Here is a 114,965-nt window from a genome sequence, read left to right on the forward strand (position 1 = left end):
GACCGTAGTCTGCGTAGTGTGGGTCCTTATCCAGGACGATCTTGAGCGAATCCAGCACCTCGGACACCGCCTGGTGGAATTCCGGCTCGCCGGCGTTACGCTTGAGTAGCTTGTCGTAGTACTCAGAAATCTGGCTATCAACAGACATAGTGTATAAATCCCATTCTCGTGGAGTTTGACTAGCAGAAACCAGTTTCCTATCAATCTACCGATAATGCAAGTGCAATTATTTCTCACTCCCCCGCTTACCGGCTTTTACCTGCGATGATAAAGGTAAATATTTTCTGTCGAACGTTCGGATTTCTGGCAAAAAGCCGCCGCACGAGTCGTGGGCCTTATAATCACGGGCATGCATATTGTTGTCGCGCCTGACTCTTTTAAAGGTACCGCTTCTGCCACGGAAGCCGCAGCCGGAATCGCCAACGGAATCCGCCAGCACTACCCCACCGCCACCGTTACCACCTTGCCCATGGCCGATGGCGGCGAAGGCACCGCCCAGGTGCTGGCCCAGGCCGCCGCGGCGGGCGGGCAAGAAACCCAGACCATTACCCTTCCCACAACTGATGCGGTGGGGCGTTTGACCGAGGCCCAGTATTTCCTCGCTGGACGCACGGCCTTCATCGACGTCGCCGCCGCCACGGGGCTGCCCGCGGTCCGCGACGCACTCGATCCCCTTCACGCGGATTCTTATGGCACGGGCGTGCTGCTTGCCGATGCCCAATCCCGCGGCGCCACCTCCATCGTGCTCGGCCTCGGTGGCACGGCCAGCATCGACGGTGGCATGGGAATCCTTGCTGCCCTCGGCGCTGCCGCCCACGATGCACGCGGCTATGCCCTGCCCAAGGGCGGCGCCCCGCTAGTGCAGCTCGATTCCATCGATACCGCGCAATTAAACATCAAAGCGGGCATGGTTGATTTCACACTCCTGGCCGATACCCGGGCTAAGGCCATGCAGGCTGCCACCATGTACGGGCCACAAAAAGGCGCAGAGGGCGAACAAATAGCCCTGCTTGCCGGGGCACTGCTCCAATTGTGCAAGGTCACCGGCACGGATCCGGAAACGGAATTTACCGGTGCCGCCGGTGGCATTCCCATCGGCCTTACCTGGCTTTCGCGCACCCTGTGGGGCACCGATGAGCACGCCCGCGTCGTCTCTGGCGGGGCCCACGTGGCGAAGGCCCTTGGTCTCGCGGATGCCATTTCTCAGGCGGACCTCGTCATCACCGGCGAAGGCGCCTTTGATGAGCAATCCTTAACCGGCAAGGTCGTCGGCACCGTCGCGGACCTTGCGGCGGAGTCCTCTACCCCCGTCGGCATCGTTGCCGGGGCCATCAACCAGGACACCAAGCACGTCACCGCAGAGCTAGATCAAGAAGGTGGGATGCCGGAGCAGCTGGCTAGGGCTGCCCGGGACATCGTCAAGCAGCTGGGCTAAGGGCGAATCTCGACCGTCCAGGGAAAGATGGCGGGGCGCTCATGCGCCAACTCATCCTCCAGCAGCACGTGATCCTTGGGCAATACGGCGTGCGGCGTGAGCAAACGCGACAGCACCATGGCCAGCTGGTTCACGGAGCCGGTCGCTCCCGCCACCGCGATGTTATAGCGGTGGGCGTGCGCACCTTCTAAGTCGCGCTCTTCGTGTTCATCGCGGTAATTTTGCTGCAGTTGTTCCTCCAAGCCCTCAGGGAACTGGGGATCTGCCGGGCGAGTAACCTCGGCGGAGGTAAGCGATCCGCCCGCTACCAGCTTATCGGTGGCAGTGGTAAAAATCTCCTCCACGCGGTCCGCTTGCTCATCTGGAACCAATACATCGAATTGAATAGTCGGCATATAGCTGACCCTACCCTAACCAAAGGGATGAAAACTATGTCTTATTCCACAAACATCGCTTCCGTGGTCCACTCTGCGGATACTGACCTGGCGTGGCAGCGGGATTTTTACGAAGATCTGCACCGGCACCCCGAGCTTTCCCACGAGGAGGAACGCACCGCGGCGCGCATCCGCGCCAAGTTGGCCGAATCCGACTGCGAAGTAGAAGAAAACATTGGCGGGCACGGCATGGTCGCCATTTTCCGCAATGGCGATGGCCCCACCGCCCTCATGCGCGCCGATTTTGATGCCCTGCCGGTCAAGGAGGCCACCGGCGCGGAGTATTCCTCGACCAATGACTACATGCACGCCTGCGGGCACGACATGCACACCACGGCCCTACTCGGTGCCTGTGCGCTTCTCGATGCCTCCCACGACACCTGGTCCGGCACCTTCCTCGCTCTGTTCCAGCCGGCGGAGGAATCATCCATGGGCGCGAAATACATGATCGCCGATAACCTCACCGAGCGCGTGCCACGCCCCGATATTTGCTTAGGCCAGCACATCATGCCCGGCCGCGCCGGCACCGTCCGCCACACCGCCGGCCCCATCATGGCCGGCTGCGATTCCCTACGCATCCGCATCTTTGGTAAATCCGCCCACGCCTCCATGCCGCATAACTCCATCGACCCGACCTATACCGCGGCGATGATCGTTACCCGGCTCCAGGCCATCGTGGGCCGCGAGGTAGCACCGCACGAGTTCTTCGTCATCTCCGTGGGCGAGCTGCACTCCGGCGATAAAAACAACATCATCCCGGATTCCGCCGAGCTCGTGCTCAATACGCGCTTTTATGATCCAGCCCTGGCGGAGAAGGTCTATGCCTCCTTAGAGCGCATGGTGAAGGCAGAATGCGTGGCCTCCGGCTGCGAGAAGGACCCCACCTTCGAGTACTACGCGCACGGCGAGGTCACCGATAATGATGCCGCCGCGTATTCGCCCATCGACGAGGTCTTTACGGCCACGTTCGGGGAAGAATCCGTTACCGCCTCCCCCTCGACCGCTTCCGAAGACTTTTGTTACCTCCCCCAGGCCTGGGGCGTGCCGTACGTCTTTTGGCACGTAGGGTGCACCCCGGAATCTGAGCTAGCCGATCCCCCGGTCAACCACCAGGCCAACTTCCTGCCGGATTACGAGCCGACGGTCAAGGCCTCCACCCAAGCCGCCCATGCGGCGGTGCTGGCGTACCTGGGCGCTTAACTCACCATAAAAAATCCGCCGCGTCCACTCTCTCAATGGAGTGTGGGGCGCGGCGGCTTTTCAGTGCGCTAGTCCTTGATGGTCTCTCCCAAAATGTGGCACTGAATCATGTTGGTATTGCCGGAGATTCCCGGAGGGGTACCTGCAACAACGACGACCAAGTCATTCTCGTCGTACTCGTCCAAGTCCAGCAGGTACTTATCGATGGCCTCCATCATCTCATCCGTGGACTTGACGTCGGGGCTCAAGAAGGTCTCTGCACCCCAGGTCAGCGCCAGCTGGGCGCGCACGTCCTGGTCCGGGGTAAATACCAAAAGCGGCAGGTCAGAGTGCAGGCGGGCGACGCGCTTTGCGGTATCACCGGAGGAGGTGAAGGCAACGATAGCCTTCGCGTTCAGGCGCTCTGCAATATCGCGGGCGGAATAGGACATCACGCCGCGCTTGGTGCGCGGAACGTGCGCCAGCGGCGGGACCTGGCCATCAGTCTCGGAGCGCTTGACGATGCGCGACATGGTCCGCACCACGTTGTGTGGATCCGCGCCCACGGAGGTCTCGCCAGACAGCATCACCGCATCGGCGCCGTCGAGCACGGCGTTGGCCACGTCGGAAGCCTCCGCGCGGGTGGGGCGGGAGTTCTCGATCATGGAATCCAGCATCTGGGTGGCCACGATGACCGGCTTGGCGTTCTCGCGGGAAATCTGGATAGCGCGCTTCTGGAACAGTGGCACCTCTTCCAGCGGAACCTCAACGCCCAAGTCACCGCGGGCAATCATCACGGCATCGAAGGCCAAGATGATGGACTCGAGGGCATCGACAGCCTCGGGCTTTTCCAGCTTGGCGATGACCGGCACGCGGCGGCCTTCCTCGTCCATGATCTCGTGGACCTTGTCGACATCGGCAGGCGAACGCACGAAGGACAGCGCGATGTAGTCCACGCCGAGCTGCAGGGCAAAGCGTAGATCCTCGATGTCCTTCTCAGACAGGGCTGGCACAGAAATGCTCATGCCGGGCAGGGAGACGCCCTTGTTATTGGATACGGGACCACCCTCGGTTACCTCACACACCACGTCATTGCCGTCTACTTCCTTGCAGACGACGGCGACCTTGCCGTCATCGATAAGCAAGCGATCGCCGGGCTTCGCGTCTTGTGCCAAGCCCTTGTAGGTGGTGGATACGCGGTCGTGGGTGCCTTCGACATCGTCCACGGTGATGCGGACGATCTCGCCGTTATCCCACTGCTCTTCGCCGTTCTTAAACCGGCCAAGGCGGATCTTGGGGCCCTGAAGATCGGCCAGGATACCTACGTTCCGGCCGGTCTTTTCGGTGGCTTCGCGGACCCACTTGTAATTGGCTTCGTGGTCCGCATGCTCACCGTGCGACATGTTGAGGCGCGCGACGTTCATGCCGTCTTCTACAAGGCGCAAAATTCCGTCCCCGCTAGCTACCGCGGGGCCGAGAGTACAGACAATTTTGGTTCTTCTATCCAGCATTATTGGCCTATTCCATCGGGGAAATTGAACAACCCCCAACCTACTCCCTCGCGCGCGGCTAGGCCACAATTTTTTGGCGCCTTAACTACGGCAATCGGACACGATCACACATAACCGGTCATTTCCGGCCGGTTGCAGCGCCCGAGGTGCGGTTAGCATGCGTGGCTGCCACGCGTTTCTCGTCGTCCTCGCCGCCGTTTTCCGCCTGCTCGCGGTAGTATCGCGGGTCAACTTCCTCTGGAGTTTCGGGGCCCTTGCGTTGCCTGTCCAGCAAGAAAAAGACGATGAGAACTGCGATAAAGACAACGGCGGAAACAATGAGGTTTACGCGGACACCAAAGATTTCGGTGGCTTCATCAGAGCGCATGCCTTCGATAAAGAAGCGGCCCAGAGTGTAGCCCACGACGTAGAGGGCGAATACTCGTCCGCGGCCCAGCTTCCATGCCTTGTGCGCCCACAGAAGGAACAGGCACACCAGCACGTTCCAAATGAGCTCATACAAAAACGTCGGGTGCACCGAAGCGATGACCTCGCCGGTAGAATGCCCGGAAACTGGGGCGTACTCCCCCGCCTCATCGACGCGGTAGTAAATATCCAGCGCCCACGGAACGTCGGTCGGCCGGCCGTAGAGCTCCTGATTGAACCAGTTGCCCAACCGGCCGATGCCCTGGGCAAGGATGAGGCCAGGCGCTACCGCGTCCGCGAATGGTGCAAGCGGGATCTTTTTGATTCGAAACATTACCCAGAGCGCTACGGCGCTTAAGGCAACCGCACCCCAGATGCCAAGGCCGCCATTGGTGACCTTGAGGGCGTCGACTGGGTTGCAGGTCTCACAGAAGTACTTCTGATTATCCGTGATGACGTGGTAGAGCCGCCCGCCCACGATGCCAGCGGGGATGACGACGATGGTCGCATCCCACACGGTATCGGGATTGCCGCCCCGGGCTGTGTATCGCCGCAGCGTCATCCACATGCCCACGAGGATGCCGGCGATGATGCACAGCGCATACGCATGGATTGGAATGGAGCCAAGATGCCACACCACGCCCTGCGGCGGGGAGGGGATATTTGCAAGATTCTGAGTATGCACGTAGATAGTGTGCCTTATTGGCGTGCCCGTGAGCTAGTTTGGGGTCACTTTTCCTAGGAACTTTTACGCGACGGACACGCCGGGTGCTGGCCCGCGGCCACCAGGGAGCGTGCTAAGGCGGTGGGATCCTGGGCCGCCATGACGGATTCGCCGACCAATACCGCATCCGCCCCGCGGGAGGCATAGTGGAAGAGGTTGCGAGCATTATTCACCCCACCCACGGCGATGCGCAGGAGGGATTCCGGCAGGCCCGGGGCAATATCGTTGAAGGCCTCCCGGTTGATCTCATCAGAGGCAAGGGACCACGCATTGATCGCGATGACACTGCTGCCGGCCTTGATGGCACGGTTGACCTCCCCGCAGGTTCGCACCTCCACGATGGCGGTCATCCCTAACGATTCCGCCCGGTCCAAAAGGGCTTCCAATCGAGCTTGTTCTAAAAGCTCGACCTGCAGCGGGATTGCATCGGCGCCAAAACAACGAGCCTCATGAATCTGGTACGGATCCACGATGAGGTCGCGCGCCATCATCGGGATATCGATAGCAGCGCGCGCGGCCGCCATATCCTCAAGCGAACCGTTAAAGCGCCGCGTATCCGTTTGGCAGGCCATCAGATGCACGCCGCAGTTTTCAAAGGTGCGCGCCCATTCGGCCATCTGCTCGGCCGAGCCCACGTGGGCAATTTCCCCGGTATAAGGAACAGCGCGCTTGAGCTCAGTAATGACCGAACACCCTGGTTTTAAAAGCGCCGCGCGGGCATCGCGGGGAGGCTCCATGTCCCGGGAGCGCGCCTTGATGTCTTGGAAGGAAACGCGTGCTTCGCGCGCGGCGACATCCTCAAGCACCCCAGCGACCAGGTGATCGACGGCTATGGGTGTGGGCATGAGCACCTCCCTCCAAGCGCGATTAAGATCACACTTAGATTAACGCTATGCGAGGCGTTTCCGGAAATTGCGCTGCGCGAACGGGGCTATTTGCGGCCCACATCGGTCGGGTCGATATCGCTATCGAGCGCGTCCCACATCACGCGGCCGGAATCGGATGAGGTCTCCAAATCTTCCGCCAGCTTTTCTTGGCGGGCGGCGGGGGTTTCGTACTTGCTCGATGCCTTGGCCTTGTCCTTGCCTGGGTTCTGGGCGAGGAGGACGGCGCCAAAGAACGCTAGGGCCGCACCAATAATGGCCACGATGGGGCCAAGTTTGGTGACCTCCACCGAGATGACGGTGGCCCACTCGGAGATTGCGGCAGAATCCACCGCGTTCTCATTCGCGGACGCGCCCTGCAATATTTTTTGCGCGCGCTGGGCGTCAGCACCGCTGGTCAGCAGGCTAATGGGGCTCCACGCCGCACCTGCCGCGGCAAGGGCGCACACAATGGCCACGATGCGCCGCCCCATTCGGCGCAGGGCCAGGCCAGCGAGCACCCCGGCCAGGAGGACCAGTGTTAATGCCATAAGCTCTAAGGACCACGACGAGCCCACGATCTCATTGGTTGCCGAGCCCGATTTATCGTCCTCGCTTACCGCTTTTACCCAGGTGCTGCGGGAAGAAAACCACAGCACCGCCGTGCCCACCGCGATAAGGAGCGGGCCAAGTCGCCTCGTCATCAGGAATCATCCCCTAAAAGAACTCTCGCATCGAAGCAGGTCCGGTCTCCAGTGTGGCACGCCGCGCCGCGCTGCCGCACGGTCAGCAAGATGGTATCGCCATCGCAATCAAGGCGCACACCGAGCACGTCCTGCGTATGCCCGGAGGTCTCGCCCTTAATCCAATACTCGCCGCGCGAGCGCGAAAAGTAGGTGCCCTTGCGCGTTGCCAGCGTGTGGGCAAGCGCATGGTCATCCATCCAGGCAAGCATCAGCACTTCGCCGGAATCGGATTGGGCAACCGCCGGCACGAGCCCTTGCTCATTGCGCTTGAGCAGCGCAGCTATCTGCGGGTCTAGCTCATAATCTGCGGGAGTGTTCACCGGCGCACCTCGTATCCGGAGTCTGCCAGCGCCTTTTTGACCTCGCCTATTTCTACCTCCCCAAAGTGGAAGATGCTGGCTGCCAGCACGGCATCGGCACCGGCTTCAACGGCGGGTGGAAAATCCGCTGCCGCACCCGCCCCACCGGAGGCGATGACGGGAATATTCACCGTTTCGCGCACCGCGCGCAGAAGCTCGAGGTCGAATCCGGCCTTCGTGCCATCGGCGTCCATGGAGTTTAAAAGGATCTCCCCCACGCCCAGTTCGGCGCCGGTGCGGGCCCATTCCACTGCATCGATGCCAGCCGATGTCGTCCCGCCGTGAGTCGTGACTTCAAACCCCGACGGTGCGTGCGCCGCGTCGGTGCGCCGCGCGTCCACGGATAAGACGATGCACTGCGAGCCAAAGACCTCTGCCAATTCGCGCAGCAGGTCTGGATTGCCAATCGCCGCGGTATTGACCGATACCTTATCCGCACCGGTGCGCAGGAGCTCGCGGACATCGTCAACGCTGCGCACTCCCCCGCCCACGGTGAGAGGGATAAAGACCTGATCGGCGGTGCGGCGTACCACATCGAGCATGGTGGACCGGCCGTGCTTGGACGCGGAGACATCGAGAAATGTCAGTTCGTCCGCGCCCAATTCCTCATAGCGCGCGGCTAATTCCACGGGGTCTCCTGCATCGCGCAGGTGAGCAAAATTCACGCCCTTGACTACGCGGCCTTGATCCACATCAAGGCACGGGATAATGCGTACGGCTACAGCCATGCGGGGCTTACTCCTTCACAAGTTAGTCAGGGTTAATCTGAGTGGTGAGATAGGATTTTCAGGATTGTCTCGTGCACCTGCGGCGTACCGGAGACCATACCCCGCGACTGCACGGTCCACGGATTGCCCTCCGGATCCGTGATGATGCCCCCAGCGGCCTTAATAAGGAGCGCTCCCGCCGCGTTATCCCACGGGTGCGGCGAGAAATTCACGGCACCGTCAAATACGCCCTGGGCCACGAAGGCATTATCTAGTCCCACCGAGCCCGTGATGCGCGGCCGCAAGCCGGATTCGCGCAGCTCGTGGAATGCCGCAGTGGGAAGGTTGGAAAAACATCCCACGTGCCCACGGGCATCATCGAATTCTGGGGACTCTTCCCCGCCACCGAAACCGCCGGACGGCCCACCGGCAGAACGCAGCGGCGAGCCGTCGCTGGCCACCAAGCGCCTGCCCAAGAGGGGAAAATCTGAGATGGCCGCGACAGTCTGGCCCTCGTGAACCAAAGCCACCAAGATACCCGCCATGGGGTTGCCCGCGGAATAATTCGCGGTCCCATCGATTGGATCGACCACCCACACGGTGTCGTGGATGCTTCCGCCGGATTCCTCCCCATAGACCGGGATACCGGTCATCTGCTGCAAGATATCGCGCAGCTGCTTTTCGATGGCCAAGTCCACCTCTGTGGCAAAATCGCCCCTGCTTTTAAAGTGGGCCGGTGGCGCCCCGATGCCGGATCGAAAGATGGGCTCAACCTGGTCAACGGCCGCCTCCGCAAAGGCCACCAATTCGCGCGGATCCATCATCGCTTACTCTTCCTCGGGGTCATAAGGATCGATGGGCACCTCTGCGGGCAGCGGCTCTACCTCTGCCACCGCCGCTAGCGCCTCCTCCAGGCTGAAGTTTCCCTCATACAGCGCCTTGCCGATGATCGCCGAATCGATGCCCTCATTTTCATACCGGGCCAGCTCGCTAACATCCGCCAGGGAGGAAATGCCACCGGAGGCGGTGACCTTGGCATCGGTTGCCATTGCTACCTCGCGCAATAATTCCACATTGGGCCCAGAAAGCGTCCCGTCCTTGGACACATCCGTGACCACGAAGCGTTGGCATCCTGCGGCATCGAGGCGCTCGAGCACCTCCCAGAGATCCCCGCCATCGGAGACCCAGCCATTGCCCTTCGTGCGCCATTCGCCATCTTCTAAGCGCACCGCCAAATCCACGGCGACCTTTTCGCCATAGTGCCCAAGAATCTTTTCTACCCACTCTGGGTTCTCTAAGGCGGCGGTGCCAATATTGATGCGGTTCGCGCCGGTAGCCAGCGCGCGCTCTACCCCGGCATCATCGCGGATGCCACCGGTAAGCTCGACATTAATGCCGAGTTCTTGGGTAATCCCCGCCATCTGCTCGTGGTTGGAACCGCGATTAAAGGCGGCATCGAGGTCAACAAAGTGTAGCCACTGGGCGCCTTGGCGCTGCCATTCAAGGGCTGCATCCCGCGGGGCACCGTAGACCTTTTCGGTGCCGGCCTCTCCCTGATCCAAACGCACGGCCTTGCCGCCGGCGACATCGACTGCGGGCAAAAGCGTAAAAGTCATGGTCTCATCCTACCTAGAGCGTGTGCATCCAGTTTTCCAATAGCTGCGCGCCCGCATCCCCGGATTTTTCGGGGTGGAATTGCGTGGCCCAGAGCGCGCCATTTTCCACCGACGCCACGAAAGAATCGCCAGCGTGCGTGGACCAGCTCACCAGCGGCGGGCGGGTAATGACGGTTTCCAATTCCCAGCGGCGTACGCCGTAGGAATGCACGAAATAAAAACGTTCATCGACGTTAAGCCCGGCAAACATGGCGCTGCCATCTGGCATCTCGACGGTATTCCAGCCCATATGCGGCAACACGTCGGATTGCAGGCGCTCGACCGTACCCGGCCATTCGCCGCAGCCTGTGGAGTGGATGCCGTGCTCGACGCCGGCATCGAAAAGCACCTGCATACCCACACAAATGCCCATGACCGGCCGCTCTCCTGCCAGCCGCTGGCCGATGACCCTCGGCCCATTCACCGCCTTAAGCCCTGTCATGCAGGCATCGAACGCGCCCACGCCGGGAACCAGCAGCCCGTCTGCCTCGAGGGCCTGATAAGGATCCGCCGTGACGGTGACCTCCGCCCCGACGCGCTCGAGGGCACGCTGGGCAGAGCGAATATTGCCCGCGCCGTAGTCCAATAACACCACCGATTTTGTCATGGGCTATACCTTACGCATTCGACGCAAACGAGTGCGGATATCGTTGGTCTCGCTGATACGAGTCCGGCCCAGGATGAAGTCCGCCGTGGTAAGCAGCAAACCGGCGATCAGGATCGCAACTCCCGCTCCGAAGGCGCCGTCGTAGCCGTAGCCTGCCACCATGGCACCGAGCAAGGTCGAGCCTAGACCGGTGCCGCTATCGTAGAAAATATTCCAAATCGCCGAGGCCTCCGAGACCCGCTCGCGGGGCAGCCGGTCAAACATGGATAGCAAGGCCTCGTTTTGCGCGATACCGAAGGCGCCACCGAATAGAACCGCGCCGAGCACCAGCCACCAGATGGAGCTTTCCATAAATAGGGTCAGCGAAATCGTCCCGACGCCGATGATCGCCATGATCTGGCTTGGAATGTACAGGCTGCCTGGGGCCCCAGTGCGGTCTGCCACCACGCCGGCGAAGTACCGGAAGATCATCGCCGCGCCGCCCACGATGGACAGCATGATGCCGGCGAGGCTGGCGCCCCTTGCGGCATCGAGCTCCTGCATCGCAGGGGACAAGAACGAGGAAATGGCACCGTAGCTCATGGAGAAGGTGGTCAAGGCCAAGGCCGGAACCGCAACCAGCTTCCAGGTAGGAACCCGAATGATATTGACTTCTTCATCATTATCCTCGGCCAAGGTGACCTTGATCTTGGGGATGCGCAGGCACATGGCAAAGCCCAAGAAGCCAATGAGGCCGGCGGTGATATAGGTCGAGGCGTAGCCTAAGGAATCCGCCATGAACAGGCCGAGCGGCAAGAAGATCATCTGCCCCAAGCCTGTAAATACACCAATCATGCCGGTGGCCTTGCCCAGCAGACGCACCGGGGAGAGCTCTGCAATCAGCGCGGATTCGGACACGGTGAGGGCGCCGAAGCCCACCCCGCGCATGGCGGAAAATAGCAAGACGATCCAGGCCTCGGTACCCAACAGGTGGCCGAAGGCCGGCACGCCCAAGGTAAAGGCGGACAGCGCCATCACGCGCCTGTAGCCCCAGCGGCGCAACAGCCACGGCGATATGATCTGCGTGGCAACCGTAAAGGCCATGAAGATACCGGTGGATCCACCCGCCAGGGTCGCGGAACCGCCGGAGTCAATGACGGCCAGCGGCACCACGGGAAGCAGGATGGACCAAGCGCCAAAGGCGGCGGCGATGGCTACCATCGTCGGCGTATAGCCGGGCACCTTCCAAATATTGGTCTCTTGAGATTCGCTCATTTACTAAAGCCTCCAACCATCCAGGCAATGGCCGCGGCCGCGGTGATAACGGCTAAAAGCGCGGCGACAACCGTAAAAAACTTCGAGCCCTGCTGATACGCGGACCAGGCCCCTCCTACCAAGAGGCCTGCCACCAGAAACAGGATGAGGATCATAAACTGCACGGGCTACAGGGCTCCCTTCGTCGAAGGGATGCCGGTCTGGCGCGGATCGTGGTCCACGGCAGCGCGCAGCGCGCGGGCTACCGCCTTGTATTCCGCCTCGGTCACGTGGTGCGGATCGCGGCCGTAGCGCACGTTGACGTGCAGGGTAATGGCTGCGTGCGTGGCCAAGGATTCGAAGAAGTGGCGGTTAATCACCGTGGCATAGTGCCCGCCGATGACCTGCCATTGCAGGTGCTCCGGCTCGCCATTCATCACGAAATAGGCGCGGCCCGAAAAATCCACGACCGCCTCTACCAGCGCCTCATCCATGGGTAGTAATTGGGAGCCGAAGCGGCGGATCCCGGCCTTATCCCCCACTGCTTCGCGCAGGGCCTGGCCTAATACGATGGCGGTATCTTCCACGGTGTGGTGGGCGTCTACCTCCACGTCACCGGTGGCCTTAACCTGCAGTTCAAAGAGCCCGTGTGTGGCAAATGCGGTAAGCATATGGTCAAAGAACGGCAGCCCAGTGGAAATGTCGCTTTTCCCAGTGCCGTCAAGGTCGATGGAAACGGCGATGTCCGATTCCGATGTAGCTCTTTGGGCACGCCCCACACGGTTTGTCATAAATCACTCCTTTGAAGTATCCGCTCCTACTGTAGTCGCTAGTTTTTCTGCCGCAGCCAGAAAGGCCGCATTTTCTTCTGGCAGGCCAATGGTCACGCGCAAGTACCCGTCGATCCCTACATCGCGGATGAGCACCTCTTCATCCAAGAACTGCTCCCACACGCGGTGTTGGTCCGCGAAATTGCCAAAGAAAAGGAAATTCGATTCGCTCGGCATGACGGTATAGCCCATCTCGCGCAGGCGCCCGGCCACCATGTCGCGTTCGGCGGCGATGGTTTCCACAGTGGCGAGGGTATCCGCGCTGTGGCGCAGGGCCACGGTGGCCGCGGCCTGGGATAAGACGGAGAGGTGATACGGCAGGCGCACCAGCATGATGGCCTCCACGAAGGCCGGGTCCGCCACGAAATAACCCAGGCGCCCGCCGGCAAAGTCGAAAGCCTTCGACATCGTGCGGGAGACCACGAGCTTGGTGGGGTATTTTTCCAACAGGCTCGTCGCGGACGGCGAGTCAGAAAACTCTGCGTAGGCTTCGTCGACGATGACGATGCCGGGAGCGGCATCGACAAGCGCGGCAATATCGTCCAAGCTGGTTACCCCGCCGGTGGGGTTATTCGGGGTGGTAATAAAGATGACGTCGGGCTGGTGCTCGGCCACCGCTGCCAGGGCGCGGTCCATATCGATGGCGAAGTTCTCATCGCGCGGGCACTCGATAAACCGGGTGTGGGTTCCGGCAGACAGTATCGGGTGCATGGAATACGACGGTGTAAATCCCAGCACGCTGCGCCCGGGCCCGCCGAAGGCCTGCAACAGCTGCTGCAGGATCTCATTGGAGCCGTTGGCGGCCCAGACCTGCTCGTAGGTGACATCCACGCCGGTTTGCTGCGAAACGTAGCGGGCTAGCTCGGTGCGCAGTTCGACCGCATCGCGCTCTGGGTAGCGGTTGAGCGAGCTGGCGCAGCGGCGGACCTCGTCCACGAGGGCATCGACAAGCGCGGGCGAAGGCGGGAAAGGATTTTCGTTGGTATTGAGCTGGTAGGCCACCCGCAGCTGCGGGGCGCCATAGGCGGTCTCGCCGCGCAATTCCTCGCGCAGCGGTAGGTCATGTAGCTGGGCCATTTATTTCTCCTCGAATCGGGCGCGGATGGCCTCCCCGTGGGCGGGAAGGCGCTCAGCATTGGCAAAGGCGATGACGTTGGGGGCGATTTCTTCCAGGGCGCCGCGGTCATAATCGATGAGGTTGACCGGCCGGAGGAAGGTGTGGGTGGAAAGCCCCGCGGAAAACCGCGCCGTGCCCGAGGTGGGCAGCACGTGGTTGGAACCGGCCGAATAGTCCCCCAAGGGCACGGGGGAATACGCGCCGACGAAAATGGCGCCGGCGTGGTTGATGCGCTCTGCCACGGCGCGCGCATCCGCGGTGTGGATTTCTAGGTGCTCGGCGGCATACGCATTCGCCACGGCGATTCCCGCCTCCAGGGAATCCACCAGGACGATGCCGGATTGTTCGCCGGTTAAGGCCTCGGCTGCCCGGGCGGAGTTCTCCGTTGCCGTATAGCGGCGCTCGACCTCCTGCTGCACCTGCTGGGCCACGCTTTCCGATGCCGTAATTAACACGCTTGCCGCCATCGGATCATGCTCTGCCTGGGAGATGAGATCGTAGGCCACGTAGACGGGGTTCGCGGTCTCATCCGCCAAGATGGCGATTTCGGTCGGGCCGGCCTCCGCATCGGTGCCTACCACCCCGCGCACCGCCCTTTTGGCTGCGGCGACAAAGATATTGCCCGGCCCGGTAATCATGTCCACGGGCTCTACGTCTTCGTCCGCATCGCCGTAGGCCAAAAGAGCTACCGCCTGGCCCCCGCCGACGGCCCATACTTCCTCCACGCCCAGCATGTGGCACGTGGCCAAGACCGTGGGGTGCGGCAGGCCGCCGTCCTCCTTTTGCGGTGGGGAGGCAACCACCAGGCTGGAGGCACCGGCTTCTTGCGCGGGCACGGTATTCATGATGACAGAGGACGGGTAGACCGCCTTGCCGCCGGGAACATAGAGGCCAACGCGCTCGATGGGGCGGAATACCTCGGTCACGGTGGCGCCGGGGGCCAGCTGCGTGGTGTGCGACTCCGGCTTTTGGTCCGCATGCACGCGGCGCACCCGCTCGATGGAGGCCTCGATGGCCGCGCGCACCAGGGGATCAAGCTCGTCGGCGGCCCGCTGCAGTTCCGCCTCAGGCACGCGCAGGGACGGCGGGCGCACTCCATCGAATTGCTCCCCATAATCCAGCGCCGCCTGGGCGCCCTCATCGCGCACCTTATTGACCATCGGCACGACGGTCCCCATGACGGAATTCACATCGGTGCCGCCGCGCGGAAGGACGCGGCGCAGCGTAGCGGGGCGGAGCTGTTGACCGCGGAGATCGATGGTTCGAAGCATTCCTGGCTCACTTTCTGGTTGATCACCGTGGGCTATATCTGTAGACAAACCAATATACTATCGCCCAAAGCGCCGCGGGAACACCCTCTTGGGCGATAGACTCAAAGCAAATTCCAGCGAGGGCGAGTGTGCGGTGCATGATGATCGAATTTGAATCCACCAGTCTTGAGCGGCACCTGCGCGCCATCGTCCGCGAGAATGATTTTTCCTATTGGGCGCTACCTACTGGAGAACTCGTCATCTCCCATGGGCAGGAGGGCTCCACCTTGGTGTCTGTGTCGCAGGCCGACGGTGTGGTAATCCACCTGCACACCACTCCGCGGGGTGCGGTTGCGCTGGGCGATGCCGCCGAGCTGTCCCGCTTCATCACCACGTGGAATGCCGATTGCCTCTACCCCACCGCCCTGCTGGACTATGACGAGGCGGGCTCGCTGGTGCTGTGTGGGCAGAGCCATTTCACCACTGGGGCTGCACCAACGCACGATCAACTAGCCGCGTTTGTGCCCGCCGCGCTCCGCGGCGCAGAGGTGCTCATGAGCGTGGCGACGCGCGAATTTCCGGCCCTTGCCCAAGAACCAGAGCTGTTGCTAGCTCAAGACGATGCTGCTTCCCCGCCCGCAGTCACCCTGGATTTCCTCGCCGCCACTCTGCCGCAGATAGGGATCGACAGCTTCCATAGCGATGGTGACATCTGCCTATTTGCCCTGGTCAATTCCATCGCCTGCACCTTCACCCTCGACTCTGGGCCAAGCCTCATCATTACCGGCCGGTGGACTCTCAATGCGGATGAGGACGAGTTCACCCGTTTGTTTTTGATCTGCAATGACTGGAACTTGATAAGCCACAGCGCCACGGCTTACTGCCGCGCCAGCGACGACGGCCTCCACGTCCACGTCGACGTGCCGACGCTTATTGGGGCGGGTCTAAGCCAAGACCAGTTGCAGCGGGTTTTAAGCCAGAGCCTCGATGCGATCCTGCACGCTATCGATGAAATCGCGCGGGAATTTTGCGGCAGCTCCCCGGTTAAGTGGGCGTAACTTCCCGTTGCGGCTCATCCGCAGCCTCTCGCCCCACAACTTCCCAGTCCGCGTCGGAGCTAATAAACGCGGTGCACCAGTAGGAAAACATGGCCAAAAATGGCGCTACCGCCCAGGCCACGGCGGGAGAAAAGTTCGGCGCAAACTCCACGACATCGCCTGGGTTCTCCGGCGGGTGCGTCGCGGTGATGCCGCCAAAGACGTAGAAGGACACGGCACCGGCGAAGGCGCATGCCCCCACCCACAGCAACATCGCGAGACCGCGCCCGCGGCGCTGGACAAATGCGGCTAGCCCCAGGCACAGCCCCAAGAAACCCGTAACGAGCGCAAAGGTCATAAACGCAACGAATTGCGCGTTGCCCACCGCTTCAATGGCATAGCCGCCACCGTCGACAGCGCGGCCGGTCATCGTGGGGCGCATAAAACCCCAGAGCGCGCCGCAGATGCCGAAAACGAGCAGGGAACACGCGAGGAGCCCCGCACCAAAACCGAGAGTGCGGGGCAAGCGAGCTTGGCGGGAAGACACTTTAGTTACAGAAGGTCCAGTCGCCGTCCTCGCGGCGGAAACGAACGGTGGAGGTATCGGTACCTTCCGAGTTTGACACGCTCACGGTGGCGGAGGCGTCATCGCCGTTGACCACAACGTCATTGACCGATTCCAGCTTGGTGGAGGTAGGAATGGCCTCTAGCTGGTTGGCAAATTCGTTGATCTGGGGATTGCCCTGGCCTTGCTGGCGCATGGAGTTTGCGTATTCGGAAAAGGACTGGTTGGGCAGGCTGTCAACGTAGTTGAGGTACTGCTGGAAATCCCCGGACTCGCCTTCGCGCACGGCCCGGCAGGCGTGGGCTGGCATGTAGCCAAAGTATTCCTTGACGTTGTCAATCTCATGCTGCCCGCGCACCAACTGCTCAATGGCCTGCTTATCGCCATCGTTGGCTTCTTGTCCGCCTTCAATGGGCTTAATGTCCTGGGCGTTGGCGAAGGGATCGTCCCCGTTGTGCATGGGGTTCGTATTAGCGCCCTCATTGCCGCCTTCTTCGCCCTTGTCCTTAGGGTCCTCGGCGGCCTTCTTCTTATCCTTTTCTTCCTTTTCCTTCTTATCCTTGTCGGCGTCTTTGTCCTCAGACTTCTTCGCCGATTCCTTTGCGGAGGTCTCAGTAGACGAGGAGGCGGACGAAGACGACGCGGTCTTCGTCGAATCGTCCTCGTCATCTGAGCTGCATGCAGCTAAGGCAAGCGGGGCAACCATAGCGACCGCAAAAAGGGACTTCTTAGCAGGGGTCAAAAAGGACAAGGGAGAGCTCCTGAATCAATCTTTCGAATGCGAAGCCGCCTCACGACGGGTTCTTATGTCCCCGCAATCCTAACAATGCAAGTTTGCAAGGGACATTATTGCAGTCTGAAAAGTACCTGTGAGCTATTCCTTAGCGCGGCGAAACACGTACAATTTCCACTGTGCAACTACATCGCGAGGCCATCATCGACGCCGCCACGACCCTATTGAATACGTATGGGCTTGCCGATGTCACCATGCGCCGCGTCGCCTCCTCCCTCGGCGTTGCCCCGGGGGCGCTGTATTGGCACATCGCCAATAAGCAGGCGCTCATTGCCGCTCTTGCTGAAGATATTATCGCCCCCGTCGCCGGATCCACGCTGGAAGAGATTAGCCTGCACCTGCGCGAATTGCTCCTGGCCCGGCGCGATGGCGCGGAGGTAGCCATCGCCGGCCTCTCGCAGCCGGATTCCCAGGCCTGGGATCACCTCGTCGCGCAGTTTAGCTCCGCCACCTGCCCCGATTTCGATGCCGCCGCACGCAAGGCCGCTGCCCTTTCCGCCGTGCACCTCGTCCTGGGCGCCACGCTGCTCGAGCAATCCCAGCGCCAGCTGCTAGAAACCACCGGCGGGACCACCGCGGCGGACTACCGCGCCGATTTGGTGCGTGGCGTGCGGATTATCAATGCCGGATTGCAGCACAGCGAGGCGGATTAAAACGCTTCACCCCCGCGGCGGATTTCCGCCAAGCACAAGCGAGTACGATCTCTGTGCAGCAGCCCTCCTAGATAGTCACCTCAGAAGAAAGGCCATTTTCGTGTCGTATCCCGCGCATGGCGTATTGATCGATGTCACTGCGGAAAAAGTCGTGCTTCACCGCAGCCTGCTCTCGCGCAGCTTGGGCGCGCCTGCCACCGCAGAAATCGCCCTTGATGCCATCGATGACCTGCGCGCCCACGAACCCACCGCCACCGGTTTTGGTTCCTTGTCCTTAGGCAGCGCCGGCAGCATTGCCTTCGCCCCGCACCAAGACCCCCACAGCGTGGCGCGCGCCATTAAGGCGGCGCAGCAGGGCGACGCACCCGCGGAAGCCGCAGCCCCATCCTCTAGCGAAGAATCCTCCGTGGGCAACCCGGGGCTTGATTTCGTCGCGGTTGATGTAGAAACCGCCAATGATAATTGGGGTTCCATCTGCCAGATCGGCGCCGTGCGTTACCGCGATGGCGGGGAAACCGCGTCCCAGTCGTGGCTGTGCACCCCTCCCCCAGGCTTGGAGCACTTTGCCGAAGTCAATATCTCCATCCACGGTATTACCGCCGCCGATGTCGAAGGAGCAATGCCCTTTGCCACAGCGGCCGCAGAGCTGTTTGATTTCATCGGCAGCGATGTCATCGTCGCGCACAATGTCCAGTTTGACTCCTCAGCGCTGCGCTCCGGATTGCTGGCCGCCGGCGCCGATGTCCCCACCGTCCCGCTGGCCTGCTCACTCGCTTTGTCTCGCGATGCCTCAAGGCAAGGTGTTATCTCGGTGGCCAACCACAAGCTTCCTACCGTCGTAAGCCACCTTGGCGGCGCCTCTTTTACCCACCACGATGCCACCGAGGACGCCCGCGCCGCCGGCACCATCATCACCGGGCTAGCCCAGCGCTTTGGGCATACCGGAAGCATCACCGATCTCTTTACCAGCCGGGAGTTTAGCCTCGGCAGGCTCGAATCCTCGGCCATCCTGCCGGTTCTGCGCGCGCATACCGCGCCCACCTCCGGCGACGATCTGGGCGCCGGCACCGATTTCCGCGATTCCACCCGGTCCGCCGGAACCAACAAGAAGCCCGCGTCTTCCGGCCGGGCGCCGTGGCAGGCCGTGGCCACCCCGGATACCATCCCGGATCCCAATCCCGACGCCGATCCTCAAGGCGCACTCTACGGCCAACACGTCACCCTGACCGGCGATTTCGAGCCGTACGATAAGGGACTGCTGTGGCAGGGCATCGCCAAGCGCGGCGGGCAAGTGGGCAAAAACGTCACCAAGAAGACCACGCTGCTTGTCGTCGGCGAATGGGCAAAGAAGACCTCCAAGGAAAAGCGCGCCGAAGAGCTGCAGGAAAAGGGCCAGGACATCACCATGTGGTCCGGTGCCCAGCTCTTTTCTGAGCTGGAGCTCGACGCCGAGCCGCCTTTTTAAACCCGCAGGGAACCACCCGGCTATTTCTCCAGTCCAATAAGGGCGGATACTCACGACCCTGGAGAAATCGCCATGACCTTGACGCTCGATGCACCCCGCCCCACCACCACTAATTTGCTGCCGGCGCTATTCGCGCGGTCGTGGATTAAGCACCAGCGGCTTTCCGATGACGGCTTTTGCGACTCCCTCGCCACCATCCAGCTCTCCCCCAACCTGTCGATGGCGCTAGTCTTTCCCGGGCAGCGCACCTTTCGCCGGCTCAGCCACCGCGGCCTTGCGGACCTGGATGTCTCGACCCGCCAGGCGTGGAATTGTGCCTCGCTGAACCTGCAGCGCGCCGCGCTCGACTCGCAGGGCCTGCGCTTTTGGACGCGCCCAGCTCGCTGCGCCCTGCCTGCCGCAGCGCCCTATGGCGGCCTGCAAGTTCGCTCCCACGGCGCCCCGATTTCCTCCTGGTTGGCCCACCCAGAAACCTTTACCGTGCTGGATAAGCACATGCGCCGCCTCATGCGCTCGCATTCTTTGACCTACCTGGTGCCGGATTCCGCGACGGTTTTTGTCTTCGCCCACTTACCCGATGAATATGCTCGCGACCTCGCCCGCGCCGCCGCCGAACAACTTCCAGGCCATCGCACCGTTTTACATTCGCGCCCGCTAGTATGGTCTAACGGATTTCCCCGCGAATTATGAGAGGAGCACCATGGCGGAAAGCAGGATGTCGCGGCTGAGCAATCAGTACCACGCCTGGACCCGCAGCCACCCCACGGCGGCGGAGGATTTTCGCACCGCCATCGAGGACCTGCTCAATGACGCCGGCATCATCTTTGACCGGGTATCGACGCGCGTCAAGGCCTGGTCTTCACTCAAGCGCAAGGCCAAGAAGCGGGGCGAGGGCGGCGATTTCATCTACCCCACCCCGTGGGACGATATCCACGATGTCATGGGCGTGCGCGTCACCTTGTACCACTCCACCACCATTCCCAATGCGCTAGACGTGCTGGGCGAATCTTTCAAGGTCGTGCGCTCTGTGGATAAGGCGGCCGAGACCCGCATTTCCGGTGGCTTTGGCTACGGTTCCCACCACCTGGTGCTCACCGTGACGGATGATAGCGCGGCGGCCATGGAGGAGCTCGCCGATTTTGTGGGTTGGACCTTTGAGGTGCAAATCCGCACCGTGCTGCAGCACGCGTGGGCGGAATTCGAGCACGATATCCGCTATAAGCAGGGCCCTACCCCGCCCTCGCCCGAGGTCGACCGCCTATTTACGCTGGCCGCCGGCCTCATCGAACTTGCCGATCAGCAATTCGATGAAATCGCCGCGCTCAAGGCCCCGCGCACGGAGGCGGACACGGATGTGGAGCTTACTCCGGAAACCCTGCCTGGCGTCCTGGCCATCATTTTGGGCAATCGCTTCCCGCTTTCGCGTTCGGAGCACTACCGCTTCCTCGCGGAAATCTTGGAGGAAAACGATATCCGGTCCTTGGACCAGCTGGAGCAGCTGCTTGACGATGACGCCATTGCCCACGTCCACGACACCATGCGCTATCGCTTTCGGCCCGGCCAAGTGCGCCTTATCGATGACCTGCTGCTCAATAAGTTTGGCAAGCAGCACATCGAGGCAACCGCTGAATCCGGCGACCGCGCCGGCCGCCGGCGCCGCCTGAACGCGCGCCTTAAGGCGCTGCGCGCCAACTCCTAGCGGAACCCGCCGCGGAATTTTTCCATATCACGGCGCTCCTTCTTCGTCGGCCGGCCCGCGCCGCGGGGGCGCACCGGTACGGATGGCATGAACTCCTTGGGCGGCGGCGGGGGCGCGTGATCGGTATAGCAGGTGCGCGCCACCGGCGCGCCCACGCGCTTGGCGACGGTAGCCAGCACTTCCAAATCGTGCTCGTGGTGGTTGCGCCACACGCGCACCCTATCGCCTGGCACGACTTGTTGCGCGGGTTTGACCGCTTCACCGTTGATTTTCACGTGCCCGGCGCGCACTGCGGTGGCCGCGGCGGATCGGGTTTTGAACATGCGCACCGCCCATACCCAAGCATCAATGCGGACGGGGCGGCCGCTTGGCTCCGGGGTAGGCATTAATAATTATTGTGGTTCTCGTTGACGATTTTGCGAATCTTCAACCAGTTATATCCGCCACCCACCACGGCGATGATAAGGCCCAAAACCATCCAAGCGGCCAAATTAGCAGAAAGCACACCTAAAACAACTCCTGCGCCGAGGCCACCGGCAACGGAAATAACGGCGTTGCGGGAGTGCTTGCGCACCTGCTGCTTGCGCTGCGCAATGGGGTTATTCGGTCGCTGCTGCATAGTCATGACCCAGATCCTACCTCAACCCAGGCAGAGCCTGCTTCGCGCGCGCTGATTTCGCCTTGGGAAAGCGCGGCGAGCATCGCCTGGAGCTCATCGAGCCCACCCGGGCGCACGGCGACGGTAAAGGTTACGGCTGCACCGTACTCGGTATCGGTGATATCGATGCCGCGCCCGCGCAAATCCGCCTCGAGGCGCCCGGCCGTGGCGTGCGGGCATTCCACGGTATAAAGCTCCCGGCGCGCCCGGGTGACCGCCTCGACCTTTTCCATGGCCTCGCTGACCGCCCCGCCATAGGCATGCACAAGCCCGCCCGCACCCAGCTTGATGCCACCGAAGTAGCGCACGACCACCGCGCAAATATCGAGCATTCCAGAGCCGTTCACCACATCCAACATGGGCTTTCCAGCGGTCCCGGAAGGCTCGCCATCATCGGAGGAACGCTCCACTGGGTTCGCGTCGTCGACGTGGTAGACATAGGCGGAGCAATGGTGGCGGGCATCGGGAAAGCGCTGGCGGGCGGCATCGATAAACGCCCGTGCTTCTTCCTCGTTTGTGACCCGGCCGATCAGGGTGATAAACCGCGAGCGCTTGATCTCAATTTCGTGTTCTACCTGGCCGGTGGGGCGCCGATAGGTATCGCGCATTAGGCCACCAGGAAATCGTACTCGGGGGTATTCGGCTGCAGGTGCTGCACCGAGATCTTGGACTCGGCCATCCGCTCCTTCAGCCCTGCCAGGTCTTCGGCGCGGCTTAGCTGGATGCCCACCAGCGCGGCACCGGTCTCGCGGTTATTGCGCTTGAGGTACTCGAATAGAGTGATGTCATCGCTAGGCCCCAGGATTTCAGACAGGAAGTGGCGCAGCTGGCCTGGTTCCTGCGGGAAATTGACCAAGAAGTAGTGCTTCAGGCCGCGGTGCACCAGCGAGCGCTCCATGATTTCGGCGTAGCGCAACACGTCATTATTTCCCCCAGAAATCACGCAGACCACCGTCGAACCCGGCTCCAGCGGCACACGCTGCAGCCCAGCCACGGACAGCGCACCGGCGGGCTCGGCGATAATGCCCTCATTCTGGTACAGGTTGAGCAGGTCCGTGCACACCGCCCCCTCAGAGACCGTGTCCCAGTGCAGGCGCGATTGGTTGGCCTCCAAAATCTCATACGGCAGCGCGCCCAGGCGCTTGACCGCCGCGCCATCGACGAACGGATCCACGCTCTCTAGTGCCACCGGCCCGCCGTTGCGGAAGGCTGCTCTTAGCGATGCCGCCCCTTCCGGCTCCACCCCCACCACCTTCGCGTGCGGCGCCATATCCGCCATGTAAGAGGTGATGCCAGAAATCAGCCCGCCGCCGCCGACGGGAACGACGATGGTATCGACCGAGGCGCCCTTTGCCGAAAGCTGCGCCAAGACCTCCGCCGCCACGGTGCCCTGGCCAATGATCGTATCGCGGGCATCGAAGGGCTCGATGAAGGTGGCGTGGCGCTCGGCGGCATCGGCATGCGCGGCGGCCGCGGCCTCGTCAAAGTTGCCACCCACTACTACGAGTTCCACCTGATCGCCGCCGTGCACGTGGATGCGGTCGCGCTTTTGCATGGGCGTGGGCTCCGGGACGAAAATCTTGCCCGGAATCCCCATGGTGCGGCACGCATACGCCACGCCCTGGGCATGGTTGCCTGCCGATGCCGTCACGATGCCCCTCTCCCGCTCCTCCTGCGACAGGCTGGAGATGCTATTGAGCGCGCCGCGTATCTTATACGAGCGCACGTCCTGGAGATCCTCGCGCTTTAAATAGACCTCACAGCCCGTTTCCGCAGAAAGCCGGGGGCAATACTGCAGCGGCGTCGGCGCGATTTCAGAGCTGATGCGTGCCTGTGCCTGCTGGATATCGGATGCGTGGATGGTCGATTCAGTCATGATTGCAGAGTCTACTCGCCCTACCTAGTGTTCGACCGATTCACCTAGATTTCATTCCGGTGTAGCGCGCCTGTTACGTGGGCCCGAGACAATGGAGCGCTCAACAAGAAAGGACTCTCTCTATGTTTAAGCGCACATCCATCGGCGTGGCTGCCTGCCTTGCGCTCAGCTGCGCCCCGGCCGCCAACGCGCATATCGTCGATAATGTTTTGGAACGCTCCGCCGACGATGCTGCGGTAAAGCTCAGCCCCATTGGCTCCTATGAAGCTGGGGTCATGGGCAAATCAGCAGCGGAAATCGTGGCCTACCACGCCGCCTCCCAGCGCATTCTCACGGTGAACGCGCAATCGGGCAAGGTGGATATCCTGGATGCCTCCGATCCCACCAACCCCAATAAGGTTGCCTCGGTATCTGCCGGCGGCGATAAGGAAATCAACTCCGTGACCGTGCGCCCCGATGGCCTCGCCATCGCCGCCGTGCAGCAGGCAGACAAAACCGAAAACGGCGAGGCCCTGCTTTTCGATGCCGCCTCCGGCGACGAGCTCGGCCGCGTGCCGCTCGGCGCGCTGCCAGATAACGTGCACATCACTAAAGACGGCGCCTATGCCTTGACCGCGAATGAGGGCGAGCCCTCCGATGAGCTCACCGCCGACGGCACCGAATACGCAAAAGACCCAGAAGGCACCGTATCCGTGATTTCCCTGCCTGATGGTGTCGCGGCGCCCTCTGTTGCCGATGTTCGCACCGCCGATTTCCGCGCTTTCGACGGCCCTGATGCAGAACTTGACCCGTCCATTCGCGTCTTCGGCCCAGAAAACCACCACAACAAACCTTCGCTCGACTTCGAGCCGGAGTATATTTCCTCCGCCGATGGCAAGGCCTATGTCACCTTGCAAGAAAACAACGCCATCGGCGTGATCGATATCGCCTCCGCCACCGTAGAAAAGGTGCTGCCCGCCCACATCGCGGATCACTCCGTTGTCCCCCTCGATCCCTCCAATAAGGACGGCGAGGCAAAGCTGCGCACGATCCCTGTGCATGGGCTATCCATGCCGGATTCGATCGGCGCCTTCCAGACCAACGGCCAGACCTACTTCGCAACCGCCAATGAGGGCGATGCCCGCGACTGGGGCGGCTACACCGATGAGGTCAAACTGAAAGAGCTCGTTGAAGAGGGCCAGGTTTGTGATTCCGTCGACCTGCCAGAAGGCATCGAGGACAAGAAATACGCCGGTAACCTCAAGTTAAGCAATGCCTCTGGGTGGAATGAGGAAAAGGGCTGCTTCGATGGCCTGTATTCCTTCGGGTCCCGCTCCTTTAGCATTTACGATGCCGAGGGCAACGTCGTCTTCGATTCCGGTTCCGACTTCGAGGAAATCACCAAAGACATCGAGGGACTTAACTTCAATGCCGATAACGAAGACCCCGACTTCGACGATCGCTCCAATAATAAAGGCCCCGAACCGGAAGCCCTGACGATTGGATCAGTTGGAGATCGCACCTATGCCTTCATCGGCATGGAGCGTGTGGGCGGCATCTTTGTCTATGACGTCACCGACCCCGCTCAAGCCGAGTTCGTCACCTATACCAATAACCGCGATTTCACCGTGGACTACGACGAAGATAATGTCGCCGCCACCAGCTTGGCCGGCGACTTGGGCCCAGAGGGATTGACGTTCGTTAGCAAGGAAGACTCGCCTACTGCCGATGCCCTCCTTATCGCCGGCAACGAGGTATCCGGCACTACCACGGTCTTCTCCGTCGCCGATCTCGTGGGCGGCGCCCAGGCTGAAGGCGACGACGCCGACTCCGATGAAAATGGCGACGATACTCCCGGGGCGTCGCTGCCTGATGACGGTTCCGGCAGCAGCTTCATCGGGAAAGGTATCGGGATTATCGCCGGTGTCATTGCCCTCGGTGCCATGTTGAGCGGGGTGTTGCACTTCATGCCGCAGGTGGCGGATCAATTTTATAAGATGCTTCCTGAACCCATCCGGCAATTACTTCCATAGATTTTTAGCCTTAAAGCTGCTACGTTTTAACAAGCTAAAATCTGAACTTTAAGGAGCCTTTCCCTATGCGTAAACGACTCAGCACCTCTCTCGTCGCTGCCACCGCTGTGGCGGCGGGCCTTGTCACCCCGGCTGTTGCTTCCGCAGATGAGACCGGCAAGGGGCTCAGCGCTGAATGCAAGGCCCAAGTAGAAGCTGCCAAGCAAGAGCACCTCAAGAACATCGAAGAGGGCAAGGGCGGAGTCAACCTGTCCAACCCAAATAAGTTCCTCGAGGGCTTGCTCAATGGCTACGGCACCGCCGGCATGCCGAAGCAGCCAGATTGCGTGACTAAAGAGGCACAGCAACAGCAGCTCGATAGCTTGACCAAGCTTGGCTCCTCCGAGGAAACTGCAGAAAAGTTCCTGAAGGTCTCGCAGTGGACCGCCGTCATCGCCGGCGCCGTCGCTGCGATTCTGCAGACCTACGCCGCCATCGCCAAGTTCAACCCGGCAGTTCTCGAACCGCTGAAGGCTGCGCTTGACCGCTTGGGAATTAAGTACTAATCTCCGATTTCCCAAAAAATGGCCGCCGTTGCATGTGCACGGCGGCCATTTCTTTATGCCCAGCTTTTCGCGCAGGCGGCCTGGCGGCTTCGCCCTAGGCCCGTCGCCACCTCAATCCCTGTTCGCCTCAGAAAGAGGGAGCGCAGGGACGAGGCGGGCAAATTCTACTAGCCCAAAATGCCAGCGCCCATGGTGGCCTTCAGATCCCCCATGAGGTTGCCGGATCGTTGCACGCGGAGGTGCTCGCCTAGGACCATCGTGGTGGTTTGATCGCCTTCGACAAGCTCAAGGTAAACATCGGAATCACCGTGGTTTTTGACCAAGACTTGCTTGAGTCGGGCGATATTTTCCATCGTGCACTGGTCCGTGCGCATGGTCAGGCGCAGCGGCAGGCTCGCGCCACCGCCGGGTCCCAGCTCGGGGACGCGAATATCGGAACAAAACAGCGACCGGCGCTCATCGCGCACCTTGACGTTGACGCGCGCCAAGATGATGTTGTCTTCCACGATATGCGGCGCTGCCAGCGAATAGACCTTATTGAATACCAAGATCTCTACCTGCGCGCCGTTGTGGTCTTCTACCGTGACAATCGCCCACGGGGAACCATCGCGCTTAGAAAAGCGCCGGTCCACGCCGGAAATGATGCCGCCGATGATGAGTTCTTGGCCATTGTGTACCTCATCGTTGAGGATCTTGGTCAGCGGAGTATTGGTCTGCGCAGCTAGGGCCTCTTCGAAACCATCGAGTGGGTGGCCAGAAACGTAGAGGCCCAGCATCTCTCGCTCAAGTGCCAACTCGTGCTTGCGATCCCACGAGTCGTCCGGCACATCAATGGCAAAGGCGCCCTCCGAAGAGGCATCGTCACCACCGCCGAAGCCGGCAAAGAGGTCGAATTGCCCCTTATCCGCCGCCTTCTTGGTGGTCTGCACGGCATCGACGGCGTCCTCGTGAATCAACATGAGGCCCTTGCGCGGCTGCTGGAAATCATCAAAGGCGCCGGCCTTAATCAGCGCCTCGGTCACGCGCTTGGAACACGCCGCAAGGTCGATCTTGTCGAGGTAATCGCTAAAGGACGTAAACGCCCCCTTTGCCTTGCGCGAGGCAATGATGGATTCGACCACTTCAGAGCCCACGTTGCGGATAGCGCCCATGCCGAAGCGAATATCCTCGCCCACAGCTTGGAAGTCCTCCTCGGACTCATTGACCGAAGGCGGCAAGACGTTAATGCCCAAGTGGCGGCAGTCCGACAAGTAGATGGCGGACTTATCCTTCTTATCGCCCACAGAGGTCAACAGCGCTGCCATGTATTCCGGCGCGTAGTAGGCCTTGAGGTAGGCAGTCCAGAACGAGACCAACCCGTAGCCCGCGGCGTGAGACTTGTTAAACGCGTACGACGCGAAGGGCTCGATGGTCCCCCACAGCGCATCCATGGCGGATTTGGAGTACCCATTTTCTTGCATGCCGCCCCAGAATTTATCGTATTGCTGGGCCAGGACCTCGGGCTTTTTCTTACCCATCGCCTTACGGAAGCCATCTGCCTCGCCGGCGGTGTAGTTCGCAACCTTCTGTGAGATACGCATGATCTGCTCCTGGTAGACGATAAGACCATACGTCTCATCCAGGATTTCCTTCAGCGGCTCCTCGAGCTCAGGGTGAATCGGGGTGATTTCCTTACGCCCGTTCTTGCGGTCGGCGTAATCCCAGTGGGCATTGACACCCATCGGGCCAGGGCGGTACAGGGCCAAGGAGGCCACGATGTCTTTGAATCCGGTAGGCTTCATGCGCTTGAGCAGCTCCTGCATTCCGCCGGAGTCCAGCTGGAACACGCCCAAGGTATCCCCGCGCGAGAGCAGGTCATAGACCTTGGAGACCTTGGGGTCATCGGCATGCAGCTGCTCGAGCTGCACTTCTTCGCCGCGGTTGCGCTTGATGTTTTCGATGGCATCGCCAATAACGGTGAGGTTGCGCAGGCCCAGAAAGTCCATCTTCAACAGGCCAATGGCCTCGCAGGCGGGGTAATCCCAGCCGGTGATATAGGCGCCATCGGCAGGCCGCTTCCACATCGGGATGTGGTCCATCAACCGCACCGAGGCCATAATCACCGCGCAGGCGTGCACGCCAGCCTGGCGAACAACACCCTCCAAGCCGCGCGCGGTGTCATAAATCTTTTTCACATCCGGGTCAGTTTCCACCATCTGGCGGACCTCGGCGGCCTCGGAATAGCGCTCGTGGTCGGGGTCAGTAATGCCCCGCAGCGGAATATCCTTCGCCATAATCGCCGGCGGCAGCGCGCCGTTGATACGGTCGGCCATCTGGAAGCCGGGCTGGCCAAAGTGTACCTTGGCGGAGTCCTTAATGGCCTGCTTGGTTTTCACCGTACCGAATGTAATGACCTGGGCAACCTTGTCCTCGCCCCAGCGCTCGGCGGCGTAGGTAATCATCTCGCCGCGGCGGCGATCGTCGAAGTCGATATCGATATCGGGCGCAGATGGGCGCTCGGGGTTCAAAAAGCGCTCGAAGAGCAGATCATGTTCTAGCGGATCAATATTGGTAATGGTCAGCGCGTAGGCCACGAGCGCGCCCGCCGCGGAACCACGGCCGGGCCCCACGCGGATGCCCACCGAACGCGCATACTTAATAAGCTCCGCCACGATGAGGAAGTAGGACGGGTAGCCCTTCATCTCAATCACGGAAATCTCGTACTTGGCGCGCTCGATATACTCCTCCGGCACATCGCGCCCGGGGAACCGCTGCTGCAGCCCCTCCATCACCTCGTGGGTCAGCCAGGAGGTGGGGGTGTGGCCCTCGGGGACATCGGCAATGGGCATGCGGTCGTGGGGGTGTTCCTCCCACACCTCGCTGTAGTCTTGCACGCGCTCGGCAATCCACAGGGTGTTATCGCAGCCATCCGGAATCAGGTCATCCCAGGTATCGCGCATCTGCGCGGCGGACTTGATGTAGTAGCCGGTACCGCCGAACTTGAAGCGGTCCGGGTCCATGAACGTCTTGCCGGTCTGCACGCACAGCATGGCCTCGTGCGCCGGAGCCTGGGATTCCAGCACGTAGTGGCAGTCATTGGTCACCAGCGGCGGCAGGTCCAGCTTCCGGCCGATTTCGAGCAGCCCATCGCGCGTGCGCTTTTCGATGTCCAGCCCATGGTCCATCAACTCCAAGAAGAAGTTGTCCTTGCCATAGATGTCTTGCCACATCGCCGCAGCCTCGAGGGCCTCGTTGAATTGGCCGAGGCGCAGGCGGGTCTGCACATCGCCGGATGGGCAGCCGGTCGTGGCGATGATGCCATCGGCATGCTCGGCGATGAGCTCTGCATCCATGCGCGGCCACTTGCCCAGCTGGCCTTCGTAGGAGGCGAGCGAAGACAAGGTGAACAGGTTGCGCAGCCCGGTCGCGTTTTCCGCGATCATCGTCTGGTGCAAATACGCGCCCGAGGCGGAGACATCGTCGCGCTTTTGGTCCGGGGTGCCCCACAACACACGCTTTTTATTAAAGCGCGATTCCGGGGCCATGTAGGCCTCGATGCCGATGATGGGTTTGACCCCGGCGCTGGTCATGCGCTTGTAAAAGGCGTCGGATCCATACATATTGCCGTGGTCTGTCATGCCCACGGCGGGCATGTTTTGCTTGACCACCTCATCAGCCAACATATCGACCTTGGCCATGCCGTCCAGCATGGAGAACTCGGTATGGTTATGCAGGTGGACGAAGGAGGAGTTTTTGGCCATGCGGTCATCTTAGCGGGGCGGTCAAGATGACGATATTATGCGGTGATGATCTACACGCTCGCCGCATACATCATGTGGGGGTTCTTCCCCGCGTTCTTCCCGCTCCTGCTGCCGGCCACGCCGCTGGAAATCCTCGCCCACCGCGTGTTGTGGACCGCGGTTATCGTCACGGCGTTTTTAATATTCAGCGGCGGCTGGCGCGAATTGGTGCGCATGGACAAGCGCACGTGGGGCTGGCTTGCCGCCGGGGGCGTATTTATCACGGTCAACTGGGGCACCTATGTGCTGGCGATTAATACTGATCACGTGGCCGATGCCGCTTTAGGCTATTTCATCAATCCCCTGGTATCGGTGGCGCTCGGCATGATCTTCTTAAAGGAGCAGCTGCGCCCATGGCAGGCGACCGCCGTCGCCGTGGCGGCGATCGCGGTGCTGTATCTGACCTTCTTTACCGGCCAGGCGCCGTATATCTCGCTGCTATTGGCGGCATCGTTTGGCATCTACGGGCTTATCAAGAAGCAGGTGCGGGTTTCGGCAGCGGTCTCGGTCGCGGCAGAGGCTTTGGTGGTCTCCCCCGTTGCCATCGCCTATATCGTGTGGATCGAGAAAGCCGGCCACGGCACGTTCACTTCGGAAGGTACGCCGCACATGCTGCTCTTAATCAGCGCCGGCCTGATTACCGCGCTGCCACTATTGTGCTTCGCCCAGGGCGCGCGGACGCTGCGCTTGTCGACGATCGGCATGCTCCAATACCTCACCCCCATCATGCAGATGCTATGGGCGCTCTTTGTCACCCAAGAGCACTTTTCCGCGCACCGGTGGATTGGCTTCGCCATCATCGGCGTGGCGGTCAGCATCTACATTGCGGATCTCATTCGCGTTCGCCAAAGCGCGCCGCGCAAGAGTGCGCGGCGCGGGTAAGCGGCCGAAAGGAGTCCCCGGCACGGTGAGTAGGGTGTTAGAGCGCTACGCGCAAGAGTGCGCGGCGCGGGTAAGCGGCACGCAAGAGTCCGCGGCGAGGGGGGAATGCGAAATGGTTGCGTGCGCAGGAAAACGGTACGCAGGAATGTCCTGCGTGAAAAGGGGTTCGCGAGAGTGTGCGGCGCGGGAAAACGGCGCGTAATGGTCGCCGCTGGGAGGGCGGGCCTTGGGCTCAAAGCTGTGGCTATCTGGGCCCGGTATCAACGAGGTCCGGCGGTGGCGGTTGCCAGGGTTTAATCCACCGCACGCCGCCGTGCACGCGCTCGAACCGGCCATTGCGGGGACGGGCCGCGCGGTCGTCGTCATTGCGGCCGTTGTGGTGCGGGCACGCTACGGTGAGGTTCTTGGCATTGGTCCAGCCGCCGCCGGCCCAGCTATAGATGTGGTGGACTTGGCACTCATCGGCTGGGCGGTGGCACCCGCGTGCCGGGCAGATGGGGTTTTCGGCGGCGGCCATCATAAATTGCTTCCACGTTGCCCCGCGCCGCATGCGGTACAGGTTCACCGGCCCCTCCACGGGGTGGAGAAGAGTGATAAAACCTTCCTCCGCCATTGCGCGCTGGGCCAGCTCGGCGCCGCTAATTTGCGCTCCGTTGGTCATGGTGACCGTGACGTCTTTATCGCCCTGCACAACGGCGCTTAGCTTATCCAGCGGGATTACCACGTTGGTGCGCACGGTGGAGGTGGAGGCGCCGGAATGGAAGAGGGCGGCGACATCGGCAAGCGTGCCTGCTTGGTTATGCAGCTCCGCGACGAGGCTGGAGCTGCCCGTAATCGTCAGCGTCCACGGTTTGCCGGCGGCTCGGCGGCGCAGCCGCACCCCGGGTTTGGGCTCGCGCGGCGGGCGCAGCGCGCGCACCTTCTTGCGGGCGAGCTTGTCCATCGCCTGAGTATCGGCCGATACCTGGGCAAGCTCCGCGCGCAGGGCCCAGGCCCGGGCTTGGGTGGGCGCGCGGCGGGCGTGCTTTTCGATGACCTCCAGCGTCGGCAGCGAATGCCCATTGCGGCGCGCCCCCTCGACCGCGCGACGCTGGCGGCGCGTAAAGCTGGTCGGCCCGAAATAGATCTGGGAAAGGTGGGCTATCGACGCGGCGGCGGCATCCGGCATTCCGGCGGCGGTCAGCTCGGAGGCGGGCATATCGGCGGCCTCGGCGAGGATATCCATCGCCGAGTTTAAAGCCGCAATATATGCCCGAATGTGTTCCATGCTCCCGATGCTAAGCCGCCACCCCACACCCCGCGCGGCGAAGCGTTCAGGATGGCAATTTTAGCTGGGTGGGCGCACGGCGAAGCTGCCCCAGGCGGCATCGGCAGGCGCGGGCTCGACGGCGGCGACGGCGGGGAGGGAGGCGACATCGGCAAGCTGGGTGCCCGTGCCCCACACCACGGCGGCGCTGACCGCGCTGGGGCGCTGGCCGTAGGAGGCACCGATGCGGTCGAAGGTGCGGTTAATCACCGCAGCGCGATCCTCGCCGGCGACCGGCTCCGGTACCGCAATGGGCGCGGTCGAGCCCATAAGGATGGCATCCATGCGCGGAACGTCAGTCAACGCGGCAGCGACGGCGACAGGCGGCAGCTCGGTATCGAAGGTAACCAGCGCATACGTGGCGGCATCCGGGTCGATGTCCATGGAATTAACGCGCTCAATATACTCCGCGCGGGACTCCCCATCCGGGCCTAGCTGATCGCCTTGCACGCGCGTGGATGCTTGCGTGCCCAGCGTGCCAAAAAGCACCAGGACCACCACGACCGCCACCAGCACCAGGGCCAGTGCCGCTAGCCGACGCCGCCAATAAAACTTCCTCATCCCTGCAGGCGCTCCAGGGCCTGTTGCAGGTCATCGGGGTACGGCGCGCGGGCCTCGAACCACTTCCCGGTGCCGGGGTGGGTAAAGCCCAGCTGCACCGCATGCAGCCACTGGCGCTCGAGTCCTAGGCGGGCGGAAAGCTGCGGGTTCGAGCCGTACATGGGATCGCCGACGCAGGGATGCCCGGTGGCGGACATGTGGACGCGGATTTGGTGGGTGCGGCCGGTTTCCAGGTGCACCTCGATGAGGCTGGCCTCGCGAAAGGCCTCGATGAGGCGGTAATGGGTGACAGCGGCCTTGCCATCGTCAAGCACGGCGAATTTCCAGCCCGACTTCGGGTGCCTGCCGATGGGCGCATCGATGGTGCCTTCAATCGGATCGGGCAGGCCCTGGACCACCGCGTGATAGGTCTTTTTCACGGTCCGGTGCTTAAACGCATGCTTGAGTGCGGAATAGGCGCGCCCGGAGGAGGCCACGACCATGACCCCGGAGGTGCCCACGTCCAGGCGGTGGACGATGCCCTGGCGCTCGGTGGGGCCAAGCGAGGCCACGTTATACCCCGCCGCGCGCAGCCCGCCGATGACCGTCGGCCCATCCCAGCCCACGCTCGGGTGCGCGGCGACGCCCACGGGTTTGTGCACGCAGATGATATCGGCGTCGCTATATAAAACGTCCATGCCCTCTACCAGCTCTTCGCGCGGCAGCAGGGGCTTTTCCGGCTCTGGGAGCAGCACCGAGACCACCTGGCCGGACGCCAGGCGCTCGGATTTACCGAGTTCCTGCGAATCCACGGTGACCCCGCCTTCTGCGCACAGCTGGGCAGTGGCCGAGCGGGAGAGGCCGAGGAGCTTGGCAAGCGCGGCATCGGCACGCATGCCCTCCAAGCCTTCTGGAATGGGAAAACTGCGCAATTGCCTATTCATTTTCCGCCCTCCGTTCCGCGAGCAGCATGGCGCCGATAAAGATGACAACGCCGCAGGTAATGGCCGCATCTGCGATATTAAAGACCGCGAACGAGCCGACCGAGATATAGTCCACGACGTGCCCGAACCAGAAGCCCGGGTCGCGGAAGATGCGATCTGCAAAATTGCCCAATGCCCCACCGGCAATGAGCGCCAGCCCCAGCGCCTGGCCGGTGTTGTGGATGCGCGGGGCGGCGATGGCAACGCCTAAGACGAACGCCAATTGAATGGTGGTAAACAGCCAGGTCGATCCCTCGCCACCGATGGAAAACGCCGCGCCCGGGTTAAAGAGCAGGGTAAACCTGAACCAGTCCCCGATGACATAGTGCGGCACACCCTCCGTCAGGACGGTAAGCATGAGTTGTTTTACGGCTTGATCCACAACCGCCACGGCGATGACCACCGCGGCGATAAGACCTGTCTGACTCCTTCGTTTTTGGCTCACCCACACCATTCTAATCAGGAGCGTCCGGTATTTTGGTAAGCGTGTTTCGAGTCAAAGTTTTTACAGCCCTTTCCGCCGTCGCCGTAGCGCTAAGCGCCTGTTCTTATGAGACCCCCGGCCCCGCCGTGGAGCAGCCAGTCGGCCTGACTATCGATGCCCCGCGCCTGACCGTCGAAGAGGCCGGAACCGGGGAGAAGAAACTGCTGGAATATCACGACATCGACTCCTCGCAGGAGGTAACCTACCGCGCCACGGAGGGATTTTCGCAGGACCTGCTGAATAAATCCGCCGCCGCCGACTTCCAAGCCGCGGACGTAGATAAGGTGACCACTACCCTGCCGCTTTCGGCATCGGTGGATAAGGCCACCGAGGACGTCGAGGATCAATTGCCGGCCTCGCGCAACGCGTTTGTCACCGCAGGGGATCCGGAATACTCCGGCGATACCGATGTCTCTTCTGCGTCCGGGTTCCAATTTGGCTGGCGCGGCCAAGACAACGGCCAGATGAATTCCCTGCGCTTGGCCGCCCCGCAGGATGCGAGCGATGAGGCGCGCGGCACCGTCGAACAGGCGATCATGAAGCTGACCGCGCTGCCCATCGTCTTCCCGGAAGAAGAGGTCGGCACCGGCGCGACGTGGACGGTAGATTCGCGCGTGACCGGCGAATCCACGCTCTTGCAGACGACCCGCTATAAGGTCGAGTCCATCGATGGTGACCGCGTCACGCTATCCGTCGAGGTGGAACAACGCCCCACCCTGGGTGCTTTATCCTTCGAGGGCCAAGCCGAGGGCACGGAGTTAAAGGATAAGGAACTCGACGTGCTGGATTCTTCCACCAACTCCTCGGGAAGCATCACGGTAGACCTGACGAAACCGCTCCCCGTGGACGGTGACGTGTCCTTCGATACGAAGGTAACCTACGGCACCGCCGATTCAGATCTGCGCGTCGTGCAATCAAGCCTGACGGAGCTAGCGTTTTCCGAGTAGCGGGGAGGCGAGTTACTCAGCGGGGGCTTCTACGGGGGCCTCGGCAGGCGCCTGCTCTGCGCCTTCTGCGGGGGCATCGCCCTGCGCAGGTGCTCCGTTGCCCTCATCGGCCGGCAGCGCACCCGCACCGGTATCGGCACACATCTCCGGTACCTGCTCAGGCGGCACAGTGTTTTGAATCAGCGTGCAGGCCCAAGTCTTCGATAGTTTCCAGGTGCCGTCCTCATAAATAAACTCCACCTGGTCCGCGGTCTGCTCTTGGCCATCGGCCGTGGAGAAATTGACCGTGGTCAGCACGGATTGCGGATCATAGCCAGGCAAAACCGGATCCACGACCGCGAACTCCGCACCGGATTCTTCCTTGGAGCGCGCCATGGTGTCAAAGATCTCTGGGGCGGATTCGCCGCCTTCCACGGTGGCGGTCTTTTCTTCCTGCGATGCCTCCGGATCCGTGGCCTTTGCCAGGATGGCGTTCAAATCGGCGGCGGTTGGCAGTGCGGGGGCCGCGGAGTCGCCGTCGGCGGACGCGGATTCGCTGGATTCGCTGTTCTTGGTGGTGTCTTCTTGCTCGTCATCAGAAGAGCAGGCGGACAGGGCGGCCGCCGCGCTCAATGCGAGGCACGCGGCACCAAATTTGCGGAATTTCACTTCTCACTCCTCACGTCTGGGTTATAAACTCCCATCAGTTTACATTTGCACCAGCTTTTCTGGTCCGCGCCTGCCGCCTCGGCGCGTCTTCTTTTATTCTGGAAGGCATGACTAACCTCGCCCTCATCGCCACCGGCGGCACGATTGCCTGCACCACTGTACGGGATGGTTCCCTCGTCCCTACCGTCACCGGCGCGCAGCTCGCGGCCGATATCGACGCCGAAGTGGTGGAATTTCGCCAGCTCGATTCCTCTTCTATTACGCTCGCGGACCTCGACGAGCTCATTGGGGTGGTCAATGAGCAAACCGCCCGCGCGGACATCGACGGCGTCATCATCACCCATGGCACCGATTCGATGGAAGAGACGGCGATGGCGCTGGAGATTTTTTGCGCCGGCGATACGCCCATTGTGCTCACCGGCGCGCAGCGCTCCTACGATCACCCGCACCCGGACGGCCCGCGCAATCTCCGCGATGCGCGCGAGCTCGCTCTTAGCGGGCAGCCCGGCGTCTTCATCCGCTTTGGCGGCATGACCATCCCTGCGCGCGGGGCCCGCAAGCAGCACACCTCTGACCTGCGCGCTTTTGAGTCCCTGCGGGTCCCGGATGCCACCCCGCGGCTGCAGCCGCAGCCCTTGGCGCCGCACCCGGTAGAAATCATCCCTGCCTACCCCGGCGCGGGGCGCGTGCTTGTCGATGCCGCCCGCACTTCCGCCGCCGGCCTCGTCATCGAGGCCATGGGCGCGGGCAATATGAGTGGGGATATGGGCCGCGCGCTTGCCGATGCCCTCCGCGATGGCCTCCCCGTCGTTATTTCCACCCGCACCCCGTACGGCGCGACCGCGTTGTCCTATGGCGGCGATGGCGGCGGGGCGAGCCTGCATAGCTTGGGCGCGATCAACGCGGGTGCCTTCCGCCCCAGCCAGGCGCGTATTCTTTTGGCCGCGGTGCTGGCCACCGGCACGGACCCTGCCGAGGTATTCCGGCAAAGCCCTGACCCCAAGCGCTACCGCGAAGCCTAGTCTTGGGTTTCCAGCCAGTCTTGCCAATCTAAGGAATCGAGCGGATCCGCCGGCACCAAATCCCGGTCGCTGGCGGCAAAGGATTTCGTGCGGCCGGGTCCGGTGGCGCGGGTTTCAAAACGCACGCTGACCACCCCGTGCCCGGTGCCCTGGATCCAACCGTGGCCAAATTCCGGGTGGTAGACGTCCTGGGTGGCGTGCCACTGATCCTCCACATCGTCTTCGACTACCACGGTGGTCGGCGCCGGTGGCGGGGAGTCATCGCTCACGCCCGTTTCATAGTCGCTATCCGGCAGCACAGGCCGCACGATTTCGCGGTCGAGCTCAGGAAATAGTACGTCTTGGCGCGCGGCTTCCAGCCCGGAATAGCTCACCCCCACCAGGCGGATGGGGCCCAGCTCATCCGGGTAGCGCGCCAGCTTGAAGGCGGCGGCGGTCAATACCTCCAGGTCATCGGTGGCATAGGCCAGGGTGGTCGATCGCGATTCGATGTGGAAATCCGCCATTCGCAGCTTTACCGTCACCGTGCGCGCGCCGCGGCCATCTTTAAGCAGGCGGCGGTGCGCACCCTCGGCCGCGCGGGTAATCGCCGCGTCCACATCCGGTACCGTCAGCAGGTCCTTGGGATAGGTATGCTCCGTAGAAATCTGCTTGGAAATCGCGCGCGGGGCAACTTCCCTATCGTCGATGCCCTGCGCCAGCTGCCACAACTGCAGCCCAACGACGCTGCCGATGGAGATTTCCACCTCCTTTTGGGTCATGGCGGCCAGCGCGCCGATGGTCTCCACCCCGATGCCCTTGAGCTTGGCCTCCGTAACCGGACCGACGCCCCACAGCTTTCCCACCGGGAGCGGATGCAGCATCTCCAGCTGCTTATCCGCTGGGATGACATAGGTGCCATCGGGCTTGGCTTCGCCGGAGCCAATCTTGGCAAATTGCTTGCCGGAGCCCGCGCCGATGGAACACGGCAGGCCCGTTTCCTCCCGGATGAGCGCGCGCAGGTCGTCCGCCCACTGGTGCACCTCGTCCGCTGTCGCACCCACCAACGCCTCTGGCTCCATAAAGGCCTCATCGATGGATAGCTGCTCGATCACCTCCACGTGCTGGGAGATGATCTCAAATACCCGGCGCGAGGCCGCCGAATAGACCGCCCGGCGCGGACTGACCACCACCGCGTGCAGGCCCACCAATTGCTGGGCGCGATACATCGGCATCGCCGAGTGCGCGCCGTACTCGCGCGCCTCATAGGACGCACCGGCAACAACCCCGCGGCCGCCGACCCCACCGACGAGCACCGGCCGGCCCTGCAAAGTCGGTCGGGTCAATTGCTCGACGGAGGCGAAAAACGCATCCATATCGATGTGTAAGACCCAACGTTGCATGCCCTCCAGTCTAAGCCACGCCAACCCCAGAATTGGGAATAGGTTGACGCTTAAACTAACTTGTATGCAAGATGTATGCATGAGCGATACAAGCATGCAGCCTGCCGCGGAGCGGGTTTATGAATTGGTCAAAGAAAGGATCATCGACGGCACCATCGATTCCTCGCAGATGCTGTCAGAAGCCGCACTCGCGGCCGAGGTTGGGGTCAGCCGGACCCCTGCCCACGAGGCTTTCCTGCGCCTGGAGCTCGAGGGCTTTTTGCAGCTTTATCCCAAGCGCGGCGCGCTGGTCGTGCCGATTAGCCCCCAAGAAATCCGCGAGGTCTACGAGGCGCGCCTGCTTGTCGATGCCCACAGTGCCGAAAAGATCTGCGAGCTGGGTGAGGCGGAACGTGGGGGCATCGCCAAGCGCCTGCAAGAAAACATTGCGGCCCAAGACGCCGCCCTGGATGCCGAGGATCTCCGCGAATACACGCGCCTGGATGCCCAATTCCACCAAATCATCATGGATAGCGCCGGCAATAGCCTGCTGGCCAACGTGGGCCACCAGCTGCGCGAGCGCCAGCAGCGTTTTACCGCCACCGCCATCGGGCGCAATGTGGCGCGGGCTCGCGCGTTCGTCGATCAGCACCGCGTGCTTGCCGATGCCCTCCTCACCGCCAACCTGCCCGCCTACCTTTCCGCACTCCGTTCGCACCTGAAGAATTCGAAGGATCAACTATGAGTCAGGACACCACTAATCGCGACTGGTTACCCGTCGCAGGCAGCATGGTGGCCGTTGCCTGGGGCGGCAATGAATTTACTCCCCTGCTCGTGATGTACCGCGAGCAATCCCACTTCTCGCAGGTCACCGTCAACGGCCTCCTGGCGGCCTACGTCATTGGCATCGTGCCCGCGCTGCTTATCTCCGGGCCGCTGTCGGACTATATCGGCCGCCGCCCGACGATGCTGCCCGCCGCACCGCTCTCCCTGGCCGGGTCCTTCCTGCTGTCCATCGCTCCCGAAGAACCCCTCATCATCGCCGCCGGCCGCGTGCTGTGCGGGCTCGCCCTGGGCATCGTCATGGCGGTCGGCTCCACCTGGATTTCCGAGCTCATCACCCGCTCCGGCGGCGACCCCGCCGCAGGCCCCCGAAAGGCATCGATGTGCCTTACCCTGGGCTTCCTCATCGGCGCCGCCCTAGCCTCGGTGCTGGCCCAATGGGGCCCGTGGCCCACCCACCTGGCCTACGTCCTACACATCCTGCTTACCGTCATTACCGCGGTGTGGCTATTGAAAACCCCCGAAACCCGTCCACCCCGCGGCGCGACCGTCAAAGACACGTTCCTGGATTTAAGCATCCGCGATATGCTGCACATGCTGCACATTCCATCTGCCGCGCACCGCCGCTTTTCCCGCATCGTGCTGCCCGTAGCCCCCTGGGTATTCGGCTGCGCGGGCGCAGCCTATGCCCTCTTGCCGCAGCTGCTTTCTGATTCCGCCGGCGATGCCCCCATCGCCTTTTCCGGCCTCATGACCGTCATCACGCTAGGCTGCGGCGTTGGCATCCAAATGTTTGGCAAGGTCATTGACACCCACCGCTCCGCCCGCGCTTCCGCCGTTGCCATGGCCGTCATTACCGTCGGCACCATCTTCGGCGCCATCGCCGCGCGCACACTCTCCCTCCCACTCGGCATCACCAGCGCCGCCGTCATGGGCGCCGGCTACGGCCTAGCACTTGTCGCCGGCCTTTCCGAGGTCCAGCGCATCGCCGGAAAAGATGACCTCGCCGGCCTTACCGCCGTGTTCTATTCCGTGTCCTATACCGGCTTCTTTATCCCCATGGCCTTTAGCGCCCTCGCGCCCTACATAGGCTTCACCGCGCTATTCCTTATCGGCTCCCTACTCGCCGCATGCTGCCTCATCAACGTGATTCACGGCTGGCGCGCCCACCTGCCGGGCCCAGTGCGCTAACGGCCACGCCGCCTCAAATTAGTAATTAACGGTTAGATCCCGCAGGCGTTGATATTTATCCACCGTCTCCGGGGTTGGTTTGCCGCTAAAGGTTTGTTCTTTCGCTAACCCCCATTCCGGAAGACTCCCTCCACCATTGAGGGCCCAAGCTGCTTGGCGAGCCGCCCCAAGCGCCACATACTCCGCCGGTTCCGGCACGATGACATCGACGCCAAAAATCTCTGGTGCGATTCGTCGCATCGCCTCACTACGTGCTCCACCGCCAATTAAAAGGACGCGTTGAGCCTTATTTCCGGTCGCCGCTTCGACCGCGCTGATAGCGTCCTGCAAGGAACAAAGAATCCCTTCGACAACAGCGCGAGCTATATCTTCCCGGGTAGTCCGTGTCGTCAATCCAGCAAAATGGCCGGTAGCGTCCGGCCGGTTCGGGGTGCGTTCACCGTCAAAATATGGAAGCATCGTTACTCCCCCAGCGCCCGGCTTCCCACTCAGTGCCAACTGGGAAAGCCCTTCATGATCCACACCCAAGAGCATGGCTGCGAAATCGAGAACCTTGGCCCCATTTAGAGTACAGGCCAGAGGTAAGTAATTTCCTGTCGCATCCGCAAATCCTGTAACCAACCCAGAAGGGTCATGCACGCTCTCTTTGCTGACCGCGCTTACTACCCCAGAGGTGCCAATGGAGACACATACGTCGCCGGGCCGGAGGTTTAATCCAAGTGCTGCGGCCATATTATCGCCTGTTCCCGGTGCGATAAGTGCCCCGCCGTTAGTCTTGCCCACCACTTCATTCGGCTCCGCAACGCGAGGTAGTTCTATGGCATGACCGATATACTGTTCTGCTAGATTCGGCAAGCTTTTCCGATTCCGTGTCGAATAGTATCCCGTACCGGACGCATCTCCATGATCCGTTGTTTTCTCTTTCCGACCGCCCAAATGCCACGTTAAATAATCATGCGGCAATAACACGGACGAAGTTTTTCTGGCATTTTCAGGTTCATGATTTCGCAACCACCTCAATTTTGTACCGGTAAGCGAGGCCACGAGTACCGAACCCACTGTGTCTGCGCATGCTTGCTCTCCGCCGAGCTCGTCGATAAGCTCCTCGGCTTCGCTGGCAGAAGAGGTATCATTCCACAACATCGCTGGGCGTACAACCTCTCCGTTCGCGTCCAACGGCACCATTCCATGTTGTTGCCCACCTACCGCGACAGCATCGGCACGGTCGATCAACCCTGCTGTGGCCTCCTCCATTGCAGTCAACCACGCCTGTGGATCCACCTGTGTACCGTCAGGATGGCTCGCTCGACCGCTATCTACGATTTCGCCCGTGACGGCATCGACAAGCAATGCCTTGCAAGATTGAGTCGAGGAATCAATTCCTAGAACATAAGTCATGTGCTTCGCTTTCGTTACTTAGGACAGAAGAAATGGCGTTGGCACCGTAGGCTCTGGCTTGGGAGTTTCGACCCAGTGTAATTGCGCTCCGGATGATTCTAACTGTTGGCGCTGCTCTTCTGTCGTATTCATATCCATAACAATGTGGTCAAAGTCAGTCAGTTTCGCGACGAAATGCATCCCTGAGTTTGCAAACTTCGAGGAATCACTGACCAAAATCTGGCGCGCGCCCAACTCGAGGAAGGCCGTTTTAGTCACGGCCGCATCCTCATCTGGGTGACACAGTCCTGCTTTCGTGATGCACGTTGTGGAGACAATGGATACCGTCGCGTTCAGACTTTTCAAGGCTCGGACAGAAGAATTTCCCAAAAATGAATCCGTAGCGGCGACATACCTACCTCCAACACCAGTCAAGGTCACCTCCGGCGCTACTTTGCTTACTTCGTGCATGATATGCAAAGAATGCGTTATGACCCCTGCAGGTTTGGTTTCCAGCAAAGAACGCAAGCAGGCTTCTGCAGTCGTCGAATCATCCAAGGCAATTATCTCCCCAGGCTCAACTAAACTGCGGACTTCCTTAGCCAACGCTGTTTTTATCTCCTTATTGGTAGTCCGCCTGATGGCGACATCCCTTTCGATGAAATCACTATCCACCGAGCGGGCACCGCCCCAAACACGGCTCAGCTTTCCGCTAGCTTCCAGCTCTGCAAGGTCGCGATGGATGGTCATCGCACTCACATTAAACCGTTCCGCCAAGCTCTCGGTGCGAACTGATTTCTCTACTCGCAGTGTGTCCAGTATTCCAGCGCGCCGCGCACGGGCACCCATCTTTTCCACGTAATCCCTCTCTCCGCGACCGAAAAAATTAACATTACATGTGCTAATTATTAGCAGACTTTCCCCATTTTCAACATGATTGAGCAAATAAAACATCATTAAGTTTGTAAAATTCCATATTTCCAAGGACTATCGCTCTAAAAATGTTGACGTTTGTGGATTTGATGTTAGTTTATGAAATACAGATCACATAAACGCTCTTGCCTGCCACAGCTCACTAGTTCGGGCAGAGTTGAAATAAGAAACGGAGAACCCATGGCACAACAACCACTTGTGGACCGCCTTGGTTTGCCAAGGCCACTGGTTTGGGGCTTCATCGGCTTAACAATTTTCATGATTGGTGATGGCGTTGAGACCAACATCTTGGAGCCTTTCCTCTCCAGCGAACACGGTTTCAGCGTCTCCCTTGCGGGCACCCTCGTAACTGTCTACGGCATCGCCGTGGCAATTGCTGCCTTCTTTGCCGCAGCTCTGTCCGACCTGTGGGGTCCACGCAAAGTCATGATGCTCGGTGCCGCTATTTGGATATTTTTCGAACTCATCTTCCTGCTTCTGGCATTGACCACTAGCAATACAGTGCTCATCTTTTTGTCGTATGGGTTACGCGGTTTCGGTTACCCGCTATTCGCCTACGCTTTTTTGGTCTGGATTACCGCGGTATCTCCTGCCAAAAAACTAGGAACAGGCACGGGCTGGTTCTATGTTTCCTTCTCTGCTGGACTTCCCACCTTGGGTGCCCTCGTCGCTACAATTTCCATTTCCTGGTTCAACCTGGATTTCTATCAGACCCTGTGGGTCTCTCTGACCCTGGTCATCATTGGTGCTGCCTGCGCACTTATCGGAGTCAAAGAGCGCATCGGTCGCAAGCCGCTGGTAGAAGATGCTGATGATGTGACACAAACCCTAGGTGCTTCCTTCCGGCTGATTATCCGGAATCGCAAGGCGCGGTTTGTTACTTATATCCGCACCATCAACTCCATTCCTACCTACGCAATGGCGGTATTTTTCCCAGCCTATTTCACCGACGACCTAAATTGGCCCCTGTCATGGTTCCTCATCTTGACCACCGTGATTTACTCCGTGAACCTGCCGTTCAATCTCCTTTTCGGCAACCTCGGAGATAAGCTCGGCTGGTCCAAAACCGTCGTATGGGCTGGTGCGGTCGGCTGCGGAGTCATGATGGCACTGGTGTACTTCGTGCCCATGATGTCAGTCAGCATTGGCCTGCCGGACGGCGTCGGGTTCGCATTGACTCTTGCCTGCGGCGCGCTCTTTGGCGTCACCTTGGCCGGATTCGTACCGCTTTCGCCACTTGCAGTCTCGCTAAATCCTTCTCGCCCAGGTGCCGCGATGGCTGCGTATAACCTTGGTGTCGGTGGCGCCGTCGCTGCCGGCCCTGCGTTGGTGGCCATCTTTTACCCCTTAGTTGGAGCTACAGGTCTCGTAATCATCTTCGTCATCTTATTTGCACTGGCAGCTCTCATGGCGCATAGCCTTCGGGGGACCCAACCAGGCTTTGATGGTGTCCCTGAGCTTGCCGAAGACGAGACTTTTGAAGAAGCCGCAGCCCAAGGTGACGTTCCCCCAATCCAAAAACCATAGGAGTCTTTCATGCACCTATCCACGAATAATCTCAACGCCCTGTCCGCTCAGGTAAAGGTCCCAGACTATGACCGGAGCGAAGTCGCCCCAGGTATCGTCCACTTTGGCGTTGGCGGATTCCACCGCGCGCACCAGGCGCTATACTTAGATAAGCTCATGAGCCAAGGCAAGGCGATGGATTTCGGCATCATTGGAATGGGCGTTATGCCTTCCGACGCCCGGATGCGCGACGCCCTCCACTCCCAAGACTGCCTCTACACCCTGACTGAAAAATCCCCAGACGGTACGGAAGAATCTCGCGTCGTGGGATCGATAATCGATTACGTCTACTCCCCTGATGACCCAGCAGCTGCGGTAAAGCTTCTCGCCGATCCACAAATCCGCATTGTCTCGCTGACGGTGACGGAAGGTGGCTATAATTTCGACCACGTTAAGGGCGAATTCGACCTAAACAATGAACATGTCGCTGCCGATATTTTGGACTTGCAAAAAGGAGACTTTTCTCAGCTTCGGACCTTTTATGGGTTAGTCACTGCCGCGTTGATTTCTCGCTGGCGCCAAGAAACTGCTCCATTCACGGTCATGTCCTGCGATAATATCCAGGGCAATGGCGAAATGGCGCATCGCATGTTCAAAGCCTTCGCAGGCGCTGTAGATTCCGAATTAGCGGAGTGGATCGAGGGGCATGTTTCGTTCCCAAATTCCATGGTTGACCGCATTACCCCGGAAACAACCGATGCAGACCGTTCGGAAATTAGTGAAAAATTTGGCTACGTTGATGAATGGCCTGTTTCCTGCGAGGACTTCACGCAGTGGGTGCTCGAGGAGAATTTCGTCAATGATCGTCCGCCTTATGAAGATGTTGGTGTAGAAGTAGTCGACGATGTTGTTCCTTATGAGCTCATGAAACTACGCCTGCTCAATGCTTCTCACCAGGGCCTATGCTATTTCGGCTATCTCGCAGGTCACCGTCTAGTACACGATGTGATGGCAGATCATCGCTTCCAAGACTTTCTGCTTGCTTATATGGAGCGGGAAGGCACTCCGTCTTTGCAGCCTCTGCCGGGAGTCGACTTGGATGCCTACCGTAAGGAACTCATTGACCGCTTCGGCAATTCGGCCGTCAAGGACACCGTTGCGCGCCTATGTGCCGAATCTTCGGATCGTATTCCGAAATGGCTACTGCCTGTCGTGCGGGAGAATTTGGCCGCTGGCAACGCGCCGGTAACCCTGTCGGCGGCAATCGTGGCATCGTGGGCACGCTACGCTGAGGGCATAGACGAGAGTGGTGACGCGATCACTATCGTCGATCCCCTGGCTGACCGCCTGCAGCGCAATGCACAAAGCAACCGCACTGATTCTTTAGCCTTCATCCGCGACCGAGAAATCTTTGGCGACTTATGCGAGAACTCTATCTTTACCGCTGAGTACGCTCGCGTTCTTGAATCGCTGCATGCCCAAGGCTCCATAGCTACGCTAGATATGCTGCTTTCTGAGCTGGACTAATCGAAAATTCTAAGGAGTACCAATGACTGACACTATGCGCGCTGTGGTAACGACCGGACATGGCGATATCGAAATCAAAAACGTCCCTGTACCCCAGCCGAAGCCCACAGAAGTGGTCATCGAACCGGTAGGAACAGGGATCTGCGGAACCGATTTACATCTAGTAAAAGGTGATTATGTCACTAGCAAGTACCCTCTAATCCTAGGACATGAGATGGCTGGCTACGTCACTAAAGTGGGAGACGATGTCTTGGACATTGCCGTTGGTGATTACGTGGGAGCAAATCCCAATGTCACGTGTGGTAAATGCACATGGTGTAAACAAGAAGCCACCAATCTCTGTGAACAAATCTCGCCAGCCGGCATTATCCAAGATGGTTCGTGCGCAGAGTACGTAGCCATGCCTGCAGAGTTTGTTTATAAGTTATCAGCTGATATTCCCCACCACGTCGCTCCACTGACCGAGCCTCTATCCTGTGTCCTGCATGCGCTCGATCGAGCACCGGATTGGAGGGACCAAGACATGGTTATCTTCGGTGCAGGTTCTATCGGCCTAGTGGCACTTATCGTCGCGCTGGATGAAGGTGCTACCAGTGTTTCTGTCGTCGAGCCCAACCCAACTCGTCGCAAACAAGCCCTGAAGCTGGGAGCGGCGCAAGCTGTGGAGTCCGCCGCCGAGCTGGAGCGTGATTCCTATGACCTCACACTCGATGCTTCTGGGCACGCGGACGCGATTGCTGATGCCATTCGTATCCTCGGTAAACGCGGACGCCTCATCCAAATGGGCGTCGCATCTCCAGATGCCACGATTGACTTCCATCCCATCGATCTCTTCGAAAAGGAAATCTCGCTGATTGGGTCCCAGTCTTTGGCCAATATGTATCCGGCTGCTGCCGAACGCATGGCTTCATTACACGAGAAACTCGGAGATTTGGTCACTGGTACCTTCCCCGTGGATCAGTATGAAGAAGCTCTTGAGGCGATGAAGAGCCCAGAACACATCAAGATTTTCATTACTGCTCAATAATTGGACGGTGTCTTGCGGTCAAACCGCGAGGTTACACATCAGCACGTTGCACCATGGAGGACGACGGACTATGAACTGTCGTCCTCTTTTCATTCAGTATTACTATTGCCCATACACATTTTGGTAACGGTTATTTAGGCTTTCGATAGCGTCTTGCGGAATAGGCTTCGGCTCACCTAGTTCTTTGGCCAAGTGCACGGCCCGCGCAACTTCTTCAACCATTACTGCAGCCTTTACAGCCTTTTCTGCATCTGCACCGATGGTAAAAGGTCCATGGTTTTGCATTAGCACCGCTGGTGAACGAGACTCGCGCAAAGTTTCCACGATGCCCCGGCCAATGGAATCATCGCCGATAATGGCAAAGGGGCCGACTGGCACTGGACCACCAAACTCATCTGCCATCATGGTCAGAACACACGGTATCTCTTCGCCGCGAGCCGCCCACGCAGTCGCAAAACTCGAATGGGTATGGACAACACCGCCAACTTCTGGCATGTGCTTATACACATAAGCATGGGCTGCAGTATCGGACGATGGGGCACGAGTTCCATCGATGAGCTCACCATCAATATCGCAGACCACCATCGCCTCGGCGCTCAGCTCTTCATAGCGCACACCGGAGGGCTTTATTACAAAAATGTCCTGCTCGCTTGGCTCACCCGAAGGGTCAATGATGATTCGTTCTGAGATATTTCCCGCAGTCCATACCACCAATTCCCATCGCGGCAATTCTGCATGCAGATTGCTTACGCGCTGACGAGTTTCAGCAACCTTAGCCTGTACTTCCGAGTGAAAATCTGAAAGTTGTTGTACCATTGCTTCTCCTTTTTGGTAAATCTGTTTTAGTCTTCTTGAGAATCTATTGGCAGCACTCTTGTAGCCGCTTCCTGCATTTCCAGTCCGGCGACGAAACGGTCAAGGTACGTAGCAAAGCCGTCGATTTCGCGTCGATCTGGTTGACGTACTCGCGTAGCATCATCGCCGCTAAAAATTTCCTCGTTCAAATAATCTGACAGGTCCTTTTCCGAACCCATATAACTCGCGAGAAGGGCGATTCCCCATGCTCCCCCTTCACCGGCTGATTCAGCCACAGCCACTGGTGTCTTTAATGCAGCTGCCAGAAAGCGCTGGGCGACGCCCACGGTGCGGAAGATCCCACCGTGTGCCTGGATAACCTCGACCGAAATTCCCTCTTTTTCTAATAACCGCATGCCCAGGGCGAGGGAGGCGAACACACTGTACAGGTTCGCACGCATCAAATTCGCGAGGGTAAAATTGGCATTTGGAGTACGCGCTACCATGGGGCGGCCTTCAAGTAGGCCCGCTACTGGCTCACCAGCTCGAAATGGGTACACTACTACCCCACCACCGTCGGGCTCACCGCGGAGGGCCTCGGTCAAAATGGCGGTGTAAACATCGTCCATACTGTCAATGCCTTTGGCACCGAAGGCTACCGCTACATCGCTGAAGAGCGACGTCCAGTCCGAAATCTCTTGTGCACCGTTATTACAGTGGACCATTGAAACGGGAATACCCGTTGGAGTAGTAACTGGGTCAATTTCCGGGTAAGCCTGACTCAAAGGATTTTCGTGAACCAGCATTGCGAAAATTGAAGTTCCCACACTGACATTTCCGGTATTTACACTGACGGCATTCGTCGCCACCATTCCGGTACCGGCGTCACCTTCGGGTGGACACAAAGCCACGCCCGATTGAAGATCACCACTTGGATCCAGCAGTTCAGGGTGTTCCAAAACGCCTGCTTCCGCGCCTGCGGACAGTGGAGTCGGCAATAGCGCAGCAATATCATAACCGGTAGTTTCTCGAAACTTCTCTAGGGCTGTTGAGTCATATTCACCCGTATGAGGATCTATGGGAAACATGCCTGAAGCATCGCCGACGCCGAGTACCTTCTTATCGGTCAATTGCCAATGAACATAGCCTGCCAGCGTAGTGAGGAATTTGATGTCTCCTACGTGGGGTTCTTCAGCACGTAGTGCTTGATAAAAATGGGCCACCGACCAGCGCATCGGAATATTGACGCCAAATAAATCGGAAAGCTCTTCTGCGGCCTCTCCGGTATAAGTGTCCCGCCATGTCCGGAATGGAACGAGCTGTTTGCCGTCGACGTCAAATGGCAAGTAACCATGCATCATCGCAGAGACACCCATGCTGCGGAGTCGAGAAAGGTTGTGCCCCGTTTGCTGCTCCACGGTGGCTTTTACCTCTGAGTAGGCGGCACGCAGCCCGGACCAGACATCTTCTAAAGAATAGGTCCAGTGCCCCTCGATATAGTCGTTATCCCAGGTATGCGAACCGGTAGCTAGAACCGTGCCCGACTGATTGATCAAACAAGCTTTAATTCGAGTTGAGCCTAGCTCCACGCCCAGCGAGGCTGAGCCGCTGCGGATAGCCTCAGCGAATTCACTTTCGGTGTCCTTGCTCATGAAATTTCTTTCTTGAATGGGGCCATAATTTCCACCATTCTACGCAATCTCAAGAATACGGATTTAGACATTCCACAGCCTCCTCTCACTGGCCACTCGGACGATGAGAGGAGAGTTTTACTTACTTCTTCGCGACGTTGGCGGTAATCCTGTCGACAACGTCATACGCCTTACCAGGGAATCTCAACCAAGGAGAACTCCGCAGCCAATACCTCGCCGGCGATGGTGTCAGCGTGGCGCTGCGCCCACTCCTTCTTATCTTTGGGCACGCAAAGGACCACCGAGAGGCGGTCAGGTGTCAGATGCGAGTTTTTGGTACCGGTGTTCTGGGGACTCGGTACTGCCGTGTTCTGGGTAGTTGGTACCGGGGCGGCCCGAATGAGTCGGCCCGGCTTTATGCTCTATTTGTCCGGTCCTATTGGGATGTGGCTTTGCGCATGTCAAAGTCTCCTATGCGGATTCGGTGGCCGTTGTTGAGACGGCTTACGACTGAGGGCCTGACCCCCGGAAAATGGACACGTCGGGGTTAGGCCCCGCCCCAATGTATGTGCGATCTGCGTATAGCTAGCACCGTCAAGGCATATCGTAAGAATCTGTTTGAAGTTAGCCACAACAATGAGCTTCTTTCAAAGTAGAAGTTGATGCGACACCAACGAATCGTGGTGTCGCATCAACTATGAAAGAAAACCCTTGCAGTACCAGGTACGTGCCCATTACGTTGTTAGCAGTTCCGCTCGGAGGAGCCCAGGATTCGTAATCCTAGCCCCATGCTGGGGCAGGTTATGTTTATCTGCGTTCCTTCTGCCTTGTGGCAATGGAACTAGTCGCTGGCTTCGGTATGGCTTATTTCTGTCCCTGTCTGACAATGATCCGGGGGGTGATGCCGCCGAAGGCAGTGACATACTCCAAACTGCTAATAGGAACCTGACCCAGCCCAGGTGGTATGAGGTCTCACAGTAATGTGGATGCCAGCGTGAAGTATGTCCGACCAACCCCAGCGATGAAGCTTAAATAATCCAACTTCTCATTCATCGCCAGGAGGCATACACCCATGGCCTATGACTTCGTCATTGGCGTGGACGTCGGCAAATACTTCCACCACGCCTGCGTCCTCGATCCCCAAGGCAGACAAGTCCTGTCCAGGCGCATCAACCAGCATGAAGGCTCGCTACGCAAGCTCTTTGGCCAATTCCTCGCTGACGACGCCTCGGTCCTTGTCATTGTCGATCAACCCAACAACATCGGCCGGTTAACCGTCGCAGTCGCCCAAGACATGGGCGTCGACGTTCGCTATCTACCAGGACTTGCCATGCGGCAGCTCTCTCGCATCCACGTCGGCAACTGTAAGACCGATGTGCGCGACGCCTACGTTATCGCCCATGCCGGTCTTAACCTTCCAGATTCCTTGCGCAGTGTCGACCGCGTTGAGGACGTCTTTATCCAGCTGAAAGTTCTCAACGGTATCGACGAAGACCTCGCCCGGGCCTACACACGCCTGATTAACCAGATGCGATCCGCGCTCGTGGGAACCTATCCTGCATTCGAACATGTCCTGCGCGGACAGATGATTCACCGAAAGTGGATCCTCCACCTACTTGCGAAATACGGTGGCCCCACCAAGATTCGACGCATCGGTAGAACACGCCTGAAAGCCTTTGCACGCAAACACAGGGCACGCAATCCTGAGCCTGTCATCGATGCCATGCTTGCTGCCATCCACGAACAGACCGTGTCCATTGCCGGCGCAGAATACGCCGAACTTGGCGTCACAATGTCCGCCACAGATGCACTGGCCAAACTAGAGCACCGCAAGGAAATCGAAGCGCAGGTACTCAAGCTGATTCAGGACATTCCGCAGACCGAGATTCTTTTATCCATGCCTGGTATCGGCCCGCGTAGCGCCGCGCAGATCCTCATGACTGTTGGCGATATGTCCGACTTCCCCGATGCAGCCCACCTAGCGTCCTATGCAGGCCTATCACCGCGGACGAATCAGTCGGGAACGTCCATTATGTCGAATTCACCCAACAGGGCTGGCAACAAAAAATTAAAGAACGCCCTATGGCAATCATCTTTTGCATCGATCAGATTCCACGAGCGTTCCCGGCAATTCTATGAACGAAAACGCAAAGAAGGCAAAAGACACAACGCCGCAGTCGTCGCACTCGCACGCCGACGCCTCAACGTTCTCTTCGCCATGATGCGAAACGGCGAGCTCTACCGAGATATCTCCACAGCCCAGGAGGCCGCAGCAGCCTAGAACCAACAGACCCTCACCTCAAGCCGATTGCGCAAAAGCCCAATCGGCTCCTCACCGTGCCCGAAAACAACATCTACGAGGCAAAGCAGAAGCCCTTCACACCCCCAACAAACTCACCCACGGAGTTGACAACCTATATAGGAACACATTACCAGCAGACTTAACAACAACCTTGACGGGTTTATCTACGCCATAATCATAGTAAATTGGGAAAACGGATATTTCATCGTTGGCCTTTAGCTCAACCCCTTGAGGAACGTCGAATTTAAAGGAGATAACTTCACCTTTAGAGGAATTTCCCTGAAGTTGAAGCTCTAAAATTTTGAAGTTCGGGAAAGCAATCCAAATTTTTTTGATTTGACCCGGGAGCACAAAAAGCGAGCCGGTAACTTCCTTATCCCCCACTTTGGCATCGTTTACCATTAGAGAAGCTCCAGGCTGCTGTTCATCACCCGCAGGGCCCATGCCACCATCGCCGGATAAAGCATTATTGTAATACACCACCCCGGCGACCCAAGAAGGTAGCACATGATTCAGCGCTTCTTCAGAATGGAGACGAGTACCGTCTGCACTCAAGAGCTGCTTAGCCACTTCTCTCAATTCCTCAACATTTAGCAGAGAGATCTGGTCCCCACTCCAATTGCAGTTACGCTGCAGATGTTTCGCAATGTTGACATTGATTGCAGCATCAATATCGATGCCTGCCTGGAAGTTCTGCGCACAGGTAAGGTGCTCATCAGCAGCCCAAGCGACTGGAGTAACAGCGGTAGTTACGAGGGACACAGAGAGCGCCACAGAAGCGAGAACACGCTTATTAAGTTTCATACGAACCTTCCAAGGGGTACTACAAGCTACGGGCCCTAAACGCCTCAATGTACTTTCAAGGAAAGGAAAGCATGAGCGGACACCGCAGAAAGTGGGATAACACGACCCATGTCGTGCCATTGACGTTTTTAAACGCAGAATTAGTAAATCATATTGGTTTCCCGTTCAATAGTTCCCCCGCTAAAAAGTGTGCGACATCACTCAATAGCCATGCCTGTAGCGCAGCATAACGCTTATCGATAGTGGACCCCGTTAAATGGGGATGTCCACTCGGTACATCAAGTAGCGCGAGCCTAAAGCTAAACAATCAGAGGCCGCTTCCCTGCCCTCCTTTAACCAAAAAGAACCGGAGCACCTCCGCAAGGAGGGCTCCGGTTAAGTTCCCATCTGAAGCACAGTCTCAGATGGAATTAGAACTTGATGTTGAACTGTGCCAAGAAGTCACGCAGTGGCTGCAAGATACGGGCCAGGCCTGCGTTCTGGTTGAAGATTTTAGCAATGCCTGCCACCACAGTGGCCAAACCAGCAAGACCAGAAATTACGCCAAAAATATTGCCGAAGTTAGAGCTGCCCTCTCCAGATTCATTGCCCGGCACCGGCGGCTTTGGCATTTTGTCACCGGCACCCGGATTGTCGCCCGGTTCTTCTGCCTTATCGGCAGCTTCATTAATTTCTGCCTCATAGTTGACCTCCGCGGTCGTTAACTGGTCAATCTCCTCGGGACTGATAGCGAAAGAACCGTCCGCTTTCTTCAACTCTTTAGCCACCGACTTCAAGTCTTCAATATTGAGCTTGGAAATCTGCTCGGCGGTCATTTTGCAGTTCCGCATCAAGTGTTCCGCCACATTGCCGTTTGCATCGGCGTCAAAATCACTTCCCACGCGGAAGTTCTGTTTGCACCGTAGATGCGGCGCATCATCATCAGCCCATGCGCCGGGAGCAACAGCGGTAGTAGCGAGGGATACAGACAATGCTGCAGAAGCGAGAACGCGCTTATTGAGTTTCATACGAACCTTCCAAGGGGAACTACAAGCTACGGATTCCATACGTCACGGTTTACCTTCAAGGAAGGGAAAACATGAGCGTACACCGCAGAAAGTGGGATAACACGACCCGCGTCGTGCCATTTACGTTTTTGAACGCAAGATTAGTAAACCATATTGTTTTCCCATCTAAAAGAACCATACTGAAAAAGTGTGTGCGATCACTAAAAAGACGCGGGTCTAGTGGACAATGTAACGGTTGCCAATGGTGTCCTAGTTAAACATGTTCCAACGATTGCGTCGACTTCGATGGCACGCTCCACATCACAGTCCGCATTTCCATCTCCCGTGTTTTGTATTCGTTCCCCGCCTATTGGACGCACTGATTCGCAAGTGCACAAAGCGGCCCGGCCGAACGCTGTAGAAAGCATCCGGCCGGGCCGTTTAGAGCACGCGCTGTGCGCTCTTAGTTCTTCGCTACGGTAGCGGTGACTCCGGTGAGGATATCGTGGGCACCCGCAAGCGGTTCGGTGACCACGGAGAACTCCGTAGCCAGCACCTCGCCCGCGATGGTGTCAGCGTGGCGCTGCGCCCACTCCTTCTTGTCTTCGGGCACGGCAAGAACCACGGAGATGCGGTCAGATACGTCGAAGCCGGAATTCTTGCGGGCATCCTGCAGGCCGCGGATGACGTCGGCGGCCCACCCTTCGGCCTCGAGTTCTTCGGTGACCTCGGTATCCAGGACGACGAGACCATCCAAGCCCTCGATGCGGGCCGTGGAATCCGGGTTCGCAGCCTGCAAACGCTCGGTGTATTCCTCAGGGCTCAAGACGATGTCGCCGTCTACCACTACCTCATCGCCGCGGCGCTCGTAGTTGCCCGCCTTAAGGTTCTTGATGGCGCGCTGGACATCCTTGCCCAAGCGCGGGCCGGCAACCTTAGCGTTGCAGACCACCTGGAAGGTGCCGACGGAATCGACATCATCAGTAAGCTCAACCTCTTTGACATTGACCTCGTCGCGGATGATGTCGGCGAAGTCCGCCAGGCTCTGGGAGCCAGCGAAGGCTACGGTCAGCTTTGGCAGTGGCAGGCGGTTGCGCAGCTTATTGGCCTTGCGCACCGAAGACGCAGCCGATGCCACCGCGCGGGTAGCGTCCATGGCAGAAACCAGGTCCGCATCCGCGGGGTAATCCTCGGCCTTGGGAAAATCCGCCAGGTGGACGGAGCGCTCACCGGTCAGGCCACGGTAGATGACCTCGGCGACGTGCGGCAGCAGCGGGGCAACCACGCGCGTGGTGGTCTCCAGCACGGTGTAGAGGGTATTGAAGGCCTCCGGGTTGGCATCCTCGCCGCCCCAGAAGCGATCGCGGGAGCGGCGGACGTACCAGTTGGTCAGCACATCGGCGAAAAGGCGAACCTCTTCGGTAGCGGTGGCGATATCGGTCCCCGCCAGCGCGGCATCGACATTGGCCACAAGATCGTGGGTCTTGGCCAGGATGTAGCGGTCAAGCACGTGCGTGGAACTCGTATCGAACTTAGCTTCCTGCTCGGCGTAGAGCTGCAGGAAGGTGTACGCATTCCAGATGGGAAGCAGCGCCTGGCGCACGCCCTCGCGGATGCCCTGCTCGGTGACGATGAGGTTGCCGCCGCGCAGGATGGGCGAGGACATCAGGAACCAACGCATGGCATCGGAACCATCGCGGTCAAAGACCTCGTTGACATCCGGGTAGTTGCCCTTGGACTTGGACATCTTGAGCCCGTCATTGCCCAAGACGATGCCGTGGGCCACGACCTTCTTGAACGCCGGGCGGTCAAACAGCGCGGTGGACAGCACGTGCAGCAGGTAGAACCAGCCGCGGGTTTGCCCGGAGTACTCCACGATGAAGTCCGCCGGCGAGTGGGTTTCAAACCACTCCTTGTTTTCAAACGGGTAGTGCTTTTGCGCAAACGGCATGGAGCCGGACTCGAACCAGCAGTCCAGCACGTCCGGCACGCGGCGCATGGTGGACTTGCCGGTGGGATCGTCCGGGTTGGGGCGGGTCAGCTCATCGATGTGCGGGCGGTGCAGCGACTCCGGGCGCTTGCCGAAGTCCCTCTCCAGCTCATCCAAAGAGCCGTAGACGTCCATGCGCGGGTACTCGTCATTATCGGACATCCACACCGGGATGGGCGCGCCCCAGTAGCGGGTGCGGGAGATATTCCAGTCGCGGGCGCCTTCCAGCCACTTACCAAATTGGCCATCGCGGATGTGCTCCGGCAGCCACTCGATCTCGTTGTGGTTAAGCTCCACCATGCGATCGCGGAATTCGGTGACCTTTACGAACCATGCGGGCAGAGCCATGTAGATAAGCGGCTCGCCCGAGCGCCAGGAGTGCGGGTAGGAGTGCTCGATGGTGACGTGGCGCACCACTCGCCCAGCGGCCTTGAGGTCTTTGATGATGGACTTATTCGCATCGAAGACCAGTTGGCCCTCGTATGGCGGGACCTGGGAGGTGAACTTGCCGTCCTCATTCACTGGGACCACCAACTCGATGTCGTATTCATTGGTGGTATTCATATCGTCTTCACCAAAGGCGGGTGCCTGGTGGACAACACCCGTACCGTCTTCGGTGGTGACGTAGTCCGCCAACAGCACCTGGTAGGCATTGCGCAGGTCTGGGAAGAAGCCGAAGATCGGCTCGTACTTAAAGCCCTCGAGCTGCGCGCCGGTAAAGGTGTCCAGCACCTCCGCCTCACCCAGTTCCTTTTCCAGGGTGCCCAGCAGGTTTTCGGCCATGATGAACGTGCGGCCGGCGAATTCGCCGTCGGTGGCCTTAAACAGTGCATAGGAGACCTCCGGGTGAACCGCCAGCGCCTCGTTGGACGGCAGGGTCCAGGGGGTGGTGGTCCAGGCGAGGAAGGAGGCATCGGCAAGCGCGGGGTAATCCGCCAGTGTCTTCTCCGCCGCGGTGCCCTCTCGAGCGCCTGCGACCGGGAAGGTCACCGTCAAGGTGGGATCCTGGCGCATCTTATAGGAATCATCCAAGCGCGTTTCCTGGTTGGACAAGGAGGTATGCTCCGCCCAGGAATACGGCAGGACGCGGAAGCCCTTGTAGATCAGGCCCTTGTCATACAGCTCCTTGAAGGCCCACATGACCGATTCCATGAAGTTGATATCCATGGTCTTGTAGCCATTATCAAAGTCCACCCAACGCGCCTGGCGGTTGACGTAATCTTCCCACTCATCGGTGTATTCCAGCACCGACTTAGCGCAGTACTCATTGAACTTATCCAGGCCCATGGCTTCGATCTGGGCTTTATCGGTAATACCGAGCTGCTTTTCCGCTTCCAACTCCGCCGGCAGGCCGTGGGTATCCCAGCCGAAGACGCGGGGGACGTAATTTCCGGCCATCGTGCGGTAACGCGGCACGATATCCTTGACATAACCGGTCAGCAGGTGGCCGTAGTGTGGCAAGCCATTGGCAAAGGGAGGGCCATCATAAAAGATGTATTCGGGGCAGTCCTTGGTCTTTTCCAAAGAAGCCTGGAACGTATCGTCCTGCTTCCAGTACTTCTGGACTTCTTCTTCCATGTCCGGGAAACGGCTCGAGCCGCCGGTCATATCGACCTTGGGGTAAATCTTTTTCACCATTATCTTCCTTCACGCTGTAACTTGATGCAGGGACGGGCCAATGGCTCGCGGTACCACCCTGCTTGAGCTAAAAGCTCCGCTTCGTTTCGGTGAAGGAGATAACGGTCCCACCCGTTCAGTTCTACTGAGCCTTATGGCCGTTCTTCTGAATTGCTCCCCCGGTGATGGCCGGATCATCGCATGTGCCCGCCAGTATAGCGCCACAAGAACGCTGTGCACAAAAGTTATCCACAGGTAGAAATTTTCCTGTTGTACGTGGTTGCACGCGGCCATAGATTATGAAGCATGACCGCGCTCGAGAATTACTTAGCAGCTATGGCCCCGGGGATGGATATCGTCGCCGGGTGCGCTGGCCTGTCTGAGGACGATCTGCGGGCGCATGGTGCGCCGGAGCACACGGCGCGGGAGCTTATCCTGCTCAAAGAGGCTTATTGCGGAAACACCAAATTCACCGGCCGACGCCGGCGAGCCATGGACGGTGCCCGGCGCAATGGTCATTCCATCGTGGCGTTGTCCATCATCGAAAAGTATGCCCGCAAGATGCCCACGCTTTTCGATGCCTGGCTTCTCCGCGAGCAGCTCTGCACCACCAACGCCGGCACGGCGGACCTAGAAAAACTGGCAAAATCTAAGCTACCTGCGAAAAAGAAGAAGGTCAAGCCTGGGGTGCGCATCATTCGCCGCAAGAACGCGTCGTGGACCCTGGCCATCGATGCGCGCTCCACGCTTATTGCAGACCTTCATGCCGCGCTAAAAGAGAGCAGCAAGGAGCCGCTCGAGGCGGTGGAACAGACCTTTTTCGGCGGCGGCTCCGCCGTGAAGACCACGGTGATGACCAATGTCCTGGTCAGCCTGGATGACTACGTGCGCATCATCAACGGCGATGGCGAGGAAATCCAGCTCCAAATGACCAATGGCGCTACGCTTACCGGCACCGAGTACCTCGAGCGCGCGCTTAAGGATCGCGGGTTGATTACGCTTATTAGCCCCTATGAGGGAGCGGTGAACCTGTACCGCACGGAGCGCTTTGCCAATGCGAAACAACGCCTGATGGCCGCTGCAGAAAACCCAATCTGTCCGTGGCCGCGGTGCAATAAGCCCGCTGACGAATGTCAGATTCATCATTTGGAGCCGTGGTTGCACGGTGGATTGACCAACATAGGTAACTTATCCACAGCCTGCGCCTACCACAACGGGGTCAACGATGATGACCCCAATGCCCCGCCACTGCGCGGGCACCTCGTCCGCCGGCATGGAACTATCCGGTGGGATCCCCCAGATTAGATAAAGGTTATACGTGGTTCGTGGTGGATCCTCGGAGGAGACCGCCGCAGGAACGGGATTCAGGAACCGGACGCGGGTTCCGAGGGATCCTAGGAAACCGCGATCCGGTAAACCGCAGATGGTGCGAATGATTGCGGGCGGTGCGGGCAGTTGGGGTGGTGCGGTTAGTGCGGCTGGCACTGGCGTTGGACCCCACCGGCTAGACGAGGCGCCGCCGTGCGCCTACTTTGGCATGCCGCAATGGCGGGAGCTAATACTTCTGACGGAACATGGCCGAATCTACCCCAGCCTGACCCAGCCGGATCAAGGCTGAGCGATCCTGGACGGCGCTGGGCCTAGTTCTGCTTCCAGCCCTGAGACAGGTCTTCTTCAAGGGCGTTATTATCCGCACGGTACTTGCGCGCCCAATCGATAATAAACAACACGATACCGGAGCCCGCTGCAATAAAAACGAGGTACAACGCCCAATCGGCGGTGTTTAAGACATACATCACCAAAGCCACGAAGGCCACAAGGGCAAGGACGAGGGCAGCAACGAGCATGTCAGTTCCTCTCAGAGGGGGTTAAAAGTAGCTATGGGAACAATCATAGCGAGGTGGATAAAACCACAATAGCGCCCACTCCCCTAGAGTCGTGGGCGCTACGGGTAACTATTTTGACTTAGTTACTGCCAACCGGCTACTTAGTTCTTGCCGGCATCGCCGTTTGGTGCGGCGGTTCCGCGGGTCTCGAGCTCTTCCAGCTGGGACTCGAGGAGGGTCTTCAAGCGGGTGCGGTACTCACGCTCGAAGGTGCGCAGCTCGGAGATGCGCGCCTCCAGGGCGGTCTGCTGCTGCTTGACCGTGTTCATGACCTCGGTGTGCTTCTTCTCGGCATCGGCCTGCAGCGATGCGGCCTTCTCCTCTGCCTGACGAATCTGGGCCTCGGCGCGAGAGGAAGCATCGGACTCGGTCTGCTGAGCCTTGGACTCTGCCTCAGAAACCAGCTTCTTGGAGCGGGCTTCTGCATCCTGCACCTGAGCGTCGTACTTCTTCTGCGCCTCGGCAAGCTGTGCCTTGGAACGGGAGTCGGCATCGGAAAGCTGCTTTTCTGCCGCCGTGCGGGCCTCAGACAGCATGGACTCAGACTCTGCGCGAGCCTCAGAGGTCAGGCGGTCCGCCATCTCCTGGGCCAAGCCCAGAACGCGGGCTGCCTGCATGTGCGTATCCGGGGTAGCCAAGCCATCTGCGCCCTGTGCCGCACCAGCACCGGCAGCGGCCGCTGCGGCGCTGGAGGCAGCCGAGTTGGAGGAACCAGCGGCGGAAGCGGACTTCTTCAGGCTCTCGTTCTCGCGCTGGGAAGACTCCAACTTCTCCTTGGCCTGCTTAGCCTCTGCGCGAGCCTCCTCGGCTTCCTTCTTGGCCTTCGCGGCCTCATCGCGAGCGGCCTTGAGCTCAGCGGTATTAGCGGCGGCGGTGGCGCCAGCTGCGGTGGCATCGGCACCGCTTTCCTTGGCCTTTGCGGCCTCGGCCTGGGCGGCCTTTACCTGCTCCTGGGCCTTCTTGGTTTCTTCCTTAGCGCGAGAGACCTCGGACTTGGAATCTGCCAACTTGGTTTCATACTCAGCACGCAGCTTGGCCTCAATCTCCTTGCGCAGAGCTTCTTCATCTGCGCCAGAGGTTGCGGCGGCTGCGGCACCAGCCCCTGCTCCGCCGGCCTTGGCGCCGGAGCTAAGATCGCTCACCTGCGCCTGCAGGTCTTCGTTCTCATCCTGCAGTTGGGCAAGGGCGTCCTCAACGAGGTCGAGGAACTGATCTACCTCATCCTCGTTGTAGCCACGCTTGCCAATTGGCGGCTTGCTGAACGCGACGTTGTGTACATCAGCTGGTGACAGTGGCATGACTTGTCTTCCCCTTCGAGTTGATAGAACCCCGGAGGTTCCAGGGCCTTAGGAGCTGCGGTTCCAGTTTATCTAAACCTTCCCCACAAAGTTATATGTGGTTCATGATACGGATTATCGCATTTTATTGTAACCGAAAGTCCACAATAATGGACGTAACGCTGACTCTCAATGTCTACCACAGGTTACGGGGTGATGCGGGGTCGTCCTACAAGAAAATTACCTGCAGGAAAAGCGTCAGGAACGACAGGATGAAAAACAGCACTAGGACGGAAACATCCAGCGCGATTCCGCCCATCTGCAGCGGAGGAATGACCCGGCGCAGCGCCTTGACCGGCGGATCTGTGATGGCGAAAAGGGGCTCAGCGATGATCATAAACCAGCGCGGCGGGTTGAATTGCCGCGAGAAGGATTGGATCATCTCGATAATAATCCGGGCGATCAATACCCATGTATAAACCCTCACCAAGAAGATGAGAATAATTCCAATTTCAGTCACGATTACTCAGCCTATCGAATAGTCCCCCGCACGTGCGCATTGCGCACCGTACGGGGGTTAATGGGATGTGCGTCGTTGTACCTAGCCCGCGAACCTAGCGCAGACCGGCGGCGCGCTCTAGTTCAGGCTTGGCAATATCGGCGGACTTAGGCACGACGGCGAATACCTTGCGCTGGGTGTCCATGCCCTTCGACAGGTTGAGCATGCGGCCTTCCAGGCCGAAGCAGAGGCCTGCGGCGAAGTCGATGAAGCGCTTGGCGGTGCCGCGCTCGGCATCGGTAAGCTCAAAGACCACTGCATCGCCGTCGCGGAAGGGCTCGCCCACCTTGGCGGCGTCGTTGAACGAGGTCAGGGAGATTGCCACGATAGTCGGAACGAACTTTTCCTCGACGGGCGCTGGCGCTGGGGCCGGCTCGTAAGCCTGCGGGGCGCGGCGCGGGGCGTAGGCCGCAGAAGTGGCAGCTCCGTTGCCCGCGTAGCGCGGCTCGTCGTTGTAGTAGGCGTCGTCTTCTTCGAAATCCATCGGACCAAGCCCGAAGAAATTCTTCGTCCTATCAATGAATGACATTTTTGGGTCTCCCTCTGACCTAAATTTGTTCAAGTTCAAGCGCGCAAATGTAAATGATGTGACTCATGTGATTTACGCTGTGAAATGCGCTTTTGCGATATTTTTAACCTACTGGGCGCTTTCCCATGATGCTGGTTCCGACACGCACAATATCCGTCCCCGCGGCAATCGCCGCATCCATATCCGCGCTCATCCCAGCCGATAGTTTGAGCTGCCGGCCAAGGCGCTCGGACAGGCGATCCACGTCTGCGCGCACCGTAGAAAATACCTCCTGCGCATCGGCATCGAGGGGAGGAACCACCATGAGCCCGGCGAATTCTAGGTGCTCCGCCGCTTCGACAGCCTCGATGACCTCATCCAGCTCCTCGCGGACTACTCCACCGCGGGAGGTATCGCCATCGGCAGAAACCTGAATGAATATCGGGAGGTTGGACTCTCGCTGGCCGCGCTCTTTGGCCAGGCTCACGCCGCGGTCAAGCGCGTTGGCCAGTTTCACCGAATCCACCGAATGCACGCTGGCGGCCCACCGCGCGACGTGGTTGGCCTTCTTGGTTTGAATCTGGCCAATCATGTGAAAGCGCAGCTGGTCTAGTTTCTGCGCCTTTGCCCGGGCTTCTTGCTCGCGGTTTTCCGCTACATCTTCCACCCCGAGCTCCGCTAGAAGGGCGATATCCTCTGCGGGGTGGAACTTGGTCACGACCAGTAGCTGCGGTGATGGGCGGTCGTGCTCGGCAGCAATGGCGCTGATGTGTTCCTTCGTTACGGCAAGATTATCTGCCAGTTCTTGTTTCCGGTTACTCATGATTAGCCTCCAACCAAATCACACCGGCCTGGCGGCCGGTGGTTCCTTCGCGGCGATAAGAAAAGAAATCCGTGTCCTCAATGGTGCAGCGCGGATCCGAATCGATATTGGTAATGCCCAGGCCCATCAATTGGCGGATAAGCCCAGCGCGCACGTCGATGCCCCACGTCCCTTTCGCGGTCCTACACTTCGAGCCGGGAAGGCGCCGTTCGACATCGTTGGCCATTTCTTCTGGCACCTCGTAGTTTTTCCCGGATGCGGCGGGTCCCATGACCACCTGGATTCGCTCCGGCTGAGCGCCAAGTTTCTGCATCTCGCGCACGGTATTGACCACGATGCCGTTGCGGGCACCGAGCCGGCCGGCGTGGGCGGCGGCGATGACGCCGGCGGGGACATCGACAAGCAGCACGGGAGTGCAATCGGCGACGAGGACGCCAAGGCCAAGCCGGCGTTGCATGGTCACCACCGCATCCGTGGCTGGAACCGGTGACTCGTGCGGGCCGTCGATGACGGTGACCGTATTGGTGTGGAGCTGTTCCATCCATACGATGTTCTCGAGCCCGGTAACGCGCAAGAGGCGCTCGCGGTTGGCCGCGACGTTGGCGGGATCGTCGCCGACGTGACCGCCGAGATTAAAAGACTCATAGGGATATACAGACGCCCCGCCTGCACGGCTAGTAAAAACCATGCGGACGGGGCGGCTGGTGCGATGTTCCTCGTTTACTGGCATGCACACCAGCGTAGCGGTTTGCGCTTAGCGCATGAAGGACGGCACATCGAGATCGTCGTCGCCATCGTCATCGCGGCGCTGGCTTGGCCGGGACAGGCGGTAGTCTTCGCGGCGCTCCTCGCGGAAGCGATCGGAGTTGGTAAACAGGCCGGTGGATTCGGTGCGGCGCTCCTCGGGGCGGCGTTCTTCCACACGGCGGTCGTCGTAGCGACGATCGTCTACGCGGCGCTCATCAGCGCGGCGGTCCTCCACGCCACCCTGACCGGCGCGCGGCTCATAGGAGTGGCGCGGTGCGTAGTCATCGGCGGCGGGCTGGGCAGGTGCGGGGGTGGCGGAGTTGCCGGACTCGCGGTCACGGTTATCAAAGAGGGAGCCGGGCTTGCGCTGCTCGGGGGCGCGCTGGGCGGATGCGGCCTGGGCGGCATTGGCCTCGGCGTCGAAACCGGTAGCGATGATAGTGATGCGGATTTCATCGCCCAAGGTGTCATCGATGATGGTGCCGAAGATGAGGTTGACGTCTTCGTCGGCACGCTCTTCGACCATGGAGGCCGCGGAGTTGACCTCGTGCAGGCCCAAGTCGGAGCCGCCGGCGATGGACAGCAGCACGCCTTTGGCGCCTTCCATCGTGGATTCCAATAGCGGCGAGTTAATGGCCTGCTCAGCGGCGGTCATGGCGCGGTTATCGCCCCGTGCGGAGCCGATGCCCATCAGCGCGGAGCCGGCATCAGACATGACGGAGCGAACGTCAGCAAAGTCAACGTTGATCATGCCCGGGATGGTGATCAGGTTGGTAATACCCTGGACACCATTGTGCAGAACCTCATCGGCCGCGCGGAAGGCTTCCACGATGGAAAGCTCTTCCCCACCGAGCTGCATCAGGCGGTCATTTGGAATAACGATGAGGGTATCGCAAACCTCGCGCAGCTCCTCGATGCCGGCCATGGCCTGGCGGGTACGGCGCGCGCCCTCGAACTTGAAGGGGCGGGTGACAACGCCCACGGTCAGCGCGCCCATCTTCTTCGCAATGGAAGCCACAACGGGGGCGGCACCTGTACCAGTGCCGCCACCCTCTCCGGCGGTAACGAAGACCATATCGGAGCCCTGCAGGGCATCCTCGATTTCGGACTTGTGGTCTTCCGCAGAGGTCTTGCCCACCTCAGGGTTGGCGCCAGCACCCAATCCGCGGGTGGCCTCGCGGCCGATGTCGAGCTTGGTATCGGCATCGGAGAAAATCAGCGCCTGGGAGTCGGTGTTGATGGCGACGAATTGGACACCCTTCAGGCCTTCTTCGATCATGCGGTTCACGGCGTTGACGCCGCCGCCGCCGACGCCGACGACCTTGATATCCGCGAGATTGTTGTTGGAAGAGATCATGTGAGCAGGTCTCACCTTTCGCTACTTTAAGTCTGCACGTGCATTAAACGAGGATTGTATGCGCTTCACGAGCGTGAATCGCGTTCCCCTCCATCTTTAACGACACACCTGTAATTTTCATGCTCATTTTACGCGTGTCGGGACTCTCAAGTACCACTTTAGGGTTGCTGGCCTGCGGTTTTGTCCGCCACTTCCGCACCATTGACACCACCTAAAAGAGAAAATAAAAGACCCTGCAGCGCATACGCTTCGGGCGCGGCGCGGCAGGGAAATTTTCGGGTCTGACTCAGCCTCCACCGAGGTATCTACCCTATCCGCGGGTAGTGACCAATTCGGGGTTAGAAATATTCCATTCTCGGCCCTCCATCTTCAGCATGGTGGCGAAGGCGCGGGCCTTATCATCGTTATTTTTATCGCTCGCACCCCAGAAAATGCGGCGATCATCCTTGGTAGTGAACTGCAGAGAATAGGAATCGGTGACCTCGAGGGTGGCGACTTGGTGGCGCACGTCATCGGAAAGTGCGGCAATGGCAGCCACCGCGTCTTGGGCCTCGGAGGAGCCACTGTCGATGTCCCCGGTAAGTTCTACCGCACCTTCAGGCGGCTCTGCGGAAGTAAATTCCTCGCCCTTGTCATCGATGAGGTAGGTGGTGTCGTCTCGCTTCACGAAGGCGACGGGCTTGTGTTCCTGCACGGAAATGGTCAAGGTCGAGGGCAGATCGCGCGAGACCGTCACCGAATCCGCCCAGTCCAGGCTCGCAACGCCACTGGCGGCCTCGTGCGCGTCCACCCGCAAGAGGTTTTCGCCCTCGGGCACGCCCGCGGCCTCCTGTACCTGGGCGGCATCGAGCTGGTGCACGCCCTCCACCTCAAAGTTTTTCACCTTGAAGATGGGCAGTGCCCATACCGCGGCTCCCACCACCAGCACGAGGGCGAGCAAGCCGCCGATGATGCCGAAAATGAGTTTCTTCGACACCCGCACTAGTGGGCCCGCAATTCATCGAGGATTTCCGCGGCCACGAGGGTGATGGAACCGGCGCCAATAGTCAAGATGATATCGCCCGGCTGCGCGATGGAGACCACGTCCTTGGCTGCGGCGGAAAAGTCTGGCTCGAAGATAACCTCCATCTCCTCCGGCATCTTATTGGTGATAATGCGGGAGGTAATGCCTTCCACGGGTTGCTCGCGGGCGCCGTAGATGTCGAGTACAACGGCGGCATCGGCAAGCGCAAGCGCCTGCGCGAACTCGGCGTCGAATTCCATGGTGCGCGAGTACAGGTGCGGCTGGAAGCAGGCGATGACGCGCCCGCCATTGCCCTCGGCCGCGACCTTGGCGCGCGCGGCCCGCAGCACCGCGGCGACCTCGGTGGGATGGTGGGCATAATCGTCAAAGACGCGGACGCTGCCGCCCTGCCAGTCCACGCTGCCCCGGTACTCAAAGCGGCGGCGCACGCCGCTGAAATCCGCAAGCCCCTCCGCGATGGTACTGGGCTCGCCACCCGATAGCACGCCGGCGATCAGCGCCGCCATGGAGTTGAGCACCATGTGGTGGCCGGGAATCTGCAGCTGGTAGCTCACGGATTCCTCCACGCCGGGCAGGGAAAGCTGCACGGTGCACGCCATGCCGGCGGCGGTGGTTTCCTCCGCGGTCAGCGTCGCGGCGAGCGGAACGGAGGTGGTGCGGGCTTTTTCCGCGCCGCCATAGCCGATGACGTTGATGCCGCGGCTGAGCGCCTGCTCACCGATCTCGGCCGCGTGCTCGTCCTCCGCGCACACGACGAGGTAACCGGTATCCGGGGTGACCAGGTCCGCGAAGTCCGCAAAGACCTTGAAATAGGCATCCGCGGAGTGGAAGTAATCGAGGTGGTCCGGCTCCGCGTTGGTGATGACAGCGATATCGGGGCTATAGCGCAAGAGCGAGGCATCGGACTCATCGGCCTCGGCAACGAAGGCCTCGCCTGTGCCGCCGTGCGCGTTGGTGCCGGCCCGGTTGAGCTGGCCGCCGATGGCAAAGGAGGGATCCAGCCCCGCGTGCTGCATGGCGCTGACGGCCATCGAGGTTGTCGAGGTCTTGCCGTGCGTGCCGGCCAACAGCACCTGGGTGTGGCCCTCCATCAGCGCGGCGAGCAGATCCGAGCGGCGAATGAGCGGGATATTATTACCCCGCGCTGCGACGAGCTCCGGGTTATCCTGCGGAATCGCCGCGAAGGAGGTCACGACGGTGGTGGGCAGCTCGCCAGAAAGCTTGAGGTTGTCCGCAGCGTGGCCGATGGCTACCTTGGCGCCCATCGAGCGCAATACCTCCACCGGGGTGGAGTCCTTCACATCGGAGCCGGTCACGACGGCGCCGCGGGCGGCGAGGATGCGGGCAAGACCCGACATGCCGGAACCACCAATGCCGATGAGGTGGACGCGGCTGAGATCGTACTGTGCGGGATCGGTCATTTACTTATCCTTCTTTCCTGCCTGCAGTTCTGCGTCCTGCACGCGGGTGGCGATGCGGTCAGCGATGATATTCGCCGCATCCCCCGCCTTAGACTGGGCGGCGGCCTGCGTCATGGATTTCAGGCGCTCTGGATCATCGAGGATGGCGCGGACCTCTTCGATGAGGCGATCGGCGCCCAATTCGGCATCGGCAATCTGCACCGCAGCGCCGGCTTCTACCAATTCGCGCGAGTTCAGCGCTTGCTCGCCATTGCCGTGCGGCAGCGGGACGTAGATGGCGGGAAGGCCCGCGGCGGAAACCTCTGCCACCGTCATCGCGCCCGAACGGCACACCACAAGGTCCGCCGCAGCGAGCGCACCGGCCATGTCATCGATGTACGGCAATGCGGCGTAGTTCGGGTGCGGCTTAGGCGGATCGTTTTTCTTGCCATAGGCGTGCAGCAGCTGGAAGTCCTTGGTGAGGTCCTCCGCAGCACCCGCCACGGCGCCGTTGATGCTGGCCGCCCCCTGGGAACCGCCGGTAATGAGGATGGTGGGCAACTGCGCCAAATCCCACTTCGTGCGGGCATCCGCGGCGGTATTCCCGTCCTTATCCGCGGCAGACGCGGCCAGGCTCGGGCGCACCGGGATGCCGATGACCTCGCCCTCCATGCCCGAATTGGCGTGGGCATTAAGGCCAATGCCGCCGAGCTTGACGCCCAGCTTATTGGCCATGCCTGCCAGGGCGTTGGTCTCGAGGACATAGAAGGGAATGCCTAAGGTCTTTGCCGCGATATAGGCCGGCCCGGAGACATAACCACCGGTACCAAAGACGACATCGGCCTCGACATCCTTTAAAACCTTGCGCGCCTGGCGGACGGACCGCGCAAGCTTGACGGGGAGCTTGGCCAGGTTGGTGCTCACCTTGCGGGGAATCGGCACGGGGGTAATCAGGCGCAGGTCCACGCCGCGGGCGGGAATAATATCGCTTTCCAGCCCCTTTTCGGTCCCTAATGCCGTAATCCGGGCGCCGTAGCGCTCGCGTAAAGCTTCACCGACGGCAAGTGCGGGTTCAATATGTCCTGCAGTGCCGCCACCTGCAAGGACGACGGAAAATGGCGTGGAATTCATAGCCTAAAGGCTACCAGCGCCTACCGCCTCGGGCGGTGCTCGGCGCGCGGATACCTCCGCCCGCTTCCGGTCACCGGCCGGCCGTAGCGCTCGTCGCGCACCCGCGGACGGGCACCCTGCGGCTGGGAGTGACGGCCCCGCGATTTCTTCTTCGCCGCCGGCGGCTCCGGCTCGCCGATGAAAAAGAGGCGATCAAATAGCGGGCGCCCGAAGTTCTGCATGGCAGAAATCTGCATCGGCTCATGGCGGGCCACGTTGCACAAGATGCCCATCGAGCCGATCGTAATAATCGCGGCCGTACCACCCGCGGAAATCATCGGCAGCTGAATACCGGTCACCGGCAGCAAGCCGACGACATAGGCGATATTGATAAACGCCTGGGTCACCACGCCGATGGTTAGCGTGGCGGCCAGCAGGGATTGATACTGGTTCTGCGCGCGGGTGGCGGTGCGCAGCCCCACGTAGCCCAAAGCGGCGAAGAGGAGGATCACCAGCGCGCCGCCCCACAGGCCGAGCTCCTCGCCCACGATGGCGAAGATGAAGTCATTCTTGGCTTCTGGCAGGTAGAACCACTTGGCGCGCGATTGGCCGAGGCCAACGCCCCAGAAGCCGCCATCGGCAAGCGAGAGAAAGCCCTGGTAAGACTGGAAACCCGTGCCCTGGGTATCGGAGATATTGCCAAAGAGGGCATCGAAATAGGTGTGGAAACGGTGGGAGCGGAAGCCACCGATGAGGAAGACGGCGACCAGGCCCAGCGCACAGAGGATGCCGATGATGATGGGCACGCGCCTGTTAACGCCGGCGAAAAAGAGCGTGAAGACCACGACGAGGGCAAAAGACAAGGCCATGCCCAAGTCGCCCTGCCCCACGATGAGCAGGAACATGAGGCCCGCAATGAGCGAGTACATCATGAACGGGTCCGAGAGCTTGAGGGAATGGTGTTCCTTATCCGCGAGCACCGAGGCGCCAAACATGCCCACCGTGATGCGTGCCAGCTCGGAGGGCTGCAGGGAAATCGGGCCAATGTAGATCCACGACTGGGAACCCACCTCCTCGCGGCCGGTACCGACGCCCGGGATGAGCACCGCGATGAGCAGCAAAATGGAAAGGGCCAATAGCCACGGGATAAATTTACGCAGCGTATGCGGGGAAACCTTCAGGCCGAGCCAAAACGCGCCCAAGCCGATGATGACCATGGCGGTTTGGCGCAGCGCCTGGTTCCACACGCCGCCATCTTCTGTCAGCGACGTGGCCATGGACGAGGAAAAGACCATGACCACGCCGATGCCAATGAGCGAGAAGATAATCAGGCGCAAAAGCAGATAATCCAGGCCGGGATGCTGGCGGGCTTGTTCGCGCACGTCATTAATCCGCTCGCGCGTGCTCTTTGCGCGGGGGCGCTGCGGGGAGGTGGCCGTCATGAAGTCTCCTAATTATGAAAAAGGTCTAATGCGCGCGGGCGATATCCCGCGCCGCCGCGGCAAAAAGATCGCCACGTTGGGCCATTCCGGTGTACATATCCAACGATGCCGCAGCCGGCGCCAAGAGGACGGTATCGCCAGCCTCGGCGTGTTGCTCGGCGGCGCCCACGGCAGCATTCATTGCCGCCTGCGGATCGGTATCCTCGATGAGCTCAACCGGGGTTTGCGGGGCGCGGCGGGCCAGGGCTTCGGCGATGATGCTCTTGTCGATGCCCACCAGCACCGCCGCCTTCAACCGCGCGGCGTGGGTGGCGATGAGCTCATCTACATCCGCGCCCTTGAGCTGGCCGCCGGCGACCCAGACCACCGAATCGAAGCCTTCTAGGGCGGCATCGGCCGCATGTGGGTTGGTGGCCTTGGAGTTATCGATATAGGCCACCCCGCCGTGCTCGTGGACCACGGCGCCGCGGTGGCCGGCCACCGCATAGGCGGCCAGGCCCTCCTGGATGGCGGCGGGGCTAGCGCCTGCCAAGCGGGCCACGCTCGCGGCCGCCGCCGCGTCGAGGACACCCGCAAGGCCCGCCGGCTCGATGCCCTCGGCGGAGGCAAGATCTAAGGCGTCCTCGCCTTCCAGCCTGGAGACCAAGCGCCCGGCGCTCACCCCTACCTCACCAGTGGCCGGTTCGCCGGCGGTAAAGCCGTATACGCCGTCGATTCCAGCGGCATAGCGGCCCGCGGCAGCATCGTCTTTGCCCACCACGGCGCGGGTGCCGTGCAGGGCCTTGGCTTTGGCGCTCGCATAGGCATCAAAGGAACCGTGCCAATCTAGGTGGTCTTCGGCCACGTTGAGCAGCACGCCGACATCGGGGCGAAGCTCGCTGGACCAGTGCAATTGGAAGGACGAAAGCTCGGCGCACAGGATGTCGACCCGCGGGGAGGCGGTCAGGGCATCAAAAAGCGAGACGCCAATATTGCCCACGGCTTGCGCGCGCAGCCCGGTGCGAGCGGTATCGGCCTGCATGATTTTGGTCAGCATTCCCGTGGTGGTGGTCTTGCCGTTCGTGCCGGTGACAACGAGCCAGGTTCGCTGCGGTCCGAAGACCTCGGCGCGGTCGAGGCGGTAGGCCAGCTCGACATCGCCGATGACCTCCACGCCGGTGGCCTGGAAGGAATCTAAGAGGGCGGAATCGGGCCGCCATCCCGGCGAGGTCACCACCAGGTCATACTCACCCGGTGCTGGAGCGTCGGTCGATACCGTAGCCACGCCAAACTCTTCCGCCAAGGCCGCTAGGGCCGCGGCATTGGAATCTGCGACGGTGGTACCCACGCCGAGGCGCGCGAGCATCGCCACGCACCCGCGGCCAGAGACGCCGGCTCCTGCGACGAGGACACGCCCGCGCAGAAAAGGTGGTAGCTCAGCCATGATGAGTGCCTCAATCCTTAAGTATCTAGTGCCAAAACTTTATTGCAGGTTTCCGAAGCTGACTGCAGAGAGCCAATCGCCGTAGAAGATGCAGATGCCCGCCATCGCGGCCATCGCGCTTAATAGCCAGAAACGCGTGACAACCGCAGTCTCTGCCCAGCCACCATTTTCAAAGTGATGGTGGATGGGCGCCATGCGGAAAAAGCGCTTGCCCGTCGTACGGAAGACCACGATCTGGATGACCACGGAGACCGTCTCGATGACGAAGATGGCGCCGATGATGATCATCAGCAGCTCGGTGCGGGTGGTCACAGAAAGGCCGGCGACGAGGCCGCCGAGCGCGAGCGAACCGGTATCGCCCATGAAGATTTTCGCCGGTGCGGCATTCCACCACAGGAAGCCGAGGCAACCGCCTAGGCCCGCGGCCGCGAGAACCGCGAGGTCAAGAGGATCGCGGACCTCGTAGCAGCCGGCGGCCGGGGAAATCGAGCACGAGTTGCGGAACTGCCAGAAGCTAATGAGCGTATAAGCCCCCATCACCATGGCGGTAGTGCCTGCGGCGAGGCCATCCAGGCCATCGGTCAGGTTGACCGCATTCGACCACGCGGCGATGAGCAGGTACAAAAAGACCAAGAAAATGATGGTGCCGATAACGGCGCCGCCGACGGCAATATCAAAGGTGTCGAAATCGCGGACGAAGGACAGGTTGGTCGAGGCAGGGGTTAGCCCATTGGAATCCGGGAATTGTAGGGCGAGGATGCCGAAGATGAGCGCGATGGCCAGCTGGCCCACCAGCTTGGCGGTTTTATTGAGGCCGAGGTTGCGCTTTTTGAACAGCTTGATGAAGTCATCGGCAAAACCCAGGCCGCCGAGTCCCATGGTCAAGAAGTAGACCAATAACCCCGAGGGGCTAAATCCACCGTTGCCGGTTGCGCGGGCATAGATTCCCACGATGAGGTAGGCCACCGTGATGGCCAGCAAGATCGCCAGACCGCCCATCGTCGGGGTGCCCCGCTTGCGCAGGTGGAGCTGCGGGCCGTCTTCGCGGATTTCTTGGCCTTTTCCGACGCCAGAAAAATACCGAACCAAAACTGGGGTGGTAAAAATCGCGACGAGGAAACTAACGACGCCCGCGATAATGATCTGAGTCATTGCTAGAGATCTTTCTCCTTGAGATAGGGACTAACGGCGATTGAGCTGTTCTGCCACGCGCCACAGGCGCTGGGCATTCGAAGATTTCACGAGGACGACGTCCTTGGCCGCGCGCGCGGACCAGTCCTCCACCCCGGCAGGGGCTACCCGCAGGATATTTTCTACGGCCGCCGTCGCGGCCTCAATATCGGGGCAGAGTTCGGTCTGGATGCCGTGCCCGTGCGCGGCCTCCACCATGGCTACGGTATGCGCTCCCTCTCCTACCGCAACGAGGTGATCCACGTGGTACTTAGAGAGCACCGATCCTAGGATGCGGTGGGCTTCGACGGCCTCGCCGCCGAGCTCGCCCATCTCCCCCAGCACCGCGATGGAGCGGGCATCCGGGCGGGCCGCGGAGGTATAGGCCAAAGCGGCAATCGCCGCGTGCATCGAATCCGGGTTGGCATTATAGGAGTCATCGATGACGGTGACGCCATCGCAGCGGGTGCGCACGTCCATGCGGTGCGCCGAGCTCGTCTGATGTCCGCTGAGCGCACGCGCGGCAACGGCGGGTTCCACGCCCGATTCGATGGCTGCCGCGGCCGCGGCCAGGGCATTAGAGACCTGGTGCTTGCCAAAGACCTGCAGCTTAATGCTCATCGGCTCGACGCCGGGGGCGTGGAAGGTAAAGGACGGGCGGGCGACATCGTCAAGCTCAATGTCTGTGGCATAGTACTGCGCATCCGCGGCCTGCGGGCGATTGGCGGAATAATAGACCACCTTGGCCTGCGTGCGCGGTGCCATCGAGGCGACGAAGGGATCGTCCGCATTCAGGACCGCTACCCCGCCGTCTGCCGCAGCGGGCAGGGCCTCGATAAGCTCGCCCTTGGCCTGGGCGATATTCTCGCGTGAGCCAAACTCACCCAGGTGCGCGGTGCCCACGTTGAGCACCACGCCCACCGTCGGGGCCGTGATCTCAGTCAGGTGGCGAATATGGCCGATGCCGCGCGCGGACATTTCCGCCACGAGGAAGCGCGTATGCTCATCGCAGCGCAGGGCGGTATAGGGAAGGCCCACCTCGTTATTGAAGGAGCCGGGCGGGGCGACGGTTTCGCCCTCGGCGCGGAAGATGGTAGCCAGCAAATCCTTGGTAGAGGTCTTGCCCGCGGAGCCGGTAACGCCGACGATATCCAGGCCCTGTTCCGCGGCGAGGCGGGAGGTCACCTCGCGCGCGAGATCGGATAATGCCCCAATCACAGCGGCGGCGGAGCCATCCTCATCGTTGGCATAAATATCGGCATTGGCGGCGTTACCGGTCACGCGGCCTTGGGGCTTGACGATGATCGCCGGTACCCCCACCGGCCGAGCGGCCAGCACGGCTACGGCGCCCTGCTCTATGGCTTTTTCGGCAAAATCATGGCCATCGACGCGGGCACCGGGTAGGGCTACGAACAAGCTGCCGCTGGTGACCTTGCGCGAATCAAACTCCACGAAGCCGGTCACGCGCTCATCGGGATCATCAACGCTATCCAGGCTACCGCCGGTTATCGCGGCGATATCTCCAATAGAAAGTGGAATCATTACTACTCCTTCGTATCCCTAAGAGTATCGCGATGCGCCGTTCCCGCCAGCTTTTCCTCAATGGCGCGCGCCATTTCCTCTCGGTCATCAAAGTGCAGGGTGCGCTCGCCCACGAGCTGGCCTACCTCATGGCCCTTGCCGACGACGATGATGGCATCGCCCGGCTGCGCCCAATCCACCACTTCATCGATGGCGCGTGCGCGCGAGCCCTGCTCCCGAATATCGGCATCCGGCGCAGCCCGGCGAGCGCCTTCAATGACCGCCGCGCGGATTGCGGCTGGGTCCTCGGTGCGCGGATTATCATCGGTCACCACCGTAAGATCCGCCCGGGTGGCCGCAGCCTCTCCCATAATCGGGCGCTTGGTGCTATCGCGATCACCGCCGGCGCCCACGACGACGCCCACGCGCCCGGAGGTGCCCTCCAATTGCAGGCGCAGGGTATCGAGCACCGCCGCGATGGCTGCGGGCTTGTGGGCATAATCCACCACGGCCACGAAGTCTTGTCCGCGGTCGATCCTTTCCATGCGCCCGGGAACGGCGACGTTTTCCACGCCGGTCAAAAAGACCTGTGGATCTTCGCCCACGGCAGTGGCCATGCCCAGGGCGAGCGAGGCATTGGCGATATTGAATTCGCCGGGCAGCGGCAGCCGGAAGGAATAGTCGGTGCCGTCTAGGTTGAGGTCAACCTCCTGTGCACCGGTCGCCTCGGTAGCCGTCTGGCGGGCGGTGATCGTGGCATCGCCTGTACGCGTTGCCACCGTCATCACCGGGGCACCCGCATCTTTCACCATTCCGCGCAGGCGCTCGCCCCACTCGTCATCAACGCAGATGACCGCGCGCTGGGCCGCCTGCTCCCCTAGGAATAGCCGGGACTTGGCCGAAAAGTACTCCTCCATCGTGGGATGGAAATCCAAGTGGTCCTGGCTAAGGTTGCTGAATCCAGCGACGGCAAAGTTGGTTCCGCGCACGCGGCCGAGCTCCAAAGCATGGGAGGAGACCTCCATGACCACGTGGGTCACGCCCTCATCCCTCATGCGAGCGAAAAGCTCTTGCAGCCGTGGCGCTTCCGGCGTGGTCAAAGAGGTGGGCACCGGCGTGCGATTGATGCGGGTACCGGTGGTGCCGATTAGGCCCACGGAGTGGCCGGCCTGCAATAGACCGGCTTCGAGGAGGTAGCTAGTCGTGGTCTTGCCGGAGGTTCCGGTAATCCCCAAGACCGTGAGATCGCGGGTGGGGTGTCCATAAATTTCTGCCGCAATCGGGCCTAGGACGACGCGGATATCGTCTACCACGATGATCGGGCGGGTTTCGTTAGCTTGGCGGAGGTGGTCGAGACCGGGGGCATCGGTAAGCACCGCGCCCGCCTTGGTATCCCCGGCGAACTGCGCGCCGTGCACCCGCGTGCCGGGAAGGGCCGCAAATAACGCGCCTTCGGGAAGGCTCGCGGAATCTAAGCCGCACGCGCTGACCTCTACGGTGCCATCACCGATGACGCGTCCGTGCGAAAGCTGCGCAAGTTTTTCTAAGGAAACAGACATTTCAAGCTCCTATTGTTCCCGCAGGGTCATCCGCGGCGCTGGTTTCGAGGTGGGAATATTATCGCGATTGAGCAGCCAGGAAGAGATATCCCGGAAGATAGGCGCCGCGGACTGGCCGCCGCCGCCATTGTCTTCCACGCCGGACTTAGGCTCATCGAGCATGACTGCGACGACGAATCGTGGGTCATCGGCAGGCGCAATGCCCGCAAAGGTGATCCAGTAGGCGGAATTAGAATACGCCCCGGAATTCGGGTCCACCTTTTGGGCGGTGCCGGTCTTGCCGGAGAGCTGGTAACCGTCCAATTGGGCGTTGGCGGCCGTACCGTTTTGCACGCCGGCATCGTCATCTTGGAAGACGGCGCGGAACATATCCACCGCAGTCTTGGCGGTTTCCTTGTCCACTACCTGGGTCTTCTTTGGCTCGGGTAGCTTTTCCGTCTCGCCGTCGGGGTCTTTGATCTCGTCGATGATGCGCGGTTCGATGCGCTCGCCGCCGTTGGCCAATGCTTGGTACACGCTCGCCATCTGCAGCGTCGTCCACGCCTGGCCCTGGCCGATGGGCAGGTTGGCAAAGGTACCACCCGACCACTGCTCTTGATCTGGCACCGTGCCGGCGGATTCATTGGGCAACTCAACGCCCGTGGTCGCGCCCAAGCCGAACTTCTTCAAGTACTCCGCATACTTCTCGGGCCCAAGCTTATCCGCGATCATCAAGGTGCCCACGTTGGAGGACTTACCAAAGATGCCGGTGGTGGTATACGGCTCGGTACCGTGAGGCCAGGCATCGTTGACGGTCACGCCGGCCATGTCGATGGAGCCTGGAACCTGGTGCACCTCATCCGGAGTGGTAATACCCTCCTGCAGAGCTGCCGCCGCCGTCACTATCTTGGCAACGGAACCCGGCTCATAGGGGTGGGAGATGCTGCGGTTCTCGAAGTCCTTGCCCTCCTTGAGCTGGTCTTCGATATTCTTATTCGGATCCACCGTATCGGTATTAGCCATGGCGAGCACCTGGCCGGTCGCGGCATCAAGCACCACGGCCTCGGCACCCTCCGCCTGGGAATTGGCCTTGGCCTTTTCCAGCTTTTGCTGGACGTAGGTCTGCAGATCCAAATCCAGGGTGAGGGTGACATCGCGGCCATCGACGGCATCCACGACATCGCGCAGGGTGCCGGGAATGACCTGCCCATCGGTGGACACATCCTCCGTGGACTGCCCATCGATGCCGGTCAATTCGGTATCGCGGGCCGCCTCAAAGCCGAATTGGCCGTGGCCATCCATAGAGACCTTGCCCACGACGTTTTCTGCAATCGCCCCGTTCGGGTACTGGCGGATGTCTTGCCGGTCAGCCGCCACACCGTGGTACTTATTGGAAATCTCTACAGCGACATCCGGATCCACATTGCGGACCAAGACCTCGTACTGCGTATCGGCCTTGAGCTTGTTTTTAATATCGTTCGCATCGACCTTGGAGGCAGAAGCACCCGAATCCTCAATCATCTTCGGAATGCCCTCAGCCATCTCCTTGAGTTTGTCCTCCATTTGTTTGGTGAGGTACTCATCTTTTTTGCTCTCATCCATGCCCTCGAGTTTCCCCTCGGACGTGGCTTCCATCTTCGCCTGCTCTTTGAGCTCATCGCGCAGGCGCGTGGGAGAGACAGTCAAGGAACGAGACTTCATTGTATAGGCCAAACGCTGGCCATCCCGGTCCAGGATCTCTCCCCTGCGGGCAGGATCAATATAGACGCGTTCGCGCTGGGTGACGGCCTTCGCCGCAAGGTCCGGGCCCCAGACTAATTGGACCCAAGCAAGGCGCCCGCCCAAGGCGACGGTGGCGACGACAACACAGGTCAAAATGATGCGCAGGCGCTGGCGCATGATCGCTTTTTGGGGCACAACAGAACTAGCAGCGCGGCGCGGCCGCGGACGGTACCCACGGTTGCCACCATTATTCGGTGCAGTCACGGTGCTCAGTCACCTTCCCTTCGCCGCCACAGGTTCTTGCGTGTATCGATTGTGCCCTACAAGATGGGCAATGCCCGCGCTACCACGCGCGAGCACAGAGAATTTCACCACTTATTCTGTCCGTTTAATCAGCCTGGCTGGTGTACGGCGCGCGGGCGGGAAGGTTGGGACGATTATCGCCGGCGTTTTCACGGTTATCGGCCTCATCGCTGTCGCGGTTCTCATCCCGGTTCTCGTCCGCATCATTGCCGTGGGCATGTTGCTGCTGCCCGCGCGGCACGGCGTTCAGGGAATCAGACATTCCCTCCGTATCCTTCGGGTCGCTCGAGGCTTGGCCCGGGCGGATGGGTTCACCGTTGACATCGATAAGCTTTTCCGTATCCGGGGTGCCTTCGCGCTTGGCGATGATCTCTCCATCCCCGCCGACCTCAGTCACGCCGGGCTGCTTGGGCACGGCCATGCCCAATTCATCCGCGCGGCGGGCAATATCCGCCGAGGAGCTTAAGTTTTCTGCGTCTCGGTTGAGCGACTCGATCTGGTTATCCAACTGCGATTCCTGCACCGTCAGCTGCTGAATTTTAAACGTCTGCGAGGTTGACAAACCAGATAGCCACATGGCCAGCGCTACCCCGCCGATGACCAAGGTAACGGCCAAGACTGCAACGCGGGTAAAAGCATTATTCTGCTTCGTCTGCTGTTGCACCCGCCGGCCGCGGAAGCTGACGACCTGCTTCGAACCAAGCCGCTTCGCCCCGCGGTGCGGCACCCGGGTACGGCTAGGCGCCGTCCGGCGCGCCGCTTTCCCGGTAGCCCTAGTGGCTGTGCGCTCGCGCACAGCGGTAGGCGCTCCGGTGTCGATTCCGGTGGTGAAGTCTCGGCTGGCGCCCATGCTGCGAGTGGCCTCTCTGTCGCGGCTGTCCGTCAAGTGCTGGTTTCGGCGTGGGATGGTGCTCATTTCTTGCCTCCCGGTGGTAAAAATTCTGGCGTGCCTTCAAGCCGTTCAAGGGCGCGCACGCGCACCGACGCGGCGCGGGAATTTTCTTCTACCTCCGCCTGCGATGCCTTTTCGGCCCCGCGGGTGACCGTGGCGAATTCCGGTGCGGTGCCCGGCAAATCCATCGGTAGACCGGCAGGCGTGGTGGACGTAGATAGCTCCTTGAATGCTGCCTTTACGAGGCGGTCTTCTAAGGACTGGTAGCTCATAAAGACCGCGCGCGCCCCAATGGAAAGCGCACTGGTGATTACGGGAAGCACATTTTCAATGGCCTCCAACTCGCGGTTGACCTCTACCCGCAGCGCCTGGAACGTGCGCTTTGCCGGGTGCCCGCCCGTGCGGCGCGTTGCCGCCGGAATGGTCGCGTAAAGCAGCTCGACCAGCCGGCCCGAGGTGCTAAACGGTTCCTTCTCGCGCTCCTTGAGCACGGCGGAGGCAATCTTTCCCGCAAAGCGCTCGTCACCATAGGTCTTGAGAATCCGCGCCAAGTCCCCGTGCGAATACGTATTGAGCACGTCAGCGGCGGTAAGTCCATGGCTCGGATCCATACGCATATCCAGCGGTGCATCCGTCTTATAGGCAAAGCCGCGCTCTGCCTGATCCAGCTGCATGGAAGAAACGCCCAAATCGAAGAGGGCTCCCGCAATACCGTGGGCGCGGGCAGCATCAAAGATATCGCCCTCGCCCTGGGCAATGGCGGTACCCAGCTCATCGAAGCGTGCATTGACCGCGCAAAAACGCGGGCTGAAGGGCTCTAGCCTCGCCGAAGCATTCTGCAATGCCTGCTCATCGCGGTCCACACCGATAACGCGTGCCTGCGGAAAGGTCTGGAGGAAGTACTCGCTGTGGCCGCCGGCACCTAAGGTGGCATCGACAAGCACAGCCTGCGAGCCCGCAGCCTCTACCCCGGGGCGCAGGAGCTCCGCCATGCGCTCGCGCATGACCGGCACATGGCCGTGGTTATCCGCCACATCGTAATTAAGGTTAGTTGTAGCCATGTCTCCCCGCGTCCCCCTTTCTTATTTCCGCTGTGCAGGACTTCCTATCGTGGAAAGCACGACGAGTGCATATAGGGCCCTGTCCGAGGCAGGTTTCTGATATCGGGGAAGTACACCAGAATCATCCGCCTCGGACAGAGTCCTTACACGCACTCGAGATGCGGGCGCTTACAGCAAGCCCGCAAGTACGTCATCGGCATCTGCTGCCGAATAAGCATCTTCAGTTTGCGATTGATACTCAGCCCACGCGGCTGCATCCCAAATTTCGAGGAAATCTACCGAGCCAACCACCACGCACTCTTTGGACAAACCCGCGTACTCACGGTGGCCTGCGGACAAGGTGATGCGACCATGCCCGTCGGGCCGCTGTTCGTCCGCACTTGCAGCCAAGTTACGAATGAAAGCGCGCGCTTCCGGATTGGTTCGAGAAACCGCCGCAGCCTTCCGTGCGCGTTCGGCGAACTCTTCGCGCGGGTACACGGCCAAAGAATGGTCCTGCCCCTTGGTAACCATCAGGCCACCGGCGAGCTCGTCGCGAAATTTTGCAGGAAGCGTTAAGCGCCCTTTGTCATCAAGTTTCGGAGTGTAGGTTCCGAGAAACATCCCGGCGTCCACCTTCCTCACTCGACAACTCCGGATTCCCTCACGTCAGAAGAGAGTTTTTCAACCCCATTCCTCCGCTGCGCCCCACTCTACCCCACTTTCCCCCACATGCCCCACTTAAATCGCCATATTCTCAGCAACACAAAAAGTATGCGCAGTTAAAAGGGTGTTTTTCCGGTGGGGAGAAATCCCGCGCCCCACCTTGACAACCCCGAAAATCCACCCCTTTAGCCCCACTTACAACATCAAGATCACCCCACCTCATACACCACCTACAGCGCAATGCCTGCATATTGGAGCCGCTACCACCCTCTGCCACCCACAATCCCCCACCGCGCCGCGGTTTTGGTCAGACGGTGGGGCAAAGTGGGGAATTTTGGTAAGGCATAAAAAATCCCCAGCCACCCTTCCTAGTGACTGGGGAAATGGAAAGTTCGCGGCTAGCTTTCCTCAAAGCGCCGACGGAAGTTTTCTTCCAGCTTGCTGCCTACTCCACTATTACGAGACGAGGCTGCCTTCTTTGACCGCCCATTGGTGGACTTTTTCTTTCCGCTACCAGCAGGCTGGTCGCCGCGGAGCATCCACACGCCGGAAGCGAACATGACTAAGAACCCGGCGATGGACAGCGCAATAAACCACAAGCTTTGCTGCGCCAAGGCCACGCCGCCAACAAGCATGCACAGACCAACCACGATGAGCGCAATCCCACGCAGCGTAACTGCGCCGCCGGAACCGCCGATCGAGGTAGATTCAGACACAGAAGCGCCAAATTTAGGATCGTCCGCTAATAACGATTCCTCTATTTCACGGAGCGTGCGTTGCTCCTGCTCAGAAAGAGACACTTTTCCTCCAACTAGGGACTGGGCTTCGGCCGATATATCTTCTACCAATACTAACGTCCAGAGTAACCAGTATGTTCCCCAAAAGGTAGTTATTCCCCTCAACAGTGATTATGGCGCCGCTATGCTGCTGCTATGCCGCAAAGGATCCCAGAATCGTCTCGGCTTCACTCTCATCTAAAAATTGCGCCGCCTGCTGCATTAACCCGTAGACATATTCCTCATCCGGCGTTGCATCCAAGCCAGACGCCACCCGGGCACGGGTACGAGAGTAGGACTTAAAAGCCTCGGCCCACTGCTTTTCCTCGGCCCCCACCAAAGCCAAGCGGTCCCACGCGCTCGTTGGCAGACGCCGGCGGCGAGAGACCACCGATACAGCTACTCGCGCACCCGCCGTACGCAATGCGGACTGATAAGCCACCTCCAGCGCCTGGTCAAAGCGACCATCCGCCGCATATCCCCTCGCCCGATCCAGAAGCTCGCGAGCCTGGAAAAGAAAGTGGGCCCGCTTCGCGCCCTGCTTGCCAGCAAAGCGACCGGTAGAGCGGGACTGCGTTGCCGAAATAATCTGTGCCATTGTTTTTCTCCTGTACTGCGCTAATAACTAACCGTGTTCGATTGCCGCTCACTTTAAGCAGCCAACCGGACATCCACCCCCTAGTCTAGTTCACCTGTTCGAATTACTCAAGAGTTTTACCAGTCATAACTGCCTACAAATCGAACACAGTTCGAAATCCCTTAGGGCTCGATGGAATAACCCCGCCCCCCACCCTTGTCCGCCGGTGGACATGCGTATCTGGTGTGATAGATACCGTGAGTTTCGAAATCCGCCGCTTAACCCCGCAAGAGTTCTCTATGCTGGCTCCCCAACTCGTGGAGATCTACATCGAGGCCATGGGATATGACCCGGTCACGTTTTCGCGCAGCGTGGACAATTGGCGGGCGGATTCCATGCGGCCCGGGTTTACAGCGCTTATTGCTGCGCATGACAACGGCGTCGTGGGAGTGGCCTATGGATTTTTGGGCTCACCAGATACTTGGTGGGATTCCGAGCTGCACCGCGCCCTGCGCCGCAACGGCGGGCCAACTGAGTCCGAATGGGGCATGCTGCGCAGCTATTTTGAGGTGGCTGAAGTGCACGTGCTGCCGTCTTTTCAAGGCCACGGTTTAGGTAAGCAGCTACTCGAAGGGCTCTTATGGAATATCCCTGCCCGATTTGCCTTATTGTCAACGCCGGAAGCACCACAGGAAGCCAACGGGGCTTTTCGCCTCTACCGGTCTGTGGGCTTCTTTGATGTCGTGCGCCACCATCGCTACCCCGCGGATCCCCGACCCTTTGCCATTTTGGGAGTGGTCCTGCCGCTATAAACCTGTGTTATTTCTTCTCGGCCCAAGGCGGTATCGTGTGGAGGTGTGACTATGACGAATATTCCTGAGCTTGCGGATATCCCCGGCGCGGTGCGCGAAAAACTGGCCATCTTCTTGGACCAGCGCCGGGATCACGTGGCAGAAATCGGCGCCCCGGTCAGTACCGCTATGAGCTTTTTGGAATCATTCGTCCTCGATGGCGGGAAAAGGGTGCGCCCCATGTATGCGTGGGCGGGCTACCTCGCCGCCGGCCGTGGTTCGGAATCCCCAGAGGCGATGCTGCGCGCGGCATCCTCGCTGGAGTTCATCCAAGCCTGCGCGCTTATCCACGATGACATCATTGACGCGTCGAATACGAGGCGTGGGAAACCGACGGTGCATCGGGAAGCAGAGCGCCTTCACCGGGAATCCGATTTCTTAGGGGATCCGGAATTCTTTGGCACGTCCGTGGCCATCTTGGTGGGCGATTTTGCGCTGGTCTACGCCGAGGATATGTTTCAGGATTCTGGGCTCAGCCCAGAGGCTTTGCAGCGTGCGCGCGATCCCTGGCGGGGAATGCGCACCGAGGTCTTGGGCGGCCAATTGCTCGATATTTCCCTCGAGGCAGCCGGTTCGGAATCGGTGGCGCTGAGCAATTCCGTCAACCGCTATAAAACCGCCGCCTATACCATCGAACGGCCCCTGCATTTGGGCGCTGCCATCGCGGGGGCAAGCGATGAACTAATCTCGGCTTTCCGCGGCTATGGGCACGATATCGGCATCGCGTATCAGCTCCGCGATGACCAACTGGGGGTCTTTGGGGATCCCGAAATTACGGGCAAGCCCGCCGGCGACGATCTGCGAGAGGGCAAGCGCACGGAGCTTCTTGCCTTAGCGCTACAGCGCGCCGATGAACGCGACCCCAGCGCCGCCGCTACTCTGCGGAAATTCATCGGCCGCACCTCCGATACGCAGGACTTGCTGCGCCTGTCCCAAATCATTGCGGATTCCGGCGCCCCTGATGAGATTGAGCGCCGCATTACCGCGTTGACGGAATCCGGGTTGGCCCATCTGCGTGCGGCGAATGTGGATCCGCAGATCACCGAAACGCTAGAACACCTAGCCATTCAGGCGACGACGCGCCAAAAGTAGGTATCACCGTGGCCAAAACCTACTCCTTGCCAGTCCCCCGCGCACTCCCGCTGGGCCTCGTGGCCTCGTGCGTGCTCCTTTTCTCGTCTTTTTCTGGCGGCTCAACCCGCAACCGCGGCGGCGTGCTCGAAGCGCTCAATATCGGATTCTTATCGTATGGTCACGGGCGCAACCTCGGGTTGGTGCTGTATTGGGTGGGCATTTTCCTCCTCGCCGCCGCCTGGGTGCTTGCCGGGCGCATGATTATTCGCAAGCAGCTTAAACACCCGCGCCCGGAGGGAGGGGTACGCGAGTTACAACGCATCCTTATCGCATGGGTCACCCCACTGCTATTCGCCGGCCCTATGGCTTCCAGGGACGTGTATTCCTACCTCATGCAGGGCGCCATGGTCCGCGATGGATTCGACCCCTATACCGAGGGCGCCGCCGTCAACCCCGGGCCCTTCCTGCTCGAGGTCTCACAAGACTGGCGCAATACCACCACCCCGTATGGACCGCTGCACCTGTGGATTGGCAAAATCGTCACCACCGTCGTGGGCGATAATGTCACCGTCGGCATCATCACCTATAAGCTGCTTTCGCTATCAGGCTTTGTCCTTATTGCGTGGACGGTCCCGCGGATCGCCCGAAAGCTCGGCGCGGATCCGGCGGTCGCGCTGTGGATCGGCGTTGCCAACCCAGTCATCATCTTGCACCTTATCGGTGGCATGCACAATGAATCCCTCATGGTCGGCCTGGTGTCGTTGGGGCTTTTGGCCGCGCTGCACCAGCGCTTCCACGCCGCGCTGCTGCTAGTCGGCACGGCGGTGGCGATGAAGGCTACCGCGATTTTTGCCGCCCCCTTCATCGTCTGGCTGATGCTGCACCGCTACGCGCCCAAGGGTTCTACCGCGGCGCGCACCGCGGTGGTTTTCGTCTGCTCAGGGCTCATCGCTGCCGTGGAAATCATCGCGTCCGTGGCGCTTATCACCTGGGCCTCCGGCACCTCATGGGGCTGGCTATCCCAGGTCAGCGGCAATTCTAAGGTGATTAACCCCTTGGCGGGCCCGACATTGGCCGCGGACATCATCGTCCCGGCGGTCCACATTTTTGACCCGGAGGCATCCTATAACGCCATCCTGGGCGTCCTGCGCACAATCGCGATGGTGTGCATGCTCATCGGGTTGGTCATCGTGTGGTGGCTAAGCCGGCACACGGCCCGCGATGCCATTATGGGCACCGCGGCGGCCTACCAGGTTGCCTTCGTCTTCAACTCGGTGACCCTGCCGTGGTACTACGCCTCCATCTTCACGCTCATGGGCACCTTCCGCCCGCCGTTGTGGCTGCTGAAGTTTACCTCCGGCGTAGCGCTATTTATCAGCTTGAGCTTTTCCGGCGACGGCAACCACCAGCTCTATAACTGGTTCTGGGTCATTGGCCTCATCGTTGTGTCCTGGTCCGCAACGCAATGGATGTTCGATGGCGTGAGCCAAAAAGGCCCTCAACTCCCCAAGCGCTGGGTTAAAAAGCAGACGCCTGCGCCCGCCGAATAACCTCGCGCGCCAGGTGCCCGTGCAGGGCGTCGATGGGCCGGCCAGGCAGGGAGTCATCTGCGGTAAATAGGTGGCGCAGGATCTCTTCGTCGTCATAGCCGCCATCGGTAAGCACGGTGATAACGCCCGTGACGTGCTTGGCAATGCTCCCCTTGTCATTGAAGAATGCCAGCGGCACGCGCTTGCCTTCGGGCGAGTCCCAGACAATGAATTTGCGGTCCTGGAGCAAGTCATAGGCGCGGGTGATGGGAAGGCCCAGCTTGTCTGCCACCTGCTGCATGCTGAGCAGCTCTTCGCCGGCCAATAAGGAATTCAGGGAGTTTTCTGCGTTAGTCACGCCACCTACTTTAACGCGACCTAGGGGATCGGCCATACTGGGAGGTATGACTAGGTTGGAAATTGGTGACGTGTTGGAAGACCGTTACCGCATCGATCGCCCCATCGCCCGCGGCGGTATGTCTACCGTCTATCGCTGCGTGGATATGCGCTTGGGCCGCCAAGTGGCCGCAAAGGTCATGGATGAGCGCTATGACGATGACCCGATTTTTATCAAGCGCTTTTCCCGCGAGGCCCGCGCGATGGCGCGGTTGCAGCACCCCAACCTCGTGGCCATTCATGATTTTTCCGCTGACGGCGAGCCCGTTTACCTCATCATGGAGCTCATCGATGGCGGCACCTTGCGCGAGCTGCTTGCCGAAGGCGGCCCCCTTACCGTCCCTGCCGCTTTATCGACGCTGCGCAGCGTGCTCCAGGGCTTGACCGAGGTGCACTCCACGGGGCTTATCCACCGCGATATTAAGCCCGATAACGTGCTCATTACCTCTCATCACCGGGTGAAATTGGGCGATTTCGGCTTGGTACGTGCGACGAATGCGCAAGCCACCTCAAATATGATCGTCGGCACCGTCTCGTACTTGGCACCGGAACAGGTCACCGGCGAGGATATAACCCCCGCTACCGACGTGTATTCGGCCGGCATCGTGCTCTTTGAGCTCCTGACCGGAACCGTGCCATTTTCCGGGGATACTCCGATCGCGCACGCCACCGCGCGCCTATACGACGACGTTCCCGCCCCATCCACGCGCGCTGAGGGCGTGCCCAAGCTTGTCGATGCCCTCGTGGCCACCGCCACCGCCCGCGATCCCCGCGAGCGCTTTGCCGATGCCGGGGAGTTTTTGGATGCCATCGAGGATATTTGCCGGGAATTGGATCTGCCCACGGTGACCATCCCGGTTCCCCGCAATGCGGCCGCCGCGCGCACCGCACAAACGCCGACGGATTATTCCGGCATCGGCGCTACGGATGTATTTGAGCCCACGCGGACCATCCCGCAAGGCGCTACCGAGCATTTAGACGGCGGGCCCACCGAGGTCATTCCCCCTGAGCCCGAGCCGGATCCGCCGCAGCCAGACTTTGAAACGCGCCTCGATGTCCCCCAGGCGCCCCCTGACGATTCCCCCGAGCCGCCGCTGGCACCTGCTCCAGCACCGTCCCCGGCCCCAGTGCCGGCCCCTGGTTCTGCCATGGAGGCTGGAGCGGGTGCGGCGGCGCATTCTCCCGCGCAGCCGCCGGCACAGGCGGCAGAAGAAGAACCCGCCGAGCGGCCCCTGACCAATCGCCATCCCGCCTCACTGCTGGTTTTTCTCCTCGCAGTGGCGGTGGCAACCGGCGCGGTCGCTATCAGCGGGTGGTGGTTTGGTTCCTCCTATTACGAAGGAACCCCTTCCCTCTGGGTCTAGGTGGCGCCCTAGTTCCGAAGCATCTCCGCGATGAGGAACGAGAGCTCGAGGGACTGCTGCGTATTCAGGCGCGGGTCCACGGCGGATTCATAGCGGCCCGGCAGGTCCAGATCGGTGATGTCCTCGGCGCCACCCAAGCATTCCGTCACGTCTTCCCCAGTGAACTCGAGGTGCACGCCGCCCGGGTGTGTGCCCAAATCGCGGTGTACCTCGAAAAAGCCCTGCACCTCGTCGACGATCTTGTCGAAGTGGCGGGTCTTGTACCCGTTGGACGAGGTAAAGGTATTACCGTGCATGGGGTCGGACTGCCATACCACGGTGTGCCCGGAGTCTTCGACGGCCTTAATGATGGGTGGCAAGACGCTGCGAACCTTGTCGTGACCCATGCGGGAGATGATGGTCAAGCGGCCGGGCTCGCGGTTGGGATCTAGCTTTTCGGCGTATTCCACGGCCTGCTCAGGCGTGGCGCCCGGTCCGAGCTTGATGCCCACCGGATTGCCGATCATCGCGGCGAAATTAACGTGGAAGTCATCCAGCCCACGGGTGCGCTCACCAATCCACACCTGGTGCGCAGAGAGGTCATAGAGCTTGGTATCGCCATTATCGTCTTGGCCCAAGCGCAGCATGGAACGCTCATAATCCTTGAGCAGCGCCTCGTGCGAGCAGTAAATATCCGCCGAGTGCAGGGTGGAATCCTGCACGCCGCACGCATTCATGAACTTCAGGCCATTCTCAATCTCGCGGGCCAAGTCCTGGTAGCGGGCACCCGCGCGCGATTTGCGGACGAACTCGCGGTTCCATTCATGCAGGCGGTAGAGATCCGCGGTGCCGGAGGAGGTCAGCGAGCGCACCAAATTCATGGCGGCAGAAGAGTTAGCGTAAGCACGGATCATGCGGGCAGGATCGTGGCGGCGATCCTCATCGGTGGGGTCCACGCCATTGACGATGTCCCCGCGGTAATTTAATAGGCCATTCGCATCCGTATCCGAGGAACGCGGCTTGGCATACTGCCCAGCAATGCGCCCCAGCTTCACCACTGGAACAGACGCGCCATAGGTCAAAACGACGGCCATCTGCAGCAGGGTCTTAACGTTGCCGCGAATATGCGGCTCGGTATTTGATTCAAAGGTCTCGGCGCAATCGCCGCCTTGCAGCAGGAAGGCGTTGCCTAGTGCGACATCGGCAAGCTGCCGCTTGAGCTTCTCAATCTCTGGGGCAACCACGATGGGCGGCACCGACTCGAGAATCTTGCGCACGTTATCGGCTTGGGTGGGATCCCAACTGGGCTGTTGCTTCGCATCGCGCTTGATGACGTCCTGGAAGACCTCCTCGATGCCCTCAGGCAAGGGCGGAAGATCAGGCAGAACACTTTGGGGAATATCTACTGTCCAACTCACTCTTCCATTTAACCATTTAATGCCTGTCGCTTGGTAGTTAACTGCTAGAAATTGATTCTATTACCCTTGGACAAGGGCAAGACCTCGGTGCAGGCGCGGAATTTGGCGAGGTTATGGCGGGCATCGACAAGCGCATCGTGATTGCCCTTAGGAACGGCCGGCAAGCTAGGACGCCCGGCGAACTCCCACAGCTGCTTTAGCTCGCGAGTATAGCGCGGCAGGCGCTTGGGCAAGCTCGCCATATCGCCCCACAGCTGCGCCAATACCACGTGGTCATACGCGCCAACCCACGCCCATAGTTCAATAGGCGTAGAGCTGCGCGTTAAAAACTCCAGGATTTCCGTGCGGATGGTGCTCGCTGGCTTCCATGCGGAATCCTGGGGACTGGGCAGTTTGGCCAAGACGTTTTCCTTGACCCAAGAGTTGGCCTTGGACGGGTCAAAATCCGTGGATACGGCATAATATTCACTTCCGTTCTCACCGACGATGCCGATGGAGACCAATTCAATGGTCTTGCCATCCTCGATAAATTCGGTGTCATAGAAGTAACGCACGTTGTACAAGCCTAGCGCTGCGGCGACGGGCGCGGGAAATTGGCCCCACGATCGCGCCACTGTAAAATTTTGCAGGTGAGCCGAACCGATAATAAATCCCTGTGGACCACCGCCCTCCCCCTAATCCTGTCAGCGCTTGCCGCCCTGTGGTGGATTATCGATATTCCTGCCTTATTCGCCGGCGATTTTCGCGCCTTTTACCACATTGACCTCGATGTGTACCGCGAAGGTGGGGCCGGATTCGGCAGCGACCTTTATAACCGCGACTATTTCGTAGGCACCGACCGCAACGTGTCTCTCCCTTTTACCTACCCACCGTTTGCGGCCCTGCTCTTCGCCCCGCTCCAGTGGATCCCCCTCACCGCTGCCGCCGTGGTGATCACGGTCCTCTCCGTGCTCGCCTTGTGGGTCTGCATTGCGCTGGTATTGCGCACCCTCAATTGCCAACAATGGGCGGCCTGGGGGCTTTTTGCCGCCATGCTGGCCGAGCCAATTACGCAGACCTTTAGCTTTGGCCAGATCAATATCCTGCTCACCGCACTCGTGGTCATTGATTTGCTGTGGGTGAAAAAGGCCCGCGGCATCCTGACCGGCATCGCCATTGCCATCAAGCTCACCCCGGCGGTCTTTTTGGCTGTCTTCTTCGTCCGCCGCGAGTGGAAGGCCTTCTTTACCACGCTAGGCTCCTTCGTGGCTGCCGGCCTTATCGCCTTTGCCGCCAATCCGCACAGCTCGATTGAGTATTGGACCTCTACCCTGCGCGATTCCGAGCGCATCGGCGGCCTAGCCTATAGCGCCAACCAATCCTTGCGCGGGCTATTTACCCGCTTAAGCCCCAATAACGCAGAAACCTTGTGGCTCGTTGGCGTCATCGTCGTCATCGCGATCGTGTGGTTTGCCATGGAGCGCCTGTCCCGCGGTAACCAGGTTGTGCTCATGCTGCTGGCAGCCTCCGTATCGCTGCTGTGCTCCCCCGTATCGTGGTCGCACCACTTTACCTGGCTGGTATTAGCGGGCATCTACCTGGTGGCCAGCCGCCGCTGGGTCCTCGCCGCTCTCACCTGGCTGGCGCTTTTCGCCCGCGGCCACTGGCAGGTTCCACATACCGAGGACCAGGAGCTGGATTGGACGGGGTGGCAGCACATCGTTGGCAATGACTACGTCATCATCACCGTGCTGTTGGTTGCTTGTTCGCTACCATTGGCTCTACGGCGGGGCGGCGCCGATCGATCCGCGGCGGAACCAGCGTCCAGCCAAGGATAGGGACTTTCCCCAGCGCCCACAGCGCCAGGGAGGAAATGGCCGTAAAGATAAAACAAATAGCGATCCAGAACCACGTGTTTTCCAGCGGCCACGACCCGGCCAAAGAAACGACATAGTCATGATGCGCCATGTAGTACCCATAGCCCACGGTCAGGCCGATGGGGTGCGAGAGATAAATCGGCAGCGTGTGCCGGCCGACGAACTTCACGCCTTCTGCAATCCACGGAATGTGGCTAATGAGCACGGCCCCAACGATTCCCGCGGGTACCTCTAGCACCTGTTCCGCGAAGCGCACTAACAGGTTGATATCTCCCCATTCCAAAAAGTCCGCGCCCAATAGGGGCCAGTTAAAAGCAATGTCTTCTTCGTTGCCGTCCCACGCGTGGCGCAATGCCAGGCCAACACAGTACGTGCCGATGGCCGCGGCATATGCCCCAACGCTGCGCGCCGTCCACGAGCCGTGGAATACCTCTTCTGCCGCGGCGGCAAAACGGGTAATCGGCTCCCGCAGGTAGGCTGCACCGACGAAGATGGGCAGGAACATGATGGCCTTGCTAATAAACTGAAACTGTTCCTGCCATGCAATAAATATAACGGGGGTAAAGCTCAGCCCGATGCCCGCCCACGCAGGCAATTTGCGCACGCACCACAGAAATAGGTTGAACAAAATGAGCGCATGGATAAACCACGCCATGGTATGGCCGAGCAAGAGGTTATACACCATGTCGGTCATGCCCCAGGAAGAGTCACCGAAAACCCACTGGTACTCCAGCTGTTTGGTCAAGTGCTCTACGGACATCCACACCAGATAAGGGATGAGGAAGAACCAGAGGCGGCGGGTGAATAACTCCGCGAAATTGTAACGAAAGACTTTATAAGAGAAGTAGCCGGAGACCAGAAAGAACAGGGGAAGGCGCAGGGGATCGAGAAAGGTATTGAGAGTTGCAAGCCACGTTTGTTCGGCTCCTGGCACCTTCAGCGTGATGTGTAGGAGCACCACGCCGATGATAGAAATTCCTTTTGCGGTATCCGGCCACGCTAAGCGGGCCTGAGGAATTGTAATTACCTCCCTTTAATCTCCGCACCGGCGGGGTACCCGTGGCCGGCCTTTAATGATTCCTTCACATCAGCCGCATAGACATCCACATAGGGATTGCCGGAGAGCTCGGCTAAGGTCTTCATGACCATATCCGTAAAAGCACGGATGGTCTCGTGCTCCTGTGGATCCATGCCGTGTTCGCGCGCCCAATCGTGTGGGTAAATGGGGTCTCCCACGCGCACGCCCACCTTGGCGGGGCGGACAATCCACGATCCGATCGGGTTGGCCTTGCGGGAATTGATCATGGCGATGGGATAGACCGGCTGATTGGTCTCCATCGCGATGCGCGCCATTCCGGTACGACCCTTATACACACGCCCATCTGGGGAACGTGTGCCCTCTGGATAGATGCCAAAGAGATCATCGCGCCCCAAAATCTTCCGCGCGGTTTCGAGCATGGCTTGGCTGGCTGATTCATGATCGCGCTCAATGGGGACCTGCCCGACGGAGCTAAAGAACCACTTCTGCATGCCGCCCACGAGCCCAGGGGTGGTGAAGTACTCGGCCTTGGCTAAGAACGTAATTTGGCGCGGGCACAGCAAGGGGAAGAAGAAGGAATCCATCACCGCTTGGTGGTTGGATGCCAAAATCGCGGGGCCCTCAGCAGGGATTTTTTCCATTCCTTCTGACCAAGGGCGGTTCCATACACGCAGGGCGGGACCGAAAAAGATATGCTTAAACGCCCAGTACCACTTGTTTTTCATCTCCAGCTCGTCCTTCGCTCGTTCTAGTGGCCGCGGCGGGCCAAGTCAGCTACGCCAATCATACCTGCTGCCGAGCCCAATTCCGCGGTTGCAACGCGAGCAAGGGGGCGATGCCCAGCGCCGACGATATCCCGGCCCATGGCAGCGGTGGCTTCCTCCAAGTACATATCCGCGTCTTGGGACACCCCGCCGCCGATCACGATGAGCTCCGGATCGAGCACATCGGCGACGATGGATAGGCCTTGGCCCAACCACTGACCGAAGTTCTCCATTACCGCAATGCCGAGTGGGTCTCCCCCACGGGCCGCGCGTGCGACCTGCTCACCGGTGGGGTAAGGCGGCAAGGTAGTCTCATAGTCTGGCCGCAGCTCTCGCGCGGTATCCGGCAGCGCCGTGCCAGAGGCGTAGCGCTCTAGGCACCCTCGCTTGCCGCACGAGCACTGCCTGCCATTCGGCACCACCACGATATGGCCGAATTCCGGGGCCGTTCCAAACGCGCCGCGGTAGATGGTGTCATGGGTCATCAAGGTCGCGCCGATGCCGGTGCCGACGGCAAAAAATACCCAATCCTTCGCGCCGCGCCCCGCGCCAAAGCGCCATTCACCCCAGGCAGCGGAGTTGGCATCGTGCTCCAGCCGGACGTGCAGCCCCAAGCGCTCCGCGAGGTTTCTCCGGACGGGAGCATTCCGCCACGGCAGGTGCGGGGCAAAGCGGACGGTCTCACACTCTGGATCCAAAAATCCTGCGACGGCAAGGCCCACCGCACCCACGGGATACTCTGCGCGCAGCTCCTCGACGATTGCTACCAGGTCATCATCAAGTTGCCGCGGGTCGCTCGAGGTTGGCATGGTGCGACTCGCAAGGATTTCCCCGTCTCGAGTAATTACTCCACCGCGCACATTGGTGCCACCGACATCGAAGCCGATAGTAAGATCGGCGGAGTTGTTTTCAAGCATGGATATCAGAATATACCGACAACCGGGCCAGGGTCACATCAAGCCATAAGCTTTCTCAGCCGCTGCCCCATGATCTCCCAGCTCCAGTGCTGTTCAACATGTCTGCGCCCCGCCTGCCCCATACGATCACGCATTTCTGGCGAGCGCAAGAGCGCCTTCAAGGCCTCCACGAGCTCATCGACGGACGCGCCCTTGACGACGATCCCCGTCTCCCCCGTAATGGTCTCCGGTGCTCCCCCAGAATCACCGGCAACGACCGGCAGCCCGCAGGCTTGTGCTTCCAGATAGACGATGCCCAGGCCTTCCACGTCCAAGCCGCCGCCCCGGGTGCGGGCCGGCATGGCAAAAACATCGGCGGCGTGGAGGGCGGTCTCAATGCTGGGGGCCGGCTGAATCACCGCATCGGGGCAGTATATCTCTGCCAATTCTTGCAGTACGTCGTGGTAGCGCCCGCGACCAATCAACATTAGCTGCGCATTGGGGAATTCTTCCCTGATCTGTGGCATCGCCCGCAATAATTGGTCTTGCCCCTTGCGCGGGACCAACCGGGAAATGCAGACGATGGTTGGCCCATTTACCCCAAACTCCGCCTTTGCCGCAGCGCGCTGGGCAGGGGTTGCGGGGGAAAGTGAATCTAGGCTGACGCCGGAAGGCAGGTGCGCCCACTCGGGGCGCGGGCCAAACGCTCCACGCAGGCGACGCTGAGTGTAGTCCGAAATATAGGTAATGACATCGGCGTTATTGCCAATCAACCGCAGGCACTGGCGGGCCAGCGGAACCATGGACCAGCCCACCTCGTGGCCATGCGTCGTTGCCACCACGCGGCGCGCCCCCGCTTGCCGCGCAGCATTTCCCATCAGCGCCAGCGGTGCCGCCGCACCGAACCACACGACCTCAATGGCCTCTTGCCGGATGATCTCCTGCATGCGGCGGATGGTGGCCGGGGTGGGCAGCATCACGCGGTGTGGCCACCGAATGACCTTGTAGGCAACCGAGGCGTCATAGTCCTCCGGCGGCTCTTGGGTCGAAGCGAATACTACGACATCGTCTGGGTCGAGCGCTTCTAGGTAGTCCCGCAGGTAGGACTGGATTCCTCCAACTTTGGGAGGAAAGTCATTCGTTACCAGCAGTATGCGGGCCACTTAGAACCGTGCAGTCCCCGAAATCGGCATCGAGTTAAGCGGCACGACCTGAACCGGCACACCATAGGTCGAGGCGTGTACTACCTGGCCGTTGCCAATGTACATTCCAACGTGGGTAACTCCTGGGTAGTAGCCCACGATATCGCCAGGCTGCAGCTGGTCAACCGGCACGGACGTGCCACCAGCGATTTGCGCCTGCGAGGTGCGCGGAATGGTCTTTCCAATCTGCTGGTAGGCCCAGTACATCAGGCCGGAGCAGTCGAACTGATTCGGGCCGGCAGAGCCCCAACCATAGGGCGAGCCCAGCTTGGACAGGGCCGCAGAGCTAGCGCCATCGGCAATCTCACCCAAGTCGATGTCCAGCTTATCCGTGCCGCCGAATTGTCCTACCCAGGCCTCGCGCTGCTCATCGCTGAGCGCATCCACCTGCGCCTCGATATCGGCCTGCTGCTCTTCCAGCGCATCCTTTTGCTTTACCAGCTCATCGCGCTGCTTTTCGAGATCCTTCTTTTCCTTTCGGACCTTTTTCGCAGCCTCAGCGGCTTCCTGCTGAACCGCTTCGGCCGTCGAGGCGGCATCAGCCTTGGCATCGAGGGTGCGCTGCGCCTTACGCGAGAGCGCGCCCAAGTAGCCCATGCGCTCTACGGCGTCTGCGGCGTCTTCTGCTGCCAAAGCGCCCGAGACGGCAGAACGGGAGTCTCCCCGGTAGCGAGACTGTGCCAGATCGTCCACGCGGCCTTGCTGCGTGAAGACATCGCCCTGCGCGTCGCGTACGCGCTCTTGTGCCTGAGCGGCGTCCTCTTCTGCTTGAGCGACCTCTTCTTCCTTGGCCGCGAGCTTATCTTCTAGCTCTTTGACTTCCTCGTTCTTAGCAGAGACCTTGCGGGCGACCTCGCCGACGCGATCCACCAGCTCATCAACATTTTCAGTGGCAGATTCTTGGTTCGGTTCCGCCTCTTGCGCGATAACTTGAGGGAGACCAGAAAGAGTAGTGACAGCGAGGACTGCAGTTAGTGCAGCGGCTGGGAGCACACGTTTAGACACGAGAAGACCTTCAACTCAAAATTTTCAAAAATCGAATTTACTATAGCGGGTTTTAGCCGCTGTTGCACAACAAAACCCTCCCCTTTTTTGCAAAGGGAAGGGCAAGTCATTTCACTGCCAATTAGAAACGGACAGCGTTGTGGATCGGCATGTAGTTCAAGTCGCGCTCCTGCACAGGGGTGCCGGAGTTAAGCGCGTCAATGATGGTGCCGTTGCCGGTGTAGATACCGACGTGGGAAGCGCCACCGTAGTAAGAAATGATGTCACCAGGCTGCAGCTGATCCAGGGAAACCGGGGTACCGCCAGCAGCCTGAGCCTGGGAGGTACGCGGAATCTGAACGCCAGCCTGGGAGTATGCCCAGCTGGTCAGGCCGGAGCAGTCGAATGCGCTCGGGCCGGCAGCGCCGTAAACGTACGGCGAGCCAAGGACGGAGCGTGCAGCTTCCAGAGCCTTCTGACCAACGGTGGACGGTGCCGGAGCAGCCTGCTGCTCAGCAGCGGCAACGAAGTTGTCGCCACCCTGGTTGGAAACCTGACCCAAGGACGGGACGTACTTGTCAATGTTCGGTACCTGGTCAATGTTCGGAACGTTTTCCAGACCGGCAACCTCGAAACGGTAGTCGGTATTAGGAACAACGACCTCAGCAGCCTGAGCGACGCCTGGGGCGGCGACAGCTGCGGTTGCAGCGATAGCTGCAGTAGATGCGATACGACGGGTATTTACAGTGCCCTGACGACGGTGCTTTGCCACGAGAAAAACTCCAAATCTTCCTACGCGTCTACTTTCCCTTGTAGAAAAGCTCTGACCCTGGGGCCTAGTGTTCATTGGAGGGCCGTTCCTTTAGGCCTTCCTCCACTCGGCCCCTCACTAGGAGGAGCCAGATGCGACGCTATAAATTTTCATTTCGTATTGAGCACCTTTTCGGGCGGTAACTCAATGTCTCGAATAGGTTACGAAATCATCACAATCAATGTCCATTCACTACCCCGGATCTAGCTTTGTTACACGTTCGTTATCTTATTTTGACCAAGCCGAGACAAACCCGACATATCGAAGATTCAATAAAGCTATTACTGATTTTTAAGGGCCATACACTGGGACAATCGCCAAGGCTTAGCCCACCTCCGGCAGTTAGCTCTTCCACAAACAAGCGCTTCAACAAGTTCAAAAATTATTATTTGTGACTTTCGACACATACTATGTGTAACAATCACTTTCGTACCATCAGCCTCGTCCTTGAGCGCCTTCGGATCGCGTAAAACCGGCCGCCCTATCCAGCGTTATCGCTCCGGGTTTTACTGAGCCCGCGAGCCAATTGCGTGCTGAGCCCAAGGGGCCACCTCGTGGCTTGTTGCCAGGCACTGGGGCCGGTTAGGTAACGCCGCTTCCAGTACCCACCGGGCGAGTAAGGTTTAGTCCACCCCAGTTCCTCGCTTTACGGCGTGAGTCCCTATAGAAAGGCCTTGGTCCGCCTAGTCTCTGCAGAGGCCGGCAATACTTGCTTAAAGGCCTGGCAAAGACGTGTACCTCACTGCAGTATCTAAGAGGGCAGAGAATAACGCCTATATCTCGCGCCTCGAGGAACGCTCTCGTTGTCGGATTGGGTCATTCCCAAACCAATGTCTGCACAAAGCACAGCGCCCTTCAATTAACCCAGGCGAACTGGCGAAGAGGATACGGACGTGGATCCTGCGACTGCTCTTGGAGACGATACATTCGAAGAGTTCTAGCATTAGTGGAAAGCTGCGACGACGGCCCCAAGTGAGGCTCACGATTCTAGTGGTGATGACTACAGCAGAAAAGCTGCAATTAAGAACTGTGCTAACTGTGTCCAAGAAAGTGAAGCAAAGGGAAAAGAACATATTAGGGCTGGAGGGTGTGCGATAGCTATTCCGAAGCCCTGTAGACCACGCTTAAAGACAAATCCCGGCTATGGGACTCACTCAAATCCTCATATCGCGGAAAACGTCCCTCCCAGGTTTAGTGGCAACCTCATGCTCCTAGGACGGCTACCCTATTGCTAACTAACAAGGCTGGCGCTATTCCCCACCGCTAGACAAGGCGTTCCCGCGTGAGCCGGCGTTTGTCGGTACTTCCATTCCTGTATACGGAGGGCGACGAGCTTCTTACTGCCTCGGTAGACCGCTGGCGTGTGCGAGGCGCTCTGCTAAGACTTAGGCAATTATTCGATTTTCGCCTAAAAGAGACGGTCCCAGGTTGCCTGTATTATGTGCCGACTCCTCACTCAATAGCCCAGCAAAAGTAACCCGGGACTCCTTAAGAAAGCAACGGTCCCAAAACTGAAACGAGCCCGCTTACCACCAGGTATTGGTGGCTTAGCGGGCTCGTTTAGTGAGCGTGTATCGAGCTAACCCAAGGAAAGGTTAGATGCGACCGTTTTCCTCGTCATCACGGCGGTTGGCCTCGTTGAGGCGGCGGAACATCTCCGCTTCCTCTTCGTGGTTCTCCTCGTGAATCTCGTGAACGCGGCGCATGAGTTCCGGATCGTCCGGGCTGAAGGTGCCCTGAATCTCGGAGTCAGCGTAACCGAGGTGGTTAAGTTGCTTCGGCACCTGAGCGCCTGCGTACTCAAGCGGTACTGCGTGGCCGTGCTCATCAACCGGGCCGAGCGGCTGGTGAACCTCAATGAAGGCACCGTTAGGCAGCTGCTTGATGACACCGGTAGCGATACCGTGCTCGAGCACCTCGCGGTCAGAGCGCTGGAGACCAACGCAAATGCGGTAGGTCATGAAGTAAGCAATCGGCGGCAGGACAATCAGGCCGATGCGTCCGACCCAGGTCATCGCATTCAACGAAATCTGGAAGAAGTGCGCAACGTGGTCGTTACCACCGGAGAGAGTAACCAGGAGGAAGAACACGATTGCTGCGGCACCGATCGCGGAACGCGTAGGAACGTCACGTGGACGCTGCAGAAGGTTGTGGTGCGCATCGTCACCAGTGAACTTCTTCTCCAGGAACGGGTAGGTGATAAGCAGTACAACCATCAGGCCACACAACAGCGCAACCCAGAAGGCGGAAGGAATCGTGTAGTTACCCAGGTACAGCTCCCAAGCGGGCATGACACGCGCCACACCGTCAGTCCAGAGCATGTAGATATCGGGCTGGGAACCCGCAGACACCTGTGACGGGTTGTACGGACCAAGCAGCCAGATGGCGTTGATGGTCAGCACACCGGACATCAAAGCCAGCACGCCAGCGACCATCATGCCCATACCAATCGCCTTGGTGGCGAAGACCGGCATAATACGGACGCCAACCACGTTGTTCTCTGCGCGACCCGGTCCAGGGAACTGGGTGTGCTTCTGGAACCACACCATGATCAGGTGGGCCGCGATGAGGCCCAGGATGATGCCAGGGATGACCAGAACGTGCAGGATGTAGAAGCGGTCCAGCATCAAGTCGGACGGGAAGTCGCCGTTGAAGATGGCCCAGTGCAGCCAGGTACCAATGATCGGCAGACCCAGGATGATGGCGGACATAATGCGCAGACCAACACCGGAAAGCAGGTCGTCCGGCAGGGAGTAACCGAGGAAGCCCTCGATCATGCCCAACAGGATAAGGGTGCAACCAATAATCCAGTTAGCTTCGCGGGGACGACGGAATGCACCGGTGAAGAAGATGCGCAGCATGTGCGCAACCATCGACATCATGAACAGCAGTGCTGCCCAGTGGTGCATCTGGCGAACGAAGAGGCCACCACGGACCTCGAAGGAAATATCGAGTGCGGTTGCATAGGCGCGCGACATCTCAACGCCGTTCAGCGGTGCGTAGGTGCCGTCGTAGATGACCTTCGTAATGGAAGGGTCAAAGAATAGCGCCAGGTATGTACCGGTTAGTAGAAGAATGATGAAGCTGTACAGCGCCATCTCACCGAGCATGAAGGACCAGTGGGTCGGAAAGACCTTGTTCAGCTGCGTCCTTAGCACGCCGGCGGCGCTGTAGCGCTCGTCCATGTTGTTGCCCATTTGGGCGAGTTTATTGCTCATTATGACTTACGCTCCCAGAATGCCGGACCGACAGGCTCAATGAAGTTGCCTTCTGCAACAAGGTAGCCCTCATCGTCCACCGTGATGGGCAGCTGTGGCAGAGCACGGGCGGCCGGGCCGAAGACCGGCTTACCGTAGTGCAATGCGTCGAACTGCGACTGGTGGCAGGGGCACAGGATTCGGTTGGTCTGTGCCTCGTACAACGACGTTGGGCAACCAATGTGAGTACAAATCTTGGAGTAGGCGTAGTAATCGCCGTGGTGGAAGTTTTCCTGACCCTCACGTTCGATCGCCTTCTGCGCATCGGAGTGGCGCAGACGAATCAACATCACCGCGTTGCGGTTGCCGTGGATGGAGTGCATGTGGTGCTCGTATACGTCGCGCTTAGCGTCGTACTGGTCACCGTCGTTGACGTCTTCTTCCGCAAGCGGGAAGACGGTTTCCATGCCGCCGGCAGCCAAGTCCTCGGGGCGAACGCGCACCAGGCGGGTAACGCCTTCGGTGGTGTAGTGTTCGCCGGACTCGCCGGAGTGCTTCTCAGCGATGGTGCCGGTGTCACGAGCGAGGTAAAGCTTTACGCCTTTCTCGTGCATCGTCCAGCCGGAGGTCCACAGCGTGCCATCACCGGCGTAGTTCACCTCGTGGCGAACCTTCCATGGATTGCGGATTGCGCCGCCAAGCGGGGCGATAACAGTCAAGCCGAAGAGAACGCCTGCACCACCGAGCAGACCTTGGATGGTCTTGCGGCGGCCGAGAGTGGAGGTCTTCCAAGAATCGTTCAAGAGAGCGGTAAGAGTACGGCGGTCAACTTCTTCGGAAGGACCATCGTGGCGACGCTGCACGGAGATTTCTTCCGGCAGGATCTTCTTCACGTACTGAACGATGGCAAAGCCGAGTCCGAAGATGGACAATGCAGCGGTAATACCAAGCAGCGGGGTGTAGAGAGTGTGCCAGACGAGGCCGTCCTCCCCTAGCTGCTTGTACTGCCAAGGCCAGAAGAGGTAGACGCCCAAGAAAGCCAATCCGCCGATAACGGAGAGTGCCAGCCAAATGGCGACATTGCGACCCGCACGCTTTTCCGCGGGGTCACCTTCAACCGGGAAACGCTCCTTGCGGAACGCTACGGTGACATCATCGAGCTCGGTACCAAGTGCAGCAAGTTCATCATTGCTCATCTTATCGAGCTCTGCGTCAGTGTAATTCTTTTTCACATTGCTCATGAGCGCGATCCAATCCACATAGCAGCGGCGCACAGTGCGCTGATACCAATAATCCACATTGCCAGGCCTTCAGCCACTGGGCCGAGACCGCCAAGGTCCCAACCGGCAGGAGACGGAGTCTCTTCTGCAGACTTCAAGTAGGCGATGATGTCCTTCTTTTCATCTGCAGTCAGCTGACGGTCAGAGAACTTTGGCATGTTCTGCGGACCGGTCAACATTGCCTGGTAGATTTCCTGCTCGTTAGCAGGTGCCAGCTCCGGGGCGTACTTACCGGAGGACAGCGCGCCACCCTGACCGGTGAAGTTGTGGCAGGATGCGCAGTTCATGCGGAAAAGCTCAGAGCCCTTGGCAACGTCTTCGGCCTGAATTTGGCCGTTGTAGTTGGCGCCGCGAAGGGATTCTTGGGCGATGCTTCCATCGTCGTTGTAGACAATGTCTGCGCCGCCACCGTTAGCAGCGACATAAGCGGCCAGCGCCAAGGTCTGCTGCTCGGTGTAACGAGGAGCCTTGCGCTCTGCCTGTGCGTCGTTGGACATCATCGGCATGCGGCCGGAGTGAACCTGGAAGTACACAGAGCCGGCGCCGATACCTACGAGAGAGGGGCCACGGCCTTCGATGCCCTGCAGATTGGCACCGTGGCAGGTGATACAAGCGGTGTCGTAGATGTCCTTACCCTCTTGCACGAGGGCTTGATCATCTTTTTCCGCCGTAGCGACCTGAGCGTCAGGCGTCAAGGCAGAGGCCAAGACGCCAGCGCCGGTCAAACCGATGGCCAAAGCAAAGCCACCTGCAAGGGTGCGCTTCGCCTTGCGGCGACGGCGGGTCTTCTTAGCCGAGGCAGTGGTCTGCTCCACTGCCGCGGACTGCGAATTGTTATCCATCATTTTCCTTTAGATAACTCGAACACGGGAGGACTGTTTTGGGGAGAGGGTCGCCGACACTACTGAATCAAGTAGATAACGGTGAACACACCGATCCACACAACGTCAACGAAGTGCCAGTAGTAGGACACTGCCATCGCGGCGGTAGCCTGTGCCGGCGTGAATTTAGACTTAGCGATACGCGCCAGGATGATTGCAAAAGAAATCAAACCGGCGGTTACGTGCGCAGCGTGGAAGCCGGTGATGATGTAGAACACCGAACCAAAGACGCTGGACTGTACCGTCACGCCTGCGTGAATCAACTCAGCCCACTCAAACGCCATGATGCCCAGGAAGACAACACCCAATACCAGCGTGATGGTGTACCAGAGTCGAAGCTTGTAAACGTCACCCCTTTCTGCGGCAAACACGCCGAACTGCGAGGTCACGGAGGAAGAAATCAACACTGCAGTAATGAGAAAGCCCATTGGCAGGTTGATATGGGCAGTGTGCTCTGCCCAATCGCCTTCCTGGCCGTTCGCTCGCGAGGTGAACCACATCGCGAACAGTCCGGCAAAGAACATCAATTCCTGAGACAGGAACACGATGGTGCCCACGCTGACCATATTGGGTCGGTTCAGCGAGGCAACACGTGGTGCTGTCATACCTTGGTTAGAAACTACGCTCGTCACAATGGTAATTATGGCCGTTCTGGATCCTAAAGTCACTTCAATTCCCCCCGCTTTCTCTATTCGGATTTCACCAAATTGCCAGCTACCAATAAGGAAACGAACGAGATCCGTCAACAATAAATAGCTGGGAACTTTTTGTATTCTTATCCGACGAGACATCAACGCAGGTGACACACTTAAACTCCGGCTATAGCCGCAATTCCTCCGACTCGACCTAGCCGATGCACGATGATCTAGCCTTCGTCCGCAACCGGTTTCGGCAAGTTTCTTAGAGAGATAAATCACACGGTGGTTTTCGGGGAAAATGGCCCATTTGCAACTTTCGGTTGACCCCCGCAGAAATAGCCGTTTACGTGCTGGGATGCGCTTTTGCTGCCCACTTAAAACCTGGACGCAACCCCTCTCCCCCTTCTCAAAAAAATTTAGGAACCGCGGGAACTTTACCCGTCGATTTCCGACGCAGATCGCCAAAGCCCTCCCCACCGAGGAATGGTGAGGAGGGCTGAGAAGTTTAGGCAGTGGCTGCGACTAGATAGTTTCTAGTGCTTTTCCTTAGGCAGACCGTATTGCAAGGACAGGCCGGTGCAGGCAGCAATCAAGCACACGGCGCCCAAGGCGATGAGCCAGTAGTACAGGAAGATGACGCCCAGGCCCAAGAAGCCGATGGCACCGGCCATGGCCAGCGGCCAGATGGAGCTTGGAGAGAAGAAGCCCAAGATACCAGCGGAGTCTTCGGTCTCTGCTTCTTCCCAGTCTTCCGGCAGAACGTCGCTGCGGTTATCGGTGAAGTGCAGGTAGCCGCCCAGCATGAGGCAGAGCACGACGGAGAGGAACATGCCCACGATGCCAACCCACTCGGCACCGTAGAGGTAACCATCATCCTTCACGAGGGTGACGCCAAAGATATAAACAATCAGCGAGACGAAAAGGTAGGTCGCGATTGAGTAAAAGACTTTCGATGTAGCACGCATTGTGTAATGTCCTTATCTCTTATGCCGCGGTCTTAACGTAGTTGTCACCATCGGCGGTGTCGCGCTCGCCGGAGAACGGGTGGGTGGTAACTGCGTACGGATCCTGGCCGATTTCCTTCAACGCCTCGGCGTTGGTGGCGTTCGGGTTCTTCTCGCGGAAGTCCATGTAGGCATTGAAGTCCTCTGGGGACACAACGCGAATCTCGAAGTTCATCATGGAGTGGTAGGTACCGCACATCTCAGCACAGCGGCCAACAAAGGCACCTTGCTTATCAATCGATTCGATCTGGAAGCTGCGCTCCTGGGCGTTGGCCTCAGGGTGCGCGTATACGTCGCGCTTGAACAAGAACTCCGGTACCCAGAACGCGTGAGAAACGTCAGCGGAAGCCAGACGGAACTCGATGGCGGTATCGGAAGGAAGTACCAGAACCGGAACCTCTTCGGTGGAGCCTACGGTCTCAATCTTGTTGTAGTTGAGGTAGGAAAGGTCACCCTTGGACTTACCGTGAATTGGGTTGGGGTTGTCCACACCCTCAGGGTCATGGGCGGTCTTTTCTGCTTCAGCCTGACGCGCTTCGTCCGCACCGTTGTAGTTCTCACCGTTGACGCGGTTCTCGGCGTAGCCGAACTTCCAGTTCCACTGGAATGCTGTGACGTCAACGGTGACCTTTGGATCCTTATCCAATGCGGTGACCTTCTGCTGGGTCTGCACCGTGAAGAAGAACAAGGTCATGATGATCAGGATTGGAACGATGGTCAGCACCATCTCCAATGGCACGTTGTACTGCGTCTGGCGCGGGAATTCACCCTTGCCATCGCGCTTTGCCTTCTTCGCGCTCCAGCGGAAGATCGCAGTAAGGAAAAGGCCCCACATTACGAAGCCGACGATCCAAGCTGCAACCCAGACCCAGATCCAGAAGTTATACATTGCTTCTGCCTCAGGGGTAACACCCTTTGGCCAACCGAATCCCAGGAGGTTCTCTACAGCAGTTGGCGCCTGAACGTCACAACCAGCCAGGGCGAGACCGCCTAGGGCAAGTGCGCCAGCTACGCCCGCCTTACGGGCGAAGGTGCGCTTATTACGCTGTCCCACGTGTGTTCTGCCTTTCTGTCCACACAAACTTCTCGAATACTCACAGAGCACCCTTACCCAATCAGAATAATGGATAAATGCTTGGTTCCCAGCCTTTTTGAAGCTTAAAAGGAGACCCAGGGCGCTCAATTTATATCCACGAATCAGTAGGTTACCGCCCCACCTGCACAATGTTCCAACCGTACCCCCAGTCTGCACCTTTGCCATGTGCCTTAACTCACAGGGAACAATTCCGGCCATCATCCGAAAGTTCGCACCCTTACGGGGAAGCTGAATTTAAGCTTTTCCGCAGCTTCTTCCAAGCCGTGGCGCTTTCTGGTTTCCACCCCATGCACCGTAAAGTAGGACACCGAGCACTAGTCGCTTAATTAAAAGGAGCTATCTTTACATGTGCGGACTTCTTGGCATGCTCGCGGCCACCGGTGACGTGGACAAATATGTCGACGCGCTGGAGCGGTCGCTTCCTTGCATGCACCACCGCGGACCGGACGCAGCCGGTACTTGGCATGATGGCGACGCCGCCTTCGGCTTTAACCGCCTGTCCATTATCGACCTGGAACATTCCCACCAGCCCCTGCGCTGGGGCCCTGAGGATGAACCAGAGCGGTATGCCCTTACCTTTAACGGCGAGATCTACAACTACGTTGAGCTCCGCGAAGAACTCAAGGCCTTGGGCTATACCTTCTATACGGAAGGCGATGGCGAACCCATTGCGGTGGGCTACCACCACTGGGGCAAGGATGTCGTCGAGCACCTCCGCGGCATGTTTGGCATCGTCATTTGGGATACCAAGACCAAGACCATGTTTGCCGCGCGCGACCAGTTTGGCATCAAGCCGCTTTACTATGCCACTACGGACGCCGGCACGGTCTTTGCCTCCGAGATGAAGTGCATCCTGGACATGGCCGAGGACATTGGTCTAGAACTCAACCTTGACCGCCGCGCCATCGAGCACTACGTCGACCTGCAATACGTGCCGGAACCGGAATCTTTGCACGCCAATATTCGCCGCGTGGAATCCGGCTGCACGGTGACCTTGAAGCCGGGTGACGAGGTCGTATCCGAGCGCTACTTCATGCCGCGTTTTCCGGTCCAGCAGGTTCCAGAAGGCGAAGAACAACAGCTCTTTGACCGGATTGCAGAAGCGCTGGAGGATTCCGTCGCTAAGCACATGCGTGCCGATGTCACCGTGGGTTCCTTCCTGTCTGGCGGCATCGACTCCACCGCCATCGCTACCCTGGCCAAGCGCCATAACCCGGATCTGCTGACGTTTACCACTGGTTTCGAGCGCGAAGGCTATTCCGAGGTGGACGTGGCCGCAGAATCGGCGGCAGCTATCGGCGTAGAGCACATCGTCAAGATCGTCTCGCCGGAAGAATATGCTGAGTCGATCCCTAAGATCATGTGGTACCTGGATAATCCGGTGGCCGATCCTTCCCTCGTACCGCTCTTCTTCGTGGCCCAAGAGGCCCGCAAGCACGTCAAGGTGGTCCTCTCCGGTGAGGGCGCCGACGAGCTCTTCGGCGGCTACACCATCTATAAGGAACCGCTGTCCCTCGCGCCATTTGAGAAGATCCCCTCTCCCCTGCGCCAGGGCCTGGGCAAGCTCTCCCGCGTACTGCCTGATGGCATGAAGGGCAAGTCCCTACTTAACCGCGGCTCCATGACCATGGAGGAGCGATACTACGGCAATGCGCGGTCCTTTAACTTTGAGCAGATGCAGCGCGTTATCCCATGGGCCAAGCGCGAATGGGATCACCGCGAGGTCACCGCACCCATCTATGCGCAATCGGAAGACTTTGACCCGGTAGCCCGCATGCAGCACCTTGATCTGTTTACCTGGATGCGCGGTGACATTTTGGTCAAAGCCGATAAGATCAACATGGCCAACTCCTTGGAGCTGCGCGTGCCATTCCTGGATAAGGAAGTATTCAAGGTCGCAGAATCCATTCCGCACGATCTGAAGATTTCCCACGGCACCACCAAGTATGCCCTGCGTAAGGCCATGGAGCAGATCGTTCCCGCGCACGTCCTCAACCGCAAGAAGCTGGGCTTTCCTGTACCCATGCGCCACTGGCTGGCTGGCGACGAGCTCTACGGCTGGGCACAAGACACCATCAACGATTCCCAGACGGAGGACATCTTCAATAAGAAGGAAGTTCTGGAGATGCTCAAGGAGCACCGCGATGGCGTTTCCGATCACTCTCGCCGCCTGTGGACCGTGCTGTCCTTTATGATCTGGCACGGTATCTTTGTGGAAAAGCGCATCGACCCGCAGATCGAGCAGCGCGAGTACCCGGTCAAGCTTTAAGCCGCACTGGGTAAAGCTCCACGCAGAGCTTTAAAGACATAAAAAGAGGGTGAGCGCCGCGAAGCACTCACCCTTTTTCTTTATCCTTCTGTTTAGTTGAAGGAATCGCCACACGCGCAGGAGCCGGTGGCATTCGGGTTATCGATGGTAAATCCCTGGGACTCGATGGTGTCAGCAAAGTCGATCTTGGCGCCGGTAAGGTACGGCACGGACATCTTGTCCACGACGAGCTTGATGCCACCCACCTCGTCGACCTTGTCGCCATCAAGGCTGCGGTCATCGAAGTAGAGCTGGTAGCGCAGGCCAGCGCAGCCGCCGGGCTGTACTGCGATGCGCAGGGAGAGATCGTCGCGGCCTTCCTGATCAAGCAGGCCCTTTGCCTTTGCGGCTGCGGCCTCGGTCAGAATGACGCCGGTTTCGGAAACTGGAGCGGTCATCACTTCTCCTCAAATGTGTCTTGGTTGCGTAGCCACTACCCTACCCGCATCTACAAGGAGGGAAAAGGTAGCCCATAGTAATAACAACGCCGTGGGCGGGCCTATTCCCCTCTTGGGGTCGAAACCTTGTAGTCTGATCAGCGTGAAACTTCCGTGGCAAAAAGATGACAAGACCTCCCCTGAACCCGCTCCCGTGCAGGAAGAAGTTCAGGAAGAAACCCACCGCAAGGGGTATACCCCGCCGAAGGGTCGTCCCACGCCAAAGCGCCAGGAACAAGAAATCGCGCGCGGCGTGAAGCGCGATCCACATGGGGTATCCGATGCGCAGCGCTATAAGCGCCGCAAGGAACTCAAAAAGTCCATGAGCAAGGACGAGTGGAAAGAATATAAAAAACAGGAGCGCAAGGAGCGCAACCAGCGCAATCGCGAAAGCCAGGAGCGCATGGCCGAAGGCGATCCGCGCTTCCTCCCAGCCCGCGATCAGGGCGAAGAGCGCGCCTACGTGCGCGATTGGATCGATGCCCGCCGCACGCTTTCGGAATGGGTAATGCCGATGGCGCTTGCCCTTATCGTCGTGGTCTTTGTGACTTATGCGGCCCCCAGCATCGCCGGCCTCATCAATGCGATTGCTATGGTGGTCATCCTCATCTTCGCCATCGACGGCATCTGGCTGGGCCGCCGTGCTAATAATGCGGTTCGCAAGAAGTTCCCCGGCACCACCGCCACCGGCTTTGGACTGGGATTCTACGCATTTTCCCGCGCCAGCCAGCCCCGCAAGTGGCGCATTCCTCGCCCGCGCGTCGAGCGCGGTGCCGACGTTTAAGGAAGCACGCTCATGGCTGATTCCCCGCAGCTTTATCCCTACGGCAGGCTAAGCGATGCCGCACAGTGGCTCGCCGCCTGCCAAGATCGATCCCCCGCTTCCGAGCCACAGCGGGTGCGGGCCGTAATTTTCGCCGAGGACGGTGAAGGGATCCCCCAGGCCACGGAGACCGCGGCGCGGCGGGTCGGGGCCAGCATTATTTCTGTCACGGTGACGGATTGCTCCACGGCCTATGACTTAGGCGTGCAGGCGGCGGATGCGGAAATCGATGGCGGTGCGGATCTGCTCATTCCGGGCGGCATCGACACCACGCAGGTTGCCGCGGCCGCCATGGGGGTGATGGCGCAGGAGGAGCCGGTGGTGGTCGTCGGCAAGCAGCCGAGCGTCGAGGACTGGAAGGCCGAGGTTGCGGCCATTCGCGATTCCATGTTTCGGATGCGCGGCCTGACTGGGCGGGAGCTCATAAAGGCCTGTGGCTCCCCCGTATTGGCCGCGCTGGTGGGATTTATATCCCAGGCGGCTAGGCGTCGCACGCCCCTGCTTGTCGATGCCCCCTTGACCGCCACCGCCGCCGCATGCGCCGCTACCGACACGCGGATCCACGACTGGCTTCTTGCCACCAATATCGCGCCGCAGCCGGCTCACCGGCTGGCTTTAAAGAAGCTGCGGCTAGAGCCCCTGCTGGATTTACAGATGGAACCGGTACCGGCACTCGGCGCCTTGGCTGCCCTACCCCTATTATTGCTAGGCGTAGAAGTTACTGCGGACACAACGCAGGCAGAGGCCTAACTGCGCGGCGCAGGTCCGCCTCACGCCGCGTTTCACTGTGGCGTGCTAGACCAAAGTGTGCAACCAGCCGTGGGCATCATCCACGGCGCCGCGCTGGATACCGGTTAGGCGCTCGCGCAAAGCCATGGAAACCTCGCCGGCCTCATTATTATTGACGCTGAAATCGGTGTCCTCACCAAGCACGCGTCCCACCGGCGTGATGACGGCGGCGGTACCGCAGGCAAAGGCCTCGGTCATCTCGCCCGATTCCACATCGCGCTGCCATTCTTCGGCGGTGATGCGCCGCTCGGTTACCTTGTAGCCCATGTCTTCGGCGACCTGCAGCAGGGATTGGCGGGTAATGCCGGGCAGCAGAGATCCGGAAAGGGCTGGGGTGACAATCTCGGCGTCGCTGCCGGTGCCGTAGACGAACATGAGGTTCATCCCGCCCATTTCCTCGATATACCGGCGTTCGATGGCATCCAGCCAGACCACTTGATCGCAGCCCTTTTCTTCGGCTTGTGCTTGCGCTAACAAGGAACCGGCGTAATTGCCGGCGAATTTCGCGGCACCGGTTCCGCCCGGCGCGGAGCGGACAAAGTCGGTAGATAACCACACCGAAACAGGCTTGATGCCGCCGCTGAAATACGCACCGGCGGGCGAGGCCAAGAGGATGAAGCGATACGCATTGGCCGGGTGCACGCCCAGCGATACCTCGGTCGAAATCATAAAGGGTCGCAGGTAGAGCGATGCTTCCCCGCCTGCCTCTGGAACCCAGCTCTTATCGATGTCCACCAGCTGGCGCAGCGCCTCGATGAACTCTTCTTGCGGTAGCTCGGGCATCGCCAAGCGCTGCGCCGAATTGATAAAACGCTGCGCGTTTTGCTCGGGGCGGAAGGTAACGATGGAATCATCGGGCTGCCGGTAGGCCTTAATGCCCTCGAAGACGGCCTGGCCGTAGTGGAAGACGTTGCTCGCTGGATCCATCGTCAGCGGGCCGTAGGGGCGGACCTGCGCGTCGTGCCAGCCCTTGTCCGTGGACCAATCGATGGTAACCATGTGGTCCGTAAAGTGCTGGCCAAAGCCGGGATTGGCCAGGATTTTATCTAAATCTGCTGCCGCCGTTGGTTGATTCGTACGGGTGATCGTGTAATCAAGCATGCCCACAATCTACTCCTTTTATCTATAGCCGGGTAGGAATATGTTCACTCTAGCGCGGTATCATGGGCAGAAGTTTCATTAGTACCAATTAAAAAGGAGGACTTTATGTCTCAGCACACTGGACCCGCACGTGGGGCATTTCCGGAGCTTAAGCTAGAAAAGAAGGCCCCGAAGAACGCGCAGGCCCTACTCATCGCCGCATTTAAGGGCGAGGAGGGCATTGAGCTTCCGGGCACCTCGCTGCTCAAGTCGGCCGCGCTGCGCGAAGCATACGAGTCCCTTATCGCCGTGGGAGCAACCGGCAAGGCCAATGAGGTCACCCGCATCCCAGCGCCTAAGAAGGCAGAGGTCGATTCCATCATCGCCGTCGGCCTTGGCGATGCCGAGGACCTCGATGCAGAAACCTTGCGCCGCGCCGCCGGCAGCGCCGCACGCTCGATTTCCAAGGTGGAAGAGGTAGCCACTTCCTTGGGCGATTTCGGAATCGCTCCCACGGTAGAAGGCCTCATCTTGGGCGGCTACAAATTCCAGGGGCTGCGCTCTAAGCCTGGCAAGGATTCCGAGCAGCCAGCCGCCTTTACCGTGGTGGCAGAAAAGTCCGCCCGCGAGGAGTTCGAGGCGGCCAAGATCACCGCGGAGTCCGTGGTGATTGCCCGCGACCTGGTCAATACCCCGTCCAACCTGCTGTACCCGGAGTCTTATGCAGACTTCCTCTCCGCCCAGGCTAAAGAAGTTGGCCTCGAGGTGGAAATCCTGGATGAAAAGGCGCTGCAGAAGCAGGGCTTTGGCGGCATTACCGCCGTTGGCCGCGGTTCCGCTCGCCCGCCGCGCCTGGTGCGCCTGAGCTGGAACCCGAAGAAGGCGAAGAAGCACGTGGCGCTCGTGGGCAAGGGCATCACCTTCGATACCGGCGGCATTTCCTTGAAGCCGGGTTCTGGCATGTGGGACATGATTTCCGATATGGGCGGTTCCGCCGCCATGGCCGCCTCCATCATCGCTGCGGCCAAGCTCAACCTGCCGGTGAAGATCACCGCTACCCTGCCGCTGGCAGAAAACATGCCGGGCGATAACGCCACCCGCCCGGGCGATGTCATCACCCACTACGGCGGCATTACCTCTGAGGTTCTCAATACTGATGCGGAGGGCCGCCTCGTGCTTGCCGATGCCATCGCGCGCGCCAGCGAGGATAAGCCCGACTTCCTCATCGAAACCGCCACGCTAACCGGCGCCCAGATGGTCGCCTTGGGCGGGCGCACCGCCGGCGTCATGGGTTCGGAGGACTTCCGCGACCGCATGGCTGGCATCGGCCGTGAAGTGGGCGAAAATGCGTGGGCCATGCCACTATTGGAAGAGCACGATGAATCCGTGAAATCCGCCAGCGCCGATATCCGCAATATCAACGCCAAGCGCGAAGGCGGCATGGAATACGCCGGTACTTACCTGAAGCACTTCGTGGGCGAGGGCATCGAATGGGCACATATCGATGTCGCCGGGCCTTCCTTCAATACCACCGGCGCCTATGGATATACGCCAAAGATGGGTACGGGCGTTCCTACCCGCACCGTCATCGCTGCTCTGCGCGAGATTGCTGAATCAAAGTAATACCCCGCACAGCCGCCTGGGCATAAAATAGCGGAGTTATGAACACTGCTTTAATCATCGTTGACGTCCAACACGACTTTTGCCCAGGCGGCGCGCTTGGCACCGATCGCGGCAACGAGGTTGCAGAGAAGATCTCTTCTTTGCAGACCGAGTATGACACCGTCGTTGCCACGCAGGACTGGCACATCGATCCGGGTTCCCACTTTGCTGAGGACCCGGATTTTGTCGATTCCTGGCCGGTGCACTGCGTCGCCGATTCCTATGGCGCCCAGATGCACGAGGCCATCGGGCCTGCGCAAGCATATTTCCGCAAGGGCGAATACACCGCCGCGTACTCCGGCTTTGAGGGCGCAGCACACGGCGTATTGCTGGCGGAGTGGCTGCGCGAGCACGATATCGACGCGGTGGATATCGTCGGCATTGCCACGGATCACTGCGTGCAGGCAACCGCGGCGGATGCTTTAAAGGAAGGCTTTTCCGTCCGCGTCTTAAGCGAGTATTGCTCTCCTGTTGATCCAGATCGCGGGGATGCCGCCCTAGCGAAGTTAGGAAAGGCCGGCGCCACCATCGTCTAGGCCGATTAACTTAAGTCCTGCCCCGAATCAGGGTTTTCGCCGCGCTCAAAGCGGGCGCGGCGAAGGCGCTGTTCTTCCCTTTTACGCAAGATGCGTTGGCGTTCCATGCGCTCGCGCATGCGTTGGGGGTACCCGGTTTCTTCGACATCAAAAACGTCGCATTGCAACAGTTTTCCTACCGCGTCAATCCCCTTCGGCCCGCCGATGCGCCGGCGAATAAACTCACCCTTTTCATCCACAACGACCACGGACATTTCATTGACCACGGTCTCTGGCTCGATAAATGCCTCAATAAATGCCTTATCGGCGGCCCACATTTTGAGCTCTTGTTCATCTTCTGGGCGGATAGTTTCTCCCGGACCGCGGGGCGGTCGCAGTGGCGATCGGGACTTATTGCGGCGGAAGAGGTTGAACATAACCCACTAGTTTACCCGCATGGAGGGTATTACTAACCCCACTACTGCACGATGACGGGCATCACGCTGTAAGATTGTGCGGTAGCGATAGAATACTTCCAACTTTTCGAGGAGTCTTAAAACTCATGGCGAACTCCGTTGAGATGCCCGAGCTGGGCGAGTCCGTAACCGAAGGCACCATTACCCAGTGGCTTAAGTCCGTCGGCGACACCGTCGAGGTGGACGAGCCTTTGCTCGAGGTCTCCACCGACAAGGTCGACACCGAAATCCCCTCCCCCGTTGCAGGCACCATCCTAGAAATCAAGGCCGAAGAAGACGACACCATCGAGGTCGGCGAGGTGATCGCCGTCATCGGTGATGAAGACGAGGCTGGCTCCTCGTCCGATGACTCTGATGACTCCGACGACGACAAGTCTGAGGACAAGGAAGAATCCACGTCCGAGGAGAAGGAAGACAAGGACGAGAAGAAGTCTGGCTCTAGCTCCAAGGCTTCTGGCGAGGCCACCGATGTGGAGATGCCAGAACTCGGCGAATCCGTCACCGAGGGCACCATTACCCAGTGGCTCAAGTCCGTCGGCGACACCGTCGAGGTAGACGAACCACTACTCGAGGTCTCCACCGACAAGGTCGACACTGAAATTCCGTCCCCGGTTGCCGGCACCCTGGTAGAAATCCTCGCCGAAGAAGACGAAACCATCGAGGTCGGCGAAGCAATCGCCCGCGTCGGCGACGAAAACGCCGCACCATCCTCCGACGACTCCGACGACGACAAGTCCGAAGACAAGGAAGAAACCAAGTCCGAGGACAAGAAGGAAGAGTCCAAGTCTGACTCCTCCGCTAAGTCCTCCGGTGAGACCACCGATGTCGAAATGCCCGAGCTCGGCGAATCCGTCACCGAGGGCACCATCACCCAGTGGCTCAAGTCCGTCGGCGACACCGTCGAGGTAGACGAACCACTACTCGAGGTCTCCACCGACAAGGTCGACACCGAAATTCCTTCCCCCGTTGCCGGCACCCTGGTAGAAATCCTCGCCGAAGAAGACGAAACCATCGAGGTCGGCGAAGCAATCGCCCGCGTCGGCGACGAAAACGCCGCACCATCCTCCGACGACTCCGACGACGACAAGTCCGAAGACAAGGAAGAAACCAAGTCCGAGGACAAGAAGGAAGAGTCCAAGTCTGACGAGAAGAAGGAAGACAAGGGCGAGCCTGCCAAGGAGGAGAAGAAGGAAGAGCCGAAGCAGGATTCTTCCCTGAACACCTCCGCCAAGGTCAACAACGGCGATAACGTTCCATACGTCACCCCGTTGGTGCGCAAGCTGGCTGATAAGCACGGCGTGGACCTCAACTCCATTGAGGGCACCGGCGTAGGCGGACGCATCCGCAAGCAAGACGTCCTGGCCGCTGCTGGCGAGGGCGATGCGAAGGCATCGGCAGGCGACGATAAGAAGACTGCTGACTCCCCACGCGCACGCTGGTCCACCAAGTCCGTGGATCCGGAAAAGCAGGAGCTTATCGGCACCACCAAGAAGGTCAACCGTATCCGCGAAATCACCGCTACCAAGATGGTGGAAGCGCTGCAGATTTCCGCACAGCTTACCCACGTGCAGGAAGTCGACATGACTCCTATCTGGGATATGCGCAAGAAGAGCAAGCAGGCGTTCATTGATAAGTACGGCGCCAACCTGTCCTTCCTGCCGTTCATTGTGAAGGCCACCACGGAGGCTCTGGTTTCCCACCCGAACGTGAACGCCTCCTATGACCCAGAGACCAAGGAGATGACCTACCACGAGGATGTCAACGTCGCCATTGCCGTAGACACCCCGAAGGGTCTGCTCACCCCGGTCATCCACAAGGCACAGGACCTGTCCTTGCCGGAAATCGCGCAGCAGATTGCAGAGCTGGCTGATAAGGCCCGCAATAACAAGCTGAAGCCGAATGACCTGACCGGTGCGACCTTCACCGTGACCAATATCGGTTCCGAGGGCGCCCTGCTCGATACCCCGATCCTGGTTCCGCCACAGGCCGGAATCCTGGGTACCGCGGCTATCCAGAAGCGCGCCGTCGTGGTCAACGAGAACGGCCAGGACGCCATCGCCATCCGCCAGATGTGCTTCCTGCCATTCACCTACGACCACCAGGTCATCGATGGTGCAGACGCTGGTCGCTTCATCACCACCATCAAGGACCGCCTGGAGACTGCAGACTTCGAGGCTGACCTCGATATCTAAAAGCAGTTAGCTAACTGGCATACCTCCCACTCCTTCAACGCGAAGGGGGCGGGAGGTTTTGTCATGCCTGGGGTACTCCGCGGGGGTGTAGCGGGAGAACTTCCGGCACAAATATCAGAGGAGTTTTATCCCGGCACTACAGGACATATTTCACTAAGTGGGAGGTAAGCGGGCTACAACACATTTTCATCGGTGAGTTACTGCATAAAAGTTTGTCAAGGGCGCTGTTTTTACCGGTTATTAAACATATACTTAGGGGCGGTTAAGACCATTGCACCCGATGAAGGAGACCTCACAGATGGATTACATCTCCCGCCACCTAGGGCCGGATTCTGCCGAGCAGTCCGCCATGCTCGGGACGGTGGGCTACGACAGCGTGCAAGCGCTTGTCGATGCCGCCATTCCACCCAAGATCCGCGCTAAGGAACTTCCCCACCTGCCAGAAGCGCTCTCTGAAGACGGGGCACAGGCCGCTTTGCGGGAGTTCGCCAATCAAAACACGGTGCTGAAGCCCTTCTATGGCCAGGGCTACTCGGATACCCTGACCCCGGCCGTCATCCGCCGCGGCCTGCTTGAGGATGCCGGCTGGTATACCGCGTACACCCCGTACCAGCCCGAGATTTCCCAGGGCCGCTTGGAGGCCTTGCTCAACTTCCAGACCATGATCGAGTCTTTGACGGGGCTGCCCATCGCGAATGCTTCCTTGTTGGATGAGGCTTCCGCTACAGCCGAGGCCGTCGGTCTGATGTCGCGCGCGGTAAAGAAGGGCCGCCGCGTCGTGCTGGACTCCCGCCTCCACCCGCAGGTGCTTACCGTTGCCGCTGAGCGCGCCCGCGCCATTGACCTCGAAGTAGAGATCGTGGACGTGCGCGAGGGCTTGGTGGGTGAAGACCTCATCGGTGCCGTCATCGCCTACACCGGCACCGAAGGCGAAATTTTCGATCCCTCTGCCCTGATTGAAGAGCTGCACACCCGCGGCGCGTTGGCCTCCGTGGTCACTGACCCGCTGTCCCTGCTGCTTCTGGAAGGCCCCGGCAACTTGGGTGCCGATATCGTCTTGGGCTCGTCCCAGCGCTTTGGTGTTCCCCTCTTCTTCGGCGGCCCGCACGCTGCCTACATGGCGGTAACGGATAAGCTCAAGCGCCAGATGCCAGGCCGCATCGTCGGCGTCTCCAAGGATGCAGATGGCCGCCCGGCCTACCGCTTGGCGCTGCAGACCCGCGAGCAGCACATCCGCCGCGAGCGCGCGACCTCCAATATCTGTACCGCTCAGGCCCTTTTGGCCAATGTGGCCTCGATGTACGCCGTCTACCACGGGCCGAAGGGCCTGAAGGACATCGCCGAGCGTGTGCACGGCTTGGCCTCCTCCTTCGCTCAGTCCATCGTGGATGCCGGACTGGAGATTACGACACGGGACTTCTTCGATACCGTCACCGTCGCCGGTGTCGACGCGCAGAAGATTAAGGCCGACCTGCAGGATGCGGGCTACTTGGTGCGCGCAATTGGCACCGACAAGGTATCCGTATCCTTCGGTGAATCCGCTACGGCCCGCGATGTCGCGCACCTAGCAGAGGCCTTCGGCGCCAGCCCGGCTGAGGCGAACTTTGAGCTGCCGGAGAACCTGCAGCGCGCCGAGGAGCCGCTGGAGCACGAGATTTTCCACTCCATTCATTCAGAGACCCAGATGCTGCGCTACCTGCGCAAGCTCGCGGACAAGGACTTGGCGCTGGACCGCTCCATGATTCCGCTGGGTTCGTGCACCATGAAGCTCAACCCCACCGCGGCCATGGAGCCGATCTCCTGGCCAGAATTCGCCGGCATCCACCCGTATGCCCCGGAAGAGACCACGACGGGCTGGCGCGCATTGGTGGAAGAGATCGAAGG

106 protein-coding genes (2 of these 106 only partly in view) are annotated in these 114,965 nt (G+C 59.8%); 31 read left to right on the forward strand and 75 right to left on the reverse strand.

What is annotated here, in order from left to right:
* On the reverse strand, positions 1-148 hold the start of the coding sequence (gene gdhA / locus HMPREF1287_RS04185) for an NADP-specific glutamate dehydrogenase (protein WP_005278576.1). It extends 1,199 nt beyond the left edge of the window; 148 of the gene's 1,347 nt are visible here — the first part of the coding sequence; the start codon lies at positions 146-148; its stop codon lies off the left edge, out of view.
* Positions 149-349: 201 nt separating this feature from the next.
* On the opposite strand from gdhA, the gene HMPREF1287_RS04190 reads away from it, so the two are divergent.
* Positions 350-1,435: a glycerate kinase gene (locus tag HMPREF1287_RS04190; RefSeq protein ID WP_005283712.1), complete on the forward strand. Its 1,086-nt coding sequence runs from the start codon at positions 350-352 to the stop codon at positions 1,433-1,435.
* Here the strand turns inward: HMPREF1287_RS04190 and HMPREF1287_RS04195 are convergent.
* Entirely contained in the window at positions 1,432-1,830 is a 399-nt protein-coding gene (locus tag HMPREF1287_RS04195) for a hypothetical protein (RefSeq protein WP_005278570.1), read from the reverse strand. The genes HMPREF1287_RS04190 and HMPREF1287_RS04195 overlap by 4 nt on opposite strands.
* Before the next feature lie 36 nt (positions 1,831-1,866).
* On the opposite strand from HMPREF1287_RS04195, the gene HMPREF1287_RS04200 reads away from it, so the two are divergent.
* Positions 1,867-3,069 (forward strand): amidohydrolase, encoded by a 1,203-nt coding sequence (locus HMPREF1287_RS04200; protein ID WP_023017284.1) that lies wholly within the window; start codon positions 1,867-1,869, stop codon positions 3,067-3,069.
* A gap of 68 nt (positions 3,070-3,137) precedes the next feature.
* Here the strand turns inward: HMPREF1287_RS04200 and pyk are convergent, their stop codons facing one another.
* From pyk to hisD, 14 genes are all read right to left on the reverse strand, one after another.
* Entirely contained in the window at positions 3,138-4,556 is a 1,419-nt protein-coding gene (gene pyk / locus HMPREF1287_RS04205) for a pyruvate kinase (RefSeq protein WP_175279200.1), read from the reverse strand.
* A gap of 121 nt (positions 4,557-4,677) precedes the next feature.
* Complete coding sequence (lgt, locus tag HMPREF1287_RS04210) at positions 4,678-5,649, reverse strand: prolipoprotein diacylglyceryl transferase (RefSeq protein WP_023017283.1); 972 nt, start codon at positions 5,647-5,649, stop codon at positions 4,678-4,680.
* A 53-nt stretch (positions 5,650-5,702) separates the two neighbouring features.
* Entirely contained in the window at positions 5,703-6,533 is an 831-nt protein-coding gene (locus tag HMPREF1287_RS04215; RefSeq protein ID WP_005278561.1) for an indole-3-glycerol-phosphate synthase, read from the reverse strand.
* An 86-nt stretch (positions 6,534-6,619) separates the two neighbouring features.
* Positions 6,620-7,255, reverse strand: coding sequence for a TIGR02234 family membrane protein (locus HMPREF1287_RS04220; protein ID WP_023017282.1), 636 nt, complete (start codon positions 7,253-7,255; stop codon positions 6,620-6,622).
* The gene (hisI, locus tag HMPREF1287_RS04225) at positions 7,255-7,617 is read right to left on the reverse strand and encodes a phosphoribosyl-AMP cyclohydrolase (protein ID WP_005278556.1); all 363 of its coding nucleotides are present in this window, start codon (positions 7,615-7,617) and stop codon (positions 7,255-7,257) included. The genes HMPREF1287_RS04220 and hisI overlap by 1 nt, the downstream gene beginning before the upstream one ends.
* Positions 7,614-8,384 (reverse strand): imidazole glycerol phosphate synthase subunit HisF, encoded by a 771-nt coding sequence (hisF, locus tag HMPREF1287_RS04230; RefSeq protein WP_023017281.1) that lies wholly within the window; start codon positions 8,382-8,384, stop codon positions 7,614-7,616. The genes hisI and hisF overlap by 4 nt, the downstream gene beginning before the upstream one ends.
* A gap of 32 nt (positions 8,385-8,416) precedes the next feature.
* Positions 8,417-9,187 carry an inositol monophosphatase gene (locus HMPREF1287_RS04235; RefSeq protein ID WP_023017280.1) on the reverse strand — a complete coding sequence of 257 codons (771 nt, stop codon included), beginning with the start codon at positions 9,185-9,187 and terminating at the stop codon, positions 8,417-8,419.
* 3 nt (positions 9,188-9,190) lie between these two features.
* On the reverse strand, positions 9,191-9,979 hold the full coding sequence (gene priA, locus HMPREF1287_RS04240) for a bifunctional 1-(5-phosphoribosyl)-5-((5-phosphoribosylamino)methylideneamino)imidazole-4-carboxamide isomerase/phosphoribosylanthranilate isomerase PriA (protein ID WP_023017279.1): 789 nt from the start codon (positions 9,977-9,979) through the stop codon (positions 9,191-9,193).
* 13 nt (positions 9,980-9,992) lie between these two features.
* Complete coding sequence (gene hisH, locus HMPREF1287_RS04245) at positions 9,993-10,625, reverse strand: imidazole glycerol phosphate synthase subunit HisH (RefSeq protein WP_023017278.1); 633 nt, start codon at positions 10,623-10,625, stop codon at positions 9,993-9,995.
* Between the two features lie 3 nt (positions 10,626-10,628).
* A complete protein-coding gene (locus HMPREF1287_RS04250) occupies positions 10,629-11,879 on the reverse strand; it encodes an MFS transporter (protein ID WP_023017277.1) in 1,251 nt (416 codons plus the stop codon).
* On the reverse strand, positions 11,876-12,043 hold the full coding sequence (locus HMPREF1287_RS12405) for a hypothetical protein (protein ID WP_023017276.1): 168 nt from the start codon (positions 12,041-12,043) through the stop codon (positions 11,876-11,878). Before HMPREF1287_RS12405 ends, HMPREF1287_RS04250 begins: the two co-directional genes overlap by 4 nt.
* Before the next feature lie 3 nt (positions 12,044-12,046).
* Complete coding sequence (hisB, locus tag HMPREF1287_RS04260) at positions 12,047-12,649, reverse strand: imidazoleglycerol-phosphate dehydratase HisB (RefSeq protein WP_023017275.1); 603 nt, start codon at positions 12,647-12,649, stop codon at positions 12,047-12,049.
* 3 nt (positions 12,650-12,652) lie between these two features.
* A complete protein-coding gene (locus HMPREF1287_RS04265) occupies positions 12,653-13,765 on the reverse strand; it encodes a histidinol-phosphate transaminase (RefSeq protein WP_023017274.1) in 1,113 nt (370 codons plus the stop codon).
* The gene (hisD, locus tag HMPREF1287_RS04270) at positions 13,766-15,076 is read right to left on the reverse strand and encodes a histidinol dehydrogenase (RefSeq protein ID WP_023017273.1); all 1,311 of its coding nucleotides are present in this window, start codon (positions 15,074-15,076) and stop codon (positions 13,766-13,768) included.
* 137 nt (positions 15,077-15,213) lie between these two features.
* Here hisD and HMPREF1287_RS04275 point away from each other — a divergent pair, with 137 nt between their 5' ends.
* Positions 15,214-16,113, forward strand: a complete 900-nt coding sequence (locus HMPREF1287_RS04275; protein ID WP_023017272.1) for a YbjN domain-containing protein — start codon at positions 15,214-15,216, stop codon at positions 16,111-16,113.
* On the opposite strand, the gene HMPREF1287_RS04280 is transcribed toward HMPREF1287_RS04275, so the two are convergent.
* Together HMPREF1287_RS04280 and HMPREF1287_RS04285 are read right to left on the reverse strand one after the other, a co-directional pair.
* Entirely contained in the window at positions 16,100-16,639 is a 540-nt protein-coding gene (locus HMPREF1287_RS04280) for a hypothetical protein (RefSeq protein WP_023017271.1), read from the reverse strand. The genes HMPREF1287_RS04275 and HMPREF1287_RS04280 overlap by 14 nt on opposite strands.
* A 1-nt stretch (position 16,640) precedes the next feature.
* On the reverse strand, positions 16,641-17,408 hold the full coding sequence (locus HMPREF1287_RS04285; RefSeq protein WP_023017270.1) for a hypothetical protein: 768 nt from the start codon (positions 17,406-17,408) through the stop codon (positions 16,641-16,643).
* 161 nt (positions 17,409-17,569) lie between these two features.
* On the opposite strand from HMPREF1287_RS04285, the gene HMPREF1287_RS04290 reads away from it, so the two are divergent.
* From HMPREF1287_RS04290 to HMPREF1287_RS04305, 4 genes are all read left to right on the forward strand, one after another.
* Positions 17,570-18,103, forward strand: a complete 534-nt coding sequence (locus tag HMPREF1287_RS04290) for a TetR family transcriptional regulator (RefSeq protein ID WP_023017269.1) — start codon at positions 17,570-17,572, stop codon at positions 18,101-18,103.
* A gap of 100 nt (positions 18,104-18,203) precedes the next feature.
* On the forward strand, positions 18,204-19,568 hold the full coding sequence (locus HMPREF1287_RS04295) for an exonuclease domain-containing protein (RefSeq protein WP_023017268.1): 1,365 nt from the start codon (positions 18,204-18,206) through the stop codon (positions 19,566-19,568).
* A 72-nt stretch (positions 19,569-19,640) separates the two neighbouring features.
* Positions 19,641-20,258 (forward strand): hypothetical protein, encoded by a 618-nt coding sequence (locus HMPREF1287_RS04300; RefSeq protein ID WP_023017267.1) that lies wholly within the window; start codon positions 19,641-19,643, stop codon positions 20,256-20,258.
* 10 nt (positions 20,259-20,268) lie between these two features.
* A complete protein-coding gene (locus HMPREF1287_RS04305) occupies positions 20,269-21,267 on the forward strand; it encodes a GTP pyrophosphokinase family protein (protein ID WP_023017266.1) in 999 nt (332 codons plus the stop codon).
* Here the strand turns inward: HMPREF1287_RS04305 and HMPREF1287_RS04310 are convergent.
* Genes HMPREF1287_RS04310 through ilvA form a run of 4 tightly spaced genes read right to left on the reverse strand, consistent with a single transcriptional unit; the run spans position 21,264 to position 23,801 of the window.
* A complete protein-coding gene (locus tag HMPREF1287_RS04310; RefSeq protein ID WP_023017265.1) occupies positions 21,264-21,653 on the reverse strand; it encodes an RNA-binding S4 domain-containing protein in 390 nt (129 codons plus the stop codon). The genes HMPREF1287_RS04305 and HMPREF1287_RS04310 overlap by 4 nt on opposite strands.
* Entirely contained in the window at positions 21,653-21,892 is a 240-nt protein-coding gene (locus HMPREF1287_RS04315) for a hypothetical protein (RefSeq protein WP_005278507.1), read from the reverse strand. Before HMPREF1287_RS04315 ends, HMPREF1287_RS04310 begins: the two co-directional genes overlap by 1 nt.
* A complete protein-coding gene (locus tag HMPREF1287_RS04320) occupies positions 21,889-22,533 on the reverse strand; it encodes a YigZ family protein (RefSeq protein WP_005283783.1) in 645 nt (214 codons plus the stop codon). Before HMPREF1287_RS04320 ends, HMPREF1287_RS04315 begins: the two co-directional genes overlap by 4 nt.
* Entirely contained in the window at positions 22,533-23,801 is a 1,269-nt protein-coding gene (gene ilvA / locus HMPREF1287_RS04325; protein WP_023017264.1) for a threonine ammonia-lyase IlvA, read from the reverse strand. The genes HMPREF1287_RS04320 and ilvA overlap by 1 nt, the downstream gene beginning before the upstream one ends.
* A gap of 122 nt (positions 23,802-23,923) precedes the next feature.
* Here ilvA and HMPREF1287_RS04330 point away from each other — a divergent pair, with 122 nt between their 5' ends.
* Together HMPREF1287_RS04330 and HMPREF1287_RS04335 are read left to right on the forward strand one after the other, a co-directional pair.
* A complete protein-coding gene (locus HMPREF1287_RS04330; protein ID WP_023017263.1) occupies positions 23,924-25,813 on the forward strand; it encodes a choice-of-anchor I family protein in 1,890 nt (629 codons plus the stop codon).
* Between the two features lie 65 nt (positions 25,814-25,878).
* Positions 25,879-26,358 (forward strand): hypothetical protein, encoded by a 480-nt coding sequence (locus HMPREF1287_RS04335; RefSeq protein ID WP_005278493.1) that lies wholly within the window; start codon positions 25,879-25,881, stop codon positions 26,356-26,358.
* A gap of 167 nt (positions 26,359-26,525) precedes the next feature.
* Here HMPREF1287_RS04335 and dnaE read toward each other — a convergent pair whose 3' ends face one another.
* Positions 26,526-30,098 (reverse strand): DNA polymerase III subunit alpha, encoded by a 3,573-nt coding sequence (gene dnaE, locus HMPREF1287_RS04340; RefSeq protein WP_005278490.1) that lies wholly within the window; start codon positions 30,096-30,098, stop codon positions 26,526-26,528.
* Between the two features lie 45 nt (positions 30,099-30,143).
* On the opposite strand from dnaE, the gene rarD reads away from it, so the two are divergent.
* A complete protein-coding gene (rarD, locus tag HMPREF1287_RS04345) occupies positions 30,144-31,019 on the forward strand; it encodes an EamA family transporter RarD (RefSeq protein WP_023017262.1) in 876 nt (291 codons plus the stop codon).
* Between the two features lie 244 nt (positions 31,020-31,263).
* Here the strand turns inward: rarD and HMPREF1287_RS04350 are convergent, their stop codons facing one another.
* Genes HMPREF1287_RS04350 through lspA form a run of 4 tightly spaced genes read right to left on the reverse strand, consistent with a single transcriptional unit; the run spans position 31,264 to position 34,302 of the window.
* Positions 31,264-32,286 (reverse strand): HNH endonuclease signature motif containing protein, encoded by a 1,023-nt coding sequence (locus tag HMPREF1287_RS04350; protein WP_034654119.1) that lies wholly within the window; start codon positions 32,284-32,286, stop codon positions 31,264-31,266.
* Between the two features lie 60 nt (positions 32,287-32,346).
* Complete coding sequence (locus HMPREF1287_RS04355; RefSeq protein ID WP_023017260.1) at positions 32,347-32,886, reverse strand: hypothetical protein; 540 nt, start codon at positions 32,884-32,886, stop codon at positions 32,347-32,349.
* Positions 32,883-33,809: an RluA family pseudouridine synthase gene (locus HMPREF1287_RS04360; RefSeq protein ID WP_005278479.1), complete on the reverse strand. Its 927-nt coding sequence runs from the start codon at positions 33,807-33,809 to the stop codon at positions 32,883-32,885. The genes HMPREF1287_RS04355 and HMPREF1287_RS04360 overlap by 4 nt, the downstream gene beginning before the upstream one ends.
* Positions 33,802-34,302: a signal peptidase II gene (lspA, locus tag HMPREF1287_RS04365; RefSeq protein ID WP_023017259.1), complete on the reverse strand. Its 501-nt coding sequence runs from the start codon at positions 34,300-34,302 to the stop codon at positions 33,802-33,804. The genes HMPREF1287_RS04360 and lspA overlap by 8 nt, the downstream gene beginning before the upstream one ends.
* A gap of 32 nt (positions 34,303-34,334) precedes the next feature.
* Between lspA and HMPREF1287_RS04370 the strand changes: the two genes are divergently transcribed.
* On the forward strand, positions 34,335-35,279 hold the full coding sequence (locus tag HMPREF1287_RS04370; RefSeq protein ID WP_023017258.1) for a hypothetical protein: 945 nt from the start codon (positions 34,335-34,337) through the stop codon (positions 35,277-35,279).
* 12 nt (positions 35,280-35,291) lie between these two features.
* Here the strand turns inward: HMPREF1287_RS04370 and HMPREF1287_RS04375 are convergent, their stop codons facing one another.
* The gene (locus HMPREF1287_RS04375; protein ID WP_005283813.1) at positions 35,292-35,927 is read right to left on the reverse strand and encodes a hypothetical protein; all 636 of its coding nucleotides are present in this window, start codon (positions 35,925-35,927) and stop codon (positions 35,292-35,294) included.
* A 107-nt stretch (positions 35,928-36,034) separates the two neighbouring features.
* Between HMPREF1287_RS04375 and HMPREF1287_RS04380 the strand changes: the two genes are divergently transcribed.
* The gene (locus HMPREF1287_RS04380; protein ID WP_023017257.1) at positions 36,035-36,949 is read left to right on the forward strand and encodes an asparaginase; all 915 of its coding nucleotides are present in this window, start codon (positions 36,035-36,037) and stop codon (positions 36,947-36,949) included.
* Here HMPREF1287_RS04380 and HMPREF1287_RS04385 read toward each other — a convergent pair.
* The gene (locus HMPREF1287_RS04385; protein WP_034654121.1) at positions 36,946-38,331 is read right to left on the reverse strand and encodes a DNA polymerase IV; all 1,386 of its coding nucleotides are present in this window, start codon (positions 38,329-38,331) and stop codon (positions 36,946-36,948) included. The genes HMPREF1287_RS04380 and HMPREF1287_RS04385 overlap by 4 nt on opposite strands.
* A gap of 79 nt (positions 38,332-38,410) precedes the next feature.
* Here HMPREF1287_RS04385 and HMPREF1287_RS04390 point away from each other — a divergent pair, with 79 nt between their 5' ends.
* Together HMPREF1287_RS04390 and HMPREF1287_RS04395 are read left to right on the forward strand one after the other, a co-directional pair.
* Positions 38,411-39,055: a GntR family transcriptional regulator gene (locus tag HMPREF1287_RS04390; RefSeq protein ID WP_034654123.1), complete on the forward strand. Its 645-nt coding sequence runs from the start codon at positions 38,411-38,413 to the stop codon at positions 39,053-39,055.
* Entirely contained in the window at positions 39,052-40,284 is a 1,233-nt protein-coding gene (locus tag HMPREF1287_RS04395) for an MFS transporter (protein WP_023017254.1), read from the forward strand. The genes HMPREF1287_RS04390 and HMPREF1287_RS04395 overlap by 4 nt, the downstream gene beginning before the upstream one ends.
* A gap of 18 nt (positions 40,285-40,302) precedes the next feature.
* Here the strand turns inward: HMPREF1287_RS04395 and xylB are convergent, their stop codons facing one another.
* Entirely contained in the window at positions 40,303-41,682 is a 1,380-nt protein-coding gene (gene xylB / locus HMPREF1287_RS04400) for a xylulokinase (protein ID WP_023017253.1), read from the reverse strand.
* Between the two features lie 18 nt (positions 41,683-41,700).
* Positions 41,701-42,618 (reverse strand): DeoR/GlpR family DNA-binding transcription regulator, encoded by a 918-nt coding sequence (locus tag HMPREF1287_RS04405; protein ID WP_023017252.1) that lies wholly within the window; start codon positions 42,616-42,618, stop codon positions 41,701-41,703.
* 156 nt (positions 42,619-42,774) lie between these two features.
* Between HMPREF1287_RS04405 and HMPREF1287_RS04410 the strand changes: the two genes are divergently transcribed.
* Genes HMPREF1287_RS04410 through HMPREF1287_RS04420 form a run of 3 tightly spaced genes read left to right on the forward strand, consistent with a single transcriptional unit; the run spans position 42,775 to position 46,654 of the window.
* Positions 42,775-44,121 (forward strand): MFS transporter, encoded by a 1,347-nt coding sequence (locus tag HMPREF1287_RS04410; RefSeq protein ID WP_023017251.1) that lies wholly within the window; start codon positions 42,775-42,777, stop codon positions 44,119-44,121.
* 9 nt (positions 44,122-44,130) lie between these two features.
* Positions 44,131-45,627: a mannitol dehydrogenase family protein gene (locus tag HMPREF1287_RS04415; protein WP_023017250.1), complete on the forward strand. Its 1,497-nt coding sequence runs from the start codon at positions 44,131-44,133 to the stop codon at positions 45,625-45,627.
* 22 nt (positions 45,628-45,649) lie between these two features.
* On the forward strand, positions 45,650-46,654 hold the full coding sequence (locus HMPREF1287_RS04420; RefSeq protein ID WP_023017249.1) for a zinc-binding dehydrogenase: 1,005 nt from the start codon (positions 45,650-45,652) through the stop codon (positions 46,652-46,654).
* A 102-nt stretch (positions 46,655-46,756) separates the two neighbouring features.
* Here HMPREF1287_RS04420 and HMPREF1287_RS04425 read toward each other — a convergent pair whose 3' ends face one another.
* Together HMPREF1287_RS04425 and HMPREF1287_RS04430 are read right to left on the reverse strand one after the other, a co-directional pair.
* Entirely contained in the window at positions 46,757-47,470 is a 714-nt protein-coding gene (locus tag HMPREF1287_RS04425; RefSeq protein ID WP_023017248.1) for an L-ribulose-5-phosphate 4-epimerase, read from the reverse strand.
* A 26-nt stretch (positions 47,471-47,496) separates the two neighbouring features.
* Entirely contained in the window at positions 47,497-49,101 is a 1,605-nt protein-coding gene (locus tag HMPREF1287_RS04430) for a xylulokinase (protein WP_023017247.1), read from the reverse strand.
* Between the two features lie 1,051 nt (positions 49,102-50,152).
* On the opposite strand from HMPREF1287_RS04430, the gene HMPREF1287_RS04435 reads away from it, so the two are divergent.
* Positions 50,153-51,361 carry an IS110 family transposase gene (locus tag HMPREF1287_RS04435; protein WP_023018187.1) on the forward strand — a complete coding sequence of 403 codons (1,209 nt, stop codon included), beginning with the start codon at positions 50,153-50,155 and terminating at the stop codon, positions 51,359-51,361.
* 96 nt (positions 51,362-51,457) lie between these two features.
* On the opposite strand, the gene HMPREF1287_RS04440 is transcribed toward HMPREF1287_RS04435, so the two are convergent.
* The 3 genes from HMPREF1287_RS04440 to ileS form a co-directional block, all read right to left on the reverse strand.
* Entirely contained in the window at positions 51,458-52,186 is a 729-nt protein-coding gene (locus HMPREF1287_RS04440; RefSeq protein WP_023017244.1) for a hypothetical protein, read from the reverse strand.
* A 410-nt stretch (positions 52,187-52,596) separates the two neighbouring features.
* Positions 52,597-53,193 carry a hypothetical protein gene (locus HMPREF1287_RS04445; protein ID WP_023017243.1) on the reverse strand — a complete coding sequence of 199 codons (597 nt, stop codon included), beginning with the start codon at positions 53,191-53,193 and terminating at the stop codon, positions 52,597-52,599.
* Positions 53,194-53,635: 442 nt separating this feature from the next.
* Positions 53,636-56,800: an isoleucine--tRNA ligase gene (gene ileS, locus HMPREF1287_RS04450; RefSeq protein WP_023017242.1), complete on the reverse strand. Its 3,165-nt coding sequence runs from the start codon at positions 56,798-56,800 to the stop codon at positions 53,636-53,638.
* A 285-nt stretch (positions 56,801-57,085) separates the two neighbouring features.
* Between ileS and HMPREF1287_RS04455 the strand changes: the two genes are divergently transcribed.
* The gene (locus HMPREF1287_RS04455) at positions 57,086-58,084 is read left to right on the forward strand and encodes an HNH endonuclease signature motif containing protein (protein WP_023018189.1); all 999 of its coding nucleotides are present in this window, start codon (positions 57,086-57,088) and stop codon (positions 58,082-58,084) included.
* Between the two features lie 335 nt (positions 58,085-58,419).
* Here HMPREF1287_RS04455 and HMPREF1287_RS04460 read toward each other — a convergent pair whose 3' ends face one another.
* The 21 genes from HMPREF1287_RS04460 to HMPREF1287_RS04560 form a co-directional block, all read right to left on the reverse strand.
* The gene (locus HMPREF1287_RS04460) at positions 58,420-58,626 is read right to left on the reverse strand and encodes a hypothetical protein (protein WP_005278448.1); all 207 of its coding nucleotides are present in this window, start codon (positions 58,624-58,626) and stop codon (positions 58,420-58,422) included.
* A 140-nt stretch (positions 58,627-58,766) separates the two neighbouring features.
* Entirely contained in the window at positions 58,767-59,963 is a 1,197-nt protein-coding gene (locus HMPREF1287_RS04465) for a DivIVA domain-containing protein (RefSeq protein WP_023017240.1), read from the reverse strand.
* Positions 59,964-60,171: 208 nt separating this feature from the next.
* Positions 60,172-60,462 carry a YggT family protein gene (locus HMPREF1287_RS04470; RefSeq protein WP_005278444.1) on the reverse strand — a complete coding sequence of 97 codons (291 nt, stop codon included), beginning with the start codon at positions 60,460-60,462 and terminating at the stop codon, positions 60,172-60,174.
* 94 nt (positions 60,463-60,556) lie between these two features.
* Positions 60,557-61,030: a cell division protein SepF gene (locus tag HMPREF1287_RS04475; RefSeq protein ID WP_005283848.1), complete on the reverse strand. Its 474-nt coding sequence runs from the start codon at positions 61,028-61,030 to the stop codon at positions 60,557-60,559.
* A gap of 103 nt (positions 61,031-61,133) precedes the next feature.
* A complete protein-coding gene (locus HMPREF1287_RS04480; RefSeq protein WP_023017239.1) occupies positions 61,134-61,832 on the reverse strand; it encodes a YggS family pyridoxal phosphate-dependent enzyme in 699 nt (232 codons plus the stop codon).
* Positions 61,825-62,562, reverse strand: a complete 738-nt coding sequence (pgeF, locus tag HMPREF1287_RS04485) for a peptidoglycan editing factor PgeF (RefSeq protein ID WP_023017238.1) — start codon at positions 62,560-62,562, stop codon at positions 61,825-61,827. The genes HMPREF1287_RS04480 and pgeF overlap by 8 nt, the downstream gene beginning before the upstream one ends.
* Positions 62,563-62,586: 24 nt before the next feature.
* Positions 62,587-63,936: a cell division protein FtsZ gene (ftsZ, locus tag HMPREF1287_RS04490; RefSeq protein ID WP_023017237.1), complete on the reverse strand. Its 1,350-nt coding sequence runs from the start codon at positions 63,934-63,936 to the stop codon at positions 62,587-62,589.
* A 310-nt stretch (positions 63,937-64,246) separates the two neighbouring features.
* On the reverse strand, positions 64,247-64,918 hold the full coding sequence (locus HMPREF1287_RS04495; RefSeq protein WP_023017236.1) for a cell division protein FtsQ/DivIB: 672 nt from the start codon (positions 64,916-64,918) through the stop codon (positions 64,247-64,249).
* Complete coding sequence (gene murC, locus HMPREF1287_RS04500; protein ID WP_023017235.1) at positions 64,918-66,381, reverse strand: UDP-N-acetylmuramate--L-alanine ligase; 1,464 nt, start codon at positions 66,379-66,381, stop codon at positions 64,918-64,920. Before murC ends, HMPREF1287_RS04495 begins: the two co-directional genes overlap by 1 nt.
* Positions 66,382-67,491: an undecaprenyldiphospho-muramoylpentapeptide beta-N-acetylglucosaminyltransferase gene (gene murG, locus HMPREF1287_RS04505; RefSeq protein ID WP_005283867.1), complete on the reverse strand. Its 1,110-nt coding sequence runs from the start codon at positions 67,489-67,491 to the stop codon at positions 66,382-66,384.
* 20 nt (positions 67,492-67,511) lie between these two features.
* A complete protein-coding gene (locus HMPREF1287_RS04510; RefSeq protein WP_023017234.1) occupies positions 67,512-68,912 on the reverse strand; it encodes an FtsW/RodA/SpoVE family cell cycle protein in 1,401 nt (466 codons plus the stop codon).
* A 25-nt stretch (positions 68,913-68,937) separates the two neighbouring features.
* Positions 68,938-70,335, reverse strand: a complete 1,398-nt coding sequence (gene murD, locus HMPREF1287_RS04515; RefSeq protein WP_023017233.1) for a UDP-N-acetylmuramoyl-L-alanine--D-glutamate ligase — start codon at positions 70,333-70,335, stop codon at positions 68,938-68,940.
* A gap of 39 nt (positions 70,336-70,374) precedes the next feature.
* Positions 70,375-71,487, reverse strand: coding sequence for a phospho-N-acetylmuramoyl-pentapeptide-transferase (mraY, locus tag HMPREF1287_RS04520; RefSeq protein ID WP_023017232.1), 1,113 nt, complete (start codon positions 71,485-71,487; stop codon positions 70,375-70,377).
* Between the two features lie 30 nt (positions 71,488-71,517).
* Positions 71,518-73,047 (reverse strand): UDP-N-acetylmuramoyl-tripeptide--D-alanyl-D-alanine ligase, encoded by a 1,530-nt coding sequence (gene murF / locus HMPREF1287_RS04525; RefSeq protein ID WP_023017231.1) that lies wholly within the window; start codon positions 73,045-73,047, stop codon positions 71,518-71,520.
* A 2-nt stretch (positions 73,048-73,049) separates the two neighbouring features.
* A complete protein-coding gene (locus HMPREF1287_RS04530) occupies positions 73,050-74,585 on the reverse strand; it encodes a UDP-N-acetylmuramoyl-L-alanyl-D-glutamate--2,6-diaminopimelate ligase (protein WP_023017230.1) in 1,536 nt (511 codons plus the stop codon).
* A gap of 9 nt (positions 74,586-74,594) precedes the next feature.
* Entirely contained in the window at positions 74,595-76,463 is a 1,869-nt protein-coding gene (locus HMPREF1287_RS04535; protein ID WP_023017229.1) for a penicillin-binding protein 2, read from the reverse strand.
* 211 nt (positions 76,464-76,674) lie between these two features.
* A complete protein-coding gene (locus HMPREF1287_RS04540) occupies positions 76,675-77,505 on the reverse strand; it encodes a hypothetical protein (RefSeq protein ID WP_023017228.1) in 831 nt (276 codons plus the stop codon).
* The gene (gene rsmH, locus HMPREF1287_RS04545) at positions 77,502-78,542 is read right to left on the reverse strand and encodes a 16S rRNA (cytosine(1402)-N(4))-methyltransferase RsmH (RefSeq protein WP_023017227.1); all 1,041 of its coding nucleotides are present in this window, start codon (positions 78,540-78,542) and stop codon (positions 77,502-77,504) included. Before rsmH ends, HMPREF1287_RS04540 begins: the two co-directional genes overlap by 4 nt.
* 168 nt (positions 78,543-78,710) lie before the next feature.
* Positions 78,711-79,145 (reverse strand): division/cell wall cluster transcriptional repressor MraZ, encoded by a 435-nt coding sequence (gene mraZ / locus HMPREF1287_RS04550; RefSeq protein WP_034654127.1) that lies wholly within the window; start codon positions 79,143-79,145, stop codon positions 78,711-78,713.
* Between the two features lie 440 nt (positions 79,146-79,585).
* A complete protein-coding gene (locus tag HMPREF1287_RS04555; RefSeq protein WP_023017226.1) occupies positions 79,586-79,987 on the reverse strand; it encodes a DUF3040 domain-containing protein in 402 nt (133 codons plus the stop codon).
* Positions 79,988-80,117: 130 nt separating this feature from the next.
* Positions 80,118-80,561, reverse strand: a complete 444-nt coding sequence (locus tag HMPREF1287_RS04560; RefSeq protein WP_005278401.1) for an SAV_6107 family HEPN domain-containing protein — start codon at positions 80,559-80,561, stop codon at positions 80,118-80,120.
* 236 nt (positions 80,562-80,797) lie between these two features.
* Between HMPREF1287_RS04560 and HMPREF1287_RS04565 the strand changes: the two genes are divergently transcribed.
* Genes HMPREF1287_RS04565 through HMPREF1287_RS04575 form a run of 3 tightly spaced genes read left to right on the forward strand, consistent with a single transcriptional unit; the run spans position 80,798 to position 84,015 of the window.
* The gene (locus tag HMPREF1287_RS04565; protein ID WP_034654128.1) at positions 80,798-81,352 is read left to right on the forward strand and encodes a GNAT family N-acetyltransferase; all 555 of its coding nucleotides are present in this window, start codon (positions 80,798-80,800) and stop codon (positions 81,350-81,352) included.
* A 51-nt stretch (positions 81,353-81,403) separates the two neighbouring features.
* Positions 81,404-82,483, forward strand: coding sequence for a polyprenyl synthetase family protein (locus HMPREF1287_RS04570; protein ID WP_023017224.1), 1,080 nt, complete (start codon positions 81,404-81,406; stop codon positions 82,481-82,483).
* A gap of 8 nt (positions 82,484-82,491) precedes the next feature.
* Positions 82,492-84,015, forward strand: a complete 1,524-nt coding sequence (locus HMPREF1287_RS04575) for an alpha-(1->6)-mannopyranosyltransferase A (protein WP_023017223.1) — start codon at positions 82,492-82,494, stop codon at positions 84,013-84,015.
* Here the strand turns inward: HMPREF1287_RS04575 and HMPREF1287_RS04580 are convergent.
* A complete protein-coding gene (locus tag HMPREF1287_RS04580) occupies positions 83,984-84,388 on the reverse strand; it encodes an Rv2175c family DNA-binding protein (protein ID WP_005278391.1) in 405 nt (134 codons plus the stop codon). The genes HMPREF1287_RS04575 and HMPREF1287_RS04580 overlap by 32 nt on opposite strands.
* Positions 84,389-84,398: 10 nt before the next feature.
* Between HMPREF1287_RS04580 and HMPREF1287_RS04585 the strand changes: the two genes are divergently transcribed.
* A complete protein-coding gene (locus tag HMPREF1287_RS04585) occupies positions 84,399-85,754 on the forward strand; it encodes a protein kinase (protein ID WP_023017222.1) in 1,356 nt (451 codons plus the stop codon).
* A gap of 8 nt (positions 85,755-85,762) precedes the next feature.
* Here HMPREF1287_RS04585 and HMPREF1287_RS04590 read toward each other — a convergent pair whose 3' ends face one another.
* Both HMPREF1287_RS04590 and HMPREF1287_RS04595 read right to left on the reverse strand, forming a co-directional pair.
* A complete protein-coding gene (locus HMPREF1287_RS04590; protein ID WP_005283913.1) occupies positions 85,763-87,151 on the reverse strand; it encodes a class II 3-deoxy-7-phosphoheptulonate synthase in 1,389 nt (462 codons plus the stop codon).
* Between the two features lie 44 nt (positions 87,152-87,195).
* On the reverse strand, positions 87,196-87,705 hold the full coding sequence (locus HMPREF1287_RS04595) for a polyadenylate-specific 3'-exoribonuclease AS (protein ID WP_023028997.1): 510 nt from the start codon (positions 87,703-87,705) through the stop codon (positions 87,196-87,198).
* A 75-nt stretch (positions 87,706-87,780) separates the two neighbouring features.
* On the opposite strand from HMPREF1287_RS04595, the gene HMPREF1287_RS04600 reads away from it, so the two are divergent.
* A complete protein-coding gene (locus HMPREF1287_RS04600) occupies positions 87,781-88,968 on the forward strand; it encodes a glycosyltransferase 87 family protein (protein ID WP_023017220.1) in 1,188 nt (395 codons plus the stop codon).
* Here HMPREF1287_RS04600 and HMPREF1287_RS04605 read toward each other — a convergent pair.
* From HMPREF1287_RS04605 to HMPREF1287_RS04660, 12 genes are all read right to left on the reverse strand, one after another.
* Positions 88,874-89,965, reverse strand: a complete 1,092-nt coding sequence (locus HMPREF1287_RS04605; RefSeq protein WP_232215130.1) for an acyltransferase family protein — start codon at positions 89,963-89,965, stop codon at positions 88,874-88,876. The two genes, HMPREF1287_RS04600 and HMPREF1287_RS04605, sit on opposite strands and share 95 nt — an antisense overlap.
* A gap of 65 nt (positions 89,966-90,030) precedes the next feature.
* Entirely contained in the window at positions 90,031-90,771 is a 741-nt protein-coding gene (locus HMPREF1287_RS04610) for a 1-acyl-sn-glycerol-3-phosphate acyltransferase (RefSeq protein ID WP_005283920.1), read from the reverse strand.
* A gap of 23 nt (positions 90,772-90,794) precedes the next feature.
* On the reverse strand, positions 90,795-91,727 hold the full coding sequence (locus tag HMPREF1287_RS04615) for an ROK family protein (protein ID WP_023017218.1): 933 nt from the start codon (positions 91,725-91,727) through the stop codon (positions 90,795-90,797).
* Positions 91,728-91,765: 38 nt separating this feature from the next.
* The gene (locus HMPREF1287_RS04620; protein WP_023017217.1) at positions 91,766-92,869 is read right to left on the reverse strand and encodes a glycosyltransferase family 4 protein; all 1,104 of its coding nucleotides are present in this window, start codon (positions 92,867-92,869) and stop codon (positions 91,766-91,768) included.
* Complete coding sequence (locus HMPREF1287_RS04625; protein ID WP_023017216.1) at positions 92,870-93,913, reverse strand: C40 family peptidase; 1,044 nt, start codon at positions 93,911-93,913, stop codon at positions 92,870-92,872.
* Between the two features lie 121 nt (positions 93,914-94,034).
* Complete coding sequence (locus HMPREF1287_RS04630; RefSeq protein WP_005278362.1) at positions 94,035-94,664, reverse strand: C40 family peptidase; 630 nt, start codon at positions 94,662-94,664, stop codon at positions 94,035-94,037.
* 1,634 nt (positions 94,665-96,298) lie between these two features.
* Positions 96,299-97,921, reverse strand: a complete 1,623-nt coding sequence (locus HMPREF1287_RS04635) for a cytochrome bc complex cytochrome b subunit (protein WP_005278357.1) — start codon at positions 97,919-97,921, stop codon at positions 96,299-96,301.
* A complete protein-coding gene (locus HMPREF1287_RS04640) occupies positions 97,921-99,141 on the reverse strand; it encodes a ubiquinol-cytochrome c reductase iron-sulfur subunit (RefSeq protein WP_023030472.1) in 1,221 nt (406 codons plus the stop codon). Before HMPREF1287_RS04640 ends, HMPREF1287_RS04635 begins: the two co-directional genes overlap by 1 nt.
* Positions 99,138-100,025, reverse strand: a complete 888-nt coding sequence (locus tag HMPREF1287_RS04645; RefSeq protein WP_005283937.1) for a c-type cytochrome — start codon at positions 100,023-100,025, stop codon at positions 99,138-99,140. Before HMPREF1287_RS04645 ends, HMPREF1287_RS04640 begins: the two co-directional genes overlap by 4 nt.
* Positions 100,026-100,081: 56 nt before the next feature.
* Positions 100,082-100,666 (reverse strand): heme-copper oxidase subunit III, encoded by a 585-nt coding sequence (locus HMPREF1287_RS04650; protein WP_197719670.1) that lies wholly within the window; start codon positions 100,664-100,666, stop codon positions 100,082-100,084.
* Between the two features lie 566 nt (positions 100,667-101,232).
* Positions 101,233-101,664 carry a cytochrome c oxidase subunit 4 gene (locus HMPREF1287_RS04655; protein WP_005278348.1) on the reverse strand — a complete coding sequence of 144 codons (432 nt, stop codon included), beginning with the start codon at positions 101,662-101,664 and terminating at the stop codon, positions 101,233-101,235.
* Between the two features lie 19 nt (positions 101,665-101,683).
* Positions 101,684-102,757 carry a cytochrome c oxidase subunit II gene (locus HMPREF1287_RS04660; RefSeq protein ID WP_005278347.1) on the reverse strand — a complete coding sequence of 358 codons (1,074 nt, stop codon included), beginning with the start codon at positions 102,755-102,757 and terminating at the stop codon, positions 101,684-101,686.
* A gap of 388 nt (positions 102,758-103,145) precedes the next feature.
* Here HMPREF1287_RS04660 and asnB point away from each other — a divergent pair, with 388 nt between their 5' ends.
* On the forward strand, positions 103,146-105,068 hold the full coding sequence (gene asnB / locus HMPREF1287_RS04665) for an asparagine synthase (glutamine-hydrolyzing) (RefSeq protein ID WP_023017212.1): 1,923 nt from the start codon (positions 103,146-103,148) through the stop codon (positions 105,066-105,068).
* Positions 105,069-105,160: 92 nt separating this feature from the next.
* Here asnB and HMPREF1287_RS04670 read toward each other — a convergent pair whose 3' ends face one another.
* Positions 105,161-105,505 carry an iron-sulfur cluster assembly accessory protein gene (locus tag HMPREF1287_RS04670; protein WP_005283948.1) on the reverse strand — a complete coding sequence of 115 codons (345 nt, stop codon included), beginning with the start codon at positions 105,503-105,505 and terminating at the stop codon, positions 105,161-105,163.
* Between the two features lie 142 nt (positions 105,506-105,647).
* Here HMPREF1287_RS04670 and HMPREF1287_RS04675 point away from each other — a divergent pair, with 142 nt between their 5' ends.
* Both HMPREF1287_RS04675 and HMPREF1287_RS04680 read left to right on the forward strand, forming a co-directional pair.
* A complete protein-coding gene (locus HMPREF1287_RS04675; RefSeq protein WP_005278343.1) occupies positions 105,648-106,328 on the forward strand; it encodes a DUF3043 domain-containing protein in 681 nt (226 codons plus the stop codon).
* 12 nt (positions 106,329-106,340) lie between these two features.
* Positions 106,341-107,117 carry a nicotinate-nucleotide--dimethylbenzimidazole phosphoribosyltransferase gene (locus tag HMPREF1287_RS04680; RefSeq protein WP_023017210.1) on the forward strand — a complete coding sequence of 259 codons (777 nt, stop codon included), beginning with the start codon at positions 106,341-106,343 and terminating at the stop codon, positions 107,115-107,117.
* Between the two features lie 45 nt (positions 107,118-107,162).
* Here the strand turns inward: HMPREF1287_RS04680 and HMPREF1287_RS04685 are convergent, their stop codons facing one another.
* On the reverse strand, positions 107,163-108,257 hold the full coding sequence (locus HMPREF1287_RS04685; RefSeq protein WP_005278339.1) for a branched-chain amino acid aminotransferase: 1,095 nt from the start codon (positions 108,255-108,257) through the stop codon (positions 107,163-107,165).
* 105 nt (positions 108,258-108,362) lie between these two features.
* On the opposite strand from HMPREF1287_RS04685, the gene HMPREF1287_RS04690 reads away from it, so the two are divergent.
* Both HMPREF1287_RS04690 and HMPREF1287_RS04695 read left to right on the forward strand, forming a co-directional pair.
* Complete coding sequence (locus HMPREF1287_RS04690; protein WP_023017208.1) at positions 108,363-109,859, forward strand: leucyl aminopeptidase; 1,497 nt, start codon at positions 108,363-108,365, stop codon at positions 109,857-109,859.
* A 38-nt stretch (positions 109,860-109,897) separates the two neighbouring features.
* Positions 109,898-110,434, forward strand: coding sequence for an isochorismatase family protein (locus HMPREF1287_RS04695; RefSeq protein ID WP_023017207.1), 537 nt, complete (start codon positions 109,898-109,900; stop codon positions 110,432-110,434).
* A 5-nt stretch (positions 110,435-110,439) separates the two neighbouring features.
* Here HMPREF1287_RS04695 and HMPREF1287_RS04700 read toward each other — a convergent pair whose 3' ends face one another.
* A complete protein-coding gene (locus HMPREF1287_RS04700) occupies positions 110,440-110,850 on the reverse strand; it encodes a hypothetical protein (RefSeq protein WP_005283964.1) in 411 nt (136 codons plus the stop codon).
* A 125-nt stretch (positions 110,851-110,975) separates the two neighbouring features.
* Between HMPREF1287_RS04700 and sucB the strand changes: the two genes are divergently transcribed.
* Complete coding sequence (sucB, locus tag HMPREF1287_RS04705) at positions 110,976-113,081, forward strand: 2-oxoglutarate dehydrogenase, E2 component, dihydrolipoamide succinyltransferase (protein WP_023018191.1); 2,106 nt, start codon at positions 110,976-110,978, stop codon at positions 113,079-113,081.
* 298 nt (positions 113,082-113,379) lie between these two features.
* A protein-coding gene (gene gcvP / locus HMPREF1287_RS04710; protein WP_023017204.1) for an aminomethyl-transferring glycine dehydrogenase crosses the window boundary here: on the forward strand, positions 113,380-114,965 show its 5' portion. 1,258 nt of this gene lie beyond the right edge of the window; the window shows 1,586 of its 2,844 coding nt (coding positions 1-1,586); it begins with the start codon at positions 113,380-113,382; the stop codon falls past the right edge of the window.

This window comes from Corynebacterium sp. KPL1986 (assembly GCF_000477975.1).
Taxonomy (GTDB): domain Bacteria; phylum Actinomycetota; class Actinomycetes; order Mycobacteriales; family Mycobacteriaceae; genus Corynebacterium; species Corynebacterium accolens.

What these genes read in the sequence shown, in the direction of transcription:
- HMPREF1287_RS04190 (WP_005283712.1), top strand. Translation starts at nt 350, where the DNA reads ATGCATATTGTTGTCGCGCCTGACTCTTTTAAAGGTACCGCTTCTGCC.
- HMPREF1287_RS04195 (WP_005278570.1), bottom strand. Translation starts at nt 1,830, where the DNA reads ATGCCGACTATTCAATTCGATGTATTGGTTCCAGATGAGCAAGCGGAC.
- HMPREF1287_RS04200 (WP_023017284.1), top strand. Translation starts at nt 1,867, where the DNA reads ATGTCTTATTCCACAAACATCGCTTCCGTGGTCCACTCTGCGGATACT.
- HMPREF1287_RS04215 (WP_005278561.1), bottom strand. Translation starts at nt 6,533, where the DNA reads ATGCCCACACCCATAGCCGTCGATCACCTGGTCGCTGGGGTGCTTGAG.
- HMPREF1287_RS04220 (WP_023017282.1), bottom strand. Translation starts at nt 7,255, where the DNA reads ATGACGAGGCGACTTGGCCCGCTCCTTATCGCGGTGGGCACGGCGGTG.
- hisF (WP_023017281.1), bottom strand. Translation starts at nt 8,384, where the DNA reads ATGGCTGTAGCCGTACGCATTATCCCGTGCCTTGATGTGGATCAAGGC.
- HMPREF1287_RS04235 (WP_023017280.1), bottom strand. Translation starts at nt 9,187, where the DNA reads ATGATGGATCCGCGCGAATTGGTGGCCTTTGCGGAGGCGGCCGTTGAC.
- priA (WP_023017279.1), bottom strand. Translation starts at nt 9,979, where the DNA reads ATGACTTTTACGCTTTTGCCCGCAGTCGATGTCGCCGGCGGCAAGGCC.
- hisH (WP_023017278.1), bottom strand. Translation starts at nt 10,625, where the DNA reads ATGACAAAATCGGTGGTGTTATTGGACTACGGCGCGGGCAATATTCGC.
- HMPREF1287_RS04250 (WP_023017277.1), bottom strand. Translation starts at nt 11,879, where the DNA reads ATGAGCGAATCTCAAGAGACCAATATTTGGAAGGTGCCCGGCTATACG.
- hisB (WP_023017275.1), bottom strand. Translation starts at nt 12,649, where the DNA reads ATGACAAACCGTGTGGGGCGTGCCCAAAGAGCTACATCGGAATCGGAC.
- HMPREF1287_RS04265 (WP_023017274.1), bottom strand. Translation starts at nt 13,765, where the DNA reads ATGGCCCAGCTACATGACCTACCGCTGCGCGAGGAATTGCGCGGCGAG.
- hisD (WP_023017273.1), bottom strand. Translation starts at nt 15,076, where the DNA reads ATGCTTCGAACCATCGATCTCCGCGGTCAACAGCTCCGCCCCGCTACG.
- HMPREF1287_RS04275 (WP_023017272.1), top strand. Translation starts at nt 15,214, where the DNA reads ATGATGATCGAATTTGAATCCACCAGTCTTGAGCGGCACCTGCGCGCC.
- HMPREF1287_RS04300 (WP_023017267.1), top strand. Translation starts at nt 19,641, where the DNA reads ATGACCTTGACGCTCGATGCACCCCGCCCCACCACCACTAATTTGCTG.
- HMPREF1287_RS04305 (WP_023017266.1), top strand. Translation starts at nt 20,269, where the DNA reads ATGGCGGAAAGCAGGATGTCGCGGCTGAGCAATCAGTACCACGCCTGG.
- HMPREF1287_RS04310 (WP_023017265.1), bottom strand. Translation starts at nt 21,653, where the DNA reads ATGCCTACCCCGGAGCCAAGCGGCCGCCCCGTCCGCATTGATGCTTGG.
- HMPREF1287_RS04315 (WP_005278507.1), bottom strand. Translation starts at nt 21,892, where the DNA reads ATGACTATGCAGCAGCGACCGAATAACCCCATTGCGCAGCGCAAGCAG.
- HMPREF1287_RS04320 (WP_005283783.1), bottom strand. Translation starts at nt 22,533, where the DNA reads ATGCGCGATACCTATCGGCGCCCCACCGGCCAGGTAGAACACGAAATT.
- ilvA (WP_023017264.1), bottom strand. Translation starts at nt 23,801, where the DNA reads ATGACTGAATCGACCATCCACGCATCCGATATCCAGCAGGCACAGGCA.
- HMPREF1287_RS04330 (WP_023017263.1), top strand. Translation starts at nt 23,924, where the DNA reads ATGTTTAAGCGCACATCCATCGGCGTGGCTGCCTGCCTTGCGCTCAGC.
- HMPREF1287_RS04335 (WP_005278493.1), top strand. Translation starts at nt 25,879, where the DNA reads ATGCGTAAACGACTCAGCACCTCTCTCGTCGCTGCCACCGCTGTGGCG.
- dnaE (WP_005278490.1), bottom strand. Translation starts at nt 30,098, where the DNA reads ATGGCCAAAAACTCCTCCTTCGTCCACCTGCATAACCATACCGAGTTC.
- rarD (WP_023017262.1), top strand. Translation starts at nt 30,144, where the DNA reads ATGATCTACACGCTCGCCGCATACATCATGTGGGGGTTCTTCCCCGCG.
- HMPREF1287_RS04350 (WP_034654119.1), bottom strand. Translation starts at nt 32,286, where the DNA reads ATGGAACACATTCGGGCATATATTGCGGCTTTAAACTCGGCGATGGAT.
- HMPREF1287_RS04355 (WP_023017260.1), bottom strand. Translation starts at nt 32,886, where the DNA reads ATGAGGAAGTTTTATTGGCGGCGTCGGCTAGCGGCACTGGCCCTGGTG.
- HMPREF1287_RS04360 (WP_005278479.1), bottom strand. Translation starts at nt 33,809, where the DNA reads ATGAATAGGCAATTGCGCAGTTTTCCCATTCCAGAAGGCTTGGAGGGC.
- lspA (WP_023017259.1), bottom strand. Translation starts at nt 34,302, where the DNA reads ATGGTGTGGGTGAGCCAAAAACGAAGGAGTCAGACAGGTCTTATCGCC.
- HMPREF1287_RS04380 (WP_023017257.1), top strand. Translation starts at nt 36,035, where the DNA reads ATGACTAACCTCGCCCTCATCGCCACCGGCGGCACGATTGCCTGCACC.
- HMPREF1287_RS04385 (WP_034654121.1), bottom strand. Translation starts at nt 38,331, where the DNA reads ATGCAACGTTGGGTCTTACACATCGATATGGATGCGTTTTTCGCCTCC.
- HMPREF1287_RS04390 (WP_034654123.1), top strand. Translation starts at nt 38,411, where the DNA reads ATGAGCGATACAAGCATGCAGCCTGCCGCGGAGCGGGTTTATGAATTG.
- HMPREF1287_RS04395 (WP_023017254.1), top strand. Translation starts at nt 39,052, where the DNA reads ATGAGTCAGGACACCACTAATCGCGACTGGTTACCCGTCGCAGGCAGC.
- xylB (WP_023017253.1), bottom strand. Translation starts at nt 41,682, where the DNA reads ATGACTTATGTTCTAGGAATTGATTCCTCGACTCAATCTTGCAAGGCA.
- HMPREF1287_RS04405 (WP_023017252.1), bottom strand. Translation starts at nt 42,618, where the DNA reads ATGATGTTTTATTTGCTCAATCATGTTGAAAATGGGGAAAGTCTGCTA.
- HMPREF1287_RS04410 (WP_023017251.1), top strand. Translation starts at nt 42,775, where the DNA reads ATGGCACAACAACCACTTGTGGACCGCCTTGGTTTGCCAAGGCCACTG.
- HMPREF1287_RS04415 (WP_023017250.1), top strand. Translation starts at nt 44,131, where the DNA reads ATGCACCTATCCACGAATAATCTCAACGCCCTGTCCGCTCAGGTAAAG.
- HMPREF1287_RS04420 (WP_023017249.1), top strand. Translation starts at nt 45,650, where the DNA reads ATGACTGACACTATGCGCGCTGTGGTAACGACCGGACATGGCGATATC.
- HMPREF1287_RS04425 (WP_023017248.1), bottom strand. Translation starts at nt 47,470, where the DNA reads ATGGTACAACAACTTTCAGATTTTCACTCGGAAGTACAGGCTAAGGTT.
- HMPREF1287_RS04430 (WP_023017247.1), bottom strand. Translation starts at nt 49,101, where the DNA reads ATGAGCAAGGACACCGAAAGTGAATTCGCTGAGGCTATCCGCAGCGGC.
- HMPREF1287_RS04435 (WP_023018187.1), top strand. Translation starts at nt 50,153, where the DNA reads ATGGCCTATGACTTCGTCATTGGCGTGGACGTCGGCAAATACTTCCAC.
- HMPREF1287_RS04440 (WP_023017244.1), bottom strand. Translation starts at nt 52,186, where the DNA reads ATGAAACTTAATAAGCGTGTTCTCGCTTCTGTGGCGCTCTCTGTGTCC.
- HMPREF1287_RS04445 (WP_023017243.1), bottom strand. Translation starts at nt 53,193, where the DNA reads ATGAAACTCAATAAGCGCGTTCTCGCTTCTGCAGCATTGTCTGTATCC.
- ileS (WP_023017242.1), bottom strand. Translation starts at nt 56,800, where the DNA reads ATGGTGAAAAAGATTTACCCCAAGGTCGATATGACCGGCGGCTCGAGC.
- HMPREF1287_RS04455 (WP_023018189.1), top strand. Translation starts at nt 57,086, where the DNA reads ATGACCGCGCTCGAGAATTACTTAGCAGCTATGGCCCCGGGGATGGAT.
- HMPREF1287_RS04460 (WP_005278448.1), bottom strand. Translation starts at nt 58,626, where the DNA reads ATGCTCGTTGCTGCCCTCGTCCTTGCCCTTGTGGCCTTCGTGGCTTTG.
- HMPREF1287_RS04465 (WP_023017240.1), bottom strand. Translation starts at nt 59,963, where the DNA reads ATGCCACTGTCACCAGCTGATGTACACAACGTCGCGTTCAGCAAGCCG.
- HMPREF1287_RS04475 (WP_005283848.1), bottom strand. Translation starts at nt 61,030, where the DNA reads ATGTCATTCATTGATAGGACGAAGAATTTCTTCGGGCTTGGTCCGATG.
- HMPREF1287_RS04480 (WP_023017239.1), bottom strand. Translation starts at nt 61,832, where the DNA reads ATGAGTAACCGGAAACAAGAACTGGCAGATAATCTTGCCGTAACGAAG.
- pgeF (WP_023017238.1), bottom strand. Translation starts at nt 62,562, where the DNA reads ATGCCAGTAAACGAGGAACATCGCACCAGCCGCCCCGTCCGCATGGTT.
- ftsZ (WP_023017237.1), bottom strand. Translation starts at nt 63,936, where the DNA reads ATGATCTCTTCCAACAACAATCTCGCGGATATCAAGGTCGTCGGCGTC.
- murC (WP_023017235.1), bottom strand. Translation starts at nt 66,381, where the DNA reads ATGACCGATCCCGCACAGTACGATCTCAGCCGCGTCCACCTCATCGGC.
- murG (WP_005283867.1), bottom strand. Translation starts at nt 67,491, where the DNA reads ATGAATTCCACGCCATTTTCCGTCGTCCTTGCAGGTGGCGGCACTGCA.
- HMPREF1287_RS04510 (WP_023017234.1), bottom strand. Translation starts at nt 68,912, where the DNA reads ATGACGGCCACCTCCCCGCAGCGCCCCCGCGCAAAGAGCACGCGCGAG.
- murD (WP_023017233.1), bottom strand. Translation starts at nt 70,335, where the DNA reads ATGGCTGAGCTACCACCTTTTCTGCGCGGGCGTGTCCTCGTCGCAGGA.
- mraY (WP_023017232.1), bottom strand. Translation starts at nt 71,487, where the DNA reads ATGACTCAGATCATTATCGCGGGCGTCGTTAGTTTCCTCGTCGCGATT.
- murF (WP_023017231.1), bottom strand. Translation starts at nt 73,047, where the DNA reads ATGATTCCACTTTCTATTGGAGATATCGCCGCGATAACCGGCGGTAGC.
- HMPREF1287_RS04530 (WP_023017230.1), bottom strand. Translation starts at nt 74,585, where the DNA reads ATGTCTGTTTCCTTAGAAAAACTTGCGCAGCTTTCGCACGGACGCGTC.
- HMPREF1287_RS04535 (WP_023017229.1), bottom strand. Translation starts at nt 76,463, where the DNA reads ATGCGCCAGCGCCTGCGCATCATTTTGACCTGTGTTGTCGTCGCCACC.
- HMPREF1287_RS04540 (WP_023017228.1), bottom strand. Translation starts at nt 77,505, where the DNA reads ATGAGCACCATCCCACGCCGAAACCAGCACTTGACGGACAGCCGCGAC.
- rsmH (WP_023017227.1), bottom strand. Translation starts at nt 78,542, where the DNA reads ATGGCTACAACTAACCTTAATTACGATGTGGCGGATAACCACGGCCAT.
- mraZ (WP_034654127.1), bottom strand. Translation starts at nt 79,145, where the DNA reads ATGTTTCTCGGAACCTACACTCCGAAACTTGATGACAAAGGGCGCTTA.
- HMPREF1287_RS04560 (WP_005278401.1), bottom strand. Translation starts at nt 80,561, where the DNA reads ATGGCACAGATTATTTCGGCAACGCAGTCCCGCTCTACCGGTCGCTTT.
- HMPREF1287_RS04570 (WP_023017224.1), top strand. Translation starts at nt 81,404, where the DNA reads ATGACGAATATTCCTGAGCTTGCGGATATCCCCGGCGCGGTGCGCGAA.
- HMPREF1287_RS04580 (WP_005278391.1), bottom strand. Translation starts at nt 84,388, where the DNA reads ATGGCCGATCCCCTAGGTCGCGTTAAAGTAGGTGGCGTGACTAACGCA.
- HMPREF1287_RS04585 (WP_023017222.1), top strand. Translation starts at nt 84,399, where the DNA reads ATGACTAGGTTGGAAATTGGTGACGTGTTGGAAGACCGTTACCGCATC.
- HMPREF1287_RS04610 (WP_005283920.1), bottom strand. Translation starts at nt 90,771, where the DNA reads ATGAAAAACAAGTGGTACTGGGCGTTTAAGCATATCTTTTTCGGTCCC.
- HMPREF1287_RS04615 (WP_023017218.1), bottom strand. Translation starts at nt 91,727, where the DNA reads ATGCTTGAAAACAACTCCGCCGATCTTACTATCGGCTTCGATGTCGGT.
- HMPREF1287_RS04635 (WP_005278357.1), bottom strand. Translation starts at nt 97,921, where the DNA reads ATGAGCAATAAACTCGCCCAAATGGGCAACAACATGGACGAGCGCTAC.
- HMPREF1287_RS04640 (WP_023030472.1), bottom strand. Translation starts at nt 99,141, where the DNA reads ATGAGCAATGTGAAAAAGAATTACACTGACGCAGAGCTCGATAAGATG.
- HMPREF1287_RS04645 (WP_005283937.1), bottom strand. Translation starts at nt 100,025, where the DNA reads ATGATGGATAACAATTCGCAGTCCGCGGCAGTGGAGCAGACCACTGCC.
- HMPREF1287_RS04650 (WP_197719670.1), bottom strand. Translation starts at nt 100,666, where the DNA reads ATGACAGCACCACGTGTTGCCTCGCTGAACCGACCCAATATGGTCAGC.
- HMPREF1287_RS04655 (WP_005278348.1), bottom strand. Translation starts at nt 101,664, where the DNA reads ATGCGTGCTACATCGAAAGTCTTTTACTCAATCGCGACCTACCTTTTC.
- asnB (WP_023017212.1), top strand. Translation starts at nt 103,146, where the DNA reads ATGTGCGGACTTCTTGGCATGCTCGCGGCCACCGGTGACGTGGACAAA.
- HMPREF1287_RS04670 (WP_005283948.1), bottom strand. Translation starts at nt 105,505, where the DNA reads ATGACCGCTCCAGTTTCCGAAACCGGCGTCATTCTGACCGAGGCCGCA.
- HMPREF1287_RS04680 (WP_023017210.1), top strand. Translation starts at nt 106,341, where the DNA reads ATGGCTGATTCCCCGCAGCTTTATCCCTACGGCAGGCTAAGCGATGCC.
- HMPREF1287_RS04685 (WP_005278339.1), bottom strand. Translation starts at nt 108,257, where the DNA reads ATGCTTGATTACACGATCACCCGTACGAATCAACCAACGGCGGCAGCA.
- HMPREF1287_RS04690 (WP_023017208.1), top strand. Translation starts at nt 108,363, where the DNA reads ATGTCTCAGCACACTGGACCCGCACGTGGGGCATTTCCGGAGCTTAAG.
- HMPREF1287_RS04695 (WP_023017207.1), top strand. Translation starts at nt 109,898, where the DNA reads ATGAACACTGCTTTAATCATCGTTGACGTCCAACACGACTTTTGCCCA.
- HMPREF1287_RS04700 (WP_005283964.1), bottom strand. Translation starts at nt 110,850, where the DNA reads ATGTTCAACCTCTTCCGCCGCAATAAGTCCCGATCGCCACTGCGACCG.
- sucB (WP_023018191.1), top strand. Translation starts at nt 110,976, where the DNA reads ATGGCGAACTCCGTTGAGATGCCCGAGCTGGGCGAGTCCGTAACCGAA.